General features: G+C 62.9%; 105 protein-coding genes, 2 tRNA genes, 1 pseudogene and 1 riboswitch (1 of these 109 only partly in view). Of the genes and pseudogenes, 67 read left to right on the forward strand and 41 right to left on the reverse strand.

Going from position 1 to position 111,783, the window contains the following annotated elements:
• Window positions 1-273: pseudogene (locus HPO_RS20685) on the forward strand (CoA transferase); the annotation flags it as partial.
• On the forward strand, window positions 273-707 hold the full coding sequence (locus HPO_RS02920) for a hypothetical protein (protein ID WP_035594311.1): 435 nt from the start codon (window positions 273-275) through the stop codon (window positions 705-707). The pseudogene HPO_RS20685 and the gene HPO_RS02920, both read left to right, overlap by 1 nt.
• 3 nt (window positions 708-710) lie before the next feature.
• On the opposite strand, the gene HPO_RS02925 is transcribed toward HPO_RS02920, so the two are convergent.
• Window positions 711-1,424, reverse strand: a complete 714-nt coding sequence (locus HPO_RS02925; protein ID WP_035594313.1) for a GntR family transcriptional regulator — start codon at window positions 1,422-1,424, stop codon at window positions 711-713.
• Window positions 1,425-1,666: 242 nt separating this feature from the next.
• On the opposite strand from HPO_RS02925, the gene HPO_RS02930 reads away from it, so the two are divergent.
• The 4 genes from HPO_RS02930 to HPO_RS02945 are packed head-to-tail and all read left to right on the forward strand — an operon-like array spanning window position 1,667 to window position 7,026.
• A complete protein-coding gene (locus tag HPO_RS02930) occupies window positions 1,667-2,974 on the forward strand; it encodes an MmgE/PrpD family protein (RefSeq protein WP_035594315.1) in 1,308 nt (435 codons plus the stop codon).
• A complete protein-coding gene (locus HPO_RS02935; RefSeq protein WP_035594317.1) occupies window positions 2,971-4,341 on the forward strand; it encodes an MmgE/PrpD family protein in 1,371 nt (456 codons plus the stop codon). The genes HPO_RS02930 and HPO_RS02935 overlap by 4 nt, the downstream gene beginning before the upstream one ends.
• A 4-nt stretch (window positions 4,342-4,345) precedes the next feature.
• On the forward strand, window positions 4,346-5,743 hold the full coding sequence (locus HPO_RS02940; RefSeq protein ID WP_035594320.1) for a phenylacetate--CoA ligase family protein: 1,398 nt from the start codon (window positions 4,346-4,348) through the stop codon (window positions 5,741-5,743).
• Window positions 5,740-7,026, forward strand: coding sequence for an amidase (locus HPO_RS02945; protein WP_035594322.1), 1,287 nt, complete (start codon window positions 5,740-5,742; stop codon window positions 7,024-7,026). The genes HPO_RS02940 and HPO_RS02945 overlap by 4 nt, the downstream gene beginning before the upstream one ends.
• On the opposite strand, the gene HPO_RS02950 is transcribed toward HPO_RS02945, so the two are convergent.
• The 5 genes from HPO_RS02950 to HPO_RS02970 all read right to left on the reverse strand — a co-directional run bounded on the left by HPO_RS02950 (window position 7,017) and on the right by HPO_RS02970 (window position 12,335).
• On the reverse strand, window positions 7,017-7,799 hold the full coding sequence (locus tag HPO_RS02950) for an enoyl-CoA hydratase/isomerase family protein (protein ID WP_035594325.1): 783 nt from the start codon (window positions 7,797-7,799) through the stop codon (window positions 7,017-7,019). The genes HPO_RS02945 and HPO_RS02950 overlap by 10 nt on opposite strands.
• A complete protein-coding gene (locus HPO_RS02955) occupies window positions 7,796-9,223 on the reverse strand; it encodes an aldehyde dehydrogenase family protein (protein ID WP_035594327.1) in 1,428 nt (475 codons plus the stop codon). Before HPO_RS02955 ends, HPO_RS02950 begins: the two co-directional genes overlap by 4 nt.
• On the reverse strand, window positions 9,220-10,800 hold the full coding sequence (locus HPO_RS02960) for an FAD-binding oxidoreductase (RefSeq protein WP_035594329.1): 1,581 nt from the start codon (window positions 10,798-10,800) through the stop codon (window positions 9,220-9,222). Before HPO_RS02960 ends, HPO_RS02955 begins: the two co-directional genes overlap by 4 nt.
• A gap of 18 nt (window positions 10,801-10,818) precedes the next feature.
• Entirely contained in the window at window positions 10,819-11,475 is a 657-nt protein-coding gene (locus HPO_RS02965; protein WP_035594332.1) for a hypothetical protein, read from the reverse strand.
• Window positions 11,476-11,537: 62 nt separating this feature from the next.
• Window positions 11,538-12,335: a GntR family transcriptional regulator gene (locus tag HPO_RS02970; RefSeq protein ID WP_035594334.1), complete on the reverse strand. Its 798-nt coding sequence runs from the start codon at window positions 12,333-12,335 to the stop codon at window positions 11,538-11,540.
• 161 nt (window positions 12,336-12,496) lie between these two features.
• Here HPO_RS02970 and HPO_RS02975 point away from each other — a divergent pair, with 161 nt between their 5' ends.
• Window positions 12,497-13,330, forward strand: a complete 834-nt coding sequence (locus HPO_RS02975) for a DUF1838 family protein (protein WP_035594336.1) — start codon at window positions 12,497-12,499, stop codon at window positions 13,328-13,330.
• Window positions 13,331-13,332: 2 nt separating this feature from the next.
• Here the strand turns inward: HPO_RS02975 and HPO_RS02980 are convergent, their stop codons facing one another.
• Genes HPO_RS02980 through HPO_RS03000 form a run of 5 tightly spaced genes read right to left on the reverse strand, consistent with a single transcriptional unit; the run spans window position 13,333 to window position 17,380 of the window.
• Window positions 13,333-13,746 carry a YciI family protein gene (locus tag HPO_RS02980; protein ID WP_035594339.1) on the reverse strand — a complete coding sequence of 138 codons (414 nt, stop codon included), beginning with the start codon at window positions 13,744-13,746 and terminating at the stop codon, window positions 13,333-13,335.
• On the reverse strand, window positions 13,743-14,873 hold the full coding sequence (locus HPO_RS02985; protein ID WP_157532642.1) for a nitrilase-related carbon-nitrogen hydrolase: 1,131 nt from the start codon (window positions 14,871-14,873) through the stop codon (window positions 13,743-13,745). Before HPO_RS02985 ends, HPO_RS02980 begins: the two co-directional genes overlap by 4 nt.
• Window positions 14,870-15,781 (reverse strand): polysaccharide deacetylase family protein, encoded by a 912-nt coding sequence (locus HPO_RS02990; protein ID WP_035594341.1) that lies wholly within the window; start codon window positions 15,779-15,781, stop codon window positions 14,870-14,872. The genes HPO_RS02985 and HPO_RS02990 overlap by 4 nt, the downstream gene beginning before the upstream one ends.
• Window positions 15,765-16,712: a polysaccharide deacetylase family protein gene (locus HPO_RS02995; protein WP_035594344.1), complete on the reverse strand. Its 948-nt coding sequence runs from the start codon at window positions 16,710-16,712 to the stop codon at window positions 15,765-15,767. The genes HPO_RS02990 and HPO_RS02995 overlap by 17 nt, the downstream gene beginning before the upstream one ends.
• Complete coding sequence (locus tag HPO_RS03000) at window positions 16,709-17,380, reverse strand: isochorismatase family protein (protein ID WP_035594749.1); 672 nt, start codon at window positions 17,378-17,380, stop codon at window positions 16,709-16,711. The genes HPO_RS02995 and HPO_RS03000 overlap by 4 nt, the downstream gene beginning before the upstream one ends.
• Before the next feature lie 327 nt (window positions 17,381-17,707).
• Here HPO_RS03000 and HPO_RS03005 point away from each other — a divergent pair, with 327 nt between their 5' ends.
• Window positions 17,708-19,891: a TonB-dependent receptor gene (locus HPO_RS03005; protein WP_035594345.1), complete on the forward strand. Its 2,184-nt coding sequence runs from the start codon at window positions 17,708-17,710 to the stop codon at window positions 19,889-19,891.
• Window positions 19,892-19,988: 97 nt separating this feature from the next.
• Here HPO_RS03005 and HPO_RS03010 read toward each other — a convergent pair whose 3' ends face one another.
• Window positions 19,989-21,359: a DEAD/DEAH box helicase gene (locus HPO_RS03010; RefSeq protein ID WP_035594752.1), complete on the reverse strand. Its 1,371-nt coding sequence runs from the start codon at window positions 21,357-21,359 to the stop codon at window positions 19,989-19,991.
• 290 nt (window positions 21,360-21,649) lie between these two features.
• Window positions 21,650-22,483 (reverse strand): hypothetical protein, encoded by an 834-nt coding sequence (locus HPO_RS03015; protein WP_241767853.1) that lies wholly within the window; start codon window positions 22,481-22,483, stop codon window positions 21,650-21,652.
• A 51-nt stretch (window positions 22,484-22,534) separates the two neighbouring features.
• On the opposite strand from HPO_RS03015, the gene HPO_RS03020 reads away from it, so the two are divergent.
• Entirely contained in the window at window positions 22,535-23,455 is a 921-nt protein-coding gene (locus HPO_RS03020; RefSeq protein ID WP_035594348.1) for a fatty acid desaturase family protein, read from the forward strand.
• Window positions 23,456-23,575: 120 nt separating this feature from the next.
• Window positions 23,576-25,162 carry a carboxylesterase/lipase family protein gene (locus HPO_RS03025; protein WP_035594350.1) on the forward strand — a complete coding sequence of 529 codons (1,587 nt, stop codon included), beginning with the start codon at window positions 23,576-23,578 and terminating at the stop codon, window positions 25,160-25,162.
• A 153-nt stretch (window positions 25,163-25,315) separates the two neighbouring features.
• Here the strand turns inward: HPO_RS03025 and HPO_RS03030 are convergent, their stop codons facing one another.
• Together HPO_RS03030 and HPO_RS03035 are read right to left on the reverse strand one after the other, a co-directional pair.
• Complete coding sequence (locus tag HPO_RS03030; protein WP_035594352.1) at window positions 25,316-28,084, reverse strand: TonB-dependent receptor; 2,769 nt, start codon at window positions 28,082-28,084, stop codon at window positions 25,316-25,318.
• Between the two features lie 167 nt (window positions 28,085-28,251).
• Entirely contained in the window at window positions 28,252-29,088 is an 837-nt protein-coding gene (locus HPO_RS03035; RefSeq protein ID WP_157532644.1) for a 2-keto-4-pentenoate hydratase, read from the reverse strand.
• Window positions 29,089-29,316: 228 nt separating this feature from the next.
• Between HPO_RS03035 and HPO_RS03040 the strand changes: the two genes are divergently transcribed.
• The 14 genes from HPO_RS03040 (at window position 29,317) to hisC (ending at window position 45,117) form a co-directional block, all read left to right on the forward strand.
• The gene (locus tag HPO_RS03040) at window positions 29,317-30,708 is read left to right on the forward strand and encodes a pectate lyase family protein (protein WP_051612215.1); all 1,392 of its coding nucleotides are present in this window, start codon (window positions 29,317-29,319) and stop codon (window positions 30,706-30,708) included.
• An 80-nt stretch (window positions 30,709-30,788) separates the two neighbouring features.
• Window positions 30,789-31,886 (forward strand): LacI family DNA-binding transcriptional regulator, encoded by a 1,098-nt coding sequence (locus HPO_RS03045; RefSeq protein WP_035594354.1) that lies wholly within the window; start codon window positions 30,789-30,791, stop codon window positions 31,884-31,886.
• Window positions 31,887-31,987: 101 nt separating this feature from the next.
• A complete protein-coding gene (locus HPO_RS03050; protein ID WP_035594356.1) occupies window positions 31,988-32,629 on the forward strand; it encodes an RpiB/LacA/LacB family sugar-phosphate isomerase in 642 nt (213 codons plus the stop codon).
• A gap of 61 nt (window positions 32,630-32,690) precedes the next feature.
• Complete coding sequence (kduD, locus tag HPO_RS03055; protein WP_035594358.1) at window positions 32,691-33,440, forward strand: 2-dehydro-3-deoxy-D-gluconate 5-dehydrogenase KduD; 750 nt, start codon at window positions 32,691-32,693, stop codon at window positions 33,438-33,440.
• Window positions 33,441-33,464: 24 nt separating this feature from the next.
• Window positions 33,465-34,463 carry a sugar kinase gene (locus HPO_RS03060; protein ID WP_035594360.1) on the forward strand — a complete coding sequence of 333 codons (999 nt, stop codon included), beginning with the start codon at window positions 33,465-33,467 and terminating at the stop codon, window positions 34,461-34,463.
• Between the two features lie 112 nt (window positions 34,464-34,575).
• Entirely contained in the window at window positions 34,576-35,613 is a 1,038-nt protein-coding gene (locus HPO_RS03065) for a TRAP transporter substrate-binding protein (RefSeq protein WP_051612216.1), read from the forward strand.
• A complete protein-coding gene (locus HPO_RS03070) occupies window positions 35,610-36,119 on the forward strand; it encodes a TRAP transporter small permease (protein WP_035594362.1) in 510 nt (169 codons plus the stop codon). Before HPO_RS03065 ends, HPO_RS03070 begins: the two co-directional genes overlap by 4 nt.
• Window positions 36,119-37,399, forward strand: coding sequence for a TRAP transporter large permease (locus tag HPO_RS03075; RefSeq protein ID WP_035594365.1), 1,281 nt, complete (start codon window positions 36,119-36,121; stop codon window positions 37,397-37,399). Before HPO_RS03070 ends, HPO_RS03075 begins: the two co-directional genes overlap by 1 nt.
• Window positions 37,400-37,504: 105 nt before the next feature.
• Complete coding sequence (locus tag HPO_RS03080; RefSeq protein WP_035594765.1) at window positions 37,505-37,846, forward strand: cupin domain-containing protein; 342 nt, start codon at window positions 37,505-37,507, stop codon at window positions 37,844-37,846.
• Between the two features lie 2 nt (window positions 37,847-37,848).
• The gene (locus HPO_RS03085; RefSeq protein ID WP_035594367.1) at window positions 37,849-38,832 is read left to right on the forward strand and encodes an alpha/beta hydrolase; all 984 of its coding nucleotides are present in this window, start codon (window positions 37,849-37,851) and stop codon (window positions 38,830-38,832) included.
• Window positions 38,833-38,848: 16 nt separating this feature from the next.
• Window positions 38,849-41,683, forward strand: coding sequence for a phosphoenolpyruvate carboxylase (locus HPO_RS03090; protein WP_035594370.1), 2,835 nt, complete (start codon window positions 38,849-38,851; stop codon window positions 41,681-41,683).
• Between the two features lie 192 nt (window positions 41,684-41,875).
• Window positions 41,876-42,853, forward strand: coding sequence for a LysR family transcriptional regulator (locus HPO_RS03095; RefSeq protein WP_162173996.1), 978 nt, complete (start codon window positions 41,876-41,878; stop codon window positions 42,851-42,853).
• A gap of 65 nt (window positions 42,854-42,918) precedes the next feature.
• Window positions 42,919-43,968 carry a LacI family DNA-binding transcriptional regulator gene (locus HPO_RS03100; RefSeq protein WP_084324124.1) on the forward strand — a complete coding sequence of 350 codons (1,050 nt, stop codon included), beginning with the start codon at window positions 42,919-42,921 and terminating at the stop codon, window positions 43,966-43,968.
• A gap of 45 nt (window positions 43,969-44,013) precedes the next feature.
• Window positions 44,014-45,117 carry a histidinol-phosphate transaminase gene (gene hisC / locus HPO_RS03105; protein WP_035594376.1) on the forward strand — a complete coding sequence of 368 codons (1,104 nt, stop codon included), beginning with the start codon at window positions 44,014-44,016 and terminating at the stop codon, window positions 45,115-45,117.
• Here hisC and panC read toward each other — a convergent pair.
• A complete protein-coding gene (gene panC, locus HPO_RS03110) occupies window positions 45,101-45,982 on the reverse strand; it encodes a pantoate--beta-alanine ligase (protein ID WP_035594770.1) in 882 nt (293 codons plus the stop codon). The genes hisC and panC overlap by 17 nt on opposite strands.
• Window positions 45,983-46,049: 67 nt before the next feature.
• Between panC and HPO_RS03115 the strand changes: the two genes are divergently transcribed.
• The 4 genes from HPO_RS03115 to tgt all read left to right on the forward strand — a co-directional run bounded on the left by HPO_RS03115 (window position 46,050) and on the right by tgt (window position 50,164).
• Complete coding sequence (locus tag HPO_RS03115; protein ID WP_035594378.1) at window positions 46,050-46,526, forward strand: hypothetical protein; 477 nt, start codon at window positions 46,050-46,052, stop codon at window positions 46,524-46,526.
• Window positions 46,527-46,586: 60 nt separating this feature from the next.
• Window positions 46,587-47,474: a division plane positioning ATPase MipZ gene (locus HPO_RS03120; protein ID WP_084324125.1), complete on the forward strand. Its 888-nt coding sequence runs from the start codon at window positions 46,587-46,589 to the stop codon at window positions 47,472-47,474.
• Between the two features lie 104 nt (window positions 47,475-47,578).
• Window positions 47,579-48,721 (forward strand): EstA family serine hydrolase, encoded by a 1,143-nt coding sequence (locus HPO_RS03125; protein WP_035594380.1) that lies wholly within the window; start codon window positions 47,579-47,581, stop codon window positions 48,719-48,721.
• A 303-nt stretch (window positions 48,722-49,024) separates the two neighbouring features.
• Entirely contained in the window at window positions 49,025-50,164 is a 1,140-nt protein-coding gene (gene tgt / locus HPO_RS03130) for a tRNA guanosine(34) transglycosylase Tgt (RefSeq protein ID WP_035594383.1), read from the forward strand.
• 20 nt (window positions 50,165-50,184) lie between these two features.
• On the opposite strand, the gene HPO_RS03135 is transcribed toward tgt, so the two are convergent.
• Window positions 50,185-50,796, reverse strand: a complete 612-nt coding sequence (locus HPO_RS03135) for a hypothetical protein (RefSeq protein WP_035594777.1) — start codon at window positions 50,794-50,796, stop codon at window positions 50,185-50,187.
• A gap of 114 nt (window positions 50,797-50,910) precedes the next feature.
• Here HPO_RS03135 and HPO_RS03140 point away from each other — a divergent pair.
• Window positions 50,911-50,986, forward strand: a tRNA-Lys gene (locus HPO_RS03140).
• Window positions 50,987-51,235: 249 nt separating this feature from the next.
• Window positions 51,236-52,582 (forward strand): amidohydrolase family protein, encoded by a 1,347-nt coding sequence (locus tag HPO_RS03145; RefSeq protein WP_035594384.1) that lies wholly within the window; start codon window positions 51,236-51,238, stop codon window positions 52,580-52,582.
• Window positions 52,583-52,770: 188 nt separating this feature from the next.
• Here the strand turns inward: HPO_RS03145 and HPO_RS03150 are convergent, their stop codons facing one another.
• The gene (locus HPO_RS03150; protein WP_035594386.1) at window positions 52,771-53,946 is read right to left on the reverse strand and encodes an acyl-CoA dehydrogenase family protein; all 1,176 of its coding nucleotides are present in this window, start codon (window positions 53,944-53,946) and stop codon (window positions 52,771-52,773) included.
• 93 nt (window positions 53,947-54,039) lie between these two features.
• Here HPO_RS03150 and HPO_RS03155 point away from each other — a divergent pair, with 93 nt between their 5' ends.
• Entirely contained in the window at window positions 54,040-54,804 is a 765-nt protein-coding gene (locus HPO_RS03155; protein ID WP_035594388.1) for a helix-turn-helix transcriptional regulator, read from the forward strand.
• A gap of 81 nt (window positions 54,805-54,885) precedes the next feature.
• On the opposite strand, the gene HPO_RS03160 is transcribed toward HPO_RS03155, so the two are convergent.
• Window positions 54,886-56,295, reverse strand: coding sequence for a UDP-N-acetylmuramate--L-alanine ligase (locus HPO_RS03160; RefSeq protein ID WP_035594390.1), 1,410 nt, complete (start codon window positions 56,293-56,295; stop codon window positions 54,886-54,888).
• Between the two features lie 107 nt (window positions 56,296-56,402).
• On the opposite strand from HPO_RS03160, the gene HPO_RS03165 reads away from it, so the two are divergent.
• Together HPO_RS03165 and HPO_RS03170 are read left to right on the forward strand one after the other, a co-directional pair.
• Complete coding sequence (locus HPO_RS03165) at window positions 56,403-56,915, forward strand: nucleoside/nucleotide kinase family protein (RefSeq protein WP_035594392.1); 513 nt, start codon at window positions 56,403-56,405, stop codon at window positions 56,913-56,915.
• Between the two features lie 14 nt (window positions 56,916-56,929).
• Complete coding sequence (locus HPO_RS03170; protein ID WP_114105255.1) at window positions 56,930-57,769, forward strand: LD-carboxypeptidase; 840 nt, start codon at window positions 56,930-56,932, stop codon at window positions 57,767-57,769.
• 278 nt (window positions 57,770-58,047) lie between these two features.
• Here HPO_RS03170 and HPO_RS03175 read toward each other — a convergent pair whose 3' ends face one another.
• Genes HPO_RS03175 through HPO_RS03185 form a run of 3 tightly spaced genes read right to left on the reverse strand, consistent with a single transcriptional unit; the run spans window position 58,048 to window position 60,965 of the window.
• Window positions 58,048-59,466 carry an NAD(P)(+) transhydrogenase (Re/Si-specific) subunit beta gene (locus HPO_RS03175; protein WP_035594394.1) on the reverse strand — a complete coding sequence of 473 codons (1,419 nt, stop codon included), beginning with the start codon at window positions 59,464-59,466 and terminating at the stop codon, window positions 58,048-58,050.
• Window positions 59,467-59,469: 3 nt separating this feature from the next.
• Window positions 59,470-59,841 carry a proton-translocating transhydrogenase family protein gene (locus HPO_RS03180; protein ID WP_370454411.1) on the reverse strand — a complete coding sequence of 124 codons (372 nt, stop codon included), beginning with the start codon at window positions 59,839-59,841 and terminating at the stop codon, window positions 59,470-59,472.
• Window positions 59,838-60,965, reverse strand: a complete 1,128-nt coding sequence (locus tag HPO_RS03185) for a Re/Si-specific NAD(P)(+) transhydrogenase subunit alpha (RefSeq protein WP_035594396.1) — start codon at window positions 60,963-60,965, stop codon at window positions 59,838-59,840. The genes HPO_RS03180 and HPO_RS03185 overlap by 4 nt, the downstream gene beginning before the upstream one ends.
• A gap of 59 nt (window positions 60,966-61,024) precedes the next feature.
• Here HPO_RS03185 and HPO_RS03190 point away from each other — a divergent pair, with 59 nt between their 5' ends.
• The 18 genes from HPO_RS03190 to HPO_RS03275 all read left to right on the forward strand — a co-directional run bounded on the left by HPO_RS03190 (window position 61,025) and on the right by HPO_RS03275 (window position 80,418).
• Entirely contained in the window at window positions 61,025-61,792 is a 768-nt protein-coding gene (locus HPO_RS03190; protein ID WP_035594398.1) for an SDR family NAD(P)-dependent oxidoreductase, read from the forward strand.
• A gap of 30 nt (window positions 61,793-61,822) precedes the next feature.
• A riboswitch (cobalamin riboswitch) is annotated at window positions 61,823-62,010 on the forward strand.
• Between the two features lie 117 nt (window positions 62,011-62,127).
• Window positions 62,128-63,978: a TonB-dependent receptor plug domain-containing protein gene (locus HPO_RS03195; protein WP_241767855.1), complete on the forward strand. Its 1,851-nt coding sequence runs from the start codon at window positions 62,128-62,130 to the stop codon at window positions 63,976-63,978.
• 17 nt (window positions 63,979-63,995) lie between these two features.
• The gene (locus tag HPO_RS03200) at window positions 63,996-64,772 is read left to right on the forward strand and encodes an ABC transporter substrate-binding protein (protein ID WP_051612218.1); all 777 of its coding nucleotides are present in this window, start codon (window positions 63,996-63,998) and stop codon (window positions 64,770-64,772) included.
• Window positions 64,769-65,752, forward strand: a complete 984-nt coding sequence (locus tag HPO_RS03205) for a FecCD family ABC transporter permease (protein ID WP_035594405.1) — start codon at window positions 64,769-64,771, stop codon at window positions 65,750-65,752. The genes HPO_RS03200 and HPO_RS03205 overlap by 4 nt, the downstream gene beginning before the upstream one ends.
• Entirely contained in the window at window positions 65,749-66,498 is a 750-nt protein-coding gene (locus HPO_RS03210) for an ABC transporter ATP-binding protein (RefSeq protein ID WP_051612219.1), read from the forward strand. The genes HPO_RS03205 and HPO_RS03210 overlap by 4 nt, the downstream gene beginning before the upstream one ends.
• A gap of 118 nt (window positions 66,499-66,616) precedes the next feature.
• Window positions 66,617-66,859, forward strand: coding sequence for a hypothetical protein (locus tag HPO_RS03215; RefSeq protein WP_035594408.1), 243 nt, complete (start codon window positions 66,617-66,619; stop codon window positions 66,857-66,859).
• Window positions 66,860-66,955: 96 nt separating this feature from the next.
• The gene (gene galU / locus HPO_RS03220) at window positions 66,956-67,828 is read left to right on the forward strand and encodes a UTP--glucose-1-phosphate uridylyltransferase GalU (protein WP_035594411.1); all 873 of its coding nucleotides are present in this window, start codon (window positions 66,956-66,958) and stop codon (window positions 67,826-67,828) included.
• 161 nt (window positions 67,829-67,989) lie between these two features.
• Window positions 67,990-68,985 (forward strand): threonine ammonia-lyase, encoded by a 996-nt coding sequence (locus tag HPO_RS03225; RefSeq protein ID WP_035594414.1) that lies wholly within the window; start codon window positions 67,990-67,992, stop codon window positions 68,983-68,985.
• Between the two features lie 189 nt (window positions 68,986-69,174).
• The gene (gene cpaB, locus HPO_RS03230) at window positions 69,175-70,059 is read left to right on the forward strand and encodes a Flp pilus assembly protein CpaB (protein ID WP_035594416.1); all 885 of its coding nucleotides are present in this window, start codon (window positions 69,175-69,177) and stop codon (window positions 70,057-70,059) included.
• Window positions 70,059-71,357: a type II and III secretion system protein family protein gene (locus HPO_RS03235; RefSeq protein ID WP_051612220.1), complete on the forward strand. Its 1,299-nt coding sequence runs from the start codon at window positions 70,059-70,061 to the stop codon at window positions 71,355-71,357. The genes cpaB and HPO_RS03235 overlap by 1 nt, the downstream gene beginning before the upstream one ends.
• Before the next feature lie 2 nt (window positions 71,358-71,359).
• Window positions 71,360-71,623 (forward strand): hypothetical protein, encoded by a 264-nt coding sequence (locus HPO_RS03240; protein WP_035594419.1) that lies wholly within the window; start codon window positions 71,360-71,362, stop codon window positions 71,621-71,623.
• Complete coding sequence (locus HPO_RS03245; protein ID WP_157532646.1) at window positions 71,620-72,837, forward strand: CpaE/TadZ family protein; 1,218 nt, start codon at window positions 71,620-71,622, stop codon at window positions 72,835-72,837. The genes HPO_RS03240 and HPO_RS03245 overlap by 4 nt, the downstream gene beginning before the upstream one ends.
• Window positions 72,834-74,210: a TadA family conjugal transfer-associated ATPase gene (locus HPO_RS03250; RefSeq protein WP_035594425.1), complete on the forward strand. Its 1,377-nt coding sequence runs from the start codon at window positions 72,834-72,836 to the stop codon at window positions 74,208-74,210. The genes HPO_RS03245 and HPO_RS03250 overlap by 4 nt, the downstream gene beginning before the upstream one ends.
• Window positions 74,211-74,223: 13 nt before the next feature.
• Window positions 74,224-75,207, forward strand: coding sequence for a type II secretion system F family protein (locus tag HPO_RS03255; protein ID WP_233349286.1), 984 nt, complete (start codon window positions 74,224-74,226; stop codon window positions 75,205-75,207).
• A gap of 11 nt (window positions 75,208-75,218) precedes the next feature.
• Entirely contained in the window at window positions 75,219-76,151 is a 933-nt protein-coding gene (locus HPO_RS03260; protein WP_035594428.1) for a type II secretion system F family protein, read from the forward strand.
• Between the two features lie 44 nt (window positions 76,152-76,195).
• The gene (locus HPO_RS03265) at window positions 76,196-77,152 is read left to right on the forward strand and encodes an acetyl-CoA carboxylase carboxyltransferase subunit alpha (protein WP_035594431.1); all 957 of its coding nucleotides are present in this window, start codon (window positions 76,196-76,198) and stop codon (window positions 77,150-77,152) included.
• 9 nt (window positions 77,153-77,161) lie between these two features.
• On the forward strand, window positions 77,162-78,115 hold the full coding sequence (gene thiL / locus HPO_RS03270; protein WP_035594434.1) for a thiamine-phosphate kinase: 954 nt from the start codon (window positions 77,162-77,164) through the stop codon (window positions 78,113-78,115).
• Window positions 78,116-78,240: 125 nt separating this feature from the next.
• Window positions 78,241-80,418 (forward strand): sodium-translocating pyrophosphatase, encoded by a 2,178-nt coding sequence (locus HPO_RS03275; RefSeq protein ID WP_035594435.1) that lies wholly within the window; start codon window positions 78,241-78,243, stop codon window positions 80,416-80,418.
• 340 nt (window positions 80,419-80,758) lie between these two features.
• On the opposite strand, the gene HPO_RS03280 is transcribed toward HPO_RS03275, so the two are convergent.
• Window positions 80,759-81,238 carry an outer membrane protein assembly factor BamE gene (locus HPO_RS03280; protein WP_035594437.1) on the reverse strand — a complete coding sequence of 160 codons (480 nt, stop codon included), beginning with the start codon at window positions 81,236-81,238 and terminating at the stop codon, window positions 80,759-80,761.
• A gap of 73 nt (window positions 81,239-81,311) precedes the next feature.
• Between HPO_RS03280 and HPO_RS03285 the strand changes: the two genes are divergently transcribed.
• The 5 genes from HPO_RS03285 (at window position 81,312) to HPO_RS03305 (ending at window position 84,888) form a co-directional block, all read left to right on the forward strand.
• Window positions 81,312-81,860 (forward strand): ubiquinol-cytochrome C chaperone family protein, encoded by a 549-nt coding sequence (locus HPO_RS03285; protein WP_035594440.1) that lies wholly within the window; start codon window positions 81,312-81,314, stop codon window positions 81,858-81,860.
• Between the two features lie 106 nt (window positions 81,861-81,966).
• Entirely contained in the window at window positions 81,967-83,001 is a 1,035-nt protein-coding gene (gene plsX / locus HPO_RS03290; protein ID WP_051612221.1) for a phosphate acyltransferase PlsX, read from the forward strand.
• A 31-nt stretch (window positions 83,002-83,032) separates the two neighbouring features.
• Window positions 83,033-84,004: a beta-ketoacyl-ACP synthase III gene (locus tag HPO_RS03295; protein ID WP_035594443.1), complete on the forward strand. Its 972-nt coding sequence runs from the start codon at window positions 83,033-83,035 to the stop codon at window positions 84,002-84,004.
• A gap of 96 nt (window positions 84,005-84,100) precedes the next feature.
• On the forward strand, window positions 84,101-84,394 hold the full coding sequence (locus HPO_RS03300; RefSeq protein WP_035594445.1) for an integration host factor subunit alpha: 294 nt from the start codon (window positions 84,101-84,103) through the stop codon (window positions 84,392-84,394).
• Between the two features lie 20 nt (window positions 84,395-84,414).
• Window positions 84,415-84,888, forward strand: coding sequence for a MerR family transcriptional regulator (locus tag HPO_RS03305; protein ID WP_035594447.1), 474 nt, complete (start codon window positions 84,415-84,417; stop codon window positions 84,886-84,888).
• Between the two features lie 509 nt (window positions 84,889-85,397).
• Here the strand turns inward: HPO_RS03305 and HPO_RS03315 are convergent.
• A tRNA-Pro gene (locus HPO_RS03315) sits at window positions 85,398-85,475 on the reverse strand.
• Window positions 85,476-85,637: 162 nt separating this feature from the next.
• Here HPO_RS03315 and HPO_RS03320 point away from each other — a divergent pair.
• The 4 genes from HPO_RS03320 to HPO_RS03335 all read left to right on the forward strand — a co-directional run bounded on the left by HPO_RS03320 (window position 85,638) and on the right by HPO_RS03335 (window position 90,544).
• Window positions 85,638-87,287: a tetratricopeptide repeat protein gene (locus HPO_RS03320; protein WP_035594453.1), complete on the forward strand. Its 1,650-nt coding sequence runs from the start codon at window positions 85,638-85,640 to the stop codon at window positions 87,285-87,287.
• Between the two features lie 71 nt (window positions 87,288-87,358).
• Window positions 87,359-87,772, forward strand: a complete 414-nt coding sequence (msrB, locus tag HPO_RS03325; protein WP_233349287.1) for a peptide-methionine (R)-S-oxide reductase MsrB — start codon at window positions 87,359-87,361, stop codon at window positions 87,770-87,772.
• A gap of 66 nt (window positions 87,773-87,838) precedes the next feature.
• Window positions 87,839-90,076 (forward strand): S9 family peptidase, encoded by a 2,238-nt coding sequence (locus HPO_RS03330; protein WP_084324126.1) that lies wholly within the window; start codon window positions 87,839-87,841, stop codon window positions 90,074-90,076.
• Between the two features lie 6 nt (window positions 90,077-90,082).
• Entirely contained in the window at window positions 90,083-90,544 is a 462-nt protein-coding gene (locus HPO_RS03335) for a hypothetical protein (protein ID WP_035594455.1), read from the forward strand.
• A 66-nt stretch (window positions 90,545-90,610) separates the two neighbouring features.
• Here HPO_RS03335 and HPO_RS03340 read toward each other — a convergent pair whose 3' ends face one another.
• Window positions 90,611-91,066, reverse strand: coding sequence for a MaoC family dehydratase (locus tag HPO_RS03340; RefSeq protein ID WP_035594458.1), 456 nt, complete (start codon window positions 91,064-91,066; stop codon window positions 90,611-90,613).
• 136 nt (window positions 91,067-91,202) lie between these two features.
• Between HPO_RS03340 and HPO_RS03345 the strand changes: the two genes are divergently transcribed.
• Window positions 91,203-91,562 (forward strand): DUF4870 family protein, encoded by a 360-nt coding sequence (locus tag HPO_RS03345; RefSeq protein ID WP_035594803.1) that lies wholly within the window; start codon window positions 91,203-91,205, stop codon window positions 91,560-91,562.
• 63 nt (window positions 91,563-91,625) lie between these two features.
• Here the strand turns inward: HPO_RS03345 and HPO_RS03350 are convergent, their stop codons facing one another.
• The 7 genes from HPO_RS03350 to HPO_RS03380 all read right to left on the reverse strand — a co-directional run bounded on the left by HPO_RS03350 (window position 91,626) and on the right by HPO_RS03380 (window position 99,814).
• On the reverse strand, window positions 91,626-93,173 hold the full coding sequence (locus HPO_RS03350) for an AMP-binding protein (protein WP_035594461.1): 1,548 nt from the start codon (window positions 93,171-93,173) through the stop codon (window positions 91,626-91,628).
• A 178-nt stretch (window positions 93,174-93,351) separates the two neighbouring features.
• The gene (locus tag HPO_RS03355) at window positions 93,352-95,007 is read right to left on the reverse strand and encodes a M28 family metallopeptidase (RefSeq protein ID WP_035594463.1); all 1,656 of its coding nucleotides are present in this window, start codon (window positions 95,005-95,007) and stop codon (window positions 93,352-93,354) included.
• A gap of 32 nt (window positions 95,008-95,039) precedes the next feature.
• Window positions 95,040-95,621, reverse strand: a complete 582-nt coding sequence (locus tag HPO_RS03360) for a GNAT family N-acetyltransferase (protein WP_035594805.1) — start codon at window positions 95,619-95,621, stop codon at window positions 95,040-95,042.
• The gene (locus HPO_RS03365) at window positions 95,618-96,019 is read right to left on the reverse strand and encodes a ketosteroid isomerase-related protein (protein WP_035594465.1); all 402 of its coding nucleotides are present in this window, start codon (window positions 96,017-96,019) and stop codon (window positions 95,618-95,620) included. Before HPO_RS03365 ends, HPO_RS03360 begins: the two co-directional genes overlap by 4 nt.
• Window positions 96,020-96,100: 81 nt before the next feature.
• Entirely contained in the window at window positions 96,101-97,585 is a 1,485-nt protein-coding gene (locus HPO_RS03370; protein WP_035594467.1) for an MATE family efflux transporter, read from the reverse strand.
• A gap of 4 nt (window positions 97,586-97,589) precedes the next feature.
• On the reverse strand, window positions 97,590-98,870 hold the full coding sequence (pyrC, locus tag HPO_RS03375; protein ID WP_035594470.1) for a dihydroorotase: 1,281 nt from the start codon (window positions 98,868-98,870) through the stop codon (window positions 97,590-97,592).
• The gene (locus HPO_RS03380) at window positions 98,867-99,814 is read right to left on the reverse strand and encodes an aspartate carbamoyltransferase catalytic subunit (protein ID WP_035594472.1); all 948 of its coding nucleotides are present in this window, start codon (window positions 99,812-99,814) and stop codon (window positions 98,867-98,869) included. Before HPO_RS03380 ends, pyrC begins: the two co-directional genes overlap by 4 nt.
• 74 nt (window positions 99,815-99,888) lie before the next feature.
• Between HPO_RS03380 and HPO_RS03385 the strand changes: the two genes are divergently transcribed.
• Window positions 99,889-100,602, forward strand: coding sequence for an endonuclease/exonuclease/phosphatase family protein (locus HPO_RS03385; protein WP_035594475.1), 714 nt, complete (start codon window positions 99,889-99,891; stop codon window positions 100,600-100,602).
• A 47-nt stretch (window positions 100,603-100,649) separates the two neighbouring features.
• On the opposite strand, the gene HPO_RS03390 is transcribed toward HPO_RS03385, so the two are convergent.
• Together HPO_RS03390 and ruvX are read right to left on the reverse strand one after the other, a co-directional pair.
• Complete coding sequence (locus HPO_RS03390) at window positions 100,650-101,576, reverse strand: AEC family transporter (protein ID WP_035594478.1); 927 nt, start codon at window positions 101,574-101,576, stop codon at window positions 100,650-100,652.
• A complete protein-coding gene (gene ruvX, locus HPO_RS03395; protein ID WP_035594480.1) occupies window positions 101,573-102,028 on the reverse strand; it encodes a Holliday junction resolvase RuvX in 456 nt (151 codons plus the stop codon). The genes HPO_RS03390 and ruvX overlap by 4 nt, the downstream gene beginning before the upstream one ends.
• A gap of 76 nt (window positions 102,029-102,104) precedes the next feature.
• Here ruvX and gatC point away from each other — a divergent pair, with 76 nt between their 5' ends.
• A complete protein-coding gene (gatC, locus tag HPO_RS03400) occupies window positions 102,105-102,392 on the forward strand; it encodes an Asp-tRNA(Asn)/Glu-tRNA(Gln) amidotransferase subunit GatC (RefSeq protein WP_035594483.1) in 288 nt (95 codons plus the stop codon).
• Between the two features lie 24 nt (window positions 102,393-102,416).
• On the opposite strand, the gene HPO_RS03405 is transcribed toward gatC, so the two are convergent.
• Window positions 102,417-103,556, reverse strand: coding sequence for a zinc-binding dehydrogenase (locus HPO_RS03405; protein ID WP_035594485.1), 1,140 nt, complete (start codon window positions 103,554-103,556; stop codon window positions 102,417-102,419).
• Between the two features lie 123 nt (window positions 103,557-103,679).
• Here HPO_RS03405 and HPO_RS03410 point away from each other — a divergent pair, with 123 nt between their 5' ends.
• Window positions 103,680-104,663: a GSU2403 family nucleotidyltransferase fold protein gene (locus HPO_RS03410; protein ID WP_035594488.1), complete on the forward strand. Its 984-nt coding sequence runs from the start codon at window positions 103,680-103,682 to the stop codon at window positions 104,661-104,663.
• Between the two features lie 14 nt (window positions 104,664-104,677).
• Here HPO_RS03410 and HPO_RS03415 read toward each other — a convergent pair whose 3' ends face one another.
• Window positions 104,678-105,064 carry an SET domain-containing protein gene (locus tag HPO_RS03415; RefSeq protein WP_035594490.1) on the reverse strand — a complete coding sequence of 129 codons (387 nt, stop codon included), beginning with the start codon at window positions 105,062-105,064 and terminating at the stop codon, window positions 104,678-104,680.
• 54 nt (window positions 105,065-105,118) lie between these two features.
• On the reverse strand, window positions 105,119-105,553 hold the full coding sequence (locus tag HPO_RS03420) for a DUF6491 family protein (protein ID WP_035594493.1): 435 nt from the start codon (window positions 105,551-105,553) through the stop codon (window positions 105,119-105,121).
• A gap of 137 nt (window positions 105,554-105,690) precedes the next feature.
• Here HPO_RS03420 and gatA point away from each other — a divergent pair, with 137 nt between their 5' ends.
• Both gatA and HPO_RS03430 read left to right on the forward strand, forming a co-directional pair.
• Window positions 105,691-107,163 (forward strand): Asp-tRNA(Asn)/Glu-tRNA(Gln) amidotransferase subunit GatA, encoded by a 1,473-nt coding sequence (gene gatA / locus HPO_RS03425; protein WP_035594497.1) that lies wholly within the window; start codon window positions 105,691-105,693, stop codon window positions 107,161-107,163.
• A 10-nt stretch (window positions 107,164-107,173) separates the two neighbouring features.
• Window positions 107,174-107,662, forward strand: coding sequence for a hypothetical protein (locus tag HPO_RS03430; RefSeq protein ID WP_035594499.1), 489 nt, complete (start codon window positions 107,174-107,176; stop codon window positions 107,660-107,662).
• Here the strand turns inward: HPO_RS03430 and HPO_RS03435 are convergent.
• On the reverse strand, window positions 107,631-108,029 hold the full coding sequence (locus HPO_RS03435) for a hypothetical protein (protein ID WP_035594501.1): 399 nt from the start codon (window positions 108,027-108,029) through the stop codon (window positions 107,631-107,633). The two genes, HPO_RS03430 and HPO_RS03435, sit on opposite strands and share 32 nt — an antisense overlap.
• Before the next feature lie 176 nt (window positions 108,030-108,205).
• Between HPO_RS03435 and gatB the strand changes: the two genes are divergently transcribed.
• Entirely contained in the window at window positions 108,206-109,714 is a 1,509-nt protein-coding gene (gene gatB / locus HPO_RS03440) for an Asp-tRNA(Asn)/Glu-tRNA(Gln) amidotransferase subunit GatB (RefSeq protein WP_035594503.1), read from the forward strand.
• Window positions 109,715-109,926: 212 nt separating this feature from the next.
• Here the strand turns inward: gatB and HPO_RS03445 are convergent, their stop codons facing one another.
• The 3 genes in view from HPO_RS03445 to HPO_RS03455 are tightly spaced (each overlapping or abutting the next) and all read right to left on the reverse strand, a layout consistent with a single transcriptional unit that may run on beyond the window.
• Window positions 109,927-110,361, reverse strand: coding sequence for an HIT family protein (locus tag HPO_RS03445; RefSeq protein ID WP_035594506.1), 435 nt, complete (start codon window positions 110,359-110,361; stop codon window positions 109,927-109,929).
• Window positions 110,358-110,921: a putative signal transducing protein gene (locus tag HPO_RS03450; protein ID WP_035594509.1), complete on the reverse strand. Its 564-nt coding sequence runs from the start codon at window positions 110,919-110,921 to the stop codon at window positions 110,358-110,360. The genes HPO_RS03445 and HPO_RS03450 overlap by 4 nt, the downstream gene beginning before the upstream one ends.
• Window positions 110,918-111,783, reverse strand: the 3' portion of a protein-coding gene (locus HPO_RS03455) for a GNAT family N-acetyltransferase (protein ID WP_051612223.1). It continues 298 nt past the right edge of the window; only the last 866 of its 1,164 coding nucleotides appear in the window; its start codon lies beyond the right edge, outside the window; it ends in the stop codon at window positions 110,918-110,920. The genes HPO_RS03450 and HPO_RS03455 overlap by 4 nt, the downstream gene beginning before the upstream one ends.

Genomic DNA, 111,783 nt, shown 5'->3' on the forward strand with positions numbered 1-111,783 from the left:
TGGGAGGCGTTCCTGGCGCCGGTGGACTGCTGCTGGGCGGCGGTGCGCAATCTCAAGGAAGCGTTCGATGATCCGTTTACGGCAGAGCGCGGTATGGTGTTCACCGACGCCGATGGCAACCGCCATGTTGGCCCCCCGATCCGCTTTGCGAAGGAGCCGCCGCAACCCAATCCGAAGCTGGCGAGCTTTGGCGAGCATTCGATGGAGATTGCACGCGAGGCCGGGCTGAGCGCGGAGGAGATTGAAGCCCTGAGGGCGAAAGGAACCATCTGATGACACGCTTTCCAGCCCATTTCGCGCATGAAGGTATCTGGGAGGGGAAGTATCGGCATCTGGCCGTGGACGGCACGGAAGAGGGCCGCTTCCGCTCCCGCGTCACCTGCGAGTTCCCGCAGAAGGATGGGGTCATTTACCGGCAGACCACGGAGCTCTGGACGCCGGAAGGCGCTTACAGCAAAGCGGGTTTCGATGGCCTTGATCGGGGTGACCATCTTTTTTATGATTCCCCGACATTCCATGGCCGCAGCTGGGAGACTGAGGGCGGTCACCTGATGCTGAACCTGATCCGCAAGGATGAACCGGGCGCCTATTTTGTCGAACTCATCATCATGGGCGAAGGGGGCAAGCACCGGGCCCGCACATGGCACTGGTTCAAGGACGGCCAGATCTATCGCCGCACGCTCTGCGAAGAATCGCGTGTGGTCTGACGCCTATTTTCTCTGCCGAGTCAGCTTCATTTCATAGGCGAAGCGGCCTGCAGGATGTAGACTTTCGGAGACGAGGATCGTGCGGCCGGCCGTATCGGCATAGCGGCGCAGCGTGCGCAGGGCCGGAGAGCCGGCAGCGACACCGAGGCGGGCGGCATCGCCCTTGCCGAGGGCGACCGCTTCCATCCGTTGAATGACATTTGACACCGAGGCGCCATGCGCGCCCTCGATCCATTCGGAGATGGAGCCCTGTAACTGGTTCACTTCTTCCAGCGGCGGGGCAAGCTGACGGAGCACGAGGATCGTGGTGATGGCCAGCGGGGCTTCGCCGGTGGCCCGGCGCAGGCCCGTATAGACGATATAGTCTCCCTCGACACCCATGCGCTTGAGATCGGCAGCGCTCGCCGGGCGGGTGCGCTCGGGAATGAAAACGGCGTCGCGGGCATATTGGAGGATCGACTCGAAATCGCCAATCGGTTGGGCAAAGGCCGGGGCAGGCGGCGCGGTGACCACCGTACCGGCGCCGCGGCGGCGGGCGATCAGGCCATCTTCGGTCAGGATGCGCAGCGCTTCGCGTGCTGTATGCCGGGAGATGTCCTTGACCTCGCACAACTCCATTTCCGTCGGCAGGGCATCCCCGGGTTTGAGCGTGCCTGATGCAATGAGCAGGCGAAGTTCATCGGCGATCTGTCTGTAACGGGGCTGTATCGTGTTCAACGCCCTCTCCTTGTCTTCAACGTCAACCAGTAATGGCCAGTCCACTGCAGGACGGCAATCCCGTAACAATCAGTAAATTTGGACAGAACGCGCCCAATGCGAGACCGCAAGCCGCGAAAATCAGTGGCTGACCGCATCCGATCTGTGCACAACAGGCGAGAATGCAATAGATATATCAAATAAATTCCGCGAGGATACCAAAAGCAGTTTTCGTTTGCGAAAGGCTCATGTAGACAATCCATATGTCCGGACAAACTTTTCCCGATTTTCAGGCTTCCCTGACCCTCGTGGAGGCGCTTGCCGGCCTGCTTGACGCGCCTGTCGGAGAGGAAGACCGGGCGCGCACATGCCTGCACCTGCTCGATTGGGTGGGATGTGCGGTTGCCGGGCGCGCTGAAGTGGCGGGCAGGATACTCCTGTCGCAGATGGAGGCCGGCGCAGGCGCACGGGCTTTTGCCTGGGGCGGGCTTGGCAACATTCTCGAGATGGATGATGTCGACAAACGCGCGCTTCTCCATCCCGGTCCGAGCATCATTCCGGCGGCATTGTCGCTTGCCATCGAGAAAAACCTTTCCGGCGGCGCGCTGCTGGATGCCATCGTGCGGGGCTATGAGGCGACGATCCGGCTCGGCCGGGCGGTGGGGCCGGGACATTACGCGCTGTGGCATAATACGGGCACCTGCGGAGCTGTCGGGGCGGCCGCAGCGTGCGCAAGCCTGCTGGGCCTTGACCGGGCAACCACGGCCCACGCGCTCGCGCTGGCGATCAGTCAATCGGCGGGGCTTTGGCAGACACGGCATGAGCCAGCCAGTATGGGCAAGCAATTGCACACGGCGGTTTCAGCGCGGGCCGGGCTGGATGCGGCGCGGCTGGCGGCGGCGGGATTCAAGGGGCCGCTGACAATCCTGGAAGGGCCGCAGGGCTTCTTTGCGGCGATGTGCCCCGGCGCTGATCCAGCCGCTGTTATTGCAGGAGACGCTGGCTGGCGCATTCATGATGTGAGCTTCAAGCCCTGGCCGGCCTGCCGCCATGCCCATGCCACCATTGATGCGGCGCTGAGGCTGCGTGAGCGTGTGGATGTGCTGGAGAAGGGCGGCGATATCCTCGTTGAAACCTATCGCGATGCGCTGACATTCTGCGACAAGCCGGAACCGGGAACGGTGATCGAGGCGAAATTTTCGCTGCAGCATTCGGTGGCGGTCGTGATGGCGCGTGGACGCCCGAAGCTGGAGGATTTCAGCCTGGAGGCGGTGGCTGACCCGGTGCTCGCGGCGCTGCGCAAACGTGTCAAAGTTGGACAAAATCGGACATTTCAGGACAATTACCCGTCACGGTTCGGCGCCTCGGTGACCTTTGCCGGACAGACCGAGACAGTTCCGGACGCCCTGGGCGACCCGGAGAACCCGGTCGGATTGGATCAGCTGCGGGACAAGGCTCGGGCGCTGTTCGTGGCCGGTGGCCTTGGCGAGGATGAGGCCGAGGCGCTAAGGGTGGCAGCGGAGACGGCCTCGCCCGGGCTTGCGGGCCTGATTGGCAAGGTGCTGTCATGAGCGGCGCAGCAGATGCCTTTGTGAGCCATGCCCTTGGGCTGCGCTGGGATGCCATCCCGGGAGAGGCGCAAGAGGCGGTGAAGACCTTTCTGCTCGACAGCCTGGGCGTGGGTATCGCCGGCGCTGGAGCGCCGCTGACGGCGCAGGTGCGCCAGGCTGCGCTGGCCTGGGCGGGGGCCGGCGACGCGAATGTGTGGGGCCAGGGCAGCTACCGGACGAGCGCGGCGAATGCGGCCTTCATCAACGGGTTCCAGATCCACTGCCAGGAATTCGACTGCGTGCACGAACCCGCCGTGGTTCACCCGATGGCGACCATTCTTGCCGCGCTGATGGCCACCTGCGACCGGGAAGGCGATGTGACGGGCGCCGAACTGGGCGCGGCGATTGCTGCGGCGGTTGATGTGGCCACGGGGCTGGGCATGGCCGCGAAGACGCCGCTGAAATTCTTCCGCCCCGCCACGGCGGGGGTCTTTGGCGCGACGCTGGGAGTTGCCCGGTTGCGGGGGCTTTCGGAAGGCGAGGCGCGCAACGCGCTCGGCTACGCGCTCTCTTTCGCGTCAGGCACGATGCAGGCGCATACGGAGGGCAAGCCAGCCCTGCCGGTGCAGATTGCCAATGCAGCCCGTAGCGCGGTGATGGCATGCGACCTGGCCGCCGCCGGCATGGAAGCGGCGCAGGACAGTATTGAGGGGCCGTTCGGATACCTGACTTTGTTCGAAGACGGATTTGACGCAGCGCCGGTGGTGGCCGCGCTTGGCAGTGTGTTTCGGATCGCGGAAGTCAGCCACAAGCCCTTTCCAACGGGACGCGCCGCGCAGGGCGGGATCGTGCTGGCCAAGCAGGCGAAGGCCGCAGGCATCTGGCCTGAGGAGATTGCATCAATTGTCCTGACCGCGCCGCCGCTGATCAAGCGCCTGGTGGGCCGCCCGGCGCAGGCGGGCATGACGGCCAGCTATGCCCGCCTCTGCTATCAGTATTCCGGCGCGCTGACCCTGATCGACGGGCATGTGGGCCTGAAGGATTTTTCCTCAGAGGCGCTGGCGCGGGCAGATGTGGCAGCGCTTGGCGCGAAGATCGAGGTTATCGATGATGGCCAGCTCAACCCGGCGGCCTTCACCCCGCAGGTTCTCCGCATACGGCTGATGACGGGCGAAGCGCGCGAGTTCACGATCAATTCCCTTTTCGGAGCGCCCGCCGATCCCCTGACCCCTGCGCAGAATGAGGCGAAGTTCCGCGAATGCTGTGCCTTTGGCTTCGGAACGGCCCGTGAGGATATAGAGGCGGCGATCATCGCCGCCGTGAACGGTCTTGAAAATCTGGATGATGCCGGACGGCTTTCCCGCCTCGCATCTGGTATAATGGAGTGATCCGATGACGGATGGACACAATACTTACTTCAATGCGGTCGACTGGACGAAGATGCAGGAAGAGCATCCCACCGGCGACGCCTTCATCGCCTTTGCCAAGAAAAGCCGCGACGAAATCCGCGCGCATCAGGAAAAACTGTTCAAGCGTCTGGTGGACCGGGCCTGGAAGACGAAATTCTATCAGCATCACTGGGGCAAAGCCGGCATCCAACCGGGTGATATCAAGGGGCTGGAATCGCTTCCGTTGATTCCAAGCTTCGACAAGAGCGACATCATGGAGTCGATTGCGCGCAATCCTCCGCTGGGTGATTTTGCCGGGTTTGAAGCCTATGGGCTGGGCGAGCGCCCGCCGACCATCATGCACACAACCTCTGGCACGACCGGCACGCCGCAGGTGCTGCTGTTCGGTGCTAAGTCGCGCGAAGTGCAGAACCTCCTGCTGGGCCGCCTCTATCGCTTTCAGGGCCTGCGTCCGGATGATGTGGTTCACTCCGTTTACGGGCATGGCATGATCAATGGCGGTCACTATGTCCGCGAGGCGGTGACGCACTGGACGAGCGCGCTGTTCATGTCTGCCGGCACGGGCGTTGAGACGCCTTCGATCAAGCAGGTGCAGCTAATGAAGGATTTCGGCGCGACCGTGATCGTGGGCTTCGCCGACTATATCAAGAAGCTTGCGCGCGTGGCCGCAGAGCAAGGCATTGATCCGGTGAAGGATCTCAAGATTCGCATGATTTCCGGCCACCTTGGCCGCGAGGACAAGGATACGCTGTCGCAGGCATGGGGCGGCGCGGCGTGTTTTGACTGGTATGGTGTGGGCGACACCGGCTGTATTGCCGGGGAAGGTCCGGACCGGGACGGTCTCTATGTGATGGAGGACGCGCAGTTCCTGGAGATCGGCGATATCGATACGGGAAAACCTGTGGCCGAGGGCGCTGAAGGCGACATGATCTGCACCTGTCTGTTCAAGGATGATATCTATCCGATCATCCGCTTCAATACGCATGACGTGACGCGCCTGCGCATGGGCCAGTCGAGCCTGGGGATCAACTTCCAGCGGATTGAGGGCTTCCTCGGCCGCTCCGACAATATGGTGAAGATCCGCGGCATCAACATCTTCCCGCAGGCGATGGGGCCTATACTCGAAGAGGACAAGGCATTTGCCGGCGAGTTCATCTGCAAGGCAAAGCGCGACGACAGCGGCCGGGACGAGTTCATCGTGGCGGCGGAAGTCAGCGGGGATGCGGGCGAAGCGGTTGCCGAGCGTTTCCGGGCACTTCTGAAACAGAAGATCGGCATTGATGTCGGCGTGGAACTCAGCGCGCCGGGAACACTGGCGTCGCTGACGCAGACGGAAGTTCGCCAGAAGCCGATCCGCCTGATCGACGAGCGTTTCAAATGACGCCGATCGAGCGGTTCGAGTATTATGCCGGGCGGATTGCCCGGCATGACGGCGCGATCCATGCCTATCTTCACCTCCGTCTTGACGAGGCGGAGACAGAAGCGCGCGCGGCGCAGGCCCGCCATGAGGCCGGAAAGCCCCTGTCGCCGATTGATGGCTGGTGTTTCGCGGTGAAGGCAAACATCGCCGTGAAGGGCTTGCCCCATCATGCCGGCATTGGCGCTTACCGGGATGTGATCGCCCCGGAGGATGCCGAAGTCATCCGCCGCCTGCGGGCCGGCGGGGCGGTTATCCTCGGCATCGTGAACATGCATGAGGGCGCTCTTGGGGCGACCACAGACAATGAAGCCTTCGGGCGGACACAAAATCCGTGGAAGGAAGGCTACACGCCGGGTGGATCGTCTGGCGGATCAGGCGCGGCGGTATCCGCAGCGCTGTGCGATGTGGCGCTGGGCTCCGATACGATGGGGTCTGTGCGCATTCCTTCGGCTTATTGCGGGGCGCAAGGCATCAAGCCCGGCGCCGGGCTCGTCCCGAACGAAGGCGTGCTGGCGCTCTCGCACACGCTCGACACCGTTGGCCCGCATGCGCGGGAGGTGGCGAGCCTCCGGGCCGCGCTGAGCGTGATGACGGGGCAGAAATATCCCGCCGGGCGGGGCGCGCTGAATGGCCTGCGCGTCGCCATCTGGGACGGGGAGGGCCGCGACGGCATGGACCCGGTTGTAGCGGAGGCATTCGCGGCGGCGGCTGGCAGGATCGCGGCGGCCGGCGCCGTGCTGGGCCGGATCGAGCCGCCCGGCTATGAATATGGCAAGTCCCGCCGCGCGGGGCTGCTTATCTCCGAAGTGGAAGCGAGCGAAATTCATGCAGCGAAGCTCGCGGATAATCCGGAAAGGTTTTCAAAACTTTTCCGTAAACTGATGGCATGGGGCGCAGCGCGGCCCGAGGCGGAGATTGAAGCGGCGTATGAGCATATCCGCAGCGTTGAGGCAGCCGCGGGCGCGGTGTTTGCCGCGCAGGATCTGGTAATCGCGCCGGTGGCGGCGCAGACCGCGTTTCCCTTCGGCGCGCCCGTGCCGGAGAATCAGGCGGACTTTACCGCATGGGCAAACTTTGCGGGCTTGCCCGCAGCGGCCGTGTTCACAGGGCTCAGCGCGCAGGGGCTGCCGCTGTCATTGCAGGTGATCGGGCCGAAGGGCGCCGAGGCCCGCGTGCTGGACGTGGCCGAGACGTTGGAGCGTTTGTTTGGGGCCCCGCCCGTGCCGCTGGCGCTTCAACGATAGGTGAATTTGGCGGGACGTTTCTCGAGGAAGGCTTTGTAGCCTTCCTTGAAGTCCTCGTTCGAGAAGCCGTTCAAGAACAGGCTTTCCGCTTCCGGAGTTTCCTCCGTCCAGCCATTCTGCAGACCACGGATCATGCGCTTGGTGGCGCGGACCGACCATTGCGAGATGGCGGCGATCTCGCCGGCCCAGGTGCGGGCGGCTTCAAGGGCAGTGCCGGTTTCCACGAGGCGATCAATCAGGCCAAGGGATTTTGCTTCCTCGGCGGCGAAGATGCGGCCGGTAAAGAGAATGTCTTTCGTGGCGCCGGGGCCAACGGCGGAGAGAAGGCGGCGCGTGTCGCCGGCGGGATAGACCAGACCGAGCTTGCCGGGTGTGACGCCGAACTTCGCGCCCGCGCCCGCCACGCGCAGGTCTGCGGCCATGGCGAGGCTGACGCCCCCGCCGACACAGGCGCCTTCAATCGCGGCGATCACCGGCTTTTCGCTGTTCTCGATGGCGTCGAGCGCATCGGCGATGCGCTGTCCGGACGCTTTGGCGGAGTCAGTGGTTGCGTAGATGGTTTCGAATTCGGAGATGTCTGCGCCGGCGGCGAAAGCGCCGGCTGTGCCGCCGTGCAGGAGGATCAGCTTCACATCCGGGGTCGCATTCGCCTCTGCCACCAGGCTGGGGATGGCGGCCCACATATCGACCGACAGGGCATTGCGGCGCTCAGGCTTGTTGAGCACGATTTCGGCAAGCGGGGCGGCAATGTCGAGGCGGATCGGAAGGGTCATTGGGCATCCTCAGCGAAGGCGGAAAGCGGGGCAGGCGCGCCGGTGTTAGCGATCAGCGCCTTACGCCGCAAGAAGCGCTGAAAACCGGCAGGGCCCATGCGGCTGCCGCCGAGGCCGGAGAGCTTGAAGGAATGCTTCTCCGCTTCGTGGAATAGGCCGGTCAGGGCGGCATCGTTGAGACTGATCGCGCCCGCCTCGATTTGCACGGCGATGGCTTCGGCTTCCTCCAGCGTGCCGGCAAACACGGCGGCGGAGAGGCCGTATTCGCTGTTATTGGCCGCCTCGATGGCGTCTTCTGTTGCCGCATAGGGGATGACCGGCAGGAGAGGGCCGAAGGTTTCCTCGGTCATCACCTTCATCTGCTGGCTGACATTCGTGAGGACGGTGGGGCGCAGCCACAGTCCGCCGCCATGGGTTTCGATCTCGCCGCCGGTGAGGATGCGGGCGCCTTTGGATTTTGCGTCCTCAATCTGGTCTGCGAGAATGGCGGCCTGTTTGTCGAAGATGATGGGGCCGAGGTCGCCGCTGGTGATGTCCGGCCAGTTGAGGCGGACGGCGGCGGCTTTTTCGGTGAGGCGTTTCAGGAACACGTCGTGGATCTCTGTGGCGACGTATATGCGTTCGATGGACTGGCAGGCCTGGCCAGTGGAAAGAACGGAGCCGCGCAGGGCCGCGTCTGTTGCCTTTTCAATATCCGCGCTGGCGGTGACGATGAGGGGGTCCTTGCCGCCAAGTTCCAGGAAGGCGGGGATCATCTTTGCGGCCGCCGCAGCGGCAACCTTGCGGCCAGTGGCAACCGAGCCGGTGAAGCAGATCACATCGACGGCCTCGATCAGCGCAGCGCCGGTCGCGCCATCGCCGGTGACGAAGGTGAGGACATCTTCCAGGCCTGCATCCACGATGGCGGCCATCATCGGGGCTTCAAAGCGGGGGGTGACTTCCGAGGGCTTGATGATGACAGCCGAGCCTGCAAGCAGAGCTGGTATGGTGTCGATCATCGAGAGGGTAAGGGGGAAGTTCCAGGGCGAGATGACGCCCGTCAGCGCATACGGAACGAATTGCGGCGCGTGGCGAATGTGGGTCATGGCGCGGCCCTGCGTCCAGCCGTCTGGCAGTAGGTAGGGCGCCTGGGCAACCCAGCCGCGCAGCGCGGCGACGGCGCCGTCAAGCTCCATGCCCGCGATCCGGCGGCGGCCGGTGTCGATCTCAAGGGCGGCCGTGATGGCGGCGCGGTGCTTTACCAGCGTGTCGGCAAGACGCAGCAGCGCGGCGCCCCGATCGGCGAGCGGGAGGGCGGCCCATGCCTTCTGCGCCGTCCGCAGGCGCGCGGCCGTGGCGGCGATTTCCGCCGTGCCGGCAGCGGAGATCTCATAATCTTGCGCGCCGGTTCTGGGGTTGCGGACGGGGAGTGTAAGAGAGGTCACAGGCCAAGGGCTCCAGGGTTCACATTGCCTTTGGGATCAACAACCGCCTTAACAGCTTTGAGCAGGTTCAGTGAGGCGTCGCTGAGAACTTCCGAATACGGATAGCAGCGGCCAATCTGGAAGTGGGCGGCGCCATAGGAATCGAAAAGGTCCACCACGCCGCGGCGCGCTTTTGCGACGGCGGCGGTTGCCGCCGGGTTTGCCGGGAAGCGTTTCAGCTTCTTGAGGTGGGCGGGGTCGACAGTGTCTTCATGAATGGCGAGCAGTTCTTCGGGCCACATGAAAACCGGCTCGATCAGATAGGCTGTTGTGCCCAGGGAGCTGATGAGGAAGCCGGTCTGGATTTCGAATTTTTCAAACTCGGCGGAAAGCGAGGCGAAATAGTCTTCCAGAGCTTTCCAGACTTTCGGCCCGTCAGAAAGAGACACAATCCCGTGCACCGGCACCCAGCGTTCGCCTTCGGCGCCGAGGATGGTGTTTGGCGGCGTGAAGGGGTTTGCACGGACGATTTTCGGAATGGAGTTTTCAGACTCCTTTCCGCCCACAGCTGCGCAAGCCGCCTTCAGGCGTTTCATATCTTCGGTGACGCCAGCTTTCGAGCGGCCCTCAACGACGAAATGCAGGCTCCAGCTATCGGCCTCCATGAAGTTGCGTCCGGCCATGGCAATCTTGGCGCCTTCCTGAAGGCCCTTAAGCAGATTGCCTTGCGCCTTCACCACATTGGCGAGCGTCTTCGTGTCTGCGGCGAGCGAGGCGCGTTTCAGGCGCACGCGGGTGAGGGCGGGGTCAAAGCCGAAAACTTCGCAGGCGAGGTTCTGCCGCGCGACAGCGGCCATCGCCTCAGCGCAGGCATCGCGGGTGACAAATTCGAAGGTTGCCCACTCTTCATGCTCCGGCCACGGAATGAGGCGGAAAGTGATTTCGGCCTTGAAGCCGAGCGCGCCGGAATCGCCGCAGAAAAGCCCGGTCAGGTCCGGGCCGTAATAGCGCCAGAAGGGCTTGCCGACCTTCGTGGCACCAGTGCCCGTGCGCACGGGCGTTCCATCCGCCAGAACGACCAGCAGGCCGGTTACGCTGTCAGCGGTGGTGCCATAGATGCCGGCGCCGAAGATTGCATTGCCCTGGGAAAGGCCGCCGCCAATGGTGGAATTCAGGCCCGAGAGCGGCCCCCAGAAAGGCGTGCGCAGGCCCAGTGGCTTCAGCGCGTCATAGAGCTGTTTCCAGGTAGCGCCTGCCTGCGCGGTGACATACATGTCGTCCTTGTTGATCTCCACGATCTTGTCGAGACGGGAGAGATCCAGAATGCCGACGCCCTGACGATCCGGTGTTGTGCTGCTGGTGTAGGACATGCCGCCGCCGCGCGGGTTGAGCGCAATATTGTGCTGGTGGCAGGCAGCAACCGTCTGCTGAAGCTGTTCAACGGTGTCCGGGGTGGCGATGAAATCGGCGGTGACGCCCGTGGCCCAGATGTCCTGGCTGAACAGTTCGCGGGCGGCGAGATCCTCGCTGTAGCCGGACGCGCCCAGGATCTGTTTCAGGACGGCGGCGATGGTCTGCGGGACGGTGGCGGTATCCATGGCGGTTCTCCGGGAGGATCAGACGGGTTTGAAGAGGGCGAGCAGGGCAGCGATGACAAGCAGCGCCCAGATGCCGGTGACGAGTGGGCGGGCGCGGTTCAGGGTTGCGGCGAGGCTGGCTTCGGCAGCTGGCGCGTCCGGGCCGGAAAGCCCCATCAGGGCCGGACCGAGCGGCTTCAGCACCGAGCGGATGAAGAGGCCGAAGCCAGTGCAACCCGCCAGCGCCAGCAGCTTCAGCGACAGGAAGAGGGGCAGGCTGCCCTCGCCGGCCATGTTCCACAGCGCGGCGGCGACAAGACCGGTGATCAGTGCCCAGCGGATGGCAAGGTCTGTCTTGCGCCAGAGCGCCGGGGCGGCGCCATGTTTCATATGGATGGTCCAGGCAAGGGCCAGCCAGCCGAGCGCGGCGAGCCAGACAATGACCAGCACTGGCAGGGGCAGGCTGATCCAGCCTTTGACATGGGCAAGCGTCAGACCTGTGGGGAAAGCGAGAATGAGCGCCGTGCGCGGCGCCATATCGACATCATTGACCACTTTGGCGGCAAGCATGCGCCGGTCGGTGCTGATGCCCGGCTTGATGAGGAAGCGGCTGGTGTAAAAGGCGCCGAGATCGCCGCCCAGCCAGTAAACGAACACCAGAAGGTGCAGCAGCGTGAAGATCGCTATTTCGGTCATCGGCGTATCCGGAGATCAAAAGATATATCTTTTAATCGCGCGAAGTTTCGCCGGACGCAAGCTCAGCTGTCTGTTTTCCAGTCTTTCTGGCGTGCGGTGTTACGTGTGAGGCGCATATGATACTGAAAACGGTCAGCGCGGTAGTGGGCCGTGATGTCCTGAACCGGGCGGCCGCTCTTGTCGCGCATGACGCGGTGGATGCGCAGCAGCGGCGAGCCGGGCGCAACGCCCAGATTTGCCGCAACTGCCGCTTCGGCAGCCTCGGCCATGATTGTCTGCTCCGCCTCGACCGGGGCATGGCCGGCCTTTTCCAGCAGCTTGATCAGGGATTCGGTGGCCAGCTCGTCCTCAGAATAACCCTCGGCCACATCTTCGGGAATGTAGGTGATGAGGTACGAGAAGGGCTCTCCGCCCAGGCGGCGCAGGCGCACGATGCGCTGCACGGATGAGCCGTGAGGTAATTCCAGCGCGTCACAGATAGCAGGGCTGGCCGAGGCCATGGTGCAGTCCAGCAGCTGGACCTGCGTTTCAACGCCCATGCGCGTCAGGCCGTCGATGAGGTTTTCGAAGCTGCCCTTCACGGTGGGGGCGGCGGCGTCGAAGGTGATGACTGTGCCGATGCCGCGCTGGCGGCGGACAAAACCAGCGACCGCCAGTTCGTTGAGCGCGCGCTTCACCGTGATGCGGGAGACGCCGAGCATCTCGGTAAGCTCCTGCTCGGCGGGCAGGCGGGTGTTGAGGCCCAACTCGCCGCTGACGATCTTGGCGCGCAGAAGGTCATAAATCTGTTGGTAGAGCGGGGGGCCGGCCGTCTCGTCGATGAGATCGGCAGTCAGGCTGAGGGTCGAGTCGGCCGCCATGGAGCGAGTATCCGTTACAAGTTGAATGATTTGCTCCACTTATCGGCTGAGCGTTCCGTGTTTGCAATGCACCATAGGGTTTTCGGGGGAATCAAAAGGTTTGAGTTGCATGGCGGTACATTTCCGCTAGCCTCACAAAAGATATATCATTTGGGGTGCTCATGCTTCGATATCTGGTTTCCGGCGCCATGCTTTTCCTGGTGGCTTGTGCTTCGGCGGGTGAACCGCCGGAAGTGGTGAGCGTAGCCGAGGCCTCGGCAGAGGACGACATCTTCCGCCTCTGGATCGCGGCGCGGGCAGGCAATGGCACGCCGGTCCACTGGGTGTCACAGGGAGCGGTCTATGCCTATCCCTCGGGCGAGAAGATCCTCGGCATGACGGGCTTTGACAGCTCGCGCGTGATCTGGCCGGAGGGAGGCGAGGGCGAGGTGATCCACCTGACGCGCAAGACCTTCACCTATACAGACCCGGTGACTGGAGAGTTCCTGACAGAGTTCAACGGGCAGAAGGTGGTGCCGATTGCCTATCCCTATCAGGTGATCCGTTACCGGATGAAAGACGGGCTGATCTTTGCCGATGTGGAGCAGGGCGTGGAGCCGCGCGTGCAGAAGATCGAATCGAAAGACGGGATCATCGCGCGCAAGGTCGGCGACAGCTGGGCGTTCACCGCGCCGCTTTTCCTGAATTTCCCGCTGCCCAGCGGCGGCCAGTATGAAGCCTGGGAGAACTACGACTTCTTCATCCATCCCGAAGGCAGCGTCAGCGAGCCCCATCAGATGAGCTGGCAGCGCCTGGGTGATCTGCCGCCCTGGGCCGGGGGCGGCAAAGGCATCTATCATCTGCTGAGCTGGCGCGTGGATTCGGCGGAGGAGTTTCCGCCGGAACTTCTGGAATGGGCGAAGGCAGAGAAGCCCCTGTGGCTGGCGCCGCCGGAAAGCCTTGAGGAAGTCCGCAGGCTGCAGAAGGGCGAAGGCGGGCCGGGCTGGGGCCAGTAGCGTCAGCTGAGGCCCTTCGAGACATCATCCGGAGGGCCGCCGGCGGCGCGGTGGCGGATGGCTTCGCGGCTTTCCCATATCTTGCCGCCGATGAACTGGCCGATGGAGTTGGTGAACTCCTTGTACTCGACTGAGGCATACATGCCGCAGGTGATGTAGGGATCAGCCTGCATCAGCGATTTCACTTCCTCCAGCGCGGTGCCCATCACGAGGAAGAGGGAGCCGATAAGGGCGTCGCCGCCCGGTTCACGGAACGGGCCTGCGGTGATGTAGCGGGTCCAGTGGCGCTCTACATGTTCGAGGTGACCGTCGAGATGCCGCGCGCGCAACGTGGCAGCGCCGGGGCCGTCGCGGCAGATGACGAGATAACAGGTGCCATCGGGTTTCTTGACGAAGGGGGGTGCTGTGCCGGTCATTTCAGGACACCGGCGGACACGAGACGGTCAATCACGGCCTGCTGCTGGGCAAGCGCGTCGGCGCGCTGGACCATCTTGCCATCCGGCGTGCGATTGGCCGGGGCCATCTCGTTTCCGGCATAGGCCGGAGCGAAGGCGGCCAGCGGCAGGCGAGAGAGTGTGTTGGTCATGCCGGTCTTGCGGCGCGTTTCGCGCAGGGCGGTGAGATCAAGCACGGCGTTGGCGTTCATCGTCTCGCCCGTGCCGGCTTCGGCCAGGGTGCGGCCATACCAGTCGAGCACGATGGACATGCCATCGGTGGAGGCGGCGGGGACAGGCGTGCCCGTGATGCCGGCAGAGTTAGCCGAGACGACATAGGCAATGTTCTCGATGGCGCGCGCCTTTTTGGCGATATGCTTGGGCGTGAGGCCGGGGCTGCCGACTTCCGAGGTCGGGTGCAACAGGATTTCGGCGCCCTTGAACGCGCTCATGCGGGCGATCTCGGGGTAGAGGATTTCCTCGCTGGCAATGGTGGCCAGCGCGCCGATCTCGGTTTCGACCACAGGGAACACGGCGTCGGCGCCGTAGATATCCAGATACTTCTCCCAGACATCATAGGGAGAAGGCGAGTAAAGCGAGATCATGCGGCGATAGCGCAGGAGCGTTTCGCCGGTTGGTCCATAGATGACGTTGGACTGGAAATAGAGCTCAGGAAAGTTCGGATCGGTCTCGTAATGGTTCGAGCACAGATAGACGCCTGCCGTCTGCGCCATTTTTGCCAGCGCTTCGGGAAAGGCGCCGTCCATGGGGATGGCCGCCTTCGCTTGCCAGCTTTCGCGCGTTTCGCCCATCGGGAAACCGGTCATCCAGTATTCCGGCAGCACGACGAGTTTCAGATCATAGCCATTGAAGCCCTTGAGGAAGTTTTTCGAGGCCATGATCTGGCCGGTGACGCGGGCAATGGCGCCCTTCATCCGGGCGTGAGAGGCTTCGGGCGTCTTGTCCTGATTGACGGCCTCGCAGACGGTTTGCAGCGCGAGCGCGGTATAGCGCATGGATTTAGCCTCCCCGGCATTGGCATTTGATCCGCCGGCGAACGGCAGGAGCGACGTGGCAGCAGCGCCCATCAGCAGGCCGCGGCGCGTCATGAGCTGGTCTCGGCAAATGCGGCAGAAACCTCGGAAGCCGTTGCGACCTCCAGCCCTTCCATAGCCGCCAGTCCCGTCAGTGCACGGGCAACCGCTTCAATCCGGAAGGGCAGGCCGGTGATATAGGGCGTCAGCGTGAAGCCGAAACATTGCGCCCCGCGCGCGCCATGCTCTGCCACGGTTTGGGCGGCCGCTTCGAGGATCTGATCGGCCCATTCTTCCTCGCTCTGGGAGCGGGTGGACAGCATCAGGAAATCCGACAGCTCATAATGGTTGGGCAGGCAGGTCAGCGGGCCGTGAGCAGTGCGCATGTCGAGCGGGCGCTGGTCGCTTTCCCAGTCAAGGCAAATGGTGAAGCCGGCTTCGCGAACAAGGTCCGGCGTGCGGAAGGACTGATTGCGCGCGGGGCTCAACCAGGTGATGGCTTCGGGCAGGACGGCGCGTGTCTGCGTCACCAGCGCACGCTCTTCATCTTCGCTGAGGCCCGCATGATGGATGTGCGCGGTTGATATGCCGTGTGCGGCAATCTCGTGGCCCGCAGTGCGGATGGTCTCGATCAGCGGTGCATAGCGCTCCGCCACGGAGGCGTTGACCGCGAAGGTGGCCTTCACACCGGCTGCGCCGAGTTCTCTCAGCAGACGGTAGACGCCGACACGGTTGCCATAGTCGCGCGTCGTATAATGGCGCAGGTCCGGGTAGGGCGTAACCATGGCGCCTGGATGCTTGAAGGGCTTGGCCGGCGGGTCCAGCGGAAAGAATTCCAGCGGAATGGTGATGAAAGCCATCGCCTTTGCGCCGGACTTGAGATGCAGCGGCGCGCGCCGGTCGGCGGGCTGCCAGTCATACCGGTCCTGATCCATGCCATAGGCACGGTGGGGATATTCAAGAAATTCAGCGGGCAGGGGCAAAGCCGGTTCCTCCTGTAGCGGCGCCGCGGGCGGCGATGTCGGCAATACTCTGGTCCCAGTAATGTGTGCGGAAATGGTCGGCGATTTCGGCGCCGGTGGTGATCCACACATCATCGGAGTGGGCGGCGATGTGTTTCAGGGCTTCTTCGAAGATGCGGATGCGGTGGGGCTGGCCGACCAGATAGGCATGCAGCGGAATGCACATCACCGTGCCGGATTGTTCCCCCTCTTTCAGCAATTGATCAAAATGCCGTTTCAGCAGGTCAGTGTAACGTTGCGGGCTCCATCCCTGTACGGAATAGGTGATTACGTCATTCACTTCCAGAGAATAGGGCATCGAGACGAGCTTGCCGGTTTTCGTCTTCAGCGGCTGGGGCTGGTCATCCTGGAAGAGATCACAGGAATACCAGAAATCATGCTCGGCGATCAGGTCCAGCGTGCGTTCGGTATGGGTGAGGGCCGGGGCGAGATAGCCGCGGATGCGCTGGCCGGTGGCCTTCTCCACAGAGCGGATTGAATCTTCCAGCACCGCGCGCTCCTGGGCTTCGTCCATGCCGTAGGAATAGCGGGTATTATAGATGCCGTGGCTGAAGAACTCCCAGTTCCGCGCAACACAGGCTTCAATGATTTCCGGGTGATGGTCGATGAGCCCGATCGACAGCGAGATCGAGCCGCGCATGCCATATTTGTCCAACAGGTCCATCAGGCGCCAATGGCCGATCCGGTTTCCCCAATCGCGTTGAGAGTACCCGATAATGTCCGGGTTCGGACGTGGCCAGGGTGCCCGTGAAGGATTCGCGGGTGGATCGAACTCGTAATACTCTATGTTCGGCGCAATCCAGAAGGCGAGTTTCTTTCCGCCCGGCCACCGGATCTGCGGCCTGCCCTCATAGGGCCAGAAATCATAGAGATTGGGATCGGAATGCGTCATCCCTTGTATCCTTCAATCCAGGCTTTCACTTCGGCGACGGGAACCACATCGGCATATTTGATGAGCAGGTCGGTGAGGTTTGCGAAGTGGTAGCTTTCATGCTTGTCGGCCACGCATTCGATGGGAACAATGGCGCGGTAGCCCCGGCTGAGCGCGTCTACGGCTGTGGCGCGGATGCAGCCGGATGTGGAGCCGCCCGTCACGATGACCGTATCCACCTTGTGCCAGGTAAGGAAGCTCTGAAGCGGCGTTTCGAAGAAGGCGCTCGGCATGCGCTTGGTGTAAACGGCATCGACCTTCTCATCGATGGTCAGCCGGTCGTCAAACGCATGGCGGTCGGATCCATATTTAATGTTCTGCAGCGAATCGGGCGTGTTCGTCCGTGTGCCCCAGACGCCGGCATCGGCGGCATTTTCCATATAGGCAACATGTGTCCACACGACCGGCAGACCCTTGGCCCGCGCGGCGCTGGAGATGTCATTTATATAAGTCACCTGGTTGGGATCGGTGATGTAGGCCGTTTTCGGGAAAAGGTCCGGTCGCGTATAGGCCTTCTGCGGATCAACGTTCACGATGGCGATCTTTTCGCCGAAGCCGAATTTTGCGCGCGCCGGATTTGCCAGCGTTTCCTCGAAGATCTCTCGGGCGGTCTTGTCCGACCGGATCATGGTGGGTTCGGTGGGATAGCCGCTCATGGACAAGGATCCTCGCTGGGAAAATGGGTGATCTTCAAATGATATATCCTTTTCTTTGCGTCGAGCGCCAGACCGGATTTTCCTGTGGGAGGCTGGCATGCGCGCGGAGATTTTTAAACCTGCCCTGACAACTGCCAGACCTAAAGCGCTTCAGGAATGGGCACACGCGCCTCAAGACCGTGCAATTTCTGTCATGAAGGAAATTGACTTTGACCGGACATATTGTAATCAGAGTGCCGCAAAAGATATATCATTTGCGGAGGCGGAGGTTGGCTCTGCCTGTAGCTCGGGAGGACCCCTATGCGTTTCAGATCTTCACTTTCGGTGAGCGCGAGCCTTGCGGTTCTGCTCTCGGGGGCCAGCCTGCTGCCGGCAGTGGCACAGGAAGCAGACTCGGCTGATGCCGACACGCGCCGTCTCGGCGCTATCACCGTCACCGCGCAGCGGGTCGAGGAAAACCTGCAGGATGTGCCTGTCGCCGTCACGGCGCTCGATTCGGCAATGCTTGAGGACAAGCAGATCGGCGATCTCCTCGACCTGCAATCCGTTGTGCCCAACATCAACATGGCCACAAACACCGGCACCGCCAATGCCGCGCGCATCTTCCTGCGCGGCGTGGGCGAAGACGAGAGCCGCGGCGCGGTTGACCAGGCAGTCGGTGTGTATGTCGACGGCGTATATGTCGGCCGCTCGGTTGGCTCGCTGTTCGACGTGGTTGATCTTTCCAGCATTGAGGTGCTGCGCGGTCCCCAGGGCACGCTCTATGGCCGCAACACCATTGGCGGCGCTGTCAAACTGACTTCGGTAAAACCGCAGTTCAACAATTCCGGCGATGTCCGCACGACCGTTGGCAACAATGGCCGCTTTGATGTGCGCGGCACCGCGAACCTTCAGGTGGGTGAAAATTCCGCTTTCCGCCTGACGGGTCTTCTGCGGGAGCGTGACGGTTTCCATGACGTGATTCCGAACGGCCCGCTCGCCGATCAGCGCCGCGACGGCGTCGGCCGCACGCATATCATGGCGATGCGCGGCAGCTTCTACACGGAGTTTTCGCCCGAATGGTCGCTGCTCGTGGCGGCTGACCAGACGCTTGACCGTTCGGACCCGATCCCGGATTCTGCTGCGCCTGGCTTTGACGCTGATGGCGACCTGTTCACCATCGAGCCGCTGCCAGGTGTCACCTGTACGCCGACCTCAACGGCCATCGGCTGTTTCGTCGGCTACGATCAGCGCTCCAAATCGTCAGGCATTTCGGCAACGGTGAAGGGCGATCTCGCCGGTCTCGATTTCACCTCGATCTCCGCCTATCGCGAGCTGGATGATAATCTCGTCACCCGCATCGGCTCTCCCTACAGCCAGCAGACGAGCCAGTCTCAGACCAGCCAGGAATTCACCCTGGGCAAGTCTGGCGATACGCTCGATTGGTTGCTCGGCGCCTTCTACTTCAATGAAGATCTGAACCTTGAATCGATCTTCGTGTTCCCGCACTCGGTCACTGCGGAAACCACCTCCTACGCCGTGTTCGGCCAGGGCACTTACGCGCTTACCGACGCGCTCAGCCTGACGGGCGGCGTGCGTGTAACGTCGGAATCGAAAGACTTCTACGGCATCAACCGGACGCTGGGCTTCAACCGGACTGACAGCGCGGACTTCGACAATGTCAGCTACACCATCGGCGCTGACTATCGCTTCAATGACTCGGTGCTCGGCTACGCCAAATACTCCACCGGCTTCAAATCCGGCGGCTGGTCTCCGGATGCGTTCAGTGCAACGGCGATCTTCCTGCGCGTTGACGAAGAAACCCTCGACTCCTTCGAGGCAGGTCTGAAGACCGACCTCTTCGACAATAAGGTTCGCCTCAACACGGCTGCCTTCTTCAACAAGTATGAAGGCCTCCAGATCGGCGCGACCGTTCCGGGCCTTGGCTTCACCCGCTTCAATGTCGACGAAACCGAGATCATGGGTCTTGAGGTTGAAGGCGTGTGGCAGGTTACCGACAGCTTCCAGCTGAACGGCAACCTCGGCCTGCTCAGCGCGGAATACACCGACATGACCGGTGATCAGGCACGCGGCCTCACAAACAACGGGGCAGGTTGCCCGGCTGGCACGGTGGCATCCGACAACGCCCAGATCATTGCCTGCGCTCTCGGCCTCCAGCTGAAGAACGCGCCGGAATACAAGGCAACGATTGGCGCGCTCTACACGATGCCGTTCTACAACGGCGAACTCATCTTCTCGGGCGATGTCGCCTTCGAGGATGATTCCTGGAGCCTCGTGGCGAACCATCCGGCGCATGCCCTGAGTGAAATCCCGACCCTGATGAACGCCCGCGTGAAGTATGAGTCGGCTCAAGGTTGGTCTGTTGCGCTCTGGGGCAAGAACCTGGGCGACGAGAAATACTACCGTGCCACCACCGCAGGTTCTTTCTCGGCCTATGCGTCCGAGCCGCTTACCTATGGCATCGATCTCGGCTGGAAATTCTAAGTTCGATAATCCGGTTTCCCGGAAAACAAACAGCCCCGGCATCGCTGCCGGGGCTGTTTTTTATTTCTGCCGGATCAATTCTGATCGGCGAAGGCGATCAGGCGTCTGCGCGTTCCTTGAAACGGCGGGGACGGGCCGCGCCCTTGGAGGAGCGCTGGGATTGCTGGCCGGAAGCGTTGGCGCCGCCGCCGGGCGGGCCTTTGCGATGAGGCCGGCCGCCACCTGATTGCGAACCAGACGACTGGCCGCCCTGATGTCCGCCGCTGCGGGCGCCACCACGGCCCCCACCATTGCCGGAACGATTGCCCTGCGGCTTGCCCGGCTTGCGAAGCGGCTCGTCCGGCAGGCTCATGCCGCCGGGGGCAAGCTTCAGGCCGGTCAGCTTCTCGATGGCCCGCAGCGTCGGGCGCTCATCCTTCGAACAGAAAGAAATGGCCACACCGGAATTGCCGGCGCGGGCCGTGCGGCCGATGCGGTGTACGAACTGTTCGGGTACATCCGGGAGGTCATAGTTGATCACATGGGTGAGCCCGTCGACGTGAATGCCGCGGGCCGCAATGTCGGTTGCAATCAGGATCGGCACGCGACCGGCCTTGAATGCGTCCAGCGCTTTCTGGCGCTGCGCCTGGCTCTTGTTGCCGTGAATGGCGACGGAGTCGATATCTGCCTTGGCCAGGCGTTTCACCACGCCGTCTGCGCCATGCTTGGTGCGGGTAAAGACGATCGCCGAGCGCAGGGCCGGGTCACGGATCTTTTCGACCAGCAGGGAGAGCTTTTCAGCCTGCTCGACGAAGCAGATCTGCTGCTCGATACGGCCAGCGGTCGTAGCCGGCGGGGTGACAGAAACCTCTGCCGGATTGCGCAGGAAGGTCGCGGCCAGCGATTCGACGGCTTTCGGCATGGTGGCCGAGAAGAATAGCGTCTGACGTTTGGAAGGCACGTTCTTGGCAATGGCGCGCAGAGCGTGGATGAAGCCGAGGTCCAGCATCTGGTCGGCTTCGTCGAGAATCAGGGTGTCCACCTTGTCGAGCGATACAGCGCGCTGTTCCATCAGGTCGATCAGGCGGCCGGGGGTGGCCACCAGCACATGCGCGCCGCGCTCCAACTGGCGGATCTGGCCGCCGATCTTGGCGCCGCCGCAGACCATCACGATACGGAGGTTCAGCCCCGCACCATAGGTCTCGAAGGATTTGGCGATCTGGCCAGCCAGTTCGCGGGTGGGCGCCAGCACCAGAACGCGGGCACCGCGCACGGGCGCCGGGCCGGCATTGCGGCTGAGGCGGTCAAGGATCGGCGCGGCGAAGGCCAGTGTCTTGCCGGTGCCGGTCTGGGCAAGGCCGACAATGTCGCGGCCCTGAATGACGAGCGGGATGGATTGGGCTTGAATGGGGGTCGGCGCAGTATAGCCAGCTTTGGTCAGCGCCGTGAGGATTCGGCCGGTGAGGCCGAGAGATTGGAAATCGGACATGAAGTCTTTCGTCAGAAAGCCGCCGGAACTGCACATGCGGCAGCCAGCGTGGGGGGCAATTAACGGCCCGGCGTGATTCAGGACGTGGGGTGAATTGTCTCTAAGGAAGGGTCTGGAACGTTTCAGATTGCTCTGACTTGCTCGCTCACGCAGACCCGACCAGGCAGCTTTGCCACCTTAACAAGCGGCCCTATGCGCCTCTTGTGCCCGGAAGTCAAACGAAGTTCCCAGCGCCTAGTCGGTGCCTGCCTTGGAATGTCTCATGCTGGCACAGCCGGCGCCCCAGGTGTTCAGGCCTCCGACGGCACCGCGGCATTGTAGGCCCGCCAGCATTTCTGCCCGCGCTCATTATAGACGCCCATCGCCTCCACCATCTCCAGGAACAGTTTCTGATTGCCGAGTTCGGGCGGTAGCAGCGGATCGAAGTTGATCGCCCGGATCACCGCCTGGCCTGTCAGCAAGGTCTCCCGCGCCGCATCCGCCAGGCTGAGGCGGGGGAGGCGCTCAAGGCTTTCCGTCATGGCACGGAGGGCAGCCTGATAGGATTGTTCCAGGTCTGCCGCAGACCAGAGCCCGGCCCAGTCCTGCAGGCCCGGCGCCGTCATTTCGGTAACCCGCAGAATCGGCATGGTTTCGTCGGCGCCGATGCCGGTCAGATCCTGCTGGTGATCGGGCAGGGCGCGGGCGAGGTTTGCCGGGCGCACCCAGAGGCCCGCCTCCGCCGCCTGATACCCGAACAGCGCAAGCGCCCGTTCGCGGTTGCGCAGCTGCTTGCGGTCCCGGCGGCCCAGCGGATGGGTCATCGCCACCAGCCAGTCGCCATTCCAGGGCACCATCTTGCCCGCCACGTCCCGCCATTGCTGCACCCGACGGGTCAGCGCCTGCGCCCTGGGGCCGGGCACGTAGAGGCCGCGCTCGGGGCTTTCCAGCAGGCCCTCTTTCAACAGCCGCGTGGCCGCGACCCGTATGGTGGCCGGTTCAATGCCGAACAACGCGCCAGCATGGATCAGCCCGGCAATCATCTGCCGGCCGGTGCCAATGCTGGCGATCAGCGACAGGATAAGCGCGCGGGCCGACAGGGCCTCCGGGGGCAGGGGCGCGAAATGATACGAGAATTGACTCATTGCGTCATTTTAGGTAATAAGTGTTTCAGAACACATAATGGGAGGCAGTGCATGCAGTCTTTAGCCAAGATTTCCGACGTCCTGTCAAAAGACGACCTGAATGCGCTGCGCCAGAAATCTGACCTGAAGGCAGCGGCCACGCTGGTGTGGAACTGGGGGCTGATCGTGGCGGCATTTGCCATCGCCATCGTCTGGCCAAACCCCTTCACGATCCTCCTGGGCATCCTCATCCTGGGCGGGCGCCAGCTGGGCCTCGGCATCATCAATCATGACTGTGCCCACCACGCCTTCTTCAAGAGCAAGGCTGTGGACGAGTTTGTCGGCCACTGGATCGTTGGCGCGCCGATGAACATTTCGCTGGCCGCTTACCGCGCCTACCATCTGAAGCATCACCAGCATGCGGGCACGCCGGAAGATCCCGACATCATCTTTGTAAAGAACTATCCTGTGCCGGCCGAAAGCCTGCGCCGCAAATTCGTGCGCGATCTCACCGGTCAGACGGGATACCGCGATACGCTGCGCAAGATCCGCAGTTTCAAGCTGTCGCGGAACTGGCCGTGGCTTGCGTTTCATGTGCTGCTGCTCGGCACGCTGACACTGGCAGGGGCGCCCTGGGCGTATCTGATGTGGTGGGCGGCGGAGATTTTCGTTTATCCGGCCATCGTGCGCCTGCGCCAGATTGGCGAGCATGGCACCGCGCTGGACCGCACCAGCCGCGACGCGCGCTTGAATACCGGAACCACGCTCGCCCCCTTCTGGCAGCGTGTTTTCGTGGCGCCCAACAATGTGAACTTCCATCTGGAGCATCACCTCTTCGCGCACATCCCGCCCTATAATCTGCGCAAGCTGCACACGCTGCTGGCCGCGCGCGGCTATTATGAGGGCGTCGATTGCCTCTCGCGGGACTATTTCGACGTGATCCGCCGCGCCGTTCGCAAGGATGACGCGGGCGCGATGGTCGCCGCCGAATAGGGCGCAGGCCGGGGCGAGGGGCAGTTTTTCCGCAATCGCTTCTAAGCTTGACCCCATTTGATACCGGTGTCATTTTTGCGCTCGACGCGGCACTTCAGACCGCGCTGAGGGAGACGGCGGATGGCGGACCGGAACATATATTTGAACCGCCGCAGCGTACTCGCGGCCATGGGCAGTACCGGGCTGGCGCTGGCGGCGCGGGCCGGCGGCGGGGAAGATCCGGTCGTACTGACTTCCAATGGCCCCGTTTCAGGTACTCATGAAGGCGGCGTGGCCGTGTTTCGCGGGATCCGGTATGGCGCCGATACGGCCCTCACACGGTTTGCAAAGCCCCGGCGGCCTGAGCCCTGGAAAGAGGTCCTGCGTACCGTTGCCTATGGCGCCGCTTCGCCTCAACGCGGCAATGAACCAAATCAGTCTGAGGACTGTCTTTTCCTGAATGTGTGGACACCGGAAGCCCGCAGAGGGGCGCAGCGGCCGGTGATGGTCTACATTCATGGGGGCGCGTATAACGCCGGTTCGGGCTCCGATGCGCTTTATGATGGCGCCCGGTTGGCGGCCCACGGGGATGTCGTGGTTATCACGATCAATCATCGCCTGAACGCTTTCGGCTATCTTTCTCTCGGAAAGCTGATGCCCGAGGCCTTTCCGGATTCCGGGAATGCCGGGCAGTGGGATATAATTGCGGCGCTGGAATGGGTGCGCGACAATGCCGAGGCGTTTGGAGGCGATCCAGCCCGGATCATGGTGTTCGGTCAATCCGGAGGCGGAGCAAAAATTGCTACCCTCATGGCCGCGCCGGCCGCCAAGGAATTATTCCATTCCGCTGCCACAATGAGCGGGCAACAGGTCACCGCTTCCGGCCCGATCAATGCCAGGAAGCGCGCCGAAGCCTTTCTTGCGCGGCTGGGCATTGCTCCGGGTGATGTGGCCGCATTGCGCGCGATGGCTCCGGAAAAGCTTGTGGAAGCGCTCGACACGGAAGATCCGGTCAACAGAGAGTTCTCGGTGTATTTTGGTCCCGTTCTGGATGGGCGTCTGCTGACACGCCATCCCTTCTGGCCGGATGCGCCAGCCCAATCGGCCGCCATTCCCATAATCCTTGGTAACACTCATGACGAAACACGCAACCTGATCGGACGGAGCCAGCCGGAATATTTTGAGCTGGGCTGGGAAGATCTGCCCGCCGCCCTCACCCGTCACATGCGATGCGATATCGATGCTGATGAGGTGGTGCAAGCGTATCGGGGGTTTTATCCGGAGCATACGCCTACGGATATTTTCTTTGCTGCGACGACCGCTGCGCGTTCCTGGCGCGGGCAGGTAGAGGAGGCAGATGCCAGGGCGCGTGAAGGCAGCCCAACCTGGGTTTACCGGTTTGACCTGCCCTGGACGGCGGATGACGAAAGATGGGGCGCGCCGCATGCCGTGGATATCGGCTATGCTTTCCTCAATCTGGACCGGCAAGGCGCCATGCCCGGAAAAGCGCCGTCCGCTCAAGCGATTTCCCGGCAGCTGGCCGGCGCGTTCATCTCTCTCGCCCGCCATGGAAACCCCAATCACTCGGGCCTGCCGCACTGGCCGGCACATGCCCTGCCAGACCGCGCCACACTGATCTTCAGCGACACTGTTCGCGTTGAGGAGGATCCTCGGGGGCAGGAAAGAGCTCTTTTTGCCAAGGTGCCCTTTATCCAGTGGGGCACCTGAGCCCAACCACCCAGCACGGGCGCGCGGCACATCTTCCCTGACGTCTTCAAAAATGGAAAACGCCGGCAGCCCTGAGAGCTGCCGGCGTTTCTTTTTCAGGCCCGGATGATGTGACGAAAGGGAGGAAACATCACATCATCCAGAGCCTGCCGATCAGTACCGGTAGCGGAACCCGATGAGGTATTCCGTACCCGTATGATGGTAGACGTTGACGAGATCACCGGCATCGAAGACCTGCTGCTCGAATTCGTCCGTAAGGTTGATGGCTTCGAACGTGATATCGAAATTGTCGTTCAGCTTGTAGGAAGACGAGAAATCGATGTTCGTGGTCGAACTGTACCCTTGCTCGTCACGGCCCGCTGCCGTGGGCGCCACGGTTTGATACGCATCCCGATAGGCGGCGGAGATACGCGCCGACAACCGGTCCTTTTCGTAGTAAATAGTGGCGTTGTAGGCGTTGGGTGAGAAGCCCCGGATTTCATCGGAGTCGACATAGGTGTAGTTGCCCTGGAAGCCGAACCCGTCGAAGGGCGCGGGCAGGAAGGAGAAGGGCTGCTGATAGGTCAGCTCAAATCCCTTGACGCTTGCCGAGCCGCCATTTTCCACAGCACGGATTTCCACAAGGGGATCCTGCCCCGCATCAAGCAGGTTGCGCAGCGGGCTGGAGGCCGGCGGCAAGCTGGTCGGAAGACCGGACTGGCTGTAGGGCACTTCGACCGTCGATGCGCGCGTGAAGAAGCTGTCAACGTCCTTGTAGAACAAGCTCAGCGCTATCAGCGATTCTTCCCGGAAATACCATTCGAAGGAGGCGTCATAGGTCGTCGCCCGGAACGGGTCGAGGGCAGGGTTCCCGGAGTTGTAACGGAACGAAGGCCCATTGAAGCTGTCCAGTGCGCCGCCGGGTGTCAGGTTGCCCAGGGACGGGCGCGCCATCACCTTTGCGGCCGCAAGACGAATGAAGAAGTCGTCCCGCATTTCAAATGTGACGTTTGCCGAAGGCAGCGTGTCTTCATAGCTGCGCTCGACGGTCACGCTTGTGCCGCTGACCTGACCCGTGGATGTCGTGGTGGTTTCAACATACCGCACACCAACATTTCCGCGAACCGGGATGCGGCCAAGCTGCGTATTGAAATCCAGCTGAAGGAAGCCGCCAAGATCTTCTTCCTCAACCCGGCGGTCGTTGCCAGCCTGCAGAACGCCCGGAATACCATAGGCGTCGATCAGAGCAGCGGCGGCATGTACGTCTGCGGTAATCCAGCGGGTATCGATTCCGCCGGGCGCACCCAGCCCGCTGCCGAATCCGCTGACATATTTGAGAATGTCTGCCGTGACCGGAAGGCCTGTTGCCCCAGCTGGGCAGCTAACGCCTGGAAGGGGGCAGACGAGGGATCCGAACGTGGACTCCCGTCTGTATTCCGTAGTCCGGAATTCAAACTGCTTGAGGCTGGCGCCGCCGCTGACCGTCAGCGAGTCGTTGAGATCATAGGCGAGCGATCCGGCAACCGTCTGGAAGGTGTTGTCGACATATTGAGGCCGGTCCCGGAACTCCGTGAACGCAAATTGCGATGGGTCGGTAACGTCCAGAGATCCGTAATCGATGAAGGGTGTGTTTCCATTGCCCCTGAAGTCATAGGTGAAGCCCGTCACCGGCCCAACCGCATCCAGCAAAATGGTTGTCTGCACCGGGTTGTCGAACTCCGATACAACGCGGCCTGCCAGAAGGTTGCCGCGCAGGCGGTCTGTGAATTCATGATCCACATCAACCGTATACTGCGTAAGCGTCGTCTGAAGTTCGTCGAAACGGTTTTCCGATCGGATCGGGTGTGTTCCATTCGGCAGGGGGCTGACATTGAACAGGCCATATTCAATGGTGTTGTTATCCGGGTTGATCGAGTAGTCGATCACCTGGAACCTGTTCTCCTGGCTGCGCATGAAGGTTTCGAGATAGGATTCCTCCCGTGTGCCCTCGAAGTCTGAGTGCAGCACATCCAGAGATACCGTCGTGGCATCCGTGGGGCGGAACTGAACCGATCCCGTAAGGCCGAGGCGTTCCTGTTCGTGCGTGAGACGTCCATAGCGCGGAATGCGGGGATAGTAGACGCCGGAGTTTGTGTCGATCAGGGAGCATTCCGGCCCCGCCGGGCAGGCCGCGCCCCCAACCGAGGCAAAGTTGCCATCCTGCCAGCGAACGGTCGAGAAGCCTTCTTCCAGAATTGTGCGATCCGAATAGGCCATAGAGACAAGCGCGCCGAACGTGCCGCTTTCATTCTGCCAGGAAAGCAGGCCGGCATAGCGCGGGCTGGTTTCTTCTGACAGATCATTGAAGCCCAGCTGGGCGGAGGCAGCAGCAGTCAGGCCTGCATCATAGTCAAATGGGCGTGCCGTCCGCAGATCAACTGTGGCACCCAGGGAGCCTTCTTCGATAGAGGCGGAGGTCGTCTTGGTAACCCGCAGCTCATTGAACAGGTCTGATGCGAAGGTGTTGAAGTCAAAGCCCCGGCCACGGTTTGAGCCGCCCGAGGAGTCGGACGCGCCGCTGGTCGCGAGCGCTTCCATTCCATTGATCCGTATCCGTGTGAAATCGGCGCCGAGACCACGAACCGTGATCTGCCGGCCCTCGCCCCCCACGCGGTCGATCGAGACGCCCGGAATGCGTTGCAGGGATTCTGCAAGGTTCAGATCCGGAAAGTCGGCGATGTCCTCAGCGGCAATGATGTCGACGATGTTCGTCTCATTCTTCTTGACCGCAAGCGACTTCTGAAGGCTGTCGCGGAAACCCGTGACGACAACGGTTGCCTGCCGGCTCTCGCTCTCATCGGCGTCCTGTTCCTGCGCAAGGGCAGGGGCGTTGCCTGCCAGAAAGCCGACAGCCGCCGCCCCCATGAGCAGCCGGAAATTAAAACTGTTCTGTTTGAAACGCATGTCTGGTCTCCTCCCCAGGATATCGTCGTTTCGATTGGCCTCTCCCTTCTTCGAGGGAGGTTCACGAATAATGCCACCGGTATCATTATATGTTTTGCTACCGGTGGCAATTTAAAAATTGGTCTTTAGTCCATGTTTTTGCCTGCTTTCCTGAGATTTCGGGAAACTCAACGCTTGACTGGTTGCGACGTCGGCAGTGTGGCCATGGGCCGGGAGGGTAGCAATCTAAGATGGATTGTTTCCATGCCGTCGGCCTCTATAGAGGCGCCCTGCCCGGGGGTTGCGGCGTGAACGCCGGTCACGGCCCCCGTGGAAATAAACATTCCCTTGCGAAGGGGAAGTCCTCTGGCCGCGGAGATTTCCAGCAGCTGGCGGAGCGATTCGATCGGCCCTCCAGGGATAGAGGAGGCGTCAGCCCTGCCAGCTTCCCTGCCATCGATCAGTGTCCGCATCTTCCAATCGGCAGGCGATGCGCTCTTCCATCCTGGGATTTCCTGACCCACCACCAGGCCATTATTGTTGCCGAAATCGGATATCGTCACCAGGGGGCCGTGATCGTTTATGCCGGCATAGCAGCTTGAGGCGATTTCGGCGCCCAGATGAAGAGAGCCCGCAATTTCAAAGGCTTCTTCGAGCGTCCAGTCGAGCTTTTCAGCCGGGGCGTCGTGCCCCATGGTGATAATGATCTCGCTTTCCACGGCGCCGAATCCGCCCTCAAAGACATAGCAGTCCACCGGGGCGCCCTGGGCATGGGAAATCTGCGAGCTGAAGATCGGGCCGGCGAGCCGGTCCATGCCATAGGTTTTGTCCCAAGGGGGATTGATACGCCCCACTTTCCAGCCAGCCAGAATGTCGGGCCAGAGGCTGATGGCGCGGCTTTGAATTGCGTAGGCCTCGGCCAATGTTTCAGGCATGTTGCCTGGATAGTCAGCGAGCGGCTGCGCCTGCAGGCGGGCGCGCACAAAGGAAATGGCGCGGGTGTCTGCCGCAGCTAGATTGCTCACCTCGGTTGTATCTCCGTGCGCCATTCCCTTGACCCATATTATTTCCGGCGGCGCATTCCGCGCTTGCGGGTTTGTTTATTCATCCTTGCTCGCCCAGCTTACTGGACAGATAAGGAAACCGGTGTCATACTTGCTTTAAAGTTCGTTCTGTCAACTGGTTTTCTCAATCGGGTTGGTGGGCAATATTGGGAAGGCGCCGGTTCAGAGCGCCGTCTGGAGGAGGATTTCATGGCATTTCATTCTCGCAAGTCTGTGCGCCGCGGCGCAGTGCTTTTCGCGGTCGTTCTGGGCGGCTGCGCCGGATTGGGCATCGTGTCGCCGGTAAGCGCGGCCCCCACGCAGACGGCAGCCGCCACCGCGCCGGCGCAGGCCTGGTTCCTCCCTGAGATCGACTGGTCGGCTTATACCGATGGCGGGCGCGGCGGGGAGATCGTGCGAGTCACCACGCTGGCCAGCGATGGCCCCGGCAGTCTTCGTGAGGCCATCGAAAGGCAAGGGGCACGTATCATTGTGTTTGAGGTGGGCGGCGTCATCGACCTTGAAAAGGAAACGATCGCCATCACGAATCCGGACATCACCATTGCCGGCCAGACGGCTCCCTCGCCGGGGATCACCCTCATCCGGGGCGGGTTTGATGTTAAGACGCATGATGTCATTATTCAGCACCTCCGTATACGGCCGGGCGACAATGGTGAGCCGCGCGGCTCAGGATTTGCCGAAGACTCAATCTCCACGCTCAGCGCGCATAATCTTATTGTCGACCATTGCTCGCTGACCTGGGCTGTCGATGAAAACCTTTCCGCATCCGGGCCCCGTTTCACCGGTGAAACTCCAGATGAATGGCGGGCGGGAACCTCCCGCAATATCCTCTACAGCCACAACCTGATCGCCGAAGGCCTTGCCGATGCCACCCATCCCAAGTTCGAACATTCGAAAGGGTCTCTGATCCATGACAATGTCAACGGCATCCTGATCTATGGAAATCTGTATGCGCACAATTATGAGCGCAGCCCGCTATTCAAAGGCGGCGTACACGGACAGATCGTCAACAACTTCATCTATGATCCCGGCCAGCGCGCCGTGCATTACAATCTGCAGGCGCTGGAATGGGGCAAGGTGCCCTTCGAAACCGGCAAGATGGATCTGATCGGCAATGTGATGCGGGCAGGACAGTCTACCGCAGAGGGGCTGCCGCTGGTGATGATCGGCGGAGATGGCGATCTGGCGCTTCACGCGCGCGACAACATTGCCGTCGACCGCTGGGGCAATCCGTTGCCGGAGCGGGGACGCTACACAACAGGTGCGGCAAAGTTCGTGGATGCGCCCGAGGCCATGCCCCTGCCAGCGGGATTGCCGGTGATGCCCGCTGCGGCGGTCGAGCGGTTCGTGCTCGCCAATGCCGGCGCGCGCCCCTGGGACCGCGACGGTCATGATGTGCGCGTGTTTGCAAACGCAGCCGAAGGGCGCGGCGAGATCATCGACAGCCAGTCGGAAGTTGGTGGCTATCCATCTGTTGAGCCGAGCTATCGGGCCTTCGATCCGGCCCTCTGGGATCTCGACACCATGCTCCCCAAGTCTCCGGAGACCCTCGATTCGGGCGCCCGCAGCCGGGGGACCTGAGCGGCCGAAAGTGCGTGCCGCTTGCAAAATGTCCCCTGCCGGGCAAAAGAGGACATTCCATCCTCCAACAAGGGTTTCCGGTGAGCGATAAATCAAGACCTGACCTCGATGCTGAAATTGCGGCCGCAGTTCAGGAGGCCGCTGAATTCAAGCAGCAGGGACGGGCGACGATCAACGACATCGCGCGCATCGCGAAGGTGTCGAAGAAGACCGTGTCGCGCGTCATCAATGACAGCCCGCTCGTCAAGCCGCGTACCCGCGAGGTGGTCAAGGCCATCATTGCGGAGCTCGGCTACACGCCGGACCCGCAGGCCCGCGCGCTGGCCCTGCGCCGGTCTTTCCTGGTCGGTCTGGTCTATGACAATCCGAGCCCGCAATATGTCGTGAACATGCAGCGCGGGATTCTCGATGCGCTGGAGGAAACCGATTTCCAGCTGGTCCTGCGCCCGGTCAGCCGGGCAGACGCGCATTATCCTGGCCGCCTTCAGCAGTTCATCCAGCAGCACAAGCCCTTCGGTCTGATCCTGCCGCCGTCGGTGTCAGAGGATGAAGATCTGGCGCAGATGTTCCGAGACAATGATGTGGACTATGTGCGCATCGCATCGGGCATGCTGGATGAGCCATCACGGATGATCCTGACCCATGACAGCGAGGGCGCCGCGCAGGCCGCGCGCCATCTCTGCGCGCTGGGGCATACGGATATTGCGCATATCCATGGCCCGGAATCTTTCCGTTCTGCCCACGAACGTCGCGGCGGCTTTCAGCGCGGCCTGGCGGAAGCCGGCATCACGCTCAACCCGGAGCTCACCATTGAGGCGGGCTACACCTTCGACTCCGGCCTGCAGGCCATGGAGCGCCTGCTCTATGGAAAGCGCCGCCCCACGGCTGTGTTCGCTGGCAATGACGAAATGGCGACCGGCGCCTATGTGGCCGTTCGCAAGGCCGGGCTTCGCATTCCCGAGGATGTCTCCATCGTCGGCTTCGATGACACCCCCATCGCCGGCCGCCTCTGGCCAGCGCTCACGACCGTGCGTCTGCCAATCCGCGAAATGGGGCAGGCCGCCGCGCGGTTGCTGCTCAACCAGGCAGCCGGGATCGAGCCGAAAGAGGTGATCAGCTTCACGCCGGAAATTGTGGTGCGCGACTCCACTGCGGCCCCGCCGCGCCGGGCGGGCTGACAGGGCGTTTCGGGAATTTCGAGACGATAACGGCTTGCAGCCAAGGGTGTCACCGGTTATGACACCGGTTACCAAATGATACGCCGCTAAGGAAACACCTCATGAAAATCGCGCTCATCATTGAAAACAGCCAGGCAGCAAAAAGCAGCATCGTTCACGACGCTCTGAAAACGGTCGCAGAGCCGCTGGGCAATGAAGTGTTCCACTACGGCATGTATACGCCCGAAGACAAAGCCCACCTGACCTATCCGATGATCGGCATCCTCGCCGGCATCCTGATCAACTCGAAAGCGGCTGACTTCATTGTCACCGGCTGCGGCACGGGTATGGGCTCCAACCTCGCCTGCAATTCCATGCCGGGGATCTTCTGTGGCCTGATCGTTGACCCGACCGACGCCTTCCTGTTCGGCCAGATCAATGATGGCAACGCCATCTCCATGCCCTACGCCAAGGGCTTCGGCTGGGCCGCTGAACTCAACCTGCAGGATTGTTACCGCAAGCTGTTCGAGGTCAAGCGCGGCGAAGGCTATCCGAAGGAGCGCGCTGCCGTAATGGCGAAGAATCGCGGCATCCTCAGTGATCTGAAGAAGGCTTCCTGCCACGATATGCTCACCGTGCTGAAGACGATTGATCAGGACCTCCTGAAAACCGCCATCTCGGGCGAAAAGTTCCAGGAATACTTCTTCGCCAACTCGCAGGACGCGGCAATGTCCGACTATCTGAAGGGTGTGCTCGCGTCCTGATCGCAGGCTTCCGGCGCACATAAACATAGAAACTTTAGGGGAGGCTTTCGTGAACCTCAGCATGTTCAGCCTTGAAGGCAAGACCGCCATCGTTACCGGCGCCAATACCGGCCTCGGTCAGGGCATTGCCGTGGCGCTGGCGGAGGCGGGGGCCAACCTCGCCCTGGTCGGCCGCTCCTCGCCGGATGAAACGGTTGAGCGGGTGCAGAAGGCCGGTGGCAAAACGCATGTCATCATGGCTGACCTTGGTAGCATCGACCCGGTCGATACCATCGTCCGCGAGACCGTAGAGACGTTTGGCGGCGTTGATATTCTCGTCAACAATGCCGGCATCATCAAACGCAATGACGCCCTCAATTTTACCGTCGAGGAGTGGGACAGCGTGATGAACGTCAACCTGCGCAGCCTCTTCTTCCTCAGCCAGAAGGCCGCCCGCGCGATGATCGATGCGGGCACGGGCGGCAAGATCATCAATATTGCCTCCATGCTGTCTTATCAGGGCGGCGTCCGCGTGCCCTCCTACACCGCCTCCAAGAGCGGTGTGCTGGGGCTCACGCGCCTTCTGGCGAATGAATGGGCAGGCCGCGGCATCAACGTGAATGGCATTGCGCCGGGCTATTTTGCCACCAATAACACTGATGCCCTGCGCGCCGATGAAAAGCGCAACAGCGAGATTCTCGGGCGTATTCCGGCCGGGCGTTGGGGTCAGCCATCGGATCTTGCCGGCGCGGCCGTATTCCTTTCCTCGCGCGCATCTGATTATGTGCACGGAACAATCGTCGCCGTGGATGGCGGCTGGCTCGCGCGCTAGGCCGGGCCGGGGAGGAAAACAGCCATGGCTGCGCGCATCGTCTGTTTCGGTGAGCTTTTGCTGCGCCTGACAGCGCCGGGGGCGGAGCGCCTGCTTCAGTCCTGGTCGCTGGATGTGTGTGTCGGCGGAGCCGAGGCCAATGTCGGTGTCTCCCTCGCGGCGTTCGGGCATGTTGTGCGCTTTGCCAGCGTCGTGGCGGACAATCCGCTTGGCGCGGCGGCCCTGGGCGAACTGCGCCGGCACGGCGTTCACACCGATACTGTTCTTTCCGCGCCGGGCCGGATGGGGCTTTATTTCCTGGAGCCGGGCGCCGTGCGCCGCCCCTCCCGCATCACCTATGACCGGGCCGGGTCAGCCTTTGCGGCCGCCGCTCCGGAAAGCCTGGATTGGTCTGGCATTCTTCCGGGGGCGGCGCTGTTACATATCTCCGGCGTCACGCCGGCCATCGGTGCGAATGGCGCCGCTGCGGCAGTCCGCGCTGTAAAGGCCGCCGCCGCTGCGGGGGTGCCCGTTTCCTTTGATGGCAACTATCGCGCGCTGCTCTGGGAGGCCTGGGATGGGGACGGCCCGGCGATTCTCAAGGAGATTCTCTCCTGCGCCACCTACGCCTTCATCAACGAGAGGGACATCGCGCTGATCCTGAAATCACGCTTCGAAGATCGCCAATCGGCATTTGAGGCGGCCTTCGAGGCATTCCCGCGCCTTCAGGCGATTGCGGCCACCACCCGCCAGCAATCCTCCGTAGACGATCAGTCGATTGCCGGTGAACTCGTCACGCGGGCGGGCCGCTGGACGTCTCCTGTGCATGAACTGCCGGGCGTCATTGACCGGATCGGGGGCGGCGACGCCTTTGCTGCTGGCGCACTGCACGGCCTGATCGAGGGCAGGGACGGGCAGTACACAATCGATTTTGCCGTGGCGGCGGGGGCGCTGAAACATTCTATCCCCGGCGATTTCGGCCGCATGACGGTCGCCGAAGTCGAAGCCGCGATGGCGGGCGAAAACCTTGATGTAAAACGCTGAGAAGCAGCGTCGAAACAGTGTTGACACCGGTTACCATAACGCCAGTATGGAGCCACAAACAAAACAGGCCGGCTGCAAAAGCCCGGCGCCCAACGGGGGCATGGAAACAGGCATGAGGAAGCCAGCTTCAGCGGATGTGCCAGCTTCGGCGGCTGCAAAAGGCATCAGCCGCCGGCTTGTGCTGGTGGCTGGCGCGGCTGGGGCCGGTCTCAGCGCTTGCGGCGTCCGGTCGGGCCGGGATTTCCTTTCAACTGATACGCACCCGGAAGAATATCCCACTGTTCAGGCGGTCAAGGAAATGGGCCGTCTTCTCAATGTGGGCACAGACGGGCGGCTCGGCATCAAGATCTATGCCGGCGGCCAGCTTGGTTCGGAGCAGGATACGCTCGAGATCACCGTCTTCGGCGGCCTCGATCTTAACCGCGTGAACCTTGCCCCGCTCAACTCCATAGAGCCGCTGACGACGCTGCCTGCGCTGCCCTTCCTGTTCAAGTCCAACGCCCATATGCGCCGCGCGCTCGACAGTGCCATCGGCGACGAAATCCTTGCCTCGCTGGAGCCCCATGGCCTCATCGGCCTCTGCTTCTATGACAGCGGCGACCGCAACTTCTACAACACCCGCCGCCCCATTCGCACACCGGCAGACATGCGCGGCCTGAAGATACGTGTGCCAGGATCAGACCTCTACGTCTCGATGATCCGCGCGCTCGGCGCTGACGCGACACCGATGAGCATCGCCGAAGTCTATCAGGCGCTCGTGCAGGGCGTCATCGATGGCGCGGAGAACAACTGGCCCTCCTATGAAAGCGGCCGCCATTTCGAGGCCGCCAGATATTACAGCCTTACCCAGCATGTCATTGCGCCGGAAGTTCTCGTCATGTCGAAATCCCGCTGGGACAAGCTGGACGAGGCAGACCGCGCACTTGTGCGCCAAGCCGCCAAGGCGTCCGTGCCCTATATGCGCACGCTGTGGGATCAGCGCGTGGAGGAGTCCCGCGCGCGCCTGATGGCCTCGGGCATCGAGGTCAACGAGGTCGAGGACAAGGACGCCTTTGCTGCGGTCATGCGCCCGGTCTGGGATCGCTACATCGTGTCGGATCAGGCCCAGCGCCTCGTCTCCCAGATCGAAGCGATGGGGGAGGGCGAATGATCCGCATACTGTCAACCGTCACACGCATCGCCGCAGACATGCTCCTCAAGGCCGCCGCATTCGGCCTCGTGCTGATGACGGTCATCGTCGGCTGGCAGGTTTTCGGCCGCTATGTGCTCAACTCCACGCCTTCCTGGTCAGAGCAGGCCGCGCTCACCCTGATGATCTGGTATGTCTCCCTCGCTGCGGCAGCCGGCGTCCGCCAGGGCTTTCACATCCGCATCGTGGCGCTCGAAGATGCCGTCTCGCCCGGCCTGCGCAGGGGGATGCAGGTCGTCTCCAACTCGCTTATCGGCCTCTGCGGCGTGGCCATGTTCGTCTGGGGCGGAGAGCTTGTCCTGCGCACCTGGAGCCATGTCGTCCCCTCCCTCGGTATCCCGCGCGGCCTCACCTATCTCGCCCTCCCGATCTCCGGCGCGCTGATGGCCCTGTTCGCTTTCGAGCAAGTGCTCGAGCGCCTCGGATTTCGCGCGCCAGAAACAATTTCGGACAAGGACGCCCCCTGATGGAACTGCTCATTCTCATGGGTGTGCTCGTCCTCCTGCTTGCCCTTGGCGTGCCGGTGGCCTTTTCGCTGCTGGGCGCGTCGATCGCGACATTCCTGGTGATGGATATTCCGCTCGTGGTCGTGTTCCAGCGCCTGGCGGGGGGCATCAGCGTCTTTTCCCTGATGGCCATTCCCTTTTTCATCTTTGCGGGGGATCTGATGTATCGCTCCGGCATAGCCCAGCGCCTCGTTGAAGTCGCCGAGGCCATGCTCGGGCGCACGCGCGGGGGCCTCGGTCTCGTCAATGTCGGCGCCTCCACCATGTTCGGCGCGGTATCCGGCTCGGCCATCGCCAGCGCCTCGGCGATGGGATCAACGCTCATGCCGCTGATGAAGCAGAAGGGCTATGGCGCAGACTACGCCGTCAACGTCACCGTTTCAGCCGCCATCGTTGGCCTGCTTATTCCGCCGTCGCACAATATGATCATCTACTCGGCCGCTTCCGGTATCGGCGTGCCGATCGGAGACCTGTTCCTGGCCGGCGTCGTGCCGGGCATCGTCACGGCGGTAATCCTGATGGCGGTCACCTGGCTCGTGGCTGTCCGCCGGGGCTATCCCAGCGGCCAGTTTCCCGGCTGGGCCAGCTTCGTGCGCGCTATCCTGATTGCGGTGCCGGGCCTGATGGCCGCCGTCATCATCATGGGCGGCATCCTCTCGGGCATTTTCACCGCCACTGAATCTTCCGCCATTGCGGTCATCTACACGGTGCTCGTCGGGGCTTTTGTCTATCGCTCGCTGGGCTGGTCCCGCTTCGTGGACGCTGCCCAGCAATCGGTGAAGGTTACCGCCATGGTGCTGCTCATCATCGGCGCGGCCACCGCCTTCGGCTATGCGCTCGCCGTGCTGGAGGCGCCCGCCCAACTCGCTGAACTCATCACGTCCATCACGCGCAATCCCCTCGCCATCCTGCTCATCATCAACATAACGCTGCTGGTTCTGGGCACGTTCATGGATATGTCACCGCTGATCGTCATCACCACGCCGATCCTCTTGCCTGTGGTGATGGAGGTGGGGGTCGATCCGGTCCATTTCGGTATCATCATGATGCTGAACCTCGGCATCGGGCTCGTCACGCCCCCGGTCGGCTCGGTGCTGTTCGTCGGTGCTGCGGTGGGCGGCATCAAGGTGGAAGATGCGGTCAAAACGATATGGCCGTTCTATCTGGCGCTCATCGTGTCGCTGGTGCTCATCACCTATATCCCGGCGCTGTCGCTCTCTCTGCCACAGATGTTCAAATAGGAGGTCAGGCGCATGATCCGGCTACTGACAGGATTGCCTCTCCTTGCCTTTCTGTCTGCCTGTGCAACGCCCGCGCCGGCACCGCAGCCCGCCCCAGCGCCGGCCATGGTCATCATCTCGGAAGAAGATGTGAAGGTGGACGAACCCCCGCCGCATGGCCGCATCGGCATGAGCACCGCCTGGCGTATATCCGACGCCGTGCCCGTCCGCGCCTTCGAGTTCCGCAAACGGGCGCTCCACCCTGGCAGCGCGATCGGCATCCACCCGATCATTCATGACGAGATCTATTACGTCCTCTCCGGCGAGGGCGTTGTCCATTCCGGCGGCGAGGAACAAACACTCACGGCAGGCATGGCCGCTTATCTCTATACCGGCGCGCAGGTTGGCATCCGCCAGACCGGGCCAGAGCCTCTCGTTCTGATCATCGCCTATCCTCCGGGAGGCTAGCCATGCTTTCCCGGCGCATCCTGCTGGCGGCCTTTGCGGCGCTTGCTGTCGCGGCCGGCGTCTCTGCAGCGCCCGCCGCGCGCCCTGCCACGATTGAAGCTGACGAAACCATCCTTCTGTGGCCGGAAGGTCCCCCGGGCGGTCTGCCGGAAGGCCTGCAGGAGCAGATCGTCCACCGCGACAACCCCTTCGGCCTCACAGACCGCGCGGCCCATGATGTCACCGCGCCCAGCCTCTCTGTGTTCCGCCCGGTTCGCGCGGATGGCTCGGCCATCCTCATCATCCCCGGAGGCGGCTACAAATGGGTGGTGATCGACAAGGAAGGCTTTGAGGGCGCACGCCATTTCGCCGGGCAGGGCGCCACCGTCTATGTTCTGCGATACCGCCTCCCGCATCAGGGCTGGCAGGCCGGGCCGCAGGCGCCGCTTCAGGATGCCCAGCGCGCCATCCGCCTTATCCGCGCCCGCGCCGCCACAGACGGTATCGACCCGGCCCGCGTGATGGTCATGGGATTCTCCGCGGGCGGACATCTCGCCGGCACGCTGGCGATGAAGTTCGACCCGGTTTACGTCCCGCTGGACGCCGCAGACGCTCTCTCGGCGCGGCCGGATGCGGCCGCGCTGATCTATCCGGTCGCGACGATGGCAGACCCTTTCGCTCATGCCGGGTCGCGGCAGAACCTGTTGGGCCCGCATCCCCCCGAAGACGCGGCCGCCGCCTGGTCACTCGAGACGATGGCGCGGCCAGACATGCCCCCGGTCTTCCTGATGCATGCTGCCGATGACGCCGCCGTGCCTGTGGAAAACGCCCTGATCCTCCATGCCGCTCTCCGCCGGGCGGGCGTGCCGGTCGCCCTGCATATCTTCGAGGCAGGTGGCCACGGCTTCGGCCTGCGCGGCATCGAGGATACGCCGCTGCGGTCTTGGCCCTCGCTTCTGCGCGACTGGGGCGTTAACAAGGGCATATTCCCAAAGGTCAATCCCTGAAGGCTGGACCAGAGACATGAAGACGACACGTATCGAGCCGACCCTCTCGGCCGCCGGAGAATACCTGCGCCTGCAGGCAGAGCGGATTGCCGAAGATCCGATGACTAATTCGGTCTTCGCCCTTGCGCAGACCTTGTTTCAAAACATCGAGCAGGGCGAAACCAGCCTGGACGAGGTTGGCGGCCTGATTGATGAAACGCATCTTCTCCTGGTCAGCCAACGTGCCGAGCGTCTGCGGGAACGTCACGCGGGCGCCCGGCCCGAGAAAGCCTGGGCGCCGGTCAGGTCGAGACTGGACGCTCTTGCGGGTCAGGGCTTTGAAGCATTTCGGGCAGAGATCGAACAGGCGCGTGGGGGCATTGTCTTCACCGCCCATCCGACTTTCGCGCTCTCGCCAGAGCTTCGGGCCGCGATTGCCGGAGAGGCGGTCAAGCCTGGCAAGCGTGCGCGCGCGGCGCTGGACAAGGCACTGCAGGCCGATGCGCGCGGCTGGAACCGGTCAATCACCCTGGCCAGCGAGCATGACGAGGTGCAGATGGCTCTTCTCAACGCGGCGGACGCGCAGCAGCGGTTTGCCGCGCTCGTCTACGATGTCGCGCGGGCGCATTTCCCCGAAAGCTGGAAACAGCTCCGGCCGGTCCTGCCAACCATCGCAAGCTGGGTCGGGTATGATCTTGATGGCCGGACCGATATCCATTGGTCGCATTCGATTACTTTTCGTCTGAACGAAAAGGCCGATCAGATCCGGCGCTACCACGCCCGCGTGCAGGCGATCCTGGAGGCCCATCCCGCCGCCACTGGTCTCGCCGCCTTGCTGGAGCGGCTTGATCTTGCCGCAAGTGAAACCGCGCTTCAGGCGGCCATGTTCAGCGGAGACCTTCAGAACCCGGAACATCTGGTTGCCGCGGCCAATCGTCTGACTGCCGAAGGCCCTGGCCGGCTCACGGATGCGGCCGAGATCGTCGCGGCGCTGGATGACGCCCTGGCGGCATCGGACGGGGCAGGCGATCTGGCCCGGGACCTTCTGATCCTGCGTGCCCAGGTCGAGAGCCAGCAGCTTGGGACGGGCCGCATCCATCTGCGGGTCAATGCTGCCCAGATTGCCACGGTCATCAGCCGCGAACTCAATCTTGATGCGGACGAACGCAGCCTCGGCCGGCTGGCGCTGGCAGAGCTTTCGCGCCGCGCCGCTGCGCCCAGGCCGGTGGACGTCAACTTCGCAGATCTGTTCCTTGAACAGTCCACCGCGCGTCGCCAGTTCATGATGTGCGCGCAGATCCTCAAGCATATTGATGCGGGTTCGCCGATCCGCTTCCTCATTGCGGAGAGCGAGAACCCTGCCACCGTCATGGCGGCCCTCTATCTCGCCCGTCATTACGGCGTGAACGGAAAACTCGACATTTCACCTCTGTTTGAGACGCCCGAAGCGCTGGAAACCGGCGGTCGTTTCATTGAGCGGCTGCTCGATGAGCCTGAATTTGCCGCCTATGTCCGCCGCCGGGGGCATCTTGCGATCCAGCTTGGCTTTTCCGATTCCGGGCGCTTCATCGGCCAGATTGCCGGCAATATGGCAATTGAGCGTATCCACAATCTGATCCTGCGCGCCCTTGCGCCGCGTGTGCCCGGCGCGGGTCTTCTCATCTTCAACACGCATGGGGAGTCCATGGGCCGCGGGGCCTGGCCGGGCAGCTTCGAGCAGCGCTTCGATCACCTGCTCACCCCCTGGACACGCACCAGAGCGCACATGCTGGGTGTACGGATCATCCACGAGTCAAGTTTCCAGGGCGGCGATGGATACCTCCATTTCGCAACCCCCGAACTTGCCGAAACGACACTTGCGCACTGGTGCGCCCATCTGCTCGCGCCGCCGCCGGAAAGTGCTGCAGCCGATCCGTTCTATACCCGGACAGATCTGGTCTGGGATTTTTACCGCGCCCTGCGTGCCTGGCATGAGCGTTTCTTTGCCAATCCCGATTATGGCCGTCTGCTGACTGATTTCGCGCCCGGCTTTGTCGTCACCGCCGGTTCGCGCCAGACGCGGCGTCCATCGGGGGCCGCCGGGCCGCGCGCCCTGCGTGCGATCTCTCACAATGCAGAGCTCCAGCAGCTTGGTATCCCCGTGAATACAGCCTCCGGTATCGGCTCCTCCCTGCAGCGGGAAACAGACCGGCTGGTCGATCTCGTCAATACCAGCCCCCGGATGCGCAGCCTTGTCCAACTGGCATGGCGCGCCCGGCTGCTCAGCAGCCTGCCCGTGCTGCGCGGCTATGCGTCGGTCTATAATCCCGATGTCTGGATTGCCCATGCCCGCGCCTCCACGCCGGAAACCACATCGGCCTATCGCGGCGTCTATTATGCCCTGCGCGACGGGGAGACCGCCCTGTCGGTCAACCGGACCGCAAACCTCCTCGCCATCGATCTTGACCGGTTTGATCGTCTGCTCGCCCGCCTCGATGAAGCCCCCTCAACGGTCACGCGCCATGAAGACCGTATCAATCTGCATGTCGTCCATGGCATCCGTCAGGCGCTGATGATGCATGCGTTTTCTCTCGTCGGGCGCCTGCCGCGTATCTCGGAGCGTCACGACACCAGCCTGCGCGACATCATCCGCCTCGTCACCAGCCTGCGGATTGGCGAATGCGTCGATCTGCTGGGGCGTATCTTTCCCCCCTCGCAGGACCAGCTGACACGCCTGTCGTCCGTCACTGAAGCAGGCGGGGCCGAGGCCGGATCGGCGCAGTATGGCTATGATCACATCCATGCCAGCATCATTGCACCGTTGGACCGGATCGATCAGTTGCTTCATCGCATCAGCTTGTCCCTCAACCATCCCTATGACGCCTTCGGCTAAACCGGCGCCCAGAGGCCTTACCCTGCGCCAGGGGCAGCCGCCCTGTAACGCCCTCGGAAGAGGCGAGTTCCGGTACTCGTTAATCAACCAGAGGTCATGTGGGCGCGCTGCTTCAATCAATTGCAGGGAGATTACAGGCAGGCTATCGGCTATGATTATTCTCGGGCTCTGCGATTGGCTAGGTGGCTGCGTATGAATACTGAACGGCTGGATTGGGATACTTTGCGGGTATTTCGCGTCGTGGCGGAACTCTGCAGCATGAGCGGTGCTGCGGCGCGGCTCGGGGAGTCCCCGCCCACCATCAGCCGCAAGATCGATGATCTGGAAACCACCCTCGGCACGCAGCTTTTCATCCGCTCCACGCGGGGGGTGGAGCTGACCGAGGCCGGGAAGGTGGTGCTGCGCTACGCCCACCAGATGGCCGAAGCGGCCAACACGCTCAAGGATCAGGCGGGTGCCCAGCGCGCGCCGGTCGAGGGGCGGATCGTCCTGTCAACGGGTGACGGCATCGGGCCCTACTGGCTGGCCCCGCGCCTCCACGAGTTTCAGAACGACAACCCGCGGGTCCAGATCCGGATGCTGGTCAATGACGAGCCGGCAGACGTCACCAATGGTGAGGCGGACATCGCCCTGCACTTTGCCGAGCCGAAAAGCCATGAACTGCTCCACCATAAGCTGGGCGTGCAGCATTATATCGGCTTTGCCTCCCGCGATTACTTCCGGGAGCGCAAACCGCCGGAAAGCCTGTTTGAATATTACAAGTATCGCTGCCTGATGCACTCTTCCTATGTGAACCAGGTGGAGCGCTGGGCGCCTAAGGTGTCCGAACTGCGGCGGATGATCGATTATGCCTTCGTCTCCAATTCCGGCACCGCGCTGATCCAGTCCTGCGCGGCCGGTGGCGGCGTGGCCATCCTGCCGTCCTTCGTTGCCGCCATCGACAACCGGATCATTCCGCTCGACCTGCCGGAGATCGCGCCCATCCAGTTCTGGGTAGCTTATACTGAGCGCTTCCGCCGGCGTCCGGAGGGCCAGTTGTTCGTCGACTGGATCCGCAAACGGTTCGAGCAGGATGATGCGATGTGGTTCCGCGAACAGTTCGTCCATCCGCGCGATGTGTTCTCGAATGTGCATATTTTCCCGGCTGCGGCTGCCCGCCGCGAACCGTGATTGTCGCGCCTGCCGTTGCTGCCATTGCGCGAGGGTCAGCTCGCGTCCTATGATCCCCGGCAGCATTGATCTGGCAACGGCATCGGGCCGAGGGGGATACCATAGACACAAGTGACCGGCGCCCTGCGACCATCGTTGATGTCGCCCGCGAAGCAGGTGTTTCCTTCAAGACGGTGAGCCGCGTTCTGAATGGTGAGCCGAACGTGCGCGGGGAAACGCGCGCGCGGGTCATGGAGGCGGTGGCAAGGCTTGGCTATCGCACCAACCAGCACGCCCGCAGCCTGCGCGCCGGTCAGAGCCGCCTGATCGGCGTGTTCTATTCAAACCCGTCGCGGAACTATATCGGTGAAATCCAGATAGGCGCGCTGGAGCGCGGCAATGCCGAAGGCTTCAGCATTGCTTTCGAGCATCTGGAGGAAGGCCCGGATGGCACCATCCCGCCAAGAGGCGGTGCGGCGCTGGCCGGTGTGGTCCTTACGCCGCCCCTCACCGAAGACCGCGCGCTCATCGACAGCCTGATTGCCTCTGACACACCTTTTGTGCGCCTCTCCCATACCGAAGCGGAAGGGGAGGTTGGCCACATCACCATGGATGACGAGGCCGCTGCGCGCGAAGTGATGGAGCATCTGTTTGCGCTGGGTCACCGGCGCATCGGCTTCATTGCCGGCACGCAGAGCCATCCCCAGGCCCAGCTACGCGAAGCCGGTTACCGCGCCAGCCTTGCTACAGCCGGCATTCCGGTTGACGAGTCCCTCATCGCGCGCGGCACCTTTGATTACGAATCCGGCCTGTGGGCCGCCGCAGAAATTCTCGCGCGCACGCCCCGGCCTACGGCCGTCTTCGCCAGCAACGACGATATGGCCGCTGCCGTGCTGGCGGTGGCGTTTCGCTCTGGCCTGCGTGTGCCCGAGCAGCTGTCGGTCGTCGGCTTTGACGACACCCCGCTCGCCTCCATCGTCTATCCGGCGCTGACCACAATCTATCAGCCGAGCCGGGAAATGGCCTCGGTCGCCGTGGGGATGCTGCTGGAGAAACGGGCGTCCGACGCGCCGCAAAGGGCGTGCCTGCCTTACCGGCTGGTGGTGCGCGAAACCACCGCAGCGCCCGGGGCCTGAGCCCCCCATTCCCCGGGCCCCGGCTTTCGTGTAAGCGCCGTGCCCATGAACAAGCCCATCAGCCAGATCGCGCCCCTCCCGCACATTGCTGCCACCAAACCCTATGTTCCGGGCGGCAAGCTGCATGGCGCCAAGGGGCCGGTGGCCATGCTCGCCTCCAATGAAAATCCTTTCGGGCCAAGCCCGAAAGCCATCGAGGCGGCCAAGGCCGTTGTCGGCGGGTCGCATGTTTACCCCGATCCTGACTATGGCGCGCTGCGTGCTGCGATCGCCGCGGCCAAGGGCATTGGCGATGTCTCCCGTGTCGTCACGGCGGCCGGATCAGACGAGATCATCCACCTGCTGACCCAGTGCTATGCCGGGCCGGGGGACGAAGTTCTGTTCACCGAGCATGCTTTCTCGATGTACCGCGTCTCTGCCGGCGCCCACGGGGCCACCTCCGTCACGGTGCCGGAAACGGACATGACCGCCGGCGTCAACGCCATCCTCGGCGCCGTCAGCCCCCGCACGAAAATCCTGTTCCTCGCCAATCCGAATAACCCGACCGGCACGATGCTCTCGGTGGACGAGTTGAAAGCGTTGCAGGACGCGCTGCCCCCGCATGTCCTCTTCGTGGTTGACGGGGCCTATTCGGAATATCTCGGCCCCGAGTATGAAGCGCAGCTGCGAGACCTCGTGGACCGGCGCGACACCACGGTGATGATGCGCACCTTCTCCAAGATCTATGGCCTGGCCGCCATGCGTCTTGGCTGGGCCTATATGCCCGCCGCCATCGCCGCGATCTACCAGCGCATCCGGGGGCCGTTCAACGTCAACGCCATGGCTGCCGCCGCTGGCATCGCCTCCGTCGGCGACGAGGATTTCCTCAAGATGTCCCGCGACCACAACACGAAATGGCGCGCCATCATGACCGATGCGCTCAATGCCATGGGCCTGCCCACGCCGCCCTCGCACGCCAACTTCATCGTCACGGAGTTTGGCTCTGCCGAGCGTGCCGCCGCCGCCAACCAGCACCTCAAGGATAACGACATCCTCGTTCGCGCCATCAGCGGCTACGGCCTGCCGACCAAGCTGCGTATCTCGGTTGGCAGCGCAGAAGACAATCAGCGCTTCCTGGACGCAATGAACGCCTTCACCGCGTCACGCTGATATTGTCGATCAGGCGCGTCTTGCCCAGCCAGGCCGCTGCCAGCAGGCGTACAACTGCGCCTTCCTTCATCGGCTCATCGGCAGGAAGCGCCTGCAGCGTCGCCGGGTCCACCAGCGTCACATAATCGATCTTCCGGAAACCGGCGGTGACAATATGGCCTTCGGCTTCCTTCAAGGCTTCTGAGGGCAGGGCGCCGAGCGCCAGGCGGACGGAGGCCCGGTGCATCGCGGCAAAGATCGCGCCGGCGGCGCGCCGTTCCTCAGGGGAAAGATACAGATTGCGGGATGACTGGGCGAGGCCATCGGCATCGCGCTTTGTCTCGCCGCCGATGATCTCGATAGGGAAGCCAAGATCACGCACCATCCGGCGGATCACCTGCAGCTGCTGGTAATCTTTCTCCCCGAACACGGCCACATCCGGCTGCGCGTGCAGGAAAAGGCGCGCCACCACCGTGGCCACCCCGTAGAAGAAATGCGGCCGGTAAATCCCGTCCAGAAGGTCCGAAAGCGATTCGACGCGCACATTCGTCACCGAGCCTTCGGGATACATTTCTGCAACACTGGGCAGATAAACGGCCGTGCAGTTAACGCTCGCCAGCTTGGCAATATCCTCGGCCTCGCGGCGCGGATAGGTGTCGAAATCCTCGCCTGGGGCGAACTGCGCCGGGTTGACGAAAATGCTCGCTACCGTGCGCGTCACCTTTTCCTTAGCCTTTTCAATGAGCGACAGATGCCCCTCATGCAGGGCGCCCATGGTGGGCACGAAACCAACGGTTTCGCCCGCCTGTTTCCATGCCCTGACGCGCGCCTGCAGCTCGCTGCGTGTGCGGATGATCTCTACCGAGTTTTCTTTCGTGGAATTCACTTTCCAGATGCCCTGCTTCAAGATGAAGTTAATGCGTTGTTAACCCATACGCGGGAATTTTACAGACATGACCCAGCGCATCGTAACCACTCTCCGCTCGCTCGCACTTCTCGGTGCTGTTTCGCTTGGCCTTCGCAAGGGAAACATCGCAGAAAGGCACCCCGAACCCATTCTGGGCAGCCTGCGCCCGGATGACGAGAACGATGCCTGGATGTTCGAGAGGTCTGAGACCAACCTTGCCTCCGGTGCCTACATGCTGGAGCAGGAGTATTCCCGCGTCTCCGGTGCTCTTTCGGCGCTTCGCGGTGTGCTGTCCAGCCTCGCTCGCGTTCCCGAAGCTGCCGAAATGGCTTACAGCGCCCCGGCCGATGCTCCGCTCGCCATCGATCCAATGCTCTTCGACGAAGAGCGTGCGGCGATCCCGGTGCTCACCAACGTTGTTCCTTTCGAGGACGACGACCTCTTTGTCGAACATACATTCGCTCTGCCGCGGACCGGTGCCAGCCATGGGCTGCCCGTCGAAGTCCTGCAGCGCGTAGCCTAAGCACGCCTGACGTACGTTTGACCGGCGGATATCCGCCGGAGGAGTTGTGGAGTTCCCCGGATGCCCGCCGACGGCGTCGCTCATATCAGTCGCGTTCCGGGTATGGGTCTTGAGGCTCCTGCGCGGGACGCGCGTGTCATTGTGATTGGCAATGAGAAAGGCGGGGCGGGCAAGTCCACCGTCTCCATCCACCTGTCCATCTCCCTGCTGCGCACCGGCAAGAAGGTCGGCGTCATCGATCTCGATGTCCGCCAGCGCTCGCTCACCCGCTATCTCGAAAACCGCGTCCGCTGGGCCCAGAACACCGGCGCCACACTCGTCATGCCGGAAATCGTCCGCGTCGAGGCCAGCCAGGAGCGCGACCTTGACCGCGCCGAGGCCGAGGAGCGCGAACGCTTCGAATTCGGCCTCGCCCGCCTGAAACAGACCTGCGACTTCATCCTGATCGACGCGCCGGGCGGCGACACCTTCCTCTCCCGCATCGCCCATCGCAGCGCCGATACGCTGATCACGCCCCTCAACGACAGCTTCGTCGATTTTGACCTGCTGGGCGACGTGAACCCGCAGACGCTCGAGGTCCTGCGCCCCAGCTTCTATTCCGAAATGGTGTGGGACTGCCGCAAGCGCAAAGCCCAGACCAGCCGCCGCCCGATTGATTGGGTAGTGATGCGTAACCGGATGTCGCCGCTGGCGGCCCGCAACAAGGAACGCGTCGGCGGCGCGCTGGAAAACCTCTCCAAGCGCATCGGCTTCCGTCTCGCGCCGGGCCTCTCCGAGCGCGTGATCTACCGTGAGCTTTTCCCGGCCGGTCTCACGCTTTTGGACCTCACAGAAGCTGGCTCCAACGTCGCCTTCACGATGAGCCACAAGGCCGCCCGCCAGGAATTGCGCGATCTCGTCATCGTGCTTCAGCTGCCCGAACTCGCCGGCGCCAGCATCGACTTCTGACGGTCTCCCCGCGTCACGCTTGCGACTTATCCACAGCTGGCCTACCCAAACCGGAATAATCGGACCCGCCAGAAGGCCGGGCCAAATCCTTTTGGGGGAAACCAATGAGCCAGACCGAAATCCACGGGCATGTGGAGCCGCGCTTCGCCGCCGTCCGGGATGCTTTCGCGCAGAACTTCACCAATGGCGCCGAGAACGGCGCCGCCTTCTGCATGACGCTGGAAGGCAAGCCTGTGGTAGACATCTGGGGCGGCTATGCGGACGAAGCCCAAACCAGGCCCTGGCAGAAGGACACGATCGTCAACGTCTACTCGACCACCAAGACGATGACCGCGCTCACCGCGCTTTACCTGGCGGACAAGGGCGCGCTGAAGTTTGAAGACCCCGTCGCGAAATACTGGCCCGAATTTGCCGCCGCCGGAAAGGCAGATGTCACCGTCGCCCATCTGATGAGCCACTCGGCCGGCCTCTCGGGCTGGAAAGAGCCGCTGGTGCGCGAAGACCTCTACGACTGGGAAAAGGCCACCAGCCTCCTGGCTGCGCAGGCCCCTTACTGGACGCCCGGCACCGCGCCCGGCTATCACGCCATGACGCAGGGCTATCTCGTCGGCGAAGTCATCCGCCGCGTGGCGGGCGAAACGGTCGGCACCGTTTTCCGCAAGGAAATCGCCGAACCTCTCGGCGCGGACTTCCATATCGGCCTTCCGGCTACGGAGGATCACCGCGTCGCCGATCTCACGCCTCCGCCAGCCTCCGGCACGTTGGGGCAAGGCACGGCAGATCCGCTCATCGCCAACATGGCCAGCAACCCGCCGATCAACCCGCTGGACACGCGCACCCGCGCCTGGCGCGCCGCCGAAATCCCCGCCGCCGGCGGCACGGGCAACGCCCGCTCGGTCGCCCTCGTCCACACCATCCTCGCCAATGGCGGCTTTGCGGGAGGCAAGCAGATCATGTCCGAAGCCGGATGCCGCAAGGCGCTGGAACTCCAGATCGAAGGCAATGACAAGATCCTCGGCATCCCGGTGCGTTACGGCCTCGGCTTTGGCCTGCCCGGCGGGGTCGCGAATTTCCCCAACCCCAACACCATCTTCTGGGGCGGCTATGGCGGCTCCCTCGCCGTCATCGACATGGACCAACACGCCACCTACGCCTACGTGATGAACAAGATGGCCCCCACCACCACCGGCGACCTGCGCGCCTTCGGCATGCTGATGGCCGCCTGGCAGGTGTTCATGACGGGGTGAGGTGCGCGGTTGGAACTTCCGGAACAAACGCCAACGCGCAGCCCTCACCTCCCACGCCCTTCGGGCGCGGGCCCCTCCTCTCCCAGAGGGAGAGGGGTTAAGGGGAGCGCAACGCCAAACCCCTCTCCCGCGAAGTGGGAGAGGAGGGGCCCATCGCAAAGCGATAGGAGGTGAGGGCAGCACCCTCCAGAAGCTCATCTTGAGCGAAGTCGAAAGATAGAGCGGGCTTGCTCCCTCTCCCCCAAACCTGCCGCGCAGCCTCCCCACTTGGCTTCCCGCCCCCGCGCGCCTATACGCCCGCCCATGACCACGTTCCCCTTTGAAATCAGCGTCCGCGAGGGCAAGGCGCGCACCGGGCGCCTGAAAACCCCGCGCGGCGACATCCGCACGCCCGCCTTCATGCCCGTCGGCACCGCTGGCACGGTCAAGGCGCTCTATATGGATCAGGTCAAAGGCGCAGGGGCCGACATCATCCTCGGGAACACCTACCACCTGATGCTCCGCCCCGGCGCCGAGCGTGTGAAAAGCTTGGGCGGCCTGCACAAATTCTCCGGCTGGCGCGGTCCGATGCTGACCGACTCCGGTGGCTTCCAGGTCTGGAGCCTCGCCCAGCTCCGCAAGATGGACGGCGACGGCGTCACCTTCCAGAGCCATATCGACGGCTCCACCCACCGGCTCACCCCCGCCCGCTCCATCGAGATCCAGGCAGACCTCCTCGGCGCTGATATCTCCATGCAGCTTGATGAGTGCACGAATTTTCCGTGTACGCATGAAGAAGCCGCTCGCAGCCTTGAGCTTTCCCTCCGCTGGGGCGAGCGCAGCCTCGACGCCTTCGGTGCCCGCGACAGCCAAACCCTCTTCGGCATCATCCAGGGCTCAAACTTCCCGGACCTGCGCGAACGCTCTGCCAAAGGCGTTGCGGCTCAGGGCTTCGGCGGCATCGCGCTGGGCGGCCTCGCCGTCGGCGAAGGCCACGCCCAGATGTGCGCCACCATCGACATGACCGTGCCGCATCTTCCCGATCACATGCCCCGCTATGTCATGGGCGTCGGCAAACCCATCGACCTCGTGGAAAGCGTTGCCCGTGGCATCGACATGTTCGACTGCGTACTGCCCACCCGCTCCGGCCGCCACGGCCAAGCCTGGACCTGGGATGGCCCGCTCAACCTCAACAACGCCAAATTCGCCGAAGACATGGGGCCCCTCGACGAAGCCGTCGATTGCCCGGCGAGCCGCGATTACACCCGCGCCTATCTCCACCACCTCTTCAAGGCCGGCGAATATCTCGGCCCCATGCTGCTCTCCTGGCACAACACCGCCTTCTTCCAGGCGCTGATGGCAGAGATGCGCGCGGCCATCGCCGAGGGCCGCTTCGAAGCCTTGCGCGCAGAGCTCAGCGCCCGCTGGGAAAGCACAAAGTCAAAACCGAAAGCGGAGGGTTAGGGGAAGCCCATTGGCGCCCCCTACTTGTACTGAATCTTGCTGTCTTTCTCGAGCAGCTGCAGCGCGCCGAAATCCGGCTGCGCTGGCGGCGGGCAGCCCAGCGCCTGGCCATAGCCCTTCAGATAGGCCCGCCGCTGCGCGCCGATCTTGAAGGCCTGATTGTATTTCTTCTCATGGCTCTGCGCCCCGGTTGCCTGGCGCAGCAGGCCCCGGAAGGGGATCCACCCGGTCGATACATTGCGCACCGTATCCAGTGCGGCATCGGCCGCCTCATCGGCCAGGATCTCGCTGTTCAGCCGCGCGTCCGGCGCGCCGCTGTCCCAATCCCGGCCCAGCACGGCGTCCAGTTCGATGATGTCCATGGCGATTCCGGCGCAGGTCATTTCTTCTTCCGGGCCATAGGGTGAGGCCATGCCCGCCAGAAGCTGTGGAATTTCGCGGCGGCGCAGGTTGAAGTCATCCAGCGGGGCGGAGGCGGCTCCCGCAAGACCATCGCGGGTCTGGCTGGCAGCATCCCCGGCGGCGGTGCTGAGGGTGCGGCTCATCGAGCCGCTTTCGGAGGTATTTTGCGCCCCGCTCGCGCAGGCGGAGAGCATCAGGGCGGCCAGAAAAGGCAGTGCAATGTGTCGCATCCGGCAATCAGATGTGAAAAATATGGCCACATCAAGCCTCTGCGTGCAGGGAAGTGTTGACCGGCCCCGACTCCCGGCCTAAATGGCCGCTTCGGTCTTTCGAGGCCGTCGGTCGTGCCCATAGCTCAGCTGGTAGAGCAACTGACTTTTAATCAGTAGGTCACAGGTTCGAACCCTGTTGGGCACACCATCTTCTCCAGAAATTCAAGGCTTTGATCGGCGCAAAGACGCGCGCCGGAAATCTCCCCTTGCGGTGAGCAAGCTTGCGCGTGATCGCCTCACAATGGGTTGAGCAGTGAGGTTAATCCCGGTCTGCCGGTTGTCAGCCAGGGGAATCCCTGTTCCCTTACCGCACCCGCCGCCGCCAACCGGCGCCCTGATGACGCGGTCTCAACTGGCCTTGCCCGTCGCGTCGCCCCAGAGAAAGGATCGCCCCGACATGCTCCGCTCGCTTGTTCTGAAATCCGTCCTTGCCGTCATGGCGCCCCTGGCGGCGCTGGCCGCCTGTGTTGCGCCTCAGCAGACCGATGTGCTGGTGGTGGATGCCAGCGCCATATTTGATGGTCGCGATGTGATCCGTGATGCCCGCCTCGTGGTGCGGGAAGGGCGCGTCGAGGCGGTTGGTCCGCAGTCGGAGATCGCGGCACCGGCCGGGGCTGAGATACTGGACTATGGTGACCGCTTCCTCATGCCCGGCATGATTGCGTCCCATTCCCATGTTGGCACCGTTTCTGGCACCGAACATGGCGGGCGCTTCTATAGCCGCGAAACCGTGGAGCGCGATCTTGCGCAATTCCAGCGCTATGGCGTGGTGGCTGTGAATGCCCTGGGGCTCAATCGCCCGCTGTTCCATGAGCTGCGCAAGGAGTTGCGCGGGCCGGGTCATGACGGCGCAGACCTTTTCGGCGCCGGCGCCGGTGTCGGCGCGGTGGACGGCGCCCCGCCGATGGACCGGATGGGCGTGATGCCCGATCAGGCGATGCGGCCCGCCACCCCGGAAGAGGCCCGCGCGGCCGTCAGGGAAACGGCGGAAGCCGGGGTCGACATCATCAAGATCTGGGTAGACCCGATGGGGGGCCAGGTGCCGAAAATGCCGGAGGCGATCTACGCCGCCGCCATTTCAGAGGCCCATGCCCAGGGTCTGCGCGCCGCCGCCCACATCCATGATCTGGAAGATGCCAAGGGCGTCATCCGCGCCGGTGTGGACATTGTCGGCCATGGTGTGCGGGATGCACCGGTTGATCAGGAACTCATCGCGCTGATGCTGGAACAGGATGTCTGGTACGTCCCCACGATCAACATAGACGAAGCCAACTATATCTATGCCGAACACCCCGAATGGCTGGAAGATCCGTTCTTCCTCGCCGCGCTCAGCCCAGAGCTGGAGGCCCAGCTGCGCGATGAGGCCTGGCGCCAGCGCGCGCTGGACGGCGCCGGAAGCGCCCGGATGGCGGTGATGAACAATCTGCGCAATCTGCAGCGTCTGCATGCTGCAGGGGTGAAGGTCGCCCTTGGCACTGATTCCGGCGCTACGGCGCTGCGCATCCCGGGCTTTGCCGAACACCGGGAGCTTGAGCTGCTCGTACTGGCCGGCATGACACCAACAGAAGCGCTGGCGGCGGCCACCGCAAACGGCGCGGCCCTGATGGGGCTTTCTGATCGCGGCCAGCTTGCGCCTGGCTTCGTGGCAGACTTCCTGGTGCTGGAGGCCGATCCAACGGTAGACATCCGCGCCACCCGCTCCCTCGCCGAAGTCTGGCGCGGGGGGTATCGCGTCGATCAATAGGCGCCCTGTCTGTCACGGGGGTGGCCGAAGCTGTCCGGATTTGTCCGAAAATGTCCGGAAGTGTCCGCCCGTGTCCGCGTCCTGTCCGCTGGATAACCGGAATTGTCGCAAAAACTCCTTGTTTTTACAAGGTTTTGTGGCGTACCAGCCCCTTCGTAGCCTTCCAGCAAAAAAATTACGCCACCCTCCTAAAGTCCGAGCACCCCCTTGGCGATGATCCCCCGCTGCACCTCATTGGACCCGCCATAGATCGAGCCGGCCCGGTTATTGAGATAGCGGGGCATGGCCGTCACCAGCTCCGCAGGCCCAACCGGCGGCGTGTTGGAAAGGGGGTGGACCGCCTCCAGCTGGTGAACGCCCGCATAGAGGCCATTGGCCATCACGGCCACCTCATCCACTGCCTGCATCAGCTCAGTGCGTTGAATCTTAAGCATTGATGCGGCCGGCCCCGGCGGCTTGCCACTGGAAACGGCGGAGAGAATGCGCTGCTCTGTGCCCTTGATCGCCTCCAGCCCGGTGGACAGCTCCGCCACCCGCCGCATCAGGTCTGCCTCGCCCAGCCCCGTCACATAGCGTTGCAGCCGCGCGATCCCGGCCTCCAGCCCTGCGGAGGAGCCGCCCGAACGCTCGAATTCCAAAAGATATTTTGCGACCGACCAGCCATCATTCTCCTCGCCCAGACGGCCGGATTTGGGCACCCGCACATCATCGAAGAACACCTGGTTCAGCTCATGCTCCCCCGCCAGCGTGATGATCGGAGCGACCTTGATTCCCGGCGTGTTCATGTCCAGCAGCAGGAAGGTGATGCCCTTCTGTTGCTTGGCCTCAGGATCAGTCCGCACCAGACAGAACATCTTGTTGGCGTGATGGGCATGGGTGGTCCAGATCTTGGTGCCATTCAGCACGTAATCGTCGCCATCACTCACCGCCCGCAGCTGCAACGACGCCAGATCAGAGCCCGAGCCCGGCTCCGAATAGCCCTGGCACCAATAGTCCTCGCCCGAGAGAATCCGCGGCAGGTAATGGGCTTTCTGTTCCGGCGTGCCGTAACCGATGATGCACGGCCCCACCATGCCCAGCCCCATCGGCGCCAGCCCCGGCGCGCCCGCGCGGGCGCACTCGCTGGCGAAGATATAGCGCTGCATCTCGCTCCAGCCGGGGCCGCCATATTCCTTCGGCCAATGCGGCGCCACCCAGCCGCGTTCATGCAGAATGCGCTGCCAGGGCAGGGTGAATTCCGGCTCGATGAAAACGCTGGTGGCCAAGCGCCCGGCAGCGGCCAGTTCCGGGGTCAGCTTGTCCTTGAGGAAGGCTCGCACTTCTTGCTGAAATTCGATATCCTGCGGTGACAGATCTAGGTTCATTGCGTCGCCTCCCGGCTTTTTCTCTGGCTTTCTGAAGTTGGAGCAAGCGGGTCAGCGCGAGGCAAGCTGACGGAATTGATAGGGCCCCTTTTGATGGACAGCGACGGCCGCGAACCGGCATTCGGCGAGGTCATGCGCCTGGCGCGGGAGATCGACCAGGCCGGGCGGGACATCGGCCTGCCCTATATTGCTGTCAGCGCCGACCTTTCAGACCCCTCGCCGGTGGTGGGCGATGATGGCCGGCCGCTGGCCGAGACGGTGTTCCGCTGGGTGGACCCGAACCTCGCCTATTGGAAAGACCGGGCCTTTGCCCTGCGCGCGGGCATCATCCGTGTGGTGCGCGTCTGCGGAGAACCCTTTTATTATCATCAGGGCAAGATGCACAGCTGGCGGCAGGTGCGTGCGCTGGAGGGGGTGAACCAGCGCATCGATCCGGAGGCCTATGGCTCTTATGGGGTGCAGGGGGCGATCATTGCGCCGATCCATTCGCCGATGGGGGTGATTGGCGCCGTCGTCTGGGCGACGGATGACGCATCAGCCGATATTCCCAGTATTTTCAAGGCACATGGGCCAAGGCTTTACCTGCTGGCGCTGCGCTTCCTGTCCGCTTATCGCGACGCGGCGTTGCCCGCGGCGGCGACGGAACTGGTGGAGTTTACCCGCCGGGAAGCCCAGTGCCTGAAATGGGCGGCGGCGGGGAAAACGGACGCTGAAATCGCCACCATCATGGGCGTTTCGGCCCCCACGGTGCGCTTCCACATGACCAATGCCAGCCGCAAGCTGGGCGTTTCAGGGCGCTCGCAGACCATCCGCCTGGCAACGACGCTCGGCTATATCGGGCAGGGCGGCGGGGGCTGAAAACGCCCTCGAAAGCTCCCCAAAAAAACTCCAACCATTCCTCCAACGGAGGGGCAAAAGCTCCAACGGCGTTGGAGTTTTTCACCCCTTCGGCCGCGCCTTGAGGCTGGCCAGAAGCTCCTGCGCGAAGAGGGTGAGGGTGTCATCGCGCGCGCCCATGACGAGGATACGGTCGCCGGGTTCAGCCAGCTCCAGAAGGCGGGCGCCGCAGGCGGCGCGGTCGCCCAGTGCTTCGGCCTGGCGGCCAAGGGCGCGGATGTCTGCGGCGAGATCCTGACTGCCGACCGAGCGGTCTACCGTGCCGCCAAAGTAAGCCGGCTCCGGCATCAGGAGGATGTCTTCAGCGTCCAGATTCTCCGCAAAGCATTCGGCAAATTCGCGGCGCATGTTGCGCAGGGGGCCAAAGCCGTGGGGCTGGAACATCACGAGGACGCGGCCTGGGAACTGGTTCACGGTGCGCAGGGTGGCGGTGATCTTGTCCGGGTTGTGGCCGAAATCATCAATCACGGTGACGCCGCTTGTCGTGCCGATCACATCGAAGCGGCGGGAGATGCCGGCGAAGCTGCCGAGCGCTTCGGCAGCCTCTGCCAGCGTGACGCCGCAGGCCAGGGTGGCGGCAATGGCGGCGAGGGCATTGGAGGCGTTGTGGCGCCCCGGCGTGGCGAGGCGGATGGAAGCGGTCTCGCCGCTTTGTTGGTCGTGTACGGAGAAAGTGATATGGGTGGGCGCGGGCGCAATGTCGCGCGCCGTGAGGCGGGCGGCGGGGTTCTCGAGGCTGTAGGTGATCGCTTCGGGGAAATCCGCTGCCATGCGGGCGGTTTCGTCATTGTCGAGGTTCAGCACGACCGTTTCGGCGCGGGATGCAAAGCCGCCAAAGAGCGCGCGCAGCTCGTCCATCGATTTATGGTCGAGCGAGATGTTCGAGATGACGGCGACGCGCGGATTATAGCCGGCGATGGAGCCATCGCTTTCATCGACCTCGGAAACGAAGATGCCACTGTTGCCGACGAGGGAGCTGGCGAAGAGGGCGTCCGGTGTCTGGAAATTCTTCATCACGGCGCCGTTCATCACGGTGGGGCTTTTGCGCAGCGTGTGGAGTATCCAGGCGATCATGCCGGTGGTGGTGGATTTGCCGCTCGTGCCCGCCACGCCAATGGCTGTGGGCGCGGCGTTGAAGAGGGCCGAGAGCATCTGCGCCCGGCTCATCCGCTTCGCGCCGACACGCAGGGCGGCGGCAATATCGGGCACGGTGTCTTCCACGGCGGCCGAGGCGACGACGACCTGCTCGGCCCGCGTCACCCCGCTGCCATCCTGCGGATAGAGGCGGATGCCGCGAGACCGCAGATAGTCAAACTTCGCAGGTGTGCGTCCCTGATCCAGCGAGCGGTCAGAGCCCTCGATGATATGGCCCTGATCGAGCAGGATCAGGGCCAAAGGCAACATGCCGGAGCCGCCAATGCCGCAGAAGAAGTAGGAGGTGGGGTGAGTCATGCAGGCTCAGTCATAACTATGAAATCTGAAACTCAATGTAGTGGATTGTGCAGCTTTGTATATTCATCAGAACTGTGGGAGTTGCGCGCCTATTGGGAACGTCCGATATGATTGAAGTGCGAGACATAGATGAGCTTTTAAGCACCCTTCGAGCTGTTGTGGCACGGACGTGCATTGTCACCATCGATGGATGGCATGGCTCTGGTAAGTCCACATTGGCAAGTAATTTGGCCAATAGAATTGGGGCTAAACACTTAGACCTCGACTCGTTTTTGATTCCGGATCAGCGGGTATTTGTTGAAGCAATCCGGTACGAACAGCTTCAGCCCGCGATAGACAAAGCGAGTGACTCTTTAATTGTTTCCGGCGTGTGTATGTTGGAAGTATTGAGGCGTGTTGATGTGGTCCCCGACTGCAAAATCTACCTCAAAAGAATGGCTGATTGGGGGTGGGCGGATCAAGATGAAATTGAAGGTCAAAAGCTAGAGATAGTTGCTGAGGCTCTTGGAAAGCAGGTCTCCGAATTCGCCTTATCACTTGAGGTGCGCACCTATCACAGAAATCACATGCCACATGAAAATGCTGATATAGCATTCCTGCGATATGAGCGTTCTGATTGACCCAAGAGAATTAGATGACAAGCAAAGAAATACGCATCGGCATAGTCGCCCCCGGGAGGGCTCTCGATCAGTCCATTGCGGATCGCGTGACCGCTCTTGCGGGAGACGCGGCGGAGCTCATCTTCCATCCCCAATGTTTCCTCCGCGGCGGCCATTTCGCCGGGCCGGATAGCGCGCGCGCCGATGCCTTCGTGGAGTTTGCGAACGACCCCAGCCTTGATGCGATCTGGTTTGCGCGGGGGGGGTATGGGGCTTGCCGGCTCTTGGAGACCGCATTTGAGCGGCTGGGGGAGGCGGCGCGGCGCAAGACGTATATGGGGTATAGCGATACTGGGTTCCTGCTGGCGCGGCTGGCGCGGGAGGGGATTGGCCGGGTGGCGCATGGGCCGATGCTGGCGGATATTCTGCGCGAGGGCGGCGAGGCGGCCGTGCGCCGGGCGATCGGGTTTCTGAGCGGGGCGGACGGCGAGGCGGGCGTGGAGCCGGGCACGCGCGCGCCGGGGAAATATGCCGCCTATAATATCAGTGTGCTGGCAAGTTTGATCGGGACGGTGCATGCGCCCGACCTTTCGGGCGTGACGCTGCTGATCGAGGATGTGGGCGAGTATCATTACCGGCTGGACCGGCTGATGTTCACGCTGACCTCCAGCGAGACGGTGCGCGCGGCGGCGGGCATCCGGCTGGGCCGGTGCGGGCCTATTCCGGTGAACGATGTCGATTTCGGGCAGGACGAGGAAGAGATTGCGCGGCATTGGTGTGCGCGCAGTGGCATTGCGTATCTTGGCCGGGCGGATATTGGCCATGATGTGGAGAACAAGATCGTGGTGTTTGGGGCACGCTCGGCGAGCGTTTGAAATTCTCTGCGTTTCGTCACCCTCGACCGGCGCAGCCGGTCTGAGGGCCCATCTCCTCAACTTTCCGCATGCGTAACATTTATGGGTCGTCATCCCGGTTTCGCCAAAGGCGAAGACCGGGACCCAGTCTTTCTTTGCGCTGGGTCCCGGACGTTTGCTGCGCAAATTCCGGGATGACGACACACTGATATCGCCGGGTTCGACGGGTCAGGAAATGGGCCCTCAGATGCGCTTGCGCGCATCGAGGGTGACGAAAGCAACAACCGGCATTAACCGGATCACAGCGCCTTGACGATATCCTCGACCATCTTCTTGGCGTCGGCCAGGAGCATCATCGTGTTGTCGTGGAAGAACAGCTCGTTCTCGATGCCGGCATAGCCCGAGCCCATCGAGCGCTTGATGAACAGCACCGTGCGGGCGTTTTCCACGTCGAGGATGGGCATGCCATAGATCGGCGAGGTCTTGTCGGTCTTTGCCGCCGGGTTGGTCACGTCGTTCGCGCCGATGACGAAGGCCACGTCCGAGGCGGAGAATTCCGAGTTGATGTCTTCGAGTTCGAAAACCTCATCATACGGAACCTGAGCTTCGGCCAGCAGCACGTTCATGTGACCCGGCATCCGGCCCGCGACGGGGTGGATGGCGTATTTCACTTCGACGCCTTCGGCTTTCAGCTTTTCGGCCATTTCCTTCAGCGCGTGCTGGGCCTGGGCGACCGCCATGCCATAGCCCGGCACGATGATGACCTTGGAGGCGTTCTTCATGATGAAGGCGGCGTCGTCTGCCGAGCCCTTCTTGTACGGACGGTCCACACGGGCGCCGCCTGCGGCAGCGGCCGCATCCTCGCCGCCGAAGCCGCCGAGGATGACCGAGATGAAGGAGCGGTTCATGCCCTTACACATGATGTAAGAGAGGATCGCGCCGGAGGAGCCGACGAGGGCGCCGGTGATGATGAGCGCGAAGTTGCCGAGCGTGAAGCCCAGCGCCGCCGCGGCCCAGCCGGAATAGGAGTTCAGCATCGAGACGACGACGGGCATGTCTGCCCCGCCAATCGGGATGATCAGCGTGATGCCGAGGATCAGCGCCAGAGCCGTCAGCCCCCAGAAGGCCCAATGGGCGGTGCCGCCGGACTGGATGAGTATCACCGTCAGGGCGATGATGCCGACGGCGAGCGCGATGTTCAGCACGTGGCGGGCGGGCAGCAGGATCGGCGCGCCGCTCATATTGCCGTTGAGTTTGGCGAAGGCGATGACCGAGCCGGTGAAGGTCAGCGCGCCGATGGCCGAGCCGAGGCCGAGTTCGATCAGCGAGACGGGATTGATGCCGGTAACGCCGAGGATGCCGAAGCTGCCGGGGGCGTACAGCGCAGCGGACGCCACGAGCACGGCGGCGAGGCCGACGAGCGAGTGGAAGGCCGCGACGAGCTGGGGCATGTCCGTCATCGGAATTTTACGCGCGATGATGGCGCCGATGGTGCCGCCGATGGCGACCGCGCCGATCATCAGGGCCCAGGTGGCCGGATCCAGCGAATCCCAGAGCAGGATGATGGTGGTGGCAACGGCAATGGTCATGCCGATCATGCCGTTGCGGTTGCCCTTCTGGCTGGTGGCCGGGCTGGAGAGGCCGCGCAGGGCGAGGATGAAAAGGATGCCCGAGACGAGATAGAGCAGGGGCGCGTAGGTGGAATGGAACTGGTCCATAGGTCAGCTCCCCTTCTTCTTGTACATGGCGAGCATGCGCTGGGTGACCAGGAAGCCGCCGAAGATGTTGACGCTGGCAAGGGCGACGGCGATGGCGCCGAGGATCTTGGCGACCCAGCCTTCCGAGGAGAGGCCATGGGCGGCCGCAGCGACGAGCGCGCCGACGACGATCACGGACGAAATCGCGTTCGTCACGGCCATCAGCGGCGTGTGCAGCGCGGGGGTAACCGACCAGACGACGTAATAGCCGACGAAACAGGCGAGCGCGAAGATCGCCGCCAGGAACACGGTGGAGTTGATGCCGCCAGCATCGGCAAAGGCCGGGAGCGCGAAGGCGGCGAGGGCGAGGGAGCTGGCAAGAGCGCGTTTCATCACTTCAGCCTTTCGCTAACGGTTGCGCCGTTCCGGGTGAGCAGCATGGCGACGACGACTTCATCCTCGGTGTCGAGGGTGAGGGCGCCGCCTTCGGCTGTGATCAGCGGAAGGAAGGCGAGCAGGTTTTTGGCGTAGAGAGACGAGGCGTCGGCCGGCAGGCGGGCGGGCAGGTTTGAGAAACCGGCCACTTTCACGCCGCCGACATCGACGATCTCATCGGCCTTCGAGAGCGGGCAGTTGCCACCCTGGGAGACGGCCATGTCGACGATGACCGAGCCGGGCTTCATCGAGCGCACCATTTCTTCGGTGATCAGCACCGGCGCGGGGCGGCCGGGGATCAGCGCCGTGGTGACGACGATATCCTGCTTGGCGATGTGGCTGGCGGTCAGTGCGGCCTGCTTCGCCTGGTATTCCGGCGACATTTCCTTGGCGTAGCCGCCGGAGGTTTCGGCCGCCTTGAACTCGTCATCCTCTACCGCGATGAACTTGGCGCCGAGCGAGGCGACCTGTTCCTTGGCGGCGGGGCGGACATCGTTTGCCGTGACGACCGCGCCGAGGCGGCGGGCGGTGGCGATGGCCTGGAGGCCGGCCACACCGGCGCCCATGATGAAGACTTTCGCCGGGGCAACCGTGCCGGCCGCCGTCATCATCATCGGCATGGCGCGGCCATAGATCTGCGCCCCTTCGATGACGGCGCGGTAGCCAGCCAGGTTTGACTGGGATGACAGCGCATCCATCGACTGGGCGCGCGTGATTCGGGGCGTGAATTCCATCGAGAGCGCCGCGATATTCTTCGCGTTCAGCGCAGCGAGTTCCTCGGCCGGATAGGCAAAGGGCTCCATCAGCGCGATCAGCGCGGCGCCATCGGGCAGGGCGCCGATCTCGCCAGGCTCCGGGCGGCGGACCTTGAATACAATGTCTGCGCCCTTCGCCGCCTCAGCCGCCGAGCCAGCAATACTGGCGCCTGCTTCGGTAAAGGCTGCGTCCAGGAAACCGGCAACGGTTCCCGCTCCTCCCTCGACCGTGACCGTGTGGCCAAGGCCAATTAGCTTCTTGACTGTCTCCGGAGTTGCCGCCACGCGGGTCTCGCCGGGTCGCCGTTCTTTGAGCACTGATATCTTCATGGCGCTCTGGATTAGGTTAAACTTTGCGCCGTGCAATAGTTATTTTGAGGGTTTAGGGCATGAGTATGTTTAGTCTGGCTAATCGCGTGGCTCTGGTTACCGGAGCGTCAAGCGGTCTGGGGCGCCATTTTGCGCATGTTCTGTCCGATGCCGGGGCAACCGTTGTCCTTGCGGCACGCCGGATGGACCGTCTGGAAGAGGTTGCCGCCGCGATCAACCGCAAAGGCGGCAATGCGCTTTCGGTGGCGATGGACGTGACCGATGACGGCAGCATCGTGGCCGCCTTCGACTCGATCAAGGAAGCACTCGGCCGGCCCGCCGACATCATCGTCAACAATTCTGGCATGTCCCGCGAGGGTTGGTTCCGCGACATGAGCGAGGAAGACTGGAACGCGGTGATCGACACCAACCTTACCGGCGTGTGGCGCGTGGCCAAGCATGGCGCCAATGCGATGGTGGCGGCCAAGGCGAAGGGCTCGATCATCAACATCGCCTCGATCACCGGCCTCCATCCGCAAGCGATGACCACGGCATACTGTGTCTCCAAGGCGGGCGTTGACCACATGACCCGCCAGATGGCGCTGGAAATGGCCCGTTATGGGGTACGCGTGAACGCGATCGCGCCGGGCTATTTCAAGACCGAGATCAATGACGATTTCCTCGACAGCGAGCAGGGCATGCAGATGATCCGCCGGATCGCCATGCGCCGCATCGGCGACATCAACGAACTGGCCGGGCCGCTGCTTCTGCTGGCGTCGGACGCGGGCAGCTTCATTACCGGCTCGACGCTCGTTGTGGATGGCGGGCACCTGCTGAACAGTCTTTGAGGCGCTTGCCGCCCCGCAAAATCCGCATTACAGCGCCTTCACGCGACAGGTGCCCGGTAAAGTCCGGGTGAAAAGGGAAGCCGGTGGGAATCCGGCGCTATGCCCGTAACTGTGAGCGGGGAGCCGTGAGAGCCATACGCCACTGGGAAACCGGGAAGGCAGCTCTCTCCGGCGATGATCCGCAAAGTCAGGAGACCTGCCTGTTGCCGTCGTTGGCTCGCCGTCCGGGAACAGGCGTAGGGCCGCGGAAGGCACCTTCCGTTCATGCGACATGTCATGAACCCGCCGCGGGGAGGCAACGCACATCCTCCGGCCAAAGAAGGACCTGTGGACCCATGTTCCTCAGACTTACCCTCATGGGCGCGTCTGCGCTTGTTCTCAATGCTTCTCTCGCGCAGGCTGAAGAAGCCCGCGTGCTTGATCCCATCGAAGTTTCCGGCCTGCGCCCGGTCGAACTCGACAGCGTGACATCTTCCGTATCCGTACTGACGGTGGACGATCTGGCCGTTCGCCTGTCACCCAACCCCGTAGACCAGCTGCGCGCTGTTCCGGGGGTGGCCGTTTCCCGTGCGGGAAGCGTTGGTGGCTTGACCCAGGTGCGGATGCGCGGGGCCGAGGCCAACCATACGCTCGTCCTGTTTGAAGGCATCGAGATTTCCGATCCGGTGAATGGTGAGACAGATTTCGGCCTGCTGACGGCGCTGCCGGTTGGGCGGATCGAAGTGTTGCGCGGGGCGGCGTCTTCGATCCACGGATCAGACGCGATCGGCGGCGTGGTGTCGCTTTCGGCGGCGCGGGAAGCAGGGTTCAACGCTTCTGCGGAGGCGGGCAGCTTTGGCACCGTGCGCGGCGCTGCGGGGTTTGGTGGGCCAAATTTTGGTGCAGCGGTTACCGGCTTTGCGACTGATGGCGTGGACTCCTCTGGCACGGGCGGCGGCAAGGATGGCTCTGAAGCGTTCTCCGGCCTGCTGACCAGCAAGCTTGATCTGGGGGCGGACTGGGCGCTGTCTCTGGTTGGCCTGGCGCGGCAGACGGAGTCTGAATTCGATTCGGATACGGATTATGACGGGCTTCTCAACGACACTGACAATCGCACTGAGGCGGATCAGTGGTTGATCGGCGGCGCGCTGACGGGCGCCTTTGGGCCCCTGGATCATGTGATCCGTGCCAGCTTCAATCAGGTGGAGCGGGACAATTTCAGTGGCGGCGCAAAGACGGATGATGCCAAGGGCAAGCGCACGAAACTTGCCTGGTCGCCGAGCTATACCAGCGGTATCCACACGCTGACCGGTCTGGTGGACTATGAGCGCGAAACCTATGATCGCCGCGACGTTCAGTATGGTGGCGGGACCGATGCGTCCGAAGCGTTTGAATCTGTCGGGTTTGCCGGTGAATACCGCCTTGCGGCCGGCGCTTTCGACTTCTCCGCATCGGCGCGTCATGACGACAACAAGGGCCGGTTTGACGATGCCACCACCTGGCGTCTGGGCGCGGGGTATGCGTTCGATCAGGTGAACGGGCGCATTCGCGGCTCTGTTGGCACGGGCGTGAAAAATCCAACGTTCACGGAACTGTTCGGCTTCTTCCCCGGCAGCTTCGTCGGCAATCCGGACCTGAAGCCGGAAGAGTCCACCAGCTGGGAAATCGGTTGGGAACAGACGGTCGGCACGTTCAGCTATTCGGCGGCCTATTTCAGTGCCGATCTGGAGAACGAGATCTACACCGCCTTCAATCCGGATTTTACCTCCACAGCGGCGAACCGCGCCACTGACAGCGAGCGCAGCGGTGTCGAGCTGGCGGCGCGCTGGCAGGCGCTGGCAAATCTGGCGGTCTCCGGCCAGGCGACCTTCTTTGACTCGCAGGACAATAACGGCGTGGATGAAATCCGCATTCCGGATGCCACCGCTTCGCTGGCGATTGACTGGACGGTGAGGCCGGATGGCCTGCGGCTGGGCGCGGCGCTCGATTATGTGGGCGATCAGGGCGACACGGATTTCGGACCGTTTCCGGCCCGCCCGGTGACGCTGGGTGCCTACACGCTGGCGTCCATCACGGCAGAATATCCGCTCACGGATCGCATTGCGGTGACCTTGCGCGGCGAGAACATCTTCGATGAAACCGCCACTGACATCTATGGCTATAATGGCCCCGGTGCCGGTGTATTCATCGGGCTGAAACTGAAGTGAGACTGAGGCTTGCCGCCTTGCTCCTGATAGGGCTGACCGGCTTTGCTTCGGCAGAGCCGGCCAGCCCTACAATTGTGTCCCTGGACTATTGCGCCGATCAGTTCGTGCTGGCGCTGGCAGACCGGGAGCAGATACTTGCGCTCTCAAAGGATAGCGAACGACAGTTCAGCCATCTGAGGGACAAGGCGGCAGGCATTCCCAAGGTGCGCGCGGCGGCGGAGGATGTCGTCGCGCTCGCCCCGGAGGTTGTCGTGCGCAGCTGGGGCGGGGACGCGCGGGCGCTGGCGCTTTACCAGCGTTTCGGCATCCGCACGGTCCAGATCGGCTATGCAAATGACGTAGACGGCACGGGCGACCTGCTGCGCGAGGTAGCCTCCGCCATCGGGCAGGGGCCGCGGGCGGAGGCTATTCTGGCGGCAGCGCCCAAGCCGGCTGCGCCGAGCGGGCGGGCGGCGCTGTATGTGACACCGGGCGGGGTGAGCGCGGGCAAGGATACGATGATCGCCTCGATCATGACGCATGCGGGTCTTGAGAACGCCAATGCCGGAACGGGCTGGACAAGTCTGCCGCTGGAAAGTCTGGTGATGGAGCCGCCGGGGCTGATGCTGGCGGCGTTTTTCGGGTTTGATGATGATGCGACCGACAGCTGGTCTGTCTCGCGCCATCCGGTGATGCGGCGGCTGATGGCGAAGGCGCAGGTGATTGATATGGACGAGTCCCGCGTGTCCTGCGGCGCCTGGTTCGTGGCGGATGAGGCGGCCGATATTGCCGCCGCGCTGGAGGCGGCGCGATGAGCCGCTTGACGCTCGGGCTGGCGCTGGTGGCGGCGGTTCTGTTTGCGATCTCCGGGCTGTTGGGCACGGCCGCAGTGCCGATCGGGGACGCGCTGGCTGCGCTTGCCGGGCAGGGCGACGCGCGTGTGCAGGCGATTGTCTGGGAATTGCGCCTGCCGCGCGCGGTCGCGGCGTTTGCCGTGGGCGCAGCGTTGGGGCTTGCGGGGGCGGGGTTGCAGGGATTGTTGCAGAACCCGCTGGCCGAGCCGGGCGTGCTGGGTGTGTCTGCCTTCTCTGCTTTGGGCGCGGTGGTGGCGATCTTCTTCGGCTTTGCGGCGGTGAACAGTTTTGCTGTGCCGGTGGCGGCCATCCTGGGCGCGGGCGTGGCCACGCTGCTGCTGGTGTTTGCGGCGATGCGCGGGGCAGGCAGTGTGACGCTGCTGCTGATCGGCATCGGGCTTTCCAGTTTTGCCGGGGCGCTGATATCTCTGGCTCTCAACATGGCGCCGAACCCTTACAGCCTGGCAGACCTCGTGAACTGGATGATGGGCTCGGTCGCCAACCGGTCCTGGCACGACATTCTGCTGGGCGCGCCGGGATGGGTGATCGGGGCGGCGCTGGTGTTTCTGGCGGGGCCGGGGCTGCGGGCGCTGAGCTTTGGCGACGAGACGGCAAACAGCCTGGGCGCAGACCCCCGGCGCATTCGCCTGCTGGTGATTGGCGGCACGTCGCTGCTGGCGGGCGCCAGCGTGGCGACAGCGGGCACCATCGGCTTTGTCGGTATCGTGGCGCCGCATGTGATCCGGCCGTTCGTGCGGTATGACCCGCAACGGCTGCTGATCCCGTCGGCGCTGCTGGCGGGCATCATCCTGATGGCGGCGGATATTGCGATCCGCGTGCTGCCCTTCCAGCAGGAGCTGAAGCTGGGCGTGGCGGCGGCGCTGGTGGGCGGGCCGGTTTTCATCTGGATCGCGGCGCGGCTGGGGAGGGCGTCGTCATGATTTCGGCGGAGCATCTGAGCGTGACGCTGAATGGCCGGGATGTGGCGCGGGACGTGTCCTTCTGGCTGACCAATGGCGAGATGGCTGCGCTGGTTGGCCCCAACGGCGCGGGCAAGAGTTCGGTGCTGAAGGCGCTGGCGGGCGTGGTGCCTTGCCAGGGAGAGGTTCGCATAAGCAGCGCCCCGGCGGACAAGCTGAGCGTGCGGGAGCGGGCAAAGTATCTGGCCTGGCTGCCTCAGACCCGGCCAGTGGCCTGGAACCTGAGGGTGGAGGATGTAGTGGCGCTGGGGCGGTTTGCGCAGGCGCCGGCACCGTTCGACCGCATGGGGCCGGCCGATCAGGCCGCGGTGCGCGAGGCGTTGGACAAGGCCGACGCGACCCATCTTTCCGGGCGGCCGTTTGAGGCACTTTCCGGCGGGGAGCAGGCGCGGGTGCATCTGGCGCGGCTGCTGGCGTCGCCGGCGCCGGTGCTGTTGCTGGACGAGCCGTGCGCAGCGCTGGATGTGGCGCATCAGCTGGACCTGATGCAGGCATTGACGACGGAGGCGAAGGCGGGGCGAACGCTGCTGATCGTGCTGCACGATCTGGAACTGGCGGCGCGGTTTTGCCCGCGCATTCTTGTGATGCAGGCGGGCGCGCTGGTCGCCGATGGCGCGCCGGAGGCGGCGCTTTCGGCGCAGACGCTGGCGGATGTTTTTGGCGTCCGGAAAAACGACAGCGGGCGGCTGGAGCGTGCAAATCGCTGATATTACCGGCCATTTCGGAGCGTTATCTGGAATTTTCACTGCCGCGTTAGGGCGATGTTAGGCCAGTTTTGGGACAAATCCGGACAATTCGGGACAAACAGATCCCAAGGGTGACCCCATGAACGCCGTCAAGAAACCCCATGACCGGGAACCGGAAACGCCCGCCGCCAAGCCGGCCGACGAAATGGCAGAGGCGCCGGCGCGCACGGGCCACCATTCCCCCGTTCATGTTCTGCATTCCCGTCTCGAGGCCGCCTTTACGCCGCAGAATGAAAGCCGGCTGATGCGCATTCTCACCATGCTGCTTGTGGTTGCACTTTCGACCTGGCTGGCAGCGCAGGTTTTGCTGGGCGGGGCCTGAGCGATTTTCACCTGACACTCGCCTGACGGGCGATTTGCTGGACACAGGCAGGATGGGACGCTAGGTCACTGCCGGGTTTCAAGGAGTTTTACGCGCATGCGCGTCAGAAAAGCTGTTCTTCCCGTTGCCGGGCTCGGCACGCGCGTGCTGCCGGCCACCAAGGCCATCCCCAAGGAGTTGCTCCCGGTCGTTGACCGGCCGGTGATCCAGTATGTGGTGGACGAGGCGCTGGAAGCGGGGATCGAGCACATCGTGTTCGTGACCGGCCGCAGCAAGGGCGCGATCGAAGACTATTTCGACCATGCGTATGAGCTGGAAAGCCAGCTGACCGCCAAGAACAAGACCGACATCCTGAAACAGGTGGAGGCTTCGCGCCTTCCGGCAGGCTCGTCCAGCTTTGTGCGCCAGCAGGCGCCGCTGGGGCTGGGCCATGCCGTGTGGTGCGCGCGCGATGTGATCGGCGACGAGCCTTTTGCCGTGCTGCTGCCCGATGTGATCGTGAAGGGCAAACCTTCGAGCCTGAAACAGATGATCGACGTCTATGACAAGGTGGGCGGCAATGTGATCGCGGTAGACCCGGTTCCGGAGGAGCGGGTGTCTTCCTATGGCGTGATTGCGCCGGTTTCGCGCGATGGGCGCCTCATCAAGATGTCCGGCATGGTGGAGAAGCCGCCGCGCGAGAGCGCGCCGTCAAACCTCGCCATCACCGGCCGTTACATTCTCCAGCCGGAAATCTTCGGCCTTCTGGAAAAGCAGGGCGCAGGCGCAGGCGGGGAAATCCAGCTGACCGATTCCATGGCGAAGCTGATGGATATCCAGGATTTCTACGCCTATGAGTTTGAAGGCACGGTGCATGATTGCGGGAACAAGACCGGCTATTTCGACGCCGTTCTGGCCCATGCGCTGGATAATCCGGATACGGCAGACTTTGCCAGGTCTCTGGTGAAGAAGACCGCGCAGGGGCTTTGATCTGATTTTGCCGGGGCACGGGCTTATGCCGGCGCGGGCCTTCCCTCCAGAGGATAAGGGGCACTCAGGCTGACGGGGTGAAATATCCTGTCACATGAAGTGGGAGAGGCGGGTCTTTTACCCGCTTTACCCGGCGTCGCTCTTCTGATTATCACGGCGCCATGACAAAACCGCTGAAACTCCCCGCTTTCGAAGATGTTCTTGCTGCTGCCGAGCGCCAGCGCGGCGTGGTGCGCGAGACGCCGGTGCTGTCGCATCCGGCGCTGGATGAACTGGCCGGGGCGGAACTGCTGATCAAGGCTGAGTGCCTGCAGGTGACCGGGAGTTTCAAGATCCGCGGGGCGATGAACCGGCTGGCGCAGGTGCCCCCTGAAGGAAAGGTGGCCGGCGTGGTGGCGTTTTCTTCCGGCAACCATGCGCAGGGCGTGGCGCGGGCCGCGCGCCTTCTGGGGATGCCGGCGCTGATCGTGATGCCGGCCGATGCGCCGCAGGTGAAGGTAGACGGCGTGATCGCCGATGGCGGCGAGGTTTACCTTTATGATCGCAACACCGAAGACCGCGAGGAAATCTGCGCGCGCCTGGCGGCTGAACGCGGCGCCGTGATTGTTCCGAGCTATGATGATTTTGACATCATCGCCGGGCAGGGCACTGCGGGGCTTGAGTTTGCGCGCCAGGCAGAGGCGATGGGCAAGCCGCTGGACCATCTGATTTCCCCTGCTGGCGGCGGCGGACTGATCAATGGCGTGGCGCTGGCCTTCGGGCAGCTGTCGCCAGCCACAAAAATTTGGGCGGCGGAGCCGGAAGCGCATGACGATTGGGCGCGGTCTCTGGAAGCGGGCGAGATCCTCGCCAATGCGCCGGGCACACGCTCGATCTGTGACGCCATCCTTACGCCAAAGCCAGGCTATCTGACTTTTGCGCTGGGCCAGCGCCAGCTGGCGGGCGGTTTGCGGGTTTCCGATGCAGAGGTGCGCGAGGCCATGCGGATGGCTTTCCGTTACCTGCGCGTTGTGGGCGAGCCGGGCGGATGTGCTGCGCTGGCGGCGGCGCTGAAGGGCGTGCCTGAAGGGATGAAGGGCAAACCCATCGGCGTCATTCTTTCAGGCGGGAATGTGGACGCCGCCCTTTATGCCGGGATCATTGGCGGGGCAGCCTGAAACATGGTTGACGCGAATTAACCCTGTCTGCTTACGGATAATAATTCGTAATCGCACTGCCAGTATGGTTAAATTCACCTTCCGCCCCCGGATGAGATTAACCGCGTCTCTTTCAGGAGACCTTATAACGCATTGCTTAAACCTGTAGCCGGGAACGCAGCAGAAGCTGTGTTGATAGAGGGCTTCAGAATGAAAGCGATACCCCTGATAAGCCTTGGCTTGTCTCTGGCGCTGGGCGCGGGCGCTATTTTTTTCGGGCGTGAATTCATGGGCAACAGCAGCCCGGAGGCGAATGCCGCCGTGGTGGCGGCGCCTGCAATCCAGATGACGCAGATTGCCGTTGCGAAGACGGCGATCGAGCCCGGCAAGCTGATTGATCCTGCAATCGTGGAGCTGCGGGACTGGCCAGAGAACGCCGTTCCGGCGGGCGCGCTGCGCGCCGTTTCCGATCTGGGCGAGAAAGCTTATTCCCGCGGGTTGATGGTGGCGGGTGAGCCGCTGCTGGCGGAGAAGATCGACATGACCGGCAGTGTGCTGACATTGGCGGCGAATATCCAGCCGGGGATGCGGGCCGTTTCGGTGGTGGTTTCCAACGATACCGGCGTGGCAGGGTTTGTGCTGCCGGGCGACCGTGTGGATGTGAACGAGTTTGTCGAGGAGAAGGACGCGCGTGCGGCGCCGGAAGATGCGCGGCGCTCGGCCAATGTGCTGGCGCAACCTGTGCTCAGGGGCGTGAAAGTTCTGGCTGTGGACCAGACGTTTGAATCCGGCCTTGAGGGCGCGCGGCCTTCCAATACCGTGACGCTGGAAGTGACGCCGCAGGACGCGCTTCTGCTGGGCGCGGCGAGCCGGCGCGCGGCGCTGGGCCTTGCGCTGATCGGGCGGGAGGAAGAACTCGCCGAGGTGATCGAGGCGCCGAAGGCGGCGAAGAAACCGCAGACACGCCCGGCGCGGACGGCGCGTGCGCCCACGACGGCCACTGTGCGCGTGATCAATGGATCGGAGGATACGCAGGTGACGACACCTGTGGCGCCGCCGGCAGTTCCTGCTGCGGCAACGGGAGGGACAGGCTGATGCGCAGCATGAAACGTATACTGATGGCTGGAGTGTTGGCAGCGCTCTGCGCGCAGCCTGTGCTGGCCTGGACGCAGCGGTCCGCTGCGGCGGGGGCTGACCGGCTGGAACTGCGCCGGGGGAAATCGGCAGTGGTGGAGGCGGATGCGTCCTTTGCGACCATCGTGGTGGCCGATCCGGAAATTGCCGAGGCGATGCCGACTTCCAACCGCTCTTTCTTCGTGCGCGGCAAGCGGCCGGGCGGGACGACGGTACTGATCTATGATGAAGCGGGCGCGATTGCCGAACTGATCGAAGTTGAGGTGAAGCTTGGCCTGGACGAGCTGCGCGAGGATCTGCGCCGCCTTCTGCCGGGGGAGATCATTGATGTGTATGCGGTGCATGACGGCGTGTATCTCGACGGCAAGGTGACGACGGCAGCGGCCGCGGAAATGGCGCTGCAACTGGCCGAGCGGCATGTGCCGGGCGGGGTGGCGAATGGGCTGTCTGTGGGGCAGAGCCAGCAGGTGATGCTGGAGGTGCGCTTCCTGGAAGCGAGCCGCAATGCGGTGCGTGAAATCGGCTTTGGCAACACGATCAACGCCAATGATGTGGTGGTCGGCACGGAGAGCGGAACGGTTTCCGGCCTGCTGGAGAAGACGCTGGCGGTGTTCACCAATGTGGGCGGCGAGAATATTGATATCCGCCTGCGGGCACTGGAGGAAAAAGGCATTATCCGCACACTGGCGGAGCCGAACCTGGTGGCGCTGTCTGGCGATACGGCGAGCTTTCTGGCGGGGGGCGAGTTTCCAATCCCGGTGGCGAGCCGCGACAATGAAGTGACCGTTGAGTTCAAGAAGTTCGGCGTGAGCCTTGATTTCACACCGACTGTTCTGGGCGATGGTCTGGTGAACCTCCGTGTGCGGCCGGAAGTGTCGGCGCTGGATCGGGGAAATGGCATTCGCGCGTCCAACATCGATATTCCAGGCGTCTCCGTGCGCCGGGCGGATACGACGGTGGAACTGCATGACGGGCAGGCCTTTGCCATCGCGGGCCTGCTTCAGAACAATTACAGCAATGACGTGCGCCAGACGCCATGGGTGGGCAATGTGCCGGTGCTGGGGGCGCTGTTTTCTTCCAAACGGTATCAGCGCAACGAAACCGAGCTTGTCATCATCGTGACGCCGCGCCTCGTTCAGCCTTTCTCGCATCCCGAGGCTGTATCCTCGCCGCTGGACGCTGTGGCCGAGCCGACAGAGGCGGAGTTCTTCCTGCTGGGGCAGACTACCGCAAGTCCCACCGTATTTTCAGGGAACTGACCATGATCAAAATCGTGCGACTTTCAATTCTTGGGGCTGTGTTTACTGTTGCAGCCTGTGCCTCCTATGAGCGGCAGGATCAGTATGTGCTGGGCGAGGCGACGCGGGCGAACATTGCGGCGCAGGCTGTGCGGGATGTGAACCTGCCCAATTCTCGCCCTGTGGAGACGAGTTCCGGCGTGCGCGCGGCCAAGGCCGTCCAGGCGCTGAATGAGGGCAAGACGAAAAAGCTCGCCGATGCCGGCGGAACGGGGGGCGGGGAGTGACCCACGGAGCGATAGCAGCGCAGATGCCGAGCGCAGAGTGCGGGCGAGCGCCCCTACCGCCGCTGGCAGTTCTGGCGCGGGGAGACGTCGCCGCGTCGCTGGCGCCGATGTGTACGGAGCTGTTTGATGTTTCCGCGCTGACGCCGCCGGAGACGGTGTTGCGGCATGGCGGCGGGCTGATCCTGATTGAGCAGGGTATGCCGGGATGGGACCAGCTATTGCTGTTGTTGGCGGTGGAGCGGCCGGGCAGCGCCGTGATCGTGGTGTCTGATCAGCTGCCGGCGCATATGGTGCGGGCCCTGATGAAGATCGAGGCCTCCGACATTCTGCCCTCTTCTGCCGGCGCAGGCGATATAGCGGGCGCTTTCGAGCGTCTTTGTGAGACGCGGGTGGCCGAGCGGGAAAAGGCGCCGCCTCAGGCCTCTGTCTGCTGGGCATTTCGCGGCGCCGTGGGCGGGGCGGGCGTTTCCACTCTGGCGATTGAAAGCGCCTTTGCGCTGGCGCGGATTGTGGGGCCCGGCAAGGTATGCCTGGTTGATCTTAATCTCGCGGACGGGATGACGGCATCCTTCCTCGAAGCAGTGCCGAAGCTGGATCTCAAGGCGCTGTCTGCTGCGCCCGAGCGGCTGGACGCGCGGCTGATGGCCGCCTGGTGCTGGCAGCATGAGGATGGCGTGTCGATCATTGCTTCGCCGCGTGATCCCGATGCTGACGCGCTGGCAACCGAAGCCGCCATCCTGCGCCTTCTGGATGTGGCGTGCAGCAGCTTTGAATATGTGCTGCTTGATATGCCGCGCCACATGATGCCCTGGACGAAGCCCGTTCTGGCGGCAGTGGATCAGGCTATTGTGGTCAGTGAGCTGACAGTGCCGAGCCTGCATGCGGCGGCGGATATGTGCCGGGATATTGACGCGTTGCGCAAGGATGGCAGCAAGGCGCGGCTTGTGCTGAACCGCATGTTCCCGAAGAAGAATTTCCGGGCAGGATTTCCGGTGGAGAAGGCCGAGAAGTCCATCGAGCGGAAGATTGATGTGACCATTACTTCTGATTGGGACGCAGCGCGCACCGCCGTGAACCTCGGCAAGCCGATTGCCGACGTGAAGCCGAAAAGTCCGCTGGTGGCCGATGTGGTGGGGCTGGTGCGCAAGCTGGCGCCGGAGGAGGCGCTCGCCACGCTGGCGGCAAACCATAAAGCCAAGAGGGCGAAGCGATGAGCCGGTTTGGATTTACCAGCGCGGCGCCCAAGCTGCCGGAATCAGCGCCCGTGGCCGTTGCCCCCGTATCGCCCGCGCAGCGCGGTAAGCCGGAGCAGGCTGCGTTTGACCTTCTGGACGCAAAGCTGCGCGTGCATGCGAAGCTGATCGACGAGCTTGATCTTTCCGCGCTCGACAAGCTGGACGACGAAACGATGCGCCGCCGCGTGCGTGGCATCATCAGCGAGATCATCCGCAAGGAAGAGATGGCGCTGTCTGCGGCCGAGGAGGCGTCTTTCGCCGATGCCGTGATGGACGAGATGACAGGGCTTGGCCCGATTGAACCTCTGCTCAAGGACGATTCCATTGCGGACATCCTGATCAATGGCTGCAATCAGGTATATGTCGAGCGGCGCGGCAAGCTGCAGCTGGCGCCGGTGCGGTTTGCGGACAATGATCACCTGCTGCGGATCGTTCAGCGGATCGTGGCCGCCGTGGGGCGGCGCGTGGATGAGAGCCAGCCGCTGGTGGATGCGCGCCTGCTGGACGGAAGCCGGGTGAACGCCGCTGTGGCGCCGATTGCCATTGATGGACCGCTCGTCTCTATCCGGAAGTTTTCAAAGTCTCCCCTGACGATGGACAAGCTGGTGGATTTTGGCGCAATTCCAAAGCCGGTGGCGGAGTTCATTCTGGGCGCTGTGAAATGTCGGGCGTCCACGGTCATCTCCGGCGGCACGGGCTCTGGCAAGACAACGCTGCTCAATGCGCTGTCTTCTGCCATCAGCCCCGACGAGCGCCTGATTACCATTGAGGACGCCGCCGAACTGCAGCTGCAGCAGCCGCATGTGGCGCGGATGGAAACACGCCCGCCGAATATCGAAGGCAAGGGCGAGATACGCCAGCGGGAGCTGGTGAAGAACGCCCTGCGGATGCGGCCGGACCGGGTGATCCTCGGCGAGGTGCGCTCGGAAGAAGCGTTCGACATGCTGCAGGCGATGAACACCGGCCATGAAGGCTCGATGGCAACGATCCACGCCAACAATCCGCGCGACGCGATCACTCGCCTGGAGCAGATGGTGATGATGGGCGGCATGAAGATTTCCGAAGAGGCCATCCGTGGACAGATAGCCTCGGCGGTGAACTTCATTGTTCAGGCAACACGGCTGTCGGATGGTTCGCGCAAGGTGATCTCGATTGCCGAGATTACCGGTATGGAAGGTTCTGTTGTGCAGTTACAGGAAATCTTCAAATTCGAGCGCACCGGCACCTCGCCAGAAGGCAAGGTGCTCGGTCATTTCGCTGCCACGGGCCTGCGTCCCAAATTCATGGATGAGATGGAGCGCAAGGGCGTGTTCATGCCTGCGGGCCTGTTTGATCCCTCAAGCAAGTTCTGAAGGGGCCCCGCCCGTGTTTTCCCTGCCGGATATTGCAAATCTCGACACGCGGCTGGTGATCCCGGCGATCATGGCGGTGGGCGCGCTGGTGCTGGCGGCGCAATCCGTGCTGAGCCTCATTTCGGATGTGCGTACACAGCAGATTGTGAACCGCCGCCTGCAGTTCAAGGAGCGTTTCGCTACGCACAATGAAGCGATGGTGGAGCTGCGCAAGAGCCGGGGTCTGGACCGCGACGGCAATCTCACCATGTCGCTGCATTGGTTGAACCGGCTGATCGTGCGCTCTGGCCTGAAATTCCAGCCGGCGCGCTGGGCGGGCATGTCGCTGGCGGGCGCGGTGGCGTCCGGTGTGGCGGCGTTCATCTATCTTGGCGGCCTGGTGGCGGCCATTCCCGTTTTCCTGGTTGTTCTGATCGGCGCGCCGATTGTGGTTATACGGCACATTGCCGGCGCGCGGGCGAAGAAGCTGGCGACGCAATTGCCGGATGCGCTGCAGATTGTCTGCCGCAGTCTGGAGGCAGGCCACCCGGTCGCCACCGCCGTGAGCCTGGTGGCGCGGGAGATGCCAGACCCGATCGGTACCGAATTCGGCATGACAGCCGATGAGGTGTCTTACGGTATGTCGCTGACCAATGCCGTGCAGCGCATGGCCGAGCGGGCGGGGGATCCGGATGTGGAGCTGTTTGCCGCAACGGTTCGCCTGCAGGAGAAGACCGGTGGCAATCTGACAGAGTTGCTGAAATCGAACACCAATACCATCCGTGAGCGGCAGACCATGCGTCTCAAAGTGCGCGCGGCTTCTTCCGAAGGGCGGGTTTCGGCAATGATCCTTACCTCTGCGCCGTTCATCGTGATGGCGGCGATCCATATGCTGCGCCCGGAATTCTATGGCAGCGTCATCCACGAACCGATGATCCAGTACAGCTTTGCGGGGCTGCTGGTGTGGATGGGCATTGGCAATCTGGTGATGAACCGCATGATCAATTTCAAGATGTAGGGAGACGGATGATGTCTGCGCTGCTCACGTCTGGTCCGGTGGTTCCCGTGGTTCTGGGATTGCTGGCATTGGTGTTAGCCCTGCCGGGGCTGATCTCCTTCGTGCGCAGCCGTCAGGATGCCGGGGATATCGAGCGGCGGCTGACCCAGCGGCCGGGAGCCGCTCCCGTTGAAGCCAAGCGGGGCGAGAACCGGCTGGGCAAGGCGGTGATGGGCATTGCGGACAATGCGGCGCCTACGGACGGGGCGGAAGTCAGCGCAGCGCGCGCGAAGTTGAACCTGGCAGGCTTTACCGGGCCGAAGGCCGTGCCGCGATATTTCTTCGCGCGGTTTGTGTGTGTGGTAATCCCCCAGGTGGGCGTGTTCTTCGCCCTGCCTTATCTGCAGGATTTTCCGAAATACGCCCCGATCCTTGCCTCTATCACGCTGGTGCTGGCGGGGCTGGCGGCGCCGGGAAAGTTTCTGGACACGCGCATTTCCCAGCGCAGGCAGGCCTGCTCGGGCGGCTTTCCGGACATGATGGACCTGATGGTGGCCTGTGTGGAGGCGGGGCTCAGCCTGGACGCTGCCGTGCAGCGGGTGGGGGAGGAGCTGGAGCTGCGCCATCCGATCATTGCGGGGCATATGCGGACCCTGTCTCTGGAGCTGCGGGCGGGCAAATCGCGCAAGATGGCATGGCGCGCCTTTGCCGACCGGATGGGAATCGAAGAGGCCGGATCGCTGGCCACAATGCTGCGCCAGGCGGAGGAAATGGGCACGTCCCTGGGGCAAACCCTGCGTGTTTTCTCGGCAGATATGCGCCAGCGGCGGATTTTGATGGCCGAAGAAAAAGCCATGGCGCTGCCCGCCAAGATGACGTTGCCTTTGATTTTATTTGTTTTTCCGGTTCTTCTGGGGGTGCTTATTCTGCCGGCGGTGGTGATGCTGACCAAGACGCTTGGCTGAAAAGCCGCTAGGCGAAGCGGAATGGGGTTGCTAGTTAGGCGGCCATGGCAACCTATCTTGAATTCGAAAAACCGATTGCGGAGCTTGACGCGAAAATCGCGGAGCTGGAGGCGCTGGCCGCCCGCAAGGATGGCCCTTCCATCAGCGATGAGCTGGCGAAGCTGAAGACCAAGTCGGTCCGGCAGCTGAAACAAATATATTCGGAGCTGAACGCCTGGCGCATCACGCAGGTGGCGCGGCATCCGGACCGGCCGCACCTTTCCGATTTCATCACCACCGTCTTCGAGGATTTCGAGGAGCTGGCGGGTGACCGGGTGTATGGTAACGACGAAGCCATCATCGGTGGCATCGCCCGCTTCAAGGGCCGCTCCGTCGTGCTGATGGGCCATGAAAAGGGCCGCACCACCGAGAAGCGCCTGAAGCACAATTTCGGCATGGCGCATCCTGAAGGCTACCGGAAGGCGGTGCGCCTCATGGATCTGGCGGAGAAGTTCAATCTGCCCGTGCTGTCCTTCCCGGATACGGCCGGAGCTTATCCCGGCAAGGGCGGGGAAGAGCGCGGCCAGGCCGAGGCAATCGCGCGGGGCACCCAGCGCGGCCTGTCGCTGGGCGTGCCATTCGTGACGCTGATCATCGGTGAGGGCATGTCGGGCGGGGCCATCGGCATCGCGGCGGCAAACCGCGTTCTGATGATGGAATATGCCATCTATTCAGTGATCTCGCCGGAAGGCTGCGCCTCAATCCTCTACCGCGATGCGACCAAGGCGAAGGATGCGGCTGAGGCCATGGGCATCACGGCGCCGGAGCTGCTGAAGCACCGGATCGTCGATGGCATCGTCAAGGAGCCGGTCGGCGGGGCCCACCGTGACCCGCAACGTGCCATGGCGGCTGCAGCAAAGGCGATTGATGCCGCGCTTCAGGAGCTGGAGGGCATGACGCCGGCGGAGCTGAGGGCGCAGCGGCGGGAGCGGTTTTACGCCATCGGCCGCGAGGGCCTGTAAGGGCCGCTGATGGCCGAGAAGGACTGGATCCGCCGTTATTTCGCGCCGCTGGCAAAGGCGCCGGGCGCGGCGGGGCTGACCGACGATACTGCTGAACTTTCAAAGGGTTATGGGCCCCTGATCGCCACTGTCGATGCGATGGTGGAGGGCGTACACTTTTTTTCCGATGACCCGATCGAGACCGTTGCGCGCAAGCTGGTGCGCGTGAATGTGTCGGATATTCTGGGCTCTGGCGCGCGGCCAGGGGAGGCGCTGCTGACCTTGGGGTGGCCCCAGGCGGGGCGCGATCCCGGACAGATCCGGACATTTTCGGACAGTTTGGGAACAGAGCTGGACAGATGGGGCATCCTTCTGGCCGGGGGCGACACCGTTATCACGCCGGGCGGCCTGTTCCTGTCGCTGACCCTGACGGGCGAGTGCCTCGGCCCTGCGCCCGTGCGCCGGGGTGGGGGCAGGCCGGGGGATGAGGTCTGGGTGACCGGCGAGATCGGCGCGGCGCGGCGCGGCTATCTCTGGAAGACGGAAGGCCGGGACGAGGCGCGCTGGCTGAGCGCGCTGCAGGCACCTGACCTGCCACCCCTGGAGGCAGGAAATCTCATCGCCAGCCATGCCAGCGCGGCGATGGACGTTTCTGACGGGCTGCTGGGGGATCTGGCGAGCCTGGCGGCGGCGAGCGGGCTGGCGGCGCAAATCGAGCTTGAGCGGGTTCCGTTTGCCGGCAGGGCAACAAGCCTTGTGGAAATGTTGGACCTTGCCTCCTGGGGCGATGACTATCAGCTGCTGTTCGCGGCAAGCCCGCAATCCTCTGGATTTATTGAAAATTCCGGTTTCAAGGTGACCCGGGTCGGGCGATTGACCGAAGGGGCGGGGCTGAGCGCCACGGTCTGTGGAAAACCTGTTAACTTACCGGAAACCCTCGCCTTCGAGCATGGCCGAGTCGGACAGCCTCCCGTTCGCTCCTGACGCGATGCATCTTGCGCGCGTCCGGCGCGGCTGGCAGGCAAGACAGTCTAAGAAGAAAAAGGAAACCGGACCGGGGTATAACCCGGCTGAGTTTCACTCTCGGGGAACGCAAGGAGGAAACCCTAATGACATGGTACGCGCTCGCGCTTGGTGCGGGTATATTATCGGTTCTGTACGGCTGGGTTCAGATCCAGTCGATCATGAAAGCCCCAGCGGGCAATGCCCGGATGCTGGAAATTGCGGCCGCCATTCAGGAAGGCGCCAACGCCTATCTGAAGCGTCAATACCGCACCATCGGCATCGTCGGCGTGGTCGTCGCGATTGCGCTGGTGATCCTGCTGAGCTGGAAGGCGGCGGTTGGTTTCGTGATCGGCGCGGTGCTTTCGGGCGCGGCCGGTTATATCGGCATGCTGGTTTCGGTGCGCGCCAACGTGCGCACGACGGAAGCTTCGCGTCAGGGCCTGAATGCGGGCCTGCAGATGGCGTTCAAATCCGGCGCGGTGACCGGGATGCTTGTGGTTGGCCTCGCGCTGATCGGCATCGTTGGCTATTACGGCCTGCTGACCGGGCCGATGGGGCTGAGCCTGAGCGATGAAGGCCAGAAGCGGGAGATCATCGACTCGCTGGTGGCGCTCGGCTTCGGCGCTTCGCTTATTTCGATCTTCGCCCGTCTCGGCGGCGGTATCTTCACCAAGGGTGCAGATGTCGGCGGTGACATGGTGGGCAAGGTGGAAGCGGGCATCCCCGAAGACGATCCGCGCAACCCGGCAACCATTGCCGACAACGTGGGCGACAATGTGGGCGACTGCGCCGGCATGGCGGCTGACCTGTTCGAGACCTATGCGGTGACCCTGGTTGCCACGATGGTTCTGGGCGGGATCTATTTTGCGGCCACGCCCTACATCGCCGAAATCATGATGCTGCCTCTCGCCATCGGCGCGGTCTGCATTGTCACGTCCATCATCGGCACCTTCTTTGCCAACCTGTCGAAGGGGTCCACCAATGTCATGGGCGCGCTCTACAAGGCGCTTAACGTGACGGGCGTGCTGTCCATCGGCGGCCTGGCGCTTGCCATCCATACCGTTCTTCCGGGCGGTCTTGGCGGCACGCTGGAGGGCGCTGGCGCGCTGCTCGGCCTTGTTGACCCGGTCACCGGCGAAGCAGCCCAGATCACGGGCTGGAAGCTGTTTGCCTGCGGTGTGGCCGGTCTCTTCGTGACGCTGCTGATCGTGGTTGTCACGGCTTACTATACCGAGACGAAGTACCGCCCGGTGCGCTCCATCGCGAAAGCGTCGGAGTCGGGCCACGGCACCAACGTCATCCAGGGGCTTGCCGTTTCGCTTGAAGCGACCGCCCTGCCGGCCATGATCATCATTGGCGGCATCCTGCTGACCTACAACCTGGCGGGTCTTTACGGCATTGCCATTGCCACCACGACGATGTTGGCGCTGGCCGGCATGATCGTGGCGCTCGACGCATTTGGTCCGGTGACGGACAATGCCGGCGGCATCGCCGAAATGTCGGAGCTGCCTTCGGATGTCCGTACAACGACGGATGCTTTGGACGCAGTGGGCAACACGACCAAGGCTGTCACCAAGGGCTATGCGATCGGCTCTGCCGGTCTTGGCGCACTGGTGCTGTTTGCGGCGTATGCAGAAGATCTGAATTACTTTGCCGCCCGCGCGACAGAGGGATCTTTCTTCTACGGGATCAATGTCGATTTCTCGATTGCCAATCCCTATGTCGTGGTCGGCCTTCTGTTCGGCGGTCTTCTGCCATTCCTCTTCGGCGGTATGTCGATGATGGCTGTGGGCCGTGCGGCCCAGGCCGTGGTGGAAGAAGTGCGCCGCCAGTTCCGCGAAATGCCGGGCATCATGAAGGGCGAAGTGAAGCCCGATTATGGCCGCGCCGTGGATATGCTGACCCAGGCGGCGATCAAGGAAATGATCGTGCCGTCTCTGTTGCCGGTCCTCTCGCCGATCGTTCTGTTCGGCGTGATCCTGCTGATTGGCGGATCGGGCGCGGCGCTGGCTTCTGTGGGAGCCATGCTGCTGGGCGTGATCGTGACGGGCCTGTTCGTTGCCATCTCGATGACATCGGGCGGCGGCGCATGGGACAATGCCAAGAAGTACATCGAAGACGGCCATCATGGCGGCAAGGGCTCTGAAGCCCACAAGGCTGCTGTGACGGGCGATACGGTCGGTGATCCCTACAAGGATACGGCCGGCCCTGCCGTGAACCCGATGATCAAGATCACGAACATCGTGGCGCTTCTGATGCTGGCGGTTCTGGCCGGACACTGATTGTCAGTGGCAAAATCAACGGAAACTCCCGGGGGCAACTCCGGGAGTTTTTCTTTGTGCGGCGCACATATCGGCAAATTCTATGACGGGGCGTGACGCTTTCGATTGGGCGTGGACCCCGGGGCGACTATTCTTTTCCGACGCAGAAGCGCCGCGTCAGAATGCGGTGCAGGGAGGTTCAGCAGGACAAACGAGGCCCCGGTAGGGGCACCGTTGACACGCCAAGCGTCAAAGGATGCCCCGGTGGCCACTGGCGGCCGCCGCTTGCCCTTTCTGAACGAAGAAGGCCGCAGCCGGGTTCCCCGGTTGCGGCCTTCGGATTTCTGCAGGGGCATCAGCCTCAGCGGCGCCCGGTCGGGTTGTCGGGCGTGCGCTCATCTGAATTTGGCAGGCGCATGGCGCCCACGGTGCCGAAGATCTGTTCCCAGAAGCCGAGTTCGCGGCCACGGGTTGGGGTTTCACGCGAGGCGTAGGAGACGATCTGGCCGTCATTGACGCTGTAACGCACGACTTCGTCCACGGCGTCGTCTTCGGTGAAGCGGATGGCGACGATGCTGCGCTCAACGACTTTCGGGCGATAGAAGGCGAAACGCTCCTGAATGTCGGAGTAGTAGAACCAGACGTTCGTATCGAAGAGGCCCTCTGTGGAGGGGGAGCCGAGCTGGGCCAGGACGGTCGAACGGGTGTCTTCGCCCGGCTTGATATCGATGGGCTGGACTTCATCTGCGATATAGCCGTGGAAATCCCGCGCCGGGCTGAGGCAGGCTGTCAGCGGCAGTGCGGCAAGAAGGCCAGCGGCTACAAGGGAAAGACGCGCCATTTATGGCTCCTATAGGCTTTGACCGCAGACCTAGCGACAGGTAACCGGGCTTGGCAAGCATTGGAGTACAGGGTTGATCGCTTTTTCAGGCAGCTGGTTCCGCAGGCGCGGGGCGCTCAAAAAGGCTGTGGCCGAAGCCCATGGCCGGCTTGTGCGCGAAGCCCTGATGCCGGTCCACTACGAGACCCGCGGTGTGCCTGATACTTTCGAGGGTCGCGCGCAGATGGTGACGGTGATGACGGCGCTGGCCTGCGCACGTTTTGCCGAGGTCGGCGGACCGCTGGCGGCGGAGCTGACGGAGCGGCTGAACGCCCGGGTGCTGGATGGATTCGATGCGGCCTTCCGGGAGAAAGGTGTGGGCGACCATTCCATCGCCCGCAAGGTGCGCACATTGGCGGAAGCCCATTCGGGGTTGGGCCGGGCGCTGGTGGAGGCGCTGAAAGCAGATGATTCGCGCGAGGCGCTGGCCGAGGTGTTGCAGCGCAACGGGGTGACGCGGGCCGACACGGCAGGGGCGCTGGCAACAGCGATGCGCGGGTATCAGGCGCTGTTTGCGGGGCAGAATGACACCGAAATCCTGTCGGGCGGGTTCGCCTGTGGCGGGAGCGCGCCGGCGGTCTGAACCACAATCGGGTGTGGGCCACCGCATCTCTCCCGTTGCTTTGAGGGGCGGCGCCACTTAAACCACGCAAAAATACGCACAACGCCGTAACCGCGGTCTTTTCTCCATGCAGCGCAAACTGACGCTCTCGATTGATGCCATGGGCGGTGATGCCGCGCCGGGTGTCACCATTGACGGTACCGCCGAGTTTCTCGCGGATAGGCCGGACGCGCATGTGCTGCTGCACGGCGATGAGGCGCTGCTGGCGCCGCTGGTGGCGGCAAAGCCGGGCCTGGCGGCGAAGGTGACCATTGTTCACGCAGCCGAAAAGATCACCAGCGACATGAAACCCAGCCAGGCGCTGCGCCGCGGCAAGGGCACCTCGATGTGGAATGCCGTGGAAGCGGTGAAGGAGGGGCGGGCCGATGCGTCTGTCTCCGCCGGAAATACCGGCGCGCTGATGGCGATCTCGATGCTGCAGCTGCGCAAGATGGAGGGCGTTCACCGCCCGGCGATGACAGCGCTGTGGCCGACGCTGCGCGGGCGCACGGTGGTGCTGGATGTGGGCGCCAATGTTGAGGCCGATGCCGAGCAGCTGGTGATCTTCGCGATCATGGGCGAGGCGTTTGCCCGCGCAACGCTGGGCATCGAGCGGCCATCCGTGGGTCTGCTGAATATCGGCTCTGAAGAAATGAAGGGCCATGACGAGGTGCGCGAGGCCCATGAGCTGCTGCGCAACTCGCCGCTGAAGATGGATTATCGCGGCTTTGTCGAGGGCGATGACATCTCCGCAGGGGCGGTGGATGTCGTGGTGACCGATGGCTTCACGGGCAATGTGGCGCTGAAGACAGGCGAAGGCGTGGCGCGGATGCTGGCGAGCCGGATGCGGGAAGCGTTCACGGCAAACCTCGCATCAAAGATGGGCGCGGCACTGGCCATGGATGGCCTGAAGCGGCTGAAGGATTTCATGGACCCCAGCAATGTGAACGGCGGCGTGCTGATCGGGCTTGGCGGGGTTTCGGTGAAGAGCCATGGCGGGGCAGATGCCCGTGGGTTTGCGCGCGCCTGCGTGCTGGCCGCTGACCTGGCATTGAGTGATTACCGGACCGAGATTGCGGCCAATATGGCGCGTGTCGGCACCGGCGGTCTGGCAGCAGAGTAACGGCGCAGCGCGCCAGACGAGGATACGTAGAATGGGAAAGCGCAGCTTTATCCGTGGAACCGGCAGCTATCTGCCTGAACGTGTTCTGACGAATGACGAACTCTCCACGATGGTCGAGACCACCGATTCGTGGATCCAGGAGCGTACCGGCATCAAGAAGCGGCATATTGCGGCTGATGGCGAGCTGACCTCCGACATTGCCGTGCAGGCCGCGCGCCGGGCGCTGGACGCCGCGGGCATGAAGCCTGAAGAGATCGACCTGATCGTGCTGGCGACGACAACGCCGGACCAGACCTTCCCGGCGACAGCGACGGCGGTGCAGGCGAAGCTGGGCACCGGCCCCGGCGCGGCGTTTGACGTGCAGGCGGTGTGCTCGGGCTTCCTGTTCGCGCTGGCAACGGCAGACTCGCTGATGAAGCAGGGCCTGTTCAACAAGGCGCTGGTGATCGGCGCGGAGACATTTACCCGCATCCTCGACTGGTCCGACCGGGGCACCTGCGTGCTGTTTGGCGATGGCGGCGGCGCCGTGGTGCTGGAAGCAGTGGAGTGGGACGGGGCAGATGATGCCGGCATCATCACCCACCATATCCGCACCGACGGGACGAAATCGGACCTTCTCTATGTTGACGGCGGCGTCAGCTCCACGGGCACCATCGGCCATGTGCGCATGGAGGGGAACAAGGTGTTCAAGCATGCGGTGACCAACATCTCCGCTGCCATTGAGGCCGTTCTGTCGGAGACCGGGCTGACCTCTGATGACATCGACTGGTTCGTGCCCCACCAGGCCAACAAGCGTATCCTCGACGGGGTTGCCAAAAAGATGAGCATTCCGGAGGAGAAGGTGGTCGTTACGGTCACCGAACACGCCAATACGTCGGCGGCGTCTATCCCGCTGGCGCTGGACCATGTTGTGCGTTCGGGCCGTGCAAAACCGGGCGATCTGGTCCTGTCAGAAGCGATGGGCGGCGGGTTCTCCTGGGGCGCCAGCCTCTTCCGGCTTTGATTCGGAAGAAATCTGACACAAATTTAGCTAACGCCTCTGCTAGGAATTCGTTAAGATTGCGGGCTTAGGCTTCATTGAGAGAAACGGGCTGACAGAATGAGCGACCGTACACTTACCCGCGCTGAAGTGACTGATGCCATTGTCCGAGAAGTGGGCGTGACGCGTCAGGAATCCGCTGACCTGCTGGACAGAACGCTGGACCTGATCGGGGCGGCGCTGGAGCAGGAACAGGAAGTGAAGCTGGCACGGTTCGGGAACTTCGTGGTTCGCTCCAAGGCGGCCCGTGAAGGACGCAACCCGAAAACCGGCGAAGAGGCACCCATTGCCGCCCGCCGGGTCGTGACGTTCCGTCCCTCGCCGATGCTGAAATCGCAAGTCGGCGGAGACTAGGCAACCAAGGAGGCACCTGCATGCCGGCACTCAAGGCCCGGATCGAAAAATCAGCAGATGCCTACAGGTCCATCGGTGAAGCCGCAGCTGAACTCGGCCTGGAAACCCATGTGCTGCGGTACTGGGAAACGCGCTTTCCGAAACAGGTAAGCCCCGTGAAGCGGCCCGATGGCCGCCGCCTCTTCCGTCCGCAGGATCTCGACGCGCTGCGGGCCATCCGCATTCTGGTTCATGAGCGAGGCATGACGCTGAAGGGCGCCAAGGCCGTGCTGACCCAGCAGGGCGTTGGCGCTGTTCTGGAAGGCACTGCCGCGATCACGCCGGACGCCGCCCCCGCCGCCGGCCATGCCCGCGCCTTGCAGGAAACGCTGGCGCGTGCCTATGGCGATGTGCCGGCAACCCCGGAGGCCCGCCGCGAGCGGCTGAACGATACGCTGAATGAGCTGTCGGAGCTGAAGGCGAAACTCGACGCGCTGCGGGCGCGGCGCGCGTAGCCAGCTTTTTTGTGTTTGGGATAGCCAAGACTTTCAACGTCCTGGCAGGCGCCACGATTCCACTGATGACGCCGAGAATGGCCGAGCAATGGGCCGGGGCTTGCATCTGAGCTATCCTCTCCATACTCCCGGACGTTGGGGGTGTCGGCTTCCCGGTGCCCCCGTTATCCCACTTCCTTGGTCTGACCATTATGATGACACCGGAATTTCTGAGAGATTTTCGCAAATCGCTTGGCCTGAAGCAGGCGGACTTCGGCGCCTGGCTGGCTGCGCGTTTGGGGCAGGACCGCCCCTATGCCCCCAGCGAGATCAGCACTTGGGAGAAGGGCAACCGCCCTGTGAGCTATGCAGTACAAGCGGCGATCTACAAGCACCTCTGGGAGGGGTGCCGCTGAGGCGGCAGGGTGACTGACTTGCTGAATGAAGGTCCCGGCCCAGCGGCCGCAGGGCGGCCTTGGCCGGGATGACACCGGCAGGTCCGTCAGGTTTGGTTTTCCCGGAAAATTTCATGGTCGGAGCGAGAGGATTCGAACCTCCGACCCCTAGTCCCCCAGACTAGTGCGCTAACCGGGCTGCGCCACGCTCCGACCGAGAGGCGCTGTATATGCAAAGCGTTCCTGCGCCGCAACGCCTTATTGCGGTCAATGCCACATGGAGTTTGGAGGCGCGCGCCCCCCTGGTCAGGGGATAGGCGCGGTTCGCCATTTGACTAAGCCTGCATGGCGGAGACGCATGTGGAGGTTTCAGTCATGTTTCGTGCCCTGGTGGCTGGTCTGGTGTTTGGGGTGCTGGCCGGCGCGCCCGCGATGGCACAGGCAAACGAGGCAGACATTGCCCGCGCGGCGCAGCTTTTTCCTTCGACGCTTCCTCTGAAGGAGCGCCATGCGAAGGTAATGCAATATGCCAGTGGCCAGCTGGGAACGGCGGAGGAGCAACGCGCGGCGGGATTTGCGCTGGTGGGCCTGTGCAACGACGACCAGTATGGGCCGTCCTGCCTGCAGGTGGGGCATAGTTTCATCAGCCTGGGAGAGGCTTACGATGCCTCTGCTTATAACTATTTCGACAAGGCTTGCGGCCTGGGCGAGGGCGAGGGGTGCAGCGAGCGGGCGATCCTGGAACTTGACGGATATGCCGGGAACGCGCCCGATCTGCAGAAGGCGCTGGCGGGGTTTCTGAAGGGGTGTGAGCTCAACAACGGCCCGGCCTGCCAGCATGCGGGCTGGTCGTATCGCGAAGGCAGCAGCGCCGCGCAGGACTTTACGGCGGCGCGCGGCGTTTATGAGAAAGGCTGCCGTCTCGATGCGGCGGAGGCCTGCTTCTATTCGGGCTTTTACAAGCGCCTGGGCCGGGGCGGGCCTGAGGACAATGCGGGCGCGTGGCAGGACTATGTGAAGGGCTGTGACCTGGGCAACGCATCGGCCTGCAACAATCTCGGCGTGATGCAGGAACATGGTGTCAGCCGGCCTGCAGATCTGGCAGGCGCGCTCGCCAGCTATGCCAAGGCCTGCGAGGGCGGAAACAAAAACGCCTGCAACAATGCCGGCATCTTTGCGCACTACGGCAAGGGCGGGCCGGTAGACCTTGCGAAGGCTGAAGCCAACTATCGCAAGAGCTGTGAGCTGGACTATGCCGAAGGCTGCTACAATCAAGCGCTGATGAGCTGGAACAGCAAGACAGACCTTCCCGCCGCGCGCCAGGCAGCAGAGAAGGCTTGCCGGACGGAGCATGTGGCGGCGTGCAATCTTGCCGGGGTCATGCAGCTCAATGGCGAGGGTGGCCCCAAGGATGTCGCCTCGGCGCTGGTGAATTACGAGTTTGCGTGCGGGAAGAATGAAGGCATTGCCTGCTCCAACCTGGGCGCCGTCAACTATTCCGGGCTGGAGGGCAATCCGGTGAATTATCCGGCAGCGCTGTCCTACTACACCAAATCCTGCGACCTGAATTATGCCGAGGGCTGCCGCAGCCTGGGGCTTGCCCATGAGAATGGCATGGGGCAGACGCCCGATCCTGTGAAAGCGTATCAGGCCTTCCAGAAGGCCTGCACCCTCGGCAGCCCGAATGGATGTCACAAGCAGGGCTTCAGCCTCTATACCGGCGCGGGCGTGGCCAGCGATCCGCAGGCGGCGCTGGTGGCTTATGGCAAAGGCTGCGACCTGAAAGTGGGAGCGTCCTGCTACAATCTGGGTCTGATGGCCTATTTCGGGCAGGCGGGGGCCATCGATAAGGCCAAGGGGCGGGACTATTACCGGCAGGCCTGCGAGCTGGGCGAAGCCGGTGGTTGTGAACGCTATGGCTGGGCGCTGCGCGATGGGGAAGGCGGGGCGTCGGATGCGGCGGGCGCAGCGGCGGCGCTAGCCAAGGCGTGTTCGCTCGGGCGGGCGTCTGCCTGCACGCAATAGGGCCTAGCGCCTTTTTACCGGGGCCGGGGTGCCTTATATCGGGGGGCGAAACTTCACATGAGGAGCCTGCGATGCCCGACAACATGCCCCGGCGGGTGACCCGCACCGAGCGCGAATGGCGTGAACTGCTGACAGAGCAGGAATTTGCCGTGGGCTTTGGCGAAGGCACAGAGCGCGCCTTCACGCCTGGCAACTTTGAGAGCGAGAAGCGCAAGGGTATCTATCACTGCAAGGGTTGCGATACGCCGCTCTGGTCTTCCGAGCACAAGTTTGACTCCGGTACGGGCTGGCCCAGCTTCTGGCGGCCGATTGGCGAGGGCCTGATGGGCACCAAGACCGACTACAAGATCGGCGTGGCGCGCACCGAATGCCATTGCGCCACCTGCGGCATGCATATGGGCCACGTCTTCAATGACGGGCCGCCGCCGACGGGTATGCGCTGGTGCATCAACGGGATCGTGCTGGATTTCCGGCCTGCCGAGTAAGGAAGGGCTGGACAATTGGGGGCGGCTCGCTTCAGATATTTCGAATATCGATAAGCGGAGCCCCCCATGCGCCTTGCTGCAAATCTCGCCGGCCTGATGGCCGCCACAACCCTTTTGACTGGATGTATGACAGTGAACGAAGAGACGGACACGTCTGCGGCGCTGGTGGCAGACACGCCGGCGGCATCATGGCCGGCCCCGCCGGTGGCCCAGCGCATTGATCACGAGATCACGCAGGTCGGCCGCACGCGGAACGACCCCTATAACTGGCTGAAGGACGAGAACTGGCAGGAGGTGATGCGCGAGCCGTCGCTGCTGCGCGCCGACATCCGCGATTACCTGCTGGCAGAGAATGCCTTCACCAAGACTGTTCTGGAAGATCCGACGGCGGCGCTGCGCGAGGAGCTGTTTGCCGAGATGCGTGGGCGCATCAAGGAAGATGACAGCTCGGTTCCGGATATTGATGGTCCGTGGGCGTATTATACGCGCTTCCGTGAAGGGGGCGAGTATGCCGTGTTTGCACGCCGGCCGGCGGCGGATGCATTCAATGCCGCAGCGCCCGAGACGTTGCTGCTGGACGGTGACGCGCTGGGCGATGGGCAGGACTATTTTGCCTTTGGCGACATCGAGGTTTCCCCGGACCATAATTTCATTGCGTATGGCACGGACCTGAAAGGCAGCGAATTCTACCAGATCCGTGTAAAGAATATCGAGACGGGCGAAGATACCGGCGTCCTGATCGATAATGCTTACGGGCCGATGGAGTGGAGCAAGACCGGCAAGGCCATCTTCTGGGTAGCGCGCGATTCCAATGGCCGCCCGAACGCGGTTTACCAGCGCAGCCTGGAAAGCGGAGAGGATATGCTGATCTATGAGGAGCAGGATCCGGCTTTCTTCGTCAGTATCTCCACAACCGAGAGCGAGGAGCTGATCCTTATCAATGCGTCCGGCCATACGACGTCGGAAATCCACTGGTTCCCCTCTGATGAACTGAACCCGAAGCTGCGCACGGTTGCGCCGCGCGTGACGGACCACGAATATTCCGTGACCCAATGGGATGGTGAGTTCTACATCATCACCAATATGGATGGGGCGGTGGACTACAAGCTGATGAAGGCGCCGCTCAGCGCCACGTCGCCGGCAGAGTGGGAAGAGGTTATCCCGCATCGTCCGGGTACGCTGCTTATGGGTATCACGGCGCAGCAGGATTATCTGACGATCATGGAGCGCGAGAATGGCCTTCCGCGCATCGTGATCCAGGCGCGCGCCGATGGCTCGACCCATTCGATCAGCTTTGACGAAGCCGCTTATGAATTGCAGCTGGATGGAGGGTATGACTACAAGACACCAATCCTGCGTTTTGATTATGCCTCGCCCACAACGCCGGATCAGGTGTACGACTATGATCTGAACACGCGGGAAAAGACCCTGCGCAAGACGCGGGAAGTGCCCTCGGGCCATAACCCCGCCGACTATGTGGTTGAGCGGATCATGGCGCCATCCTGGGATGGGGCGGAGGTGCCGGTCACTATCCTGCGCCACAAGGATACGCCTGTGGATGGCACGGCGCCGCTGCTGCTTTACGGCTACGGCTCTTATGGCATGTCGATGCCGGCGGATTTCCGCACGGGGCGTCTCAGCCTTGTCGACCGCGGCTTCATCTATGCCATCGCCCATATCCGGGGCGGCATGGAGAAGGGCTATCAATGGTATCTGGACGGTAAGCTGGAGAAGAAGACCAATACCTTCAAGGACTTCGTGGTTGCCGGGGAATATCTCGTTGCCCAGGGCTATAGCGCCAAGGGTCGCGTGGTGGCGCATGGCGGGTCGGCCGGCGGTCTGCTGATGGGCGCTGCGGCGAACATGGATCCTGAGCTGTTCGGTGGCATCATTGCGGCTGTTCCGTTCGTGGACGTGCTGAACACGATGTCGGACGAAAGCCTGCCGCTGACGCCGCCGGAGTGGCCGGAATGGGGCAATCCGCTGACGGATGAATCTGCCTATGACACCATCCTCGCCTACAGCCCCTATGACCAGGTGAGCAACAAGCCCTATCCGGCCATGCTGATCACGGGCGGCGTGACCGATCCGCGGGTGACCTATTGGGAACCGGCGAAATGGGCTGCCAAGCTGCGTCACGAGGCGCCGGAAGCAGGCCCCTATTTCCTGCGCATCAATATGGATGCCGGGCATGGCGGCGCTTCGGGCCGGTTTGAGGGGCTCAAGGAAGTGGCCACAGAGTATGCCTTCGCACTGGCGGCAGTCGGCAAGGTAGAGAACCTGAAGATCCAGCGCGGGGAGTAGAGCCGGTTGCTCTACAGCCTCGACTGTGAGTTCAACGGTTTCGGCGGAGAGCTCATCAGCTTAGCCCTTTCGGGTGAGGCCGGTGAGCTCTACCTTTGCCGTCCGCATGCTGAGCTTGACGCGCTGGACCTGCATCCGTGGGTGGAGGAGAATGTTCTGCCGCTTCTGGATGTGAACGGGGCACGGCCCGTGGTTTTGCCCCAGGAGGCGTTCGGGCGCGCCATACAGGCCTTCCTTAAGAATGACACTGCCCCTTGCGTGATTGCGGACTGGCCCGAAGATCTGACGCATCTGATGCAATGCCTGATCCTGTCACCGGGACAGATGGTGCGGATACCGGATCTGACGCTGAAGCTGATGCAGGTGTCTTCCTGGCCGAGCGACCTGGAGGGCGCGATCCAGCATAATGCCCTGTGGGATGCGCGCGCTTTGCGGCGGGCGCTCACGCTCAATCGCGGCGAAATCTGAGGGCAAAGGAAAAGGGAGGCGAAACGCCTCCCTTTGTTTATCTGGCCATGGGGCCTGAGGGGCAAATCAGCCGTAGAGCACCGTGATCGACTCAGCGACGAGGGCCGGGCGGTCCTGACCTTCGATCTCGACGGTGGCTTCCATCTTCATCTGCTTGCCGCCCGATTTGGCTTCGACCGACAGGCATTTCTGACGCAGGCGAACCTTGGAGTTTACAGGCACCATATTGGTGAAGCGCACTTTATCGGAGCCATAGTTGATGCCGCGGGTGACGCCTTCCACGCGGAGCACTTCGGCGCCGAGCATGGGGAGCAGCGACAGGGTGAGGAAGCCGTGGGCGATGGTGGAGCCCATCATCTGCTTGGCTTTTTCCTCGTCGACGTGGATCCATTGATGGTCGCCGGTCGCGTCAGCGAAAAGGTTGATTCGGGCCTGGTCGATGAGGTGCCAGTCGGACACGCCGACTTCCTGTCCAGCCAGGGATTCGAGATCGGCGTAGGCAATTTTGCGCGGATTGGCCATGGGATTCCTCCTTGAATGTATAAGACTTCTTGTGGCGCGGCGCGGGCCAATCTGCAAGGTTAACTGAGCGTCAACCCCAAACAGCCTAATGCGGGCTGCCGCCATGGGCGTGGCAGGGCTGACGAGGGAGGCAGAAATGGCCGAGTCGCCAACGATTTCGATTGAACCCGGTAGCCGGAGCAATGCCAACCTTATTTATTTTCTCTACATTGTGGCACCCGTCTTCTTTCAGATACTGGCGCTGGTTGGCGTGGTGATGGCCTATCTCGGCAAGGGCAAGGGAGATGCCCTCATCGAGAACCACTACCGCAACCAGATCAACATCTTCTGGAAGATGCTGCTGTATTGCGTGATCTCGGGCCTGCTGACTTTCCTGCTGATCGGGCTCCTGCTCTTCCTGGCGGCGCTGGTCTGGTACATCGTGCGGATCGTGAAGGGCATGCAGGCGCTTGCCGCCGGCGAGATGGTGGAAAATCCGGATAGCTGGCTGCTGTGACGTAAAAAAGGGCCGCATGGCTGCGGCCCTTGAATTCTGGTTTCTGATGAATCCGCCGCGCGATCAGACGATGCGGCTGTTCTTGTTGCCCCAGTAGCGGTCGCGGATGAGGCGCTTGTAGAGCTTGCCGGTCGGGTGGCGGGGCAGTTCGGGGTCGAAGTCGATGCTCTTGGGGCATTTGAGCTTCGAGAGGTTTGCCTGCGCGAAGGCCATCAGCTCGGCGGCCAGTTCCTCGGACGGCGCAATGCCGGGCATTGGCTGGACGACGGCTTTCACGGCCTCGCCGAAGTCTTCATCCGGCACGCCGATCACGGCGACATCGGCCACTTTCGGGTGGGTGATCAGAACGTTTTCGGTTTCCTGCGGATAGATGTTCACGCCGCCGGAGATGATCATGAAGGCCTTGCGGTCTGTCAGATAGAGGAAACCCTCTTCATCCAGCTTGCCGACATCGCCAAGGGACGACCAGTCGGGATGTTTGGGGTTGAGGGCGGCTTTGTTCTTTTCCGGGTCGTTGTGATAGTTCGGCGGCGTGGTGCCGGAGAAGTAGACCTGGCCTTCCTCGCCGATCGGAAGCTCGTTGCCTTCCTCGTCGCAGATGTGGACCTTGCCGTGGATGGCGCGGCCGACCGTGCCTTTGTGGGTCAGCCAGTCAGGGCTTTTCACATAAGTCATGCCGTTGCCCTCAGAGCCGGCATAGTACTCGTCGATGACCGGGCCCCACCAGGCAATCATCTGTTCCTTGACCGGGACCGGGCAGGGCGCGGCGGCATGGATGGCGAAGGTCATGCTGGAGACGTCATACTTCTTGCGGACGTCTTCGGGCAGTTTCAGCATCTTCACGAACATGGTCGGCACGACCTGCGTGTGTGTGACCTTGTATTTCTCGACCGCTTTCAGGAAGTCTTCCGGATCGAACTTCTCCATCACGATGACGGTCGAGCCGATGCGCGTGAAGGTCATGCACCAGCGCAGCGGCGCGGCGTGGTAAAGCGGGGCGGGCGAGAGATAGACCGAGTCCGGGCTGGCGCCGGACATGGCGCGGGCAATCTGGACGAGGATGTTGTCAGCGTCGATGGGCAGGTTTCGTTCCAGCGGCGGACGGATGCCTTTCGGGCGGCCCGTGGTGCCGGAGGAGTAGAGCATGTCGGTGCCCGCCATCTCGTCAGCAACCGGTGTCTTGGGGAAGGGAGCGGCGTGCGCCTCCAGAGCGGTGAAGCCGGCAACCTCGCCATCAATGGACCAGAGGTCTGTCAGGCCGGCGGCCTTGGCTGCTTCCAGGGCAACGCCTGCCTTGTTGGCGCCTGCGATGAGCAGTTTCGAGCCAGAGTCTTCGATGATGTACTGAACTTCCGGCGCCGTCAGGCGCGAGGAGATGCAGACATAGTAGAGGCCGGCGCGCTGGGCGCCCCAGCAGATTTCGAAATAGCGCGGGGAGTTTTCCGCGAAGATGGCGATGGTGTCGCCGGGCTGGCAGCCAGCCGCGCGCAGGGCGTGGGCGATCTGGTTGGAGCGCTCGTCCAGTTGGCGGAACGTGATGGTTTCGCCCGATCCGGCCATGATGATGGCGGGTTTGTCGGGGTGGGTCCGCGCGTGATGACAAGGGTGCATGACGTATCTCCTCCGGGTGTGAAGCCTCGGCGCCAGGGGGCCAGCTTCAGTCTCGCGGCGGACTTTAACGACCCTTAAGGGACTGTCCACGACTGACCTAACGAGAGGGCCTGCGATTCCAGTGTCTTAGGGCCGGAGGGGCGTGCCCGGCCCCTTGCGAGGCCGGGCAGCAGAGGGGTCAGGGCTCCATCGGGCCGTTGAACTGGCGGGCGAAGAAGTCGTCCTTCCGCCAGAGGGGGCGCTGGTCCGCATTGGCGAGCGCCAGGGCGATGCGCGCCTTGATGGCGGCAAAGCGGGCGGCGGCGTCAAAGTCGATGGAGTTGGCCATATCGTCTGACGGGCGGTGATAGTTCGTCGTCATGTGGCGGGCGAACTCTTCAGCGCCGCCATTCTCCCAGCCGGGGATGAGATAGACCGACGGAATGCCCGCTTCGACGAAGCGGAAATGGTCTGACCGGGTGAAGAGGCCCTGATCGGGCACCGGGTCCGGGCTGAGGGTGATGTCCATCTCGGCGGCCGCCTTCTCGACTTCCTCGATGATGGTGGAGCGGGCGCCGCCGAACACCACCAGATCGGTGAAGGGGTAGGTCAGGATCGGCATGTCGAGATTGACATTGGCGACAATGTTGCCTTTCGGCACGGTCGGGTTCAGCGCGAAATATTGCGCGCCCAGGAGGCCTTTCTCTTCAGCGGTCAGGGCGATGAACATGACGGAGCGTTTCATCGCGGGGCCGGCCTTCAGCATGCGGGCGGCCTCCAGCAGGGTGGCGATGCCGCTGGCATTGTCGAGCGCGCCATTGTTGATCTGGTCGCCTTCGATGCCGCGTGTGATGCCGATATGATCGAGGTGCGCGGTCAGCACGATGACCTCATTCTTGAGCACCGGGTCCGTGCCTTCGATCATGCCGATGACGTTGGCGGATTGAACCTGATCGTGCGTGGAGGTCTGGGTGAGGTGGATGGTGTAGGGAAGCGCGAAGCTCTTTACAGTGCCGCCTTCAGCCTCGGCGGCTTCCAGGATGGCTGGCCAGCTTTCGCCGGTGCCTTCGAACAGCTTCGCGGCGCTGTCGAGCGAGACCGAAGCGCCGGCCTTGATGTTGGGCGCCCTGTCGAATGGCGCGCCGTCTGCGCTGATCCAGGTGAGGCTGGCGCCATCGAGGCGGCCTTCACGGATCAGGCGCTCGAAAGGATAAACACCGCGTGAGGTCGGCGTTTCCAGCGTGACGATACCGATTGCCCCGTGCTCGGAGGCGTTCACGAACTTGCGGCTACCGTAAAAGGCGCGCTCTTCGCTCTGGATGCCTTTCGGCGTGCCCGAGAGCATGACGGCAATCTTGCCGTTGAGGTCGAGTCCTGCATAATCGTCCCGGCCAAGATCAGGCGCGACGATACCGAAGCCGACGAATACGGCTTCACCGGTCACATCGGTTGAGGGCGCGGAGAGGGAATTGCCCATGGCATAGTCCACATTCTCCGTAAACGGAACGGGCGCGCCGGTAGCAGTGTTGGTAACTTCCATCAGCCGGCCTTCGGGCGCGCGGACAGAGCGCAGGAAGGTGATCGTCTGCATATAGCTGCCAGCGTTTCCGGCAGGCTTGAGGCCGATCTCGGAAAACTCGGCGGCAACATAGTCTGCGGCCAGGTCAAAGCCGGGCGTGCCGGCTTCGCGGCCTTCCAGATCGTCCGAGGCCAGGAACTTCATATCGGCGCGGATGTTTTCCGCGTTGGCCCCGGGCAGCTCTACCGGGGCAGGCGGTGGCGGAGGTGCCGCGGGCACGCAGGCGCCGAGCATCAGAGCGGCGGCGAGCACAAGGCTGGGCAGGGATCGGGACATTCAGCAGTCTTTCTTCGGGATAGGCGGCGGGATCAGAACTCGCGTAGCCAGTAATTCATGGGGTGGGTGAAGTCTGGTCCGCCGGGCATTGTGGGCCAGGCAAATTCCGTAACAAGGCCTGGCAGTTTGCGATAGCCGCGCTTCTGCCAGAAACTGTCGAGCGGGCTGTAGTCCGCCGGTCTCTGGGGATGGTCTGCCGGGCGGTCTACAGCGCAGAAACAGGCGCGGGCATAGCCCCGTTCCTGCGCGTGTGTTTCACGGGCATCGAAGAAAGCATGGCCCAGGCCCCGCCCGCGATAGCCGGATTTCAAAACCGACTCCCCGAAATAGAAGGTGGAGGCAAGATCAAAGCCGGCGTCTCTCAACGGCGCTGCAAACTCGCCGTGATGATCATCGATGGCCGATCCGGTGGCGCAGCCAATAATCTCGCCCTCTTCTTCGGCGGCAAAGATGAAGGCATCGCGCGCTTTTGCAAAGGTGCGCAGGTATTTCTGCTCGTATTCTTCCGTGCCTGCATAGAGATAGGGGAAGGTCGCAAACACTTCGATGCGCAGGCGCGCCAGCGCGGGGAGGGCGCGCTCCAGATCTTCTCCCGTCAGAGGGCGGACGATCATGAGACCTGCCGGATCCATTCCTTGAGATTGTAATAGGTGGTGACGCGCTGAATTTCACCATCCTTCACATCAAAGAAGGCGCCGGCGGGCAGGCGGTATGTCTGGCCGTTGGCTTCGGGCAGGCCGGCATCTGTCTTCTTGTAGACACCGTTGACGATGAACTCCGCCGAGGCGCGGGTGCCATCCGGGGAGGCCATCACCACGATGTCGGTCAGGGTCTCATCATAGCAGTCATCCATATGCGCGATGAAGTCTGCAAAGGCTGCGCGCCCGCCACGCTTGTCGCCCTCATTGACGAAGTGATTGATGTTTTCCGAAACACAGCCCGCCATGGCGTTCCAGTCCTTGGCGTTGAAGGCGGCGTAATAGCGGCTGATGAGCTCGGGCGTGGGGGTCATTCGGGCATTCCTGCTTAGCGGCGTAAAAGAATTTGAGCCGATTATATCCCGCGAATCCGGCGCGCCAACACTATGCGCAGCCTAGTCTTCACTCTTCCGGCGCGGCGGACGCGGCGGATTGGCCGCGGCGCCGATGGAAGAGGTGGTTTCGCCTGAAACGGTGGCCGCCAAGGCAGACGCTTCGGCGGTATCGGCATCCGGCACGCGCATGTCGCGCTCACTGCGCCAGTTGCCGAACCGGTAGAGTACGATGGCGAGCAGCATGGTGACCACCATGCCCGCCGGGAAGCTGTACCAGATGGCATCCGAACCAAGCCAGTCTTGCAGGCCATACGCAAAGCCGAGGCGTACCGGGAACATGGAGATGAAGAGGATGATCAGCGGCCAGATGACCTGCCCATTGGCGCGCACCGTGGCGAACAGCACCATGGTGACGGCAAAGGGTATGAAGCCCCAGGTGGCGAGACGCGCGATGTTCTGGCCGATGGCCACCGCGTCACTGGCGCCGCCAAGGAAGATCGTCATCGCTGCCCGGTCGGTCAGCAGGAGCAGAACGACCAGCGCGCCGGTGAGGGCAAGGTTGAACAGGATGCCGGTGCGGGTGATCTGGTCCACCCGGTCCCACCTGCCTGCGCCGATATTCTGAGCGGCCATGGCGCTGACGGCGGCGCCGATGGCCATCGCCGGCATCTGCACATAGGTCCAGAGCTGCTGGGTGGCGCCGAAGGCGGCGGTGGTGTCGACGCCCTGCCGGTTGACGAGGGACATCATGGCCAGCAGCGAGCCGGAGATAACGATCATCTGCAGGCCCATGGGCAAGCCCTTCACGACCATCAGACGCAGGATGGAAAGGTCCGGCTTCAGGTATGACAGCTCCAGCCCGCGCAGACGCAGTGGCAGGTCGCGGCGGTAGATGTAGACCAGCATGGCGATGAGGCTGATATAGTTCGCCAGTGTCAGCGCCAGGGCCGAGCCGCCGATGCCGAGGCGCGGAAAAGGGCCTATGCCGAGAATAAGAAACGGGTTCAGCGTTGCACAGATAACAACCGCCACCGCCATGAAAATCAGCGGTGTCATCGCGTCGCCCGCCCCGCGCAGGGCCATCATCAACATCGTCATGATAAGGATGGCCGGCAGGGCGAGGAAGATGATCTGGAGAAACTGAATGGCCAGGGGCACGACCTCAGCCGGCGTCTCCAGAACACCGAGCAGCGCGGGCGCCAGGAACCAGCCGGCAATGGCGAGCGCGGCGGAGACAGGCAGGAATGTGCCGATCACCGTGCCGACCACGCGGCGGGCAGCCGTGACATCGCTGCGTCCCATCGACTGACCGATCAGAATGGTGGAAGCCATGCCGAAGCCGAAGACAAATGCCGTCAGCAGGAAGACGACCAGGTTTCCGTTGGTCGTCGCGGCGACGGCATCTTCGCCGAGGAGGCGGCCGACCCAGATCGTGTCAATCGAGCCATTGGCCGATTGCAGAATGGAGGAGGCGAGTGTGGGCAGCGTGAAGGAGATCAGCGCCGGGCCGATGGGGCCCGTAGTAAGGTTGTTGCCCTTCTGCATTCCCTTACCGCTTGAACACCCGTTCTCCGCCCACGAAGGTCTGCATCACGCGGCCCTGAAGGCGGCGGCCATCGAAGGGGGAGTTGGTGGAGCGGGAGAGAAGGTCTTCGCGCTCACAAAGCCAGGGCTTGCCGGGATTGAAGAGGATCATATCTGCCGGGGCATCCTTGGCGAGGCGGCCTTGCGGGAGGCCGAGTATGGTGGCCGGGCCGAGGGTGACCGGGGCGATGGCTTCAAGCAGTGTGAGCGGGCCATCATGGTGCAGGTTCAGCAGGGCCGAGAGCACGGTTTCAAGGCCGGCCGCGCCGAAGGCCGCCTCGCCGAAGGGCAGGCGCTTTTCCTCCGGGGGCTGAGGATCATGGGCGGAGACGACAGCGTCGATTTCGCCGGCTTTCAGTGCGGCGATCAGGCCTTGGCGGGTGGTCTCATCCCGGAAGGGCGGGTTCACCTTGCAATAGGTCAGGTAGTCACCGACATCGCGTTCGTTGAAGAAGAGGGAATGGGCGGCCGCCGTGGTGTAAACCTTCGCGCCGCGCTTGCGGGCGGCGGTGGCGATTTCCAGCGTGCGGGCGGTGGACACCTGATCGAGGATCAGCGTGCAGCCGGTCTGCTCGGCCAGTGTCACATCGCGCATGGCGCCGATCCATTCGGCGTCTGCCGGAATGCCGGAGAGGCCTGCGCGCGCGGCAAAGGCGCCGGCATTCATCACGCCGCTGCCGGTCAGAGCGCGCTCGTCGGGGCGGGACATGACGATGGCGCCGCGGCTGGCAGCATAGGCCATCGCGCGCTTCATAACCTGCGCATTGGCGATAGGAATATCGCCATTGGTGAAGAGGATTGCGCCGGCGTCTGCCATCAGGCCAAGCTCCGCCATCGCTTCGCCGGTCAGCCCTACGGTGAGGCCGCCAGCAGGATAGATGCGGGCTTTGGAAGTTTCACGCGCGCGCTCGGCGATGAACTGGACGAGGGCGACATCGTCGATGACGGGGCGCGTATCCGGCATCACGACGAAGCTGGTGATGCCGCCGGACAGGGCCGCGCGTGAAGCCGTTTCCAGGGTTTCCTTCTGTTCGTCGCCAGGTTCGCCGGTTTTGACCCGCATGTCGATCAAACCCGGCGCGAGGCAGAGACCGCCGGCATCGAGGGTTGTTTTTACGCCGGTGAATGTCGCTTCAGCGCCTTCGCGGATGTCCTTGATTCTGCCTTCTTCGATCAGGATTGCGCCGGGGGCATCAAGCTCCGTGGCCGGATCAAGCAGGCGGGCGTTGACAATCTGCAGGCTCATGATTTTCCTCCGGCGAGAAGGTGGAGGACGGCCTCGCGCACGGCCACGCCCATTTCGACCTGCTGGGTGATGACCGAGCTCGGCCCATCGGCAATCTTGCTTTCGATTTCCACGCCGCGGTTCATCGGGCCGGGATGCATCACGGTGGCATTGGGCTTGGCAAGGGCGAGGCGCTCGGCGGTGAGGCCGAAATAGCGGAAATATTCCCGGCGGCTGGGCAGGAAGGAGCCGTTCATCCGCTCCAGCTGCAGGCGCAGCATCATCACGACATCAGCGCCCTTCAGCACAGCGTCGAAATCTGTGCCGGCGCTTTCGGCGCCCCATGTGTCCGTACCCGGAGGGATCAGCGTTCTGGGTCCGCAGAGATGCACGCGCGCGCCCATCAGGTGGAGCGCCATCGTGGTGGAGCGGGCAACGCGGCTATGGGCGATGTCTCCGCAGATGACCACTTTGAGCCCCTCGATGCGGCCTTTGACACGGCGTATGGTCAGCAGGTCCAGCAGCGCCTGGGTGGGGTGTTCATGCGTGCCGTCGCCGGCATTGATCACGGCGCAGTCGACCTTCCGGGAGAGCAGCTTTGCCCCGCCCGAGGCCGAGTGGCGAACAACGAGCGCGTCCGGCTTCATGGCGTTGAGCGTCATCGCCGTGTCGATCAGCGTTTCGCCCTTCTTCACCGAGGAATTGGCCACCGGCATCGACACCACATCGGCGCCAAGGCGGCGGGCGGCGATCTCGAAGCTCGACATCGTGCGGGTGGAATTCTCGAAGAAGAGGTTCACCACCGTCTTGCCGGTCAGCACCGGATCAGGCCGGATGCCCCCGCGGGTCTTCTCGGCATAGCTGTCTGCAAGGTCGAGAATATGGGCGATATCGAGGGGATGAAGGCCTTCGATTCCGAGCAGATGCTCGTGCGTGAAGGTGTAGTCTGGCCTACGCGGCGCCATCGGAATACCTCAGATTTGCGGCGGTGTAGGCGGGATTCTCCGGCGGGGCAAGTGTTGGTAGGGAGTGGCGTACAATGCGGCTGGTTAACTGGAATATCGAGCGCAATGACCCGGCCTCGCCCAAAGCTGCGTCATTGATCGCGGAGATTGGCGCGCTCTCGCCGGATATCATCTGCCTGACAGAGGCTTGGGAAGGATCGCTCGAAGCGTTTGGGGGGTATGTGCTGGCGGCACAGGGCGTGGCGTGGAGCCGCCAAGCAACGGGGGAGCGCAAGGTTGTACTTTGGTCGCCCCACCCCTGGGCGGATATTGACCCGATGGAGCAAGCAGCCGCATTCGGAGGCTCTGTTTCGGCCTGCACACAGATTGGCGGGCGCAATGTGCGGATCGTCGGCATCTGCATTCCCTACCATATGGCGAGTCCGCTGGGGCAGGTGCCGAAAGCGCGCGTATGGGAACAGCATGAGCGGTTTCTGGAAGTGTTGATGCCTTATCTTCACCGATGGCGGCAGGATGGGCCGGTGATCGTGATGGGCGATTTCAATCGCCGGATGCCGCGCACTTATGGCTCTCTTCGGTCATACAAGATGCTGGAGCAGGCCTTTGAAGGATACGAGATCGCAACGCGCGGAAAGCTTCCTGGCATTGAAGCGCAGACCGTGGATCATGTGGCAGTGGCGGGCGCGGTGCGGGTGACCGGTGTGGCAGGGCGATCTGCGGTCAGCCCGGAGGGGCTGGTGCGCTCGGATCACTTCGGGGTGGTGGTAGATTTTGAGCTGCGGGGTTGAGCCGCCCGATTCCTCGACTTCGCTGATGATGACGATTGGGGGTGGGTTCAAACCGCCCCCAGCCACAGGATCAGGGCCCAGGTCAGCGGCAGGGTGAGGCTGGCCAGCACGGTTTGAACCGCGATGAGGTTTGCGGCGAGCGTTGTGTCACCGCCGAGTTCGCGGGCGAGGACGTAGGAGTTCGGGGCGGTGGAGGTGGCTGCGCAGAGGAGGGCAATGGCCAGCGGCAATCCGGAGAGCCCGAGCGGCAAGCCGATCGCTAGAACCAGCGCCGGCATCCCGAACAGGCGGATGAAAGACCAGGTGAACGTGCGCAGGCCCGCGCGGGTGAGCGCCTTGAGGTCAACCCCCGCCCCGGCGCTGAGCAGGCCGGTGGCAATAGCGGCATTGGCGAGGATGCGCAGGGTTTCATCTATTGCGGCAGGAATTTCGATGTGGGCCGCAGCCAGGCCAATACCGATGACGCAGGCGATAACCAGCGGGTTGCGCGTCATAGCCAGGAAGGGCCGGGGTTTGACGCCCGGTGGGCGGTCTGCATGCGCAGTGAGGGCGTAGACGGAGATGACGTTCGCTGCCGGGATCATGACAGCTGCGGCCAGGCCCACAAGGGCGACGCCCTCGTCGCCAAACAGCGCCGCGCCGAGGGAGAGGGCGATAATCGTATTCCAGCGTACGTTTGACTGGATGATCGTGCCAATCGCGGGCCGGTCGATGCCGGGCCAGCCATAGGCGGCCAGGCCGACCACGCCCATTGCGCATTGGGCAGCCACCAGCGTGGCCACCATCTGCCAGGGGGCGGTGTCAAACTCTGCATTCGCCAGCGCCCGGACGATAAGGGCGGGCAGAAGGACCAGAAAAGAGAGCCGGTCGATGGCCCGGAAGGCTTCGGGCTGTATCCAGCGGCGCGTCGATAGCAGCTGGCCGAGGGCAACGATGAGAATGACCGGCAGCAGCGCGATGAGAAAGGCGTTCACGGACGCTGCTCCAGCCGGGAGAGGGCGTCCTGCAGGATGATGGCGGCGGCGGCGGCGTCGATTCCTGCCTCGCGGTGGCGGCGGGAGGCCCCGGCGGCACGCAGCACATCGCCCGCCTCGGCGGAGGAATAGCGCTCATCCTGGAAGGCGACCGGCAGGTCGCGCACCTTCAGGAGGCTGGACACCAGCGTGCGGACGGACTGGGCGCGCGGGCCCATGCTGCCATCAACATTCAGCGGAAGGCCGACGATCAGGCCCACGGCCTCGCGCTGATCGTAGACCTGGAACAGGCGCTCGAGCGCCGGGGCGAGCTTCTTCTTGAGGATCGTCTCTACGGGCGAGGCCATCATGCGGATACGGTCTGTCGCGGCGACGCCAATGGTTGTGGTGCCGGGGTCTATGCCCAGCAGGACGCCCTCGCGGGGCAGGTCGAAGAGATCCACCACAGCCATATTCACGCGTCCCTTACAGCCTTGATGGGCCTCTGCCTATGGCGTATGGGGCAGGGAGTTTCAGGAGCCTGCACCCATGAGCGTTACCCGCGACGATGTCCGCAAAGTTGCCCGCCTGTCCCGCATCGCGGTTCCGGAAGAGCGGCTGGACGAGCTTGCCGGGGAACTCAACGGCATCCTTGGCTGGATCGACCAGCTCAATGAAGTGGATGTCGAGGGCGTGGAGCCGCTGACCTCCGTGGTCGAGACGAAGCTGCCGATGCGCGAAGACGTGGTGACGGATGGCAACATCCAGGACCAGGTGCTGGCGAATGCGCCGCGCAGCGAGCACGGGTTTTTTGTTGTGCCGAAGGCGGTGGAATAACCACCGCCTCCCGCTGACTATTCATTATTTCGCCGGATTGATCAGATACTTCGTGCCCGTCGCTTTGGCGTTGTAGGCGTGGAGCGTGTCGAGATCGAGCGCTTCGGCGAGCGAGATTTCGGCGGTGTAGTGGCTGGCGAAGGTGGTTGTCAGCTCGTCCATCACGCGCTGGCGCATCTTGGCGCGCACTTCGGCGCCCGCCTTCTGCAGGAACGGGGTCAGCAGGTAGCCGGAGAGGTTCCACGCAAAGCCCACGCCCGGCGGCACCGTGGTCGGGGACATGTCGAGCCGGCCGTAGATGTAGACCTGCGTTTCCTGGCCAGAGCCATAGCGACTGAACTCTTTCATCTTGCGGCTGGCAGCCGCTTCCATGGCGATCAGCAGCTGGCCGGCGAGCGGGCCCCCGCCGATCGCGTCAAAACCGAGCGTGGTGTCGGTTTCGGCAAGCGCGGTGATCAGCTCTTCCATGAAGTTCGGCGAGGTCGAATCGACCACATATTTTGCGCCGAGGCCTTTCAGCAGATCTGCCTGTTCCTGTTTGCGGACGATGTTGACCAGCGGGACATTATCCTTCTGGCAGATTTTCACCAGCATCTGGCCGAGGTTTGAGGCGGCGGCCGTGTGAACGATGCCCTTGCGGCCTTCCATGCGCATCGTTTCCACGAAGGAGAGCGCCGTCAGCGGGTTGACGAAGCAGGAGGCGCCATCGCGCGAGGTGGCCCCGGCAGGCAACTCCATCACCTGGGCGACGTTCAGCATCCGGTACTGAGCGTACATCTCGCCGCCAAGACCGGTGACGCGTTTGCCGAGCAGGGCCTGGGCCGCGGGGGATGAACCAGCTTTGACGACGACACCGGCGCCTTCATTGCCGACCGGCATCGACTGGTCGAGCCGGGCAGCCATGGCGCGCAGGGCAGCCTGGGGGACATCGGCAGTGATGACGGGGCGCTCTTTCGTGCCGGAGGCTTTGGCCGTGCGCATGTCGGCGCCGCCGACCAGAAGGCCAAGGTCTGATGGGTTGATCGGGGTCGCCTCGATCTGGATCACCACATCATCCGGGCCGGGCTCCGGCACGGCCACTTCAGCCAGTGACAGCTCCAGCTTGCCGTCTTTGGTGACAAGGCTGCGCAGTTGCAGGCCGGTTGCGGGCACAGTGTGGGACATTCTTTCCTCCATTTTGGTGTAGGGCTGTACCATCGGGAAACGATGATGCCGGTCAATCCAATATATTGATTTTTATAAATTTATCCCATAATAATAAAAAAATCAAAATCATGGGATAAATCGGTGGCAGTCAAACCCTTTTCTGATGAGCAGCTTCGAACCCTCATTAATCTGCGCCAGCGCTATGATGTGTGGATGGAAGCTGAACGCCGGTTGGCGGATATGTCGTATGACCTGAGGCGCAAGACGGTCGATGGCAAGACCTATCTCTATGAAATCTTTGATCATAGAGGCAATGGGCGTAGCCTTGGCCGCATGAATGATGCGCTCGAGGAGCGTTTCAGTGCATATCGGGAAGCAAAGCAGGGCGCGCAGACCCAGCGGGATGCTGCTCGGTCGATGTTGAATGAAAGCGCGCGCCTGTACCGGGCGCTGCGTTTGCCAATGCTTTCCAGTGGCGCTGGCCCGATCCTTCAGGAGTGCGACCGAAGAGCGCTTCTTGGCAGCCATTTGCTTGTTGTGGGTACAAATGCGCTTGCGGCGTATTCGATCGAAGCGGCAGGCTTTCTAACAGGCGCGCCGGATGAGACGGATGACTTTGATCTCGCCTGGTCTGCGACGGAAGTTCAGGAAGGAGAGCTTCCTGTCTGGACAATGCTGAAAGCTGTTGACCCTACATTTACGGTGAATACGGAGCGTACGTTTCAGGCGCGCAACGCAAAGGCTTATGAGGTCGAGATTCTCGTCGCGCCCTCAAGACATGCCACCATGGGACGCAATGACCAGCCAAAGCCAGTGCCCCTGCCGGAGCAGGAATGGTTGCTGCTGGGAAGTCCGGTAGATCAGGTTGCTGTCTGCCGCGACGGCACACCGGTCAGGATTGTTGCTCCTGATCCCCGATGGTTTGCACTTCAGAAGCTTTGGATGTCGGAGCAGGCAAAGCGCAACCCGTTAAAGCGCCCAAAAGACAGGCGGCAAGGTATTGCTTTGTTAAACGCTGTTCAGGCGATGATGCCCCAATACCCGTTAAATGAGGTTTTTGAGAGCGGAATTCCAGAAGATCTGCTGCGTTTTTACGATGACTGGCGCTCGGGCAGGCTGACCTGAAGTGCAGTTAAATTTCAGATCGCCTCGTCAGCAAAGTCTTCGTAATCAATAAGAATTTCATCGCCCGCTTTCAGGGCGACACGCGATGTCAGGGTGACGGTTTCTGCTTCGCCGTCAACGTAGAAGTCTGCGTTTGCATCGGGGCTGTGATTGCACATCGAGATCTTGCCGAAGGCGACAGCGGCCCGCACGGCGCCGTCTTCCTCACGCTCGTCAACATAGAAGACGTAATGATAGACCCGCGTGGTCTTCAGCCGCTCTGTGTCTTCATGCGACAGGATGAGCAGTGGATAGACGCCAAGCAGCGCGCCGGCCGGTATGTCGGTTGAAGCAAACAATCCGCGTCCGTGAAGGGGCGAGGTTTTGACCTCGACGCGCGCGCCCCCAGATGATGTGGTCATGAGCGGGGTGTCTAGCACGCCCGGAGGCTGTCGCCATCCGGGGGCCAAGGAAAATTATTCGGCCGGGGTTTCGGGGGCAGCTTCAGCGGGCTTTTCGGCTTTCCGGTCCCATTTGCGGATTTCTTTGATAAGGCAGCGCTGCGGACCCATGCCGGTGCCGCCAGGGGTGTGGCCGACAATAAGGGCATCGCTCCGGGTCAGGCATCCCGTGGTGGAATCGATGCCTATGCTCTGGGCATATTCCAGATCCGGGCAGGCGCCGAACACCTCGACCATATACTCATCGCGCCCTTCGCGCAGAATGACCGTGTTGCGCTTGTTATCGCTGAAACCGTCGATGCTGGAGGCAAAACAGATGCGGTCTACCGGCGCGCCGAGGCGCGGGTCATCGGCGTAGGTGGCAATTCCCTGGGGCGTTCCTGTGCCGGGCGCCGATTGGCAGGCAGCCAGAAGGGCCGTGGTGAAAATAAGGGCCGCAGATCTCAGCATGGGGAACTCCAGGGGCAGGGCAGGCTCAAGCCCTACTCTGCACCTGGCCCGGAACCGCAGCAAGCGGCCTCACGGACACTTGAACTTTTGGGCATTGGGGCCTAGCAGGCGGGGGTTATTATCCATGGGATTTCCCGATGACCGACCTGACCGACCTGACCCTCGCCGCCGCGCTGGATGGGCTGAAATCCAAGCAGTTTTCCTCGGTGGAGATCACGCAGGCCTTCCTGTCGGCCATGGAAAAGGCCCGCATCCTCAACGCCTATGTGGTCGAGACGCCGGAAAAGGCGCTGGAAATGGCCAAAGCCTCCGACGCCCGGATTGCCAAAGGCGAGGGCGGCAAGCTGGAAGGCGCGCCGCTGGGCATCAAGGATCTTTACTGCACTAAGGGCGTGCGCACGACCGCCTGTTCGAACATCCTGGGCGAATTCACCCCCACTTATGAGTCCACCGTCACCCAGAACCTCTGGGACGAAGGCGCCGTCATGCTGGGCAAGCTCAACATGGACGAGTTCGCCATGGGCTCGTCCAACGAGACCTCGCGCTTTGGCCCGCCGATCAACCCCTGGCGCCGCAAGGGCGACAATGCCGGGCTGACGCCGGGCGGCTCGTCGGGTGGTTCGGCAGCGGCCGTTTCGGGCAATCTCTGCCTGGCAGCCACCGCGTCTGATACGGGCGGCTCCATCCGCCAGCCTGCTTCCTTCACCGGCACGGTCGGCATCAAGCCGACCTATGGCCGGGCCAGCCGCTATGGCATGGTGGCGTTCGCCTCCTCGCTCGATCAGGCCGGCCCGATCGCCAAGACCGTGGAAGACAGCGCGCTGCTGCTCGAGATCATGTGCAGCCATGATCCAAAGGATTCCACCTCTCTGAACATCGAAACGCCCGACTGGCGCAGCGATGTGCGCAAGGGCGTCAAGGGCATGAAGATCGGCATTCCGAAGGAATACCGCATTGAGGGCCTCTCCGAAGAGATCGACGCCCTCTGGCAGCAGGGGATCGCCTGGCTGAAAGCGGCGGGCGCGGAGATCGTCGACATCTCCCTGCCGCACACGAAATACGCCCTGCCGGCGTATTATATCGTGGCGCCTGCCGAGGCTTCGTCAAACCTCGCCCGCTATGATGGCATGCGCTATGGCGCGCGCGTTGAAGGCAACAACCTGACGCAGACGTATGAAGCGTCTCGCGCCAGCGGCTTCGGCAAGGAAGTGCAGCGCCGCCTGATGATCGGCACCTATGTGCTCTCTTCGGGCTATTATGATGCCTATTATCTCCGGGCACAGAAGGTTCGTGCAAAGATTTTGCAGGATTTCGTGGACGCTTTCGAAACGTGCGACGCGATCCTGACCCCTGCCTGTCCGTCGACCGCCTTTGCCTTTGGCGAGAAGTCCGGCGATCCGATCGAGATGTATCTCATGGATGTGTTCACGGTGACGGCAAACCTTGCCGGCCTGCCGGGCATTGCGGTGCCTGCTGGCCTTTCGGCCAATGGCCTGCCGCTTGGTCTGCAGGTAATCGGCAAGGCGCTGGACGAAAGCGCCTGCTTCCGCGTGGGTGGCGCCCTGGAAGATGCAGCGGGCTTTGTGGCCAAGCCGGAGCGCTGGTGGTAATATTGGGTTTATGACCCGATTTCTTATCATTTTCGCCATCACGCTGGGCATTGCGTTCACCTTGATGGCCAGCGTGCTTACCCAGAACGGCTACAGCATGTTTGCCCCTGAAATGCAGACGATGATCGCCGTCTGTATCGCCGTGGCGCTGTATGTCGCGTGGCGGATTTCCAATGTCCTGCGCCGCCGCCAGGAGGACGCGATCCCCAGCGAGGGCGGCAGCAAAAAGCCCGTTGCTTTCGGTCTGGGCTCGCTGACCGGCGGAAAGAGCCGCGCGCTGCGTGAGCGGGAAGCCCGCGTGGCGGCCAGACGGCGCCGCCTCATCCAGGAAGGCAAGCTGCAGGAAGAAGAACCCGCCGCCCCGGAGCCCCAGCTTGTCTCCGAACCGGCCCCTCAGGCGGAAGCGCCCACACGGGCGGCTTCTACCGCCACCATGAAAGAAAAGATGGCCGCGCGCGCCGAGCGTGTCAGGCGGGCGCGGGAAGAGGGGAAGATCTAGGCGCGCGGGGCGAGGGCGCGGCCTTCGCTGGCGTGACCGGAGCCTTCGTGCCGCCGCCGGGGCGGTCTTCATCATCGTCATCACCTTGCGAGGCTTCTGCCGCGTCCCGGCTGCGATCCGTGATCCGCGAGAGATAGACACCCGCCTCGATCAGCCCGCCAATCGGCCCGAACTGCAGCAGCATGGCGGCCACGAAAACGAACGGCACGTGGAGTTCCAGGTGGCTGAAACTCAGGAAAATGCCCGCCACCAGCGCCGTGCCAAGCGCAAGGCCGCAGGCAAACCCCGCCACAATATGTTTGAGGAAACCGCGCGCGATCGACCGTTCCTCTGCCTTCGCGCCATCGAGAATCATCTTGAACAGCATGGCCGGGCCGGCTCCTTGTGCGGCCGGGCTGATTTTGCGCCATCCGGGGATAATTTGAAGCCCTTTTTTGGCCGCGTTGGAAAGGCGGGCGCGGTGTGGTGTCAGCGTGTCTCGACAGGGCCCGCCAGCGGGGGTTAGAAGGGCGCCCTAATTGCAGGTATTGATTGAGAGAAGCGATGACCGAGCGCACCCCCTACCGCATCAAAGGCGAAACCGGCGACTGGGAAGTCGTCATGGGGCTCGAAATCCATGCGCAGGTGGCCTCTAACGCCAAGCTCTTCTCCGGCGCCTCCACCACCTTTGGCGCTGCCCCCAACTGCAACGTCTCCCTGGTGGACGCGGCGATGCCGGGCATGCTGCCGGTGATCAACCGTTTCTGCGTTGAGCAGGCGATCCGCACCGGCCTCGGCCTGAAGGCGCAGATCAACACCTACAGCCGCTTTGACCGGAAGAACTATTTCTACCCCGATCTGCCGCAAGGCTATCAGATCAGCCAGTTCGCACACCCCATTGTGGGCGAGGGCGAGATAGAGGTGGATGTCGAAGTGCCGGGCAAGGAGGACTATTCCTTCCCCTGCCGCATCGAGCGCCTGCACCTGGAGCAGGACGCCGGCAAGTCGATCCATGACATGGACCCGAACTCGACCTATGTGGACCTCAACCGCTCGGGCGTCGCGCTGATGGAGATCGTCTCCAAGCCGGACGTACGCTCACCCGCCGAGGCCGCTGCCTATGTGAAAAATCTGCGCGCCATTGTCATCGCGCTGGGCACCTGCGACGGCGACATGGAGAAGGGCAACCTGCGGGCGGACGTGAACGTCTCCGTCTGCCGCCCCGGCCAGTATGAGAAGTTCCGCGAGACGGGCGATTTCAGCCATCTGGGCACGCGCTGCGAGCTCAAGAACATGAACTCCTACCGCTTCATCCAGCAGGCCATCGAATATGAAGCCCGCCGCCAGATCGAGATCATCGAAAGCGGTGGCAAGGTCGATCAGGAAACCCGCCTGTTCGATCCGGTGAAAGGCGAAACCCGCTCCATGCGCTCCAAGGAAGATGCGCATGACTATCGCTATTTTCCGGACCCGGACCTTCTGCCGCTGGAAGTCGAACAGGCCTGGATCGAGGAAATCCGCGCGTCTCTGCCGGAGCTGCCCGACCAGAAGCGCGCGCGCTTCGAAAAGGACTACGGCCTCTCCCGCTATGATGCGGGCGTGTTGACCTCTGATGCCGACAAGGCCGCCTTCTTCGAGGAAGCCGCCAAGGGACGGGATGCGAAGCTCACCGCTAACTGGGTAACGCAGGAACTGTTCGGCTATCTCAACAAGGAAGGGCTGGAGCTGTCGCAGAGCCCGGTATCTGCCGGTTCGCTTGGCGGGCTGATCGAGCTGATCTCGAACGACACGATCAGTGGGAAGATTGCCAAGGATGTCTTTGCCCGGATGATTGCGGGTGAGGGCGAAGCGGCCGCCATCGTCGAGAAGCATGGTCTGAAACAGGTCACCGATACGGGCGCGATTGAAAAGGTTGTTGACGAGATCATCGCCGCAAACCCTGATCAGGTTGCCAAGGTGAAAGACAAGCCGCAGACGCTCGGCTGGTTCGTTGGCCAGGTGATGAAAGCTTCGGGCGGCAAGGCCAACCCCAAGGCTGTGAACGACATCCTGAAGGCGAAGCTGGGGATTTGATCCCCGTCTCTGAGCACAATCAGCTCAACCTGAACTTCAAAGCAGACCCTCACCTCCCACGCCCTTTGGGCGTGGGCCCCTCCTCTCCCACTTCATGGGAGAGGGGTTTTCACCGCGCCGTCTCACGCAACAAATAATCTGGATGTGATTGATCCCTCCCGCGTTGCGGGAGAGGAGAGGCCCATCGCAAAGCGATGGGAGGTGAGGGGCTATCAAATCGCCGCGCGGATCTTCGCTGCCACTGGCTCCAGTTCCTCCGGTGTGGCCATCGTGCCGCCGCCATGGCGGCCTAGCTCGCGGCCTTCCCAGATCGGGATGATGTGAAAGTGCAGATGGAACACGGTTTGCCCTGCGGGCGCGCCGTTGAACTGCATCACGCGCAGCCCGTCCGGCTTCAGGCCCCACTCGACCGCCTTTGTGACCCGCTGCACGCGGAGCATGTAGCTGCCAAGATAATCTGGCGGCATATCGAGAAAATTGCGGGCCTGGATGCCCTTGGGGATGACCAGCGTATGCCCTTCGCTCTGCGGGAACACATCCATGAAAGCGAGGGCGACATCATCCTCGAACACTTTCAAGCTCGGCATGTCGCCGCGCAGGATTTTGGCAAAGATATTGTCGGGATCGTAGGCTGCGTGAAGGGTCATGCGCTCTGCTTCTGCCTTGCTCTCTGATTCAGGAACCGGCGTGCAAGAAACACGAAAACCGATAGAGGGACAAGGAAGTAAGCTGCGGTGGCTATTTGCGCGAGGGCCAGCACCAGCCAATTTCTCCAGTCAAAGTGCAAGGGTATGAGCGACCAGTCAAAACCGTAGATTCTTGCGTCGGCGAGGGCTTTGAGGACCCCTATGATCAACGCAGGGATGACGATCAGCGGCAGAGCGGCCAGACCGGTATAGTAGCTGAGAAGGATGTAGTAGCGAAGCCGTTTTGGTTTCAACGGGTAGTCTTCCAGTGTTGGAAACTTGGCAGACAGGCGATCGTCGGCACTCTCGGCGTATTCGATGATCGCCCGCCTGGCAGCATCGACCTGACCGGAGGGCACCAGAACGCCGACACCGCCCAATGCCTGAAGGGCGCCCCAGTCGATCATTGCATGATGCCAGTTTTCAAGACTCGCTGGAATGCCCGCATCATTCAGGAGGGCGCAGACAATCGCCGCTTCCTCTGCGCTTGCGCATCTCCTGATAGTGACTGCCCCGCTCATTCCCCTTTCTTAAACGGAGTTCTCTCCTTCAGGTAGCCGAAATCCTCGTCAACCGCCGCGCGCTCGCGCTTCAGATAATCTGCCACTGCGTCGCGGAAGCCGGGATGGGCGATCCAGTGGGCGGAGCGGGTGAGGACGGGGCCATAGCCGCGGGCAAGCTTGTGGCCGCCCTGCGCGCCCGCTTCCACCGTTTTGAGGCCGTGCGCGATAGCGTAGTCAATCGCCTGATAATAGCAGGTCTCGAAATGCAGCATCGGCCGTCCGTCCAGCGTGCCCCAATAGCGGCCATAGAGCGTGTCGGAGCCGACTAGGTTCATCGCGCCGGCAATGATGCGGTCTTCCTCGCAGGCAAAGATGAAGAGAAGATCGTCAGCCATCCGTTCGCGGAGCATCGAGAAGGATTTTCGCGTGAGGTAGGGCGAGCCCCATTTGCGGCTGCCGGTGTCCATGTAGAACTCGAAGAAGATGTCGAGGTGTTCCTCGGTGATCTCCGCCCCGCGCACATGCTGGAAGGAAAGCCCGGCTTGCGCCTTCGCCTGCTCCTTGCGCAGGTTCTTGCGCTTCTCGGAGGAAAGGGTGGCGAGGAAATCGTCAAATGATCCGTATCCGTCATTCTGCCAGTGAAACTGCTGGTCGGTGCGGATCAGAAGGCCGGCCGCCTCAAGGAAGGGCGCCTCGGCCTCATCGATGAAGTTGATGTGCATCGAGGAAACGCCCGTCTGCTCGGCCAGTTGCAGCGCGCCGTCCAGCAGCGCGGCATGATAGGCGTTGGCGTCCGGCCCCGGCCCCACCAGCAGGCGGCGCCCGGTCACCGGCGTGAACGGTACCGCGCACAACAGTTTGGGGTAGTATGCCCCGCCGG

The sequence above is a fragment of the Hyphomonas polymorpha PS728 genome (assembly GCF_000685315.1).
GTDB lineage: Bacteria > Pseudomonadota > Alphaproteobacteria > Caulobacterales > Hyphomonadaceae > Hyphomonas > Hyphomonas polymorpha.

Excerpts from the sequence above, each read along its gene's own strand:
- HPO_RS03350 (WP_035594461.1), bottom strand. The coding sequence starts at position 93,173 with ATGCACCCTTGTCATCACGCGCGGACCCACCCCGACAAACCCGCCATC.
- HPO_RS03030 (WP_035594352.1), bottom strand. The coding sequence starts at position 28,084 with ATGCGTTTCAAACAGAACAGTTTTAATTTCCGGCTGCTCATGGGGGCG.
- HPO_RS02950 (WP_035594325.1), bottom strand. The coding sequence starts at position 7,799 with ATGACCCTTCCGATCCGCCTCGACATTGCCGCCCCGCTTGCCGAAATC.
- HPO_RS03145 (WP_035594384.1), top strand. The coding sequence starts at position 51,236 with ATGCTCCGCTCGCTTGTTCTGAAATCCGTCCTTGCCGTCATGGCGCCC.
- HPO_RS03300 (WP_035594445.1), top strand. The coding sequence starts at position 84,101 with ATGAGCGACCGTACACTTACCCGCGCTGAAGTGACTGATGCCATTGTC.
- ruvX (WP_035594480.1), bottom strand. The coding sequence starts at position 102,028 with ATGGCTGTGGTGGATCTCTTCGACCTGCCCCGCGAGGGCGTCCTGCTG.
- cpaB (WP_035594416.1), top strand. The coding sequence starts at position 69,175 with ATGAAAGCGATACCCCTGATAAGCCTTGGCTTGTCTCTGGCGCTGGGC.
- HPO_RS03450 (WP_035594509.1), bottom strand. The coding sequence starts at position 110,921 with ATGAGCGGGGCAGTCACTATCAGGAGATGCGCAAGCGCAGAGGAAGCG.
- HPO_RS03355 (WP_035594463.1), bottom strand. The coding sequence starts at position 95,007 with ATGTCCCGATCCCTGCCCAGCCTTGTGCTCGCCGCCGCTCTGATGCTC.
- HPO_RS03075 (WP_035594365.1), top strand. The coding sequence starts at position 36,119 with ATGGAACTGCTCATTCTCATGGGTGTGCTCGTCCTCCTGCTTGCCCTT.
- msrB (WP_233349287.1), top strand. The coding sequence starts at position 87,359 with ATGCCCGACAACATGCCCCGGCGGGTGACCCGCACCGAGCGCGAATGG.
- HPO_RS03430 (WP_035594499.1), top strand. The coding sequence starts at position 107,174 with ATGACCCGATTTCTTATCATTTTCGCCATCACGCTGGGCATTGCGTTC.
- HPO_RS03420 (WP_035594493.1), bottom strand. The coding sequence starts at position 105,553 with ATGCTGAGATCTGCGGCCCTTATTTTCACCACGGCCCTTCTGGCTGCC.
- HPO_RS03265 (WP_035594431.1), top strand. The coding sequence starts at position 76,196 with ATGGCAACCTATCTTGAATTCGAAAAACCGATTGCGGAGCTTGACGCG.
- thiL (WP_035594434.1), top strand. The coding sequence starts at position 77,162 with ATGGCCGAGAAGGACTGGATCCGCCGTTATTTCGCGCCGCTGGCAAAG.
- HPO_RS03365 (WP_035594465.1), bottom strand. The coding sequence starts at position 96,019 with ATGACCCCCACGCCCGAGCTCATCAGCCGCTATTACGCCGCCTTCAAC.
- tgt (WP_035594383.1), top strand. The coding sequence starts at position 49,025 with ATGACCACGTTCCCCTTTGAAATCAGCGTCCGCGAGGGCAAGGCGCGC.
- HPO_RS02985 (WP_157532642.1), bottom strand. The coding sequence starts at position 14,873 with ATGACGCGCCGCGGCCTGCTGATGGGCGCTGCTGCCACGTCGCTCCTG.
- HPO_RS03305 (WP_035594447.1), top strand. The coding sequence starts at position 84,415 with ATGCCGGCACTCAAGGCCCGGATCGAAAAATCAGCAGATGCCTACAGG.
- HPO_RS03225 (WP_035594414.1), top strand. The coding sequence starts at position 67,990 with ATGACAAAACCGCTGAAACTCCCCGCTTTCGAAGATGTTCTTGCTGCT.
- HPO_RS03155 (WP_035594388.1), top strand. The coding sequence starts at position 54,040 with ATGGACAGCGACGGCCGCGAACCGGCATTCGGCGAGGTCATGCGCCTG.
- gatC (WP_035594483.1), top strand. The coding sequence starts at position 102,105 with ATGAGCGTTACCCGCGACGATGTCCGCAAAGTTGCCCGCCTGTCCCGC.
- plsX (WP_051612221.1), top strand. The coding sequence starts at position 81,967 with ATGCAGCGCAAACTGACGCTCTCGATTGATGCCATGGGCGGTGATGCC.
- HPO_RS03065 (WP_051612216.1), top strand. The coding sequence starts at position 34,576 with ATGAGGAAGCCAGCTTCAGCGGATGTGCCAGCTTCGGCGGCTGCAAAA.
- HPO_RS03010 (WP_035594752.1), bottom strand. The coding sequence starts at position 21,359 with ATGTCCGATTTCCAATCTCTCGGCCTCACCGGCCGAATCCTCACGGCG.
- HPO_RS03015 (WP_241767853.1), bottom strand. The coding sequence starts at position 22,483 with ATGAGTCAATTCTCGTATCATTTCGCGCCCCTGCCCCCGGAGGCCCTG.
- HPO_RS03005 (WP_035594345.1), top strand. The coding sequence starts at position 17,708 with ATGCGTTTCAGATCTTCACTTTCGGTGAGCGCGAGCCTTGCGGTTCTG.
- HPO_RS03090 (WP_035594370.1), top strand. The coding sequence starts at position 38,849 with ATGAAGACGACACGTATCGAGCCGACCCTCTCGGCCGCCGGAGAATAC.
- HPO_RS03260 (WP_035594428.1), top strand. The coding sequence starts at position 75,219 with ATGTCTGCGCTGCTCACGTCTGGTCCGGTGGTTCCCGTGGTTCTGGGA.
- HPO_RS02980 (WP_035594339.1), bottom strand. The coding sequence starts at position 13,746 with ATGACCGGCACAGCACCCCCCTTCGTCAAGAAACCCGATGGCACCTGT.
- HPO_RS03040 (WP_051612215.1), top strand. The coding sequence starts at position 29,317 with ATGGCATTTCATTCTCGCAAGTCTGTGCGCCGCGGCGCAGTGCTTTTC.
- HPO_RS03405 (WP_035594485.1), bottom strand. The coding sequence starts at position 103,556 with ATGTCCCACACTGTGCCCGCAACCGGCCTGCAACTGCGCAGCCTTGTC.
- HPO_RS03150 (WP_035594386.1), bottom strand. The coding sequence starts at position 53,946 with ATGAACCTAGATCTGTCACCGCAGGATATCGAATTTCAGCAAGAAGTG.
- HPO_RS02935 (WP_035594317.1), top strand. The coding sequence starts at position 2,971 with ATGAGCGGCGCAGCAGATGCCTTTGTGAGCCATGCCCTTGGGCTGCGC.
- HPO_RS02960 (WP_035594329.1), bottom strand. The coding sequence starts at position 10,800 with ATGGATACCGCCACCGTCCCGCAGACCATCGCCGCCGTCCTGAAACAG.
- HPO_RS03415 (WP_035594490.1), bottom strand. The coding sequence starts at position 105,064 with ATGACCACATCATCTGGGGGCGCGCGCGTCGAGGTCAAAACCTCGCCC.
- HPO_RS03070 (WP_035594362.1), top strand. The coding sequence starts at position 35,610 with ATGATCCGCATACTGTCAACCGTCACACGCATCGCCGCAGACATGCTC.
- HPO_RS03135 (WP_035594777.1), bottom strand. The coding sequence starts at position 50,796 with ATGCGACACATTGCACTGCCTTTTCTGGCCGCCCTGATGCTCTCCGCC.
- HPO_RS03360 (WP_035594805.1), bottom strand. The coding sequence starts at position 95,621 with ATGATCGTCCGCCCTCTGACGGGAGAAGATCTGGAGCGCGCCCTCCCC.
- HPO_RS02975 (WP_035594336.1), top strand. The coding sequence starts at position 12,497 with ATGCTTCGATATCTGGTTTCCGGCGCCATGCTTTTCCTGGTGGCTTGT.
- pyrC (WP_035594470.1), bottom strand. The coding sequence starts at position 98,870 with ATGAGCCTGCAGATTGTCAACGCCCGCCTGCTTGATCCGGCCACGGAG.
- HPO_RS03340 (WP_035594458.1), bottom strand. The coding sequence starts at position 91,066 with ATGGCCAATCCGCGCAAAATTGCCTACGCCGATCTCGAATCCCTGGCT.
- HPO_RS03385 (WP_035594475.1), top strand. The coding sequence starts at position 99,889 with ATGCGGCTGGTTAACTGGAATATCGAGCGCAATGACCCGGCCTCGCCC.
- HPO_RS03190 (WP_035594398.1), top strand. The coding sequence starts at position 61,025 with ATGAGTATGTTTAGTCTGGCTAATCGCGTGGCTCTGGTTACCGGAGCG.
- HPO_RS03240 (WP_035594419.1), top strand. The coding sequence starts at position 71,360 with ATGATCAAAATCGTGCGACTTTCAATTCTTGGGGCTGTGTTTACTGTT.
- HPO_RS02930 (WP_035594315.1), top strand. The coding sequence starts at position 1,667 with ATGTCCGGACAAACTTTTCCCGATTTTCAGGCTTCCCTGACCCTCGTG.
- HPO_RS03125 (WP_035594380.1), top strand. The coding sequence starts at position 47,579 with ATGAGCCAGACCGAAATCCACGGGCATGTGGAGCCGCGCTTCGCCGCC.
- HPO_RS03380 (WP_035594472.1), bottom strand. The coding sequence starts at position 99,814 with ATGGCGCCGCGTAGGCCAGACTACACCTTCACGCACGAGCATCTGCTC.
- HPO_RS03025 (WP_035594350.1), top strand. The coding sequence starts at position 23,576 with ATGGCGGACCGGAACATATATTTGAACCGCCGCAGCGTACTCGCGGCC.
- hisC (WP_035594376.1), top strand. The coding sequence starts at position 44,014 with ATGAACAAGCCCATCAGCCAGATCGCGCCCCTCCCGCACATTGCTGCC.
- gatA (WP_035594497.1), top strand. The coding sequence starts at position 105,691 with ATGACCGACCTGACCGACCTGACCCTCGCCGCCGCGCTGGATGGGCTG.
- HPO_RS03295 (WP_035594443.1), top strand. The coding sequence starts at position 83,033 with ATGGGAAAGCGCAGCTTTATCCGTGGAACCGGCAGCTATCTGCCTGAA.
- HPO_RS03250 (WP_035594425.1), top strand. The coding sequence starts at position 72,834 with ATGAGCCGGTTTGGATTTACCAGCGCGGCGCCCAAGCTGCCGGAATCA.
- HPO_RS03175 (WP_035594394.1), bottom strand. The coding sequence starts at position 59,466 with ATGGACCAGTTCCATTCCACCTACGCGCCCCTGCTCTATCTCGTCTCG.
- gatB (WP_035594503.1), top strand. The coding sequence starts at position 108,206 with ATGACCGAGCGCACCCCCTACCGCATCAAAGGCGAAACCGGCGACTGG.
- HPO_RS02945 (WP_035594322.1), top strand. The coding sequence starts at position 5,740 with ATGACGCCGATCGAGCGGTTCGAGTATTATGCCGGGCGGATTGCCCGG.
- HPO_RS03160 (WP_035594390.1), bottom strand. The coding sequence starts at position 56,295 with ATGACTCACCCCACCTCCTACTTCTTCTGCGGCATTGGCGGCTCCGGC.
- HPO_RS03330 (WP_084324126.1), top strand. The coding sequence starts at position 87,839 with ATGCGCCTTGCTGCAAATCTCGCCGGCCTGATGGCCGCCACAACCCTT.
- HPO_RS03080 (WP_035594765.1), top strand. The coding sequence starts at position 37,505 with ATGGTCATCATCTCGGAAGAAGATGTGAAGGTGGACGAACCCCCGCCG.
- HPO_RS03185 (WP_035594396.1), bottom strand. The coding sequence starts at position 60,965 with ATGAAGATATCAGTGCTCAAAGAACGGCGACCCGGCGAGACCCGCGTG.
- HPO_RS02970 (WP_035594334.1), bottom strand. The coding sequence starts at position 12,335 with ATGGCGGCCGACTCGACCCTCAGCCTGACTGCCGATCTCATCGACGAG.
- HPO_RS03060 (WP_035594360.1), top strand. The coding sequence starts at position 33,465 with ATGGCTGCGCGCATCGTCTGTTTCGGTGAGCTTTTGCTGCGCCTGACA.
- HPO_RS03085 (WP_035594367.1), top strand. The coding sequence starts at position 37,849 with ATGCTTTCCCGGCGCATCCTGCTGGCGGCCTTTGCGGCGCTTGCTGTC.
- HPO_RS02920 (WP_035594311.1), top strand. The coding sequence starts at position 273 with ATGACACGCTTTCCAGCCCATTTCGCGCATGAAGGTATCTGGGAGGGG.
- HPO_RS03020 (WP_035594348.1), top strand. The coding sequence starts at position 22,535 with ATGCAGTCTTTAGCCAAGATTTCCGACGTCCTGTCAAAAGACGACCTG.
- HPO_RS03445 (WP_035594506.1), bottom strand. The coding sequence starts at position 110,361 with ATGACCCTTCACGCAGCCTACGATCCCGACAATATCTTTGCCAAAATC.
- HPO_RS02995 (WP_035594344.1), bottom strand. The coding sequence starts at position 16,712 with ATGACGCATTCCGATCCCAATCTCTATGATTTCTGGCCCTATGAGGGC.
- HPO_RS03435 (WP_035594501.1), bottom strand. The coding sequence starts at position 108,029 with ATGCTGTTCAAGATGATTCTCGATGGCGCGAAGGCAGAGGAACGGTCG.
- HPO_RS03280 (WP_035594437.1), bottom strand. The coding sequence starts at position 81,238 with ATGGCGCGTCTTTCCCTTGTAGCCGCTGGCCTTCTTGCCGCACTGCCG.
- HPO_RS03095 (WP_162173996.1), top strand. The coding sequence starts at position 41,876 with ATGAATACTGAACGGCTGGATTGGGATACTTTGCGGGTATTTCGCGTC.
- HPO_RS02940 (WP_035594320.1), top strand. The coding sequence starts at position 4,346 with ATGACGGATGGACACAATACTTACTTCAATGCGGTCGACTGGACGAAG.
- HPO_RS03320 (WP_035594453.1), top strand. The coding sequence starts at position 85,638 with ATGTTTCGTGCCCTGGTGGCTGGTCTGGTGTTTGGGGTGCTGGCCGGC.
- HPO_RS03050 (WP_035594356.1), top strand. The coding sequence starts at position 31,988 with ATGAAAATCGCGCTCATCATTGAAAACAGCCAGGCAGCAAAAAGCAGC.
- HPO_RS03275 (WP_035594435.1), top strand. The coding sequence starts at position 78,241 with ATGACATGGTACGCGCTCGCGCTTGGTGCGGGTATATTATCGGTTCTG.
- HPO_RS03235 (WP_051612220.1), top strand. The coding sequence starts at position 70,059 with ATGCGCAGCATGAAACGTATACTGATGGCTGGAGTGTTGGCAGCGCTC.
- HPO_RS03195 (WP_241767855.1), top strand. The coding sequence starts at position 62,128 with ATGTTCCTCAGACTTACCCTCATGGGCGCGTCTGCGCTTGTTCTCAAT.
- HPO_RS03370 (WP_035594467.1), bottom strand. The coding sequence starts at position 97,585 with ATGCAGAAGGGCAACAACCTTACTACGGGCCCCATCGGCCCGGCGCTG.
- HPO_RS03000 (WP_035594749.1), bottom strand. The coding sequence starts at position 17,380 with ATGATCCGGTCGGACAAGACCGCCCGAGAGATCTTCGAGGAAACGCTG.
- HPO_RS03345 (WP_035594803.1), top strand. The coding sequence starts at position 91,203 with ATGGCCGAGTCGCCAACGATTTCGATTGAACCCGGTAGCCGGAGCAAT.
- kduD (WP_035594358.1), top strand. The coding sequence starts at position 32,691 with ATGTTCAGCCTTGAAGGCAAGACCGCCATCGTTACCGGCGCCAATACC.
- HPO_RS03215 (WP_035594408.1), top strand. The coding sequence starts at position 66,617 with ATGAACGCCGTCAAGAAACCCCATGACCGGGAACCGGAAACGCCCGCC.
- HPO_RS03170 (WP_114105255.1), top strand. The coding sequence starts at position 56,930 with ATGACAAGCAAAGAAATACGCATCGGCATAGTCGCCCCCGGGAGGGCT.
- HPO_RS03205 (WP_035594405.1), top strand. The coding sequence starts at position 64,769 with ATGAGCCGCTTGACGCTCGGGCTGGCGCTGGTGGCGGCGGTTCTGTTT.
- galU (WP_035594411.1), top strand. The coding sequence starts at position 66,956 with ATGCGCGTCAGAAAAGCTGTTCTTCCCGTTGCCGGGCTCGGCACGCGC.
- HPO_RS03115 (WP_035594378.1), top strand. The coding sequence starts at position 46,050 with ATGACCCAGCGCATCGTAACCACTCTCCGCTCGCTCGCACTTCTCGGT.
- HPO_RS03120 (WP_084324125.1), top strand. The coding sequence starts at position 46,587 with ATGCCCGCCGACGGCGTCGCTCATATCAGTCGCGTTCCGGGTATGGGT.
- HPO_RS02965 (WP_035594332.1), bottom strand. The coding sequence starts at position 11,475 with ATGACCGAAATAGCGATCTTCACGCTGCTGCACCTTCTGGTGTTCGTT.
- HPO_RS03165 (WP_035594392.1), top strand. The coding sequence starts at position 56,403 with ATGATTGAAGTGCGAGACATAGATGAGCTTTTAAGCACCCTTCGAGCT.
- HPO_RS03210 (WP_051612219.1), top strand. The coding sequence starts at position 65,749 with ATGATTTCGGCGGAGCATCTGAGCGTGACGCTGAATGGCCGGGATGTG.